Source organism: Paenibacillus sp. FSL R5-0636 (genome assembly GCF_037974255.1).
Lineage (GTDB): Bacteria > Bacillota > Bacilli > Paenibacillales > Paenibacillaceae > Paenibacillus_AQ > Paenibacillus_AQ odorifer.
In genome coordinates this window covers 5,997,828-6,113,170 of record NZ_CP150232.1, presented here as the reverse complement: position 1 = coordinate 6,113,170, position 115,343 = coordinate 5,997,828, and the positions used below count along the sequence as shown (strand labels likewise).

Annotated in this window: 79 protein-coding genes and 1 riboswitch (2 of these 80 cut by a window edge); of the genes, 54 read left to right on the top strand and 25 right to left on the bottom strand. The window is 44.3% G+C overall.

Annotated elements, in window-relative coordinates; all coding sequences use genetic code 11:
- On the top strand, positions 1-494 hold the final stretch of the coding sequence (zwf, locus tag MKX34_RS27850; RefSeq protein ID WP_036685526.1) for a glucose-6-phosphate dehydrogenase. The gene continues 1,057 nt to the left of window position 1, outside the view; 494 of the gene's 1,551 nt are visible here — the last part of the coding sequence; the start codon falls outside the window, past its left edge; the stop codon is at positions 492-494.
- A 556-nt stretch (positions 495-1,050) separates the two neighbouring features.
- A complete protein-coding gene (locus MKX34_RS27845; protein ID WP_076206909.1) occupies positions 1,051-2,649 on the top strand; it encodes a peptide chain release factor 3 in 1,599 nt (532 codons plus the stop codon).
- A gap of 100 nt (positions 2,650-2,749) precedes the next feature.
- On the opposite strand, the gene MKX34_RS27840 is transcribed toward MKX34_RS27845, so the two are convergent.
- The gene (locus MKX34_RS27840) at positions 2,750-2,986 is read right to left on the bottom strand and encodes a small acid-soluble spore protein SspI (protein ID WP_036685520.1); all 237 of its coding nucleotides are present in this window, start codon (positions 2,984-2,986) and stop codon (positions 2,750-2,752) included.
- Positions 2,987-3,220: 234 nt separating this feature from the next.
- On the opposite strand from MKX34_RS27840, the gene MKX34_RS27835 reads away from it, so the two are divergent.
- Together MKX34_RS27835 and MKX34_RS27830 are read left to right on the top strand one after the other, a co-directional pair.
- Positions 3,221-3,880, top strand: coding sequence for a TrkA family potassium uptake protein (locus MKX34_RS27835; protein WP_036685517.1), 660 nt, complete (start codon positions 3,221-3,223; stop codon positions 3,878-3,880).
- 41 nt (positions 3,881-3,921) lie between these two features.
- Positions 3,922-4,707: an RNA methyltransferase gene (locus MKX34_RS27830; protein ID WP_076104864.1), complete on the top strand. Its 786-nt coding sequence runs from the start codon at positions 3,922-3,924 to the stop codon at positions 4,705-4,707.
- Between the two features lie 169 nt (positions 4,708-4,876).
- On the opposite strand, the gene MKX34_RS27825 is transcribed toward MKX34_RS27830, so the two are convergent.
- From MKX34_RS27825 to MKX34_RS27795, 7 genes are all read right to left on the bottom strand, one after another.
- Positions 4,877-5,431 carry a methyltransferase domain-containing protein gene (locus tag MKX34_RS27825; RefSeq protein WP_081383878.1) on the bottom strand — a complete coding sequence of 185 codons (555 nt, stop codon included), beginning with the start codon at positions 5,429-5,431 and terminating at the stop codon, positions 4,877-4,879.
- Between the two features lie 6 nt (positions 5,432-5,437).
- Positions 5,438-6,472, bottom strand: a complete 1,035-nt coding sequence (locus MKX34_RS27820; protein WP_143759046.1) for a HAMP domain-containing sensor histidine kinase — start codon at positions 6,470-6,472, stop codon at positions 5,438-5,440.
- A 55-nt stretch (positions 6,473-6,527) separates the two neighbouring features.
- Positions 6,528-7,208: a response regulator transcription factor gene (locus MKX34_RS27815; RefSeq protein ID WP_076296420.1), complete on the bottom strand. Its 681-nt coding sequence runs from the start codon at positions 7,206-7,208 to the stop codon at positions 6,528-6,530.
- A 31-nt stretch (positions 7,209-7,239) separates the two neighbouring features.
- Entirely contained in the window at positions 7,240-7,803 is a 564-nt protein-coding gene (locus MKX34_RS27810) for a methyltransferase domain-containing protein (protein ID WP_076296421.1), read from the bottom strand.
- A gap of 30 nt (positions 7,804-7,833) precedes the next feature.
- Positions 7,834-8,331: a DedA family protein gene (locus tag MKX34_RS27805; RefSeq protein ID WP_076296422.1), complete on the bottom strand. Its 498-nt coding sequence runs from the start codon at positions 8,329-8,331 to the stop codon at positions 7,834-7,836.
- 197 nt (positions 8,332-8,528) lie between these two features.
- Positions 8,529-9,365: a sulfite exporter TauE/SafE family protein gene (locus MKX34_RS27800; RefSeq protein ID WP_063829827.1), complete on the bottom strand. Its 837-nt coding sequence runs from the start codon at positions 9,363-9,365 to the stop codon at positions 8,529-8,531.
- Between the two features lie 5 nt (positions 9,366-9,370).
- The gene (locus tag MKX34_RS27795; RefSeq protein WP_076296423.1) at positions 9,371-10,984 is read right to left on the bottom strand and encodes a carboxylesterase family protein; all 1,614 of its coding nucleotides are present in this window, start codon (positions 10,982-10,984) and stop codon (positions 9,371-9,373) included.
- Between the two features lie 135 nt (positions 10,985-11,119).
- Between MKX34_RS27795 and MKX34_RS27790 the strand changes: the two genes are divergently transcribed.
- Positions 11,120-12,031, top strand: a complete 912-nt coding sequence (locus MKX34_RS27790; protein ID WP_076296424.1) for a LysR family transcriptional regulator — start codon at positions 11,120-11,122, stop codon at positions 12,029-12,031.
- Between the two features lie 20 nt (positions 12,032-12,051).
- On the opposite strand, the gene MKX34_RS27785 is transcribed toward MKX34_RS27790, so the two are convergent.
- On the bottom strand, positions 12,052-12,645 hold the full coding sequence (locus MKX34_RS27785; protein WP_036685448.1) for a YdeI family protein: 594 nt from the start codon (positions 12,643-12,645) through the stop codon (positions 12,052-12,054).
- 89 nt (positions 12,646-12,734) lie between these two features.
- A complete protein-coding gene (locus MKX34_RS27780; protein ID WP_036685445.1) occupies positions 12,735-13,703 on the bottom strand; it encodes a LacI family DNA-binding transcriptional regulator in 969 nt (322 codons plus the stop codon).
- A gap of 112 nt (positions 13,704-13,815) precedes the next feature.
- Here MKX34_RS27780 and ascB point away from each other — a divergent pair, with 112 nt between their 5' ends.
- The 8 genes from ascB to MKX34_RS27740 all read left to right on the top strand — a co-directional run bounded on the left by ascB (position 13,816) and on the right by MKX34_RS27740 (position 29,472).
- On the top strand, positions 13,816-15,228 hold the full coding sequence (gene ascB, locus MKX34_RS27775) for a 6-phospho-beta-glucosidase (RefSeq protein ID WP_076296425.1): 1,413 nt from the start codon (positions 13,816-13,818) through the stop codon (positions 15,226-15,228).
- Between the two features lie 284 nt (positions 15,229-15,512).
- Complete coding sequence (locus tag MKX34_RS27770) at positions 15,513-17,357, top strand: beta-glucoside-specific PTS transporter subunit IIABC (RefSeq protein ID WP_076104873.1); 1,845 nt, start codon at positions 15,513-15,515, stop codon at positions 17,355-17,357.
- Positions 17,358-17,487: 130 nt separating this feature from the next.
- Entirely contained in the window at positions 17,488-18,327 is an 840-nt protein-coding gene (locus tag MKX34_RS27765; protein ID WP_076104874.1) for a PRD domain-containing protein, read from the top strand.
- 149 nt (positions 18,328-18,476) lie between these two features.
- Positions 18,477-19,499 (top strand): iron-siderophore ABC transporter substrate-binding protein, encoded by a 1,023-nt coding sequence (locus tag MKX34_RS27760; protein WP_076104875.1) that lies wholly within the window; start codon positions 18,477-18,479, stop codon positions 19,497-19,499.
- Between the two features lie 8 nt (positions 19,500-19,507).
- Positions 19,508-21,565: an iron ABC transporter permease gene (locus MKX34_RS27755; RefSeq protein WP_076104898.1), complete on the top strand. Its 2,058-nt coding sequence runs from the start codon at positions 19,508-19,510 to the stop codon at positions 21,563-21,565.
- Positions 21,566-22,152: 587 nt separating this feature from the next.
- Complete coding sequence (locus MKX34_RS27750) at positions 22,153-24,180, top strand: penicillin-binding transpeptidase domain-containing protein (protein ID WP_254924551.1); 2,028 nt, start codon at positions 22,153-22,155, stop codon at positions 24,178-24,180.
- Between the two features lie 177 nt (positions 24,181-24,357).
- Complete coding sequence (locus tag MKX34_RS27745) at positions 24,358-27,027, top strand: copper amine oxidase N-terminal domain-containing protein (RefSeq protein ID WP_076223506.1); 2,670 nt, start codon at positions 24,358-24,360, stop codon at positions 27,025-27,027.
- Positions 27,028-27,225: 198 nt separating this feature from the next.
- Positions 27,226-29,472, top strand: a complete 2,247-nt coding sequence (locus MKX34_RS27740; RefSeq protein WP_038573249.1) for a helix-turn-helix domain-containing protein — start codon at positions 27,226-27,228, stop codon at positions 29,470-29,472.
- 65 nt (positions 29,473-29,537) lie between these two features.
- On the opposite strand, the gene MKX34_RS27735 is transcribed toward MKX34_RS27740, so the two are convergent.
- A complete protein-coding gene (locus tag MKX34_RS27735) occupies positions 29,538-30,422 on the bottom strand; it encodes a carbohydrate ABC transporter permease (protein WP_036685426.1) in 885 nt (294 codons plus the stop codon).
- Positions 30,423-30,697: 275 nt separating this feature from the next.
- Here MKX34_RS27735 and MKX34_RS27730 point away from each other — a divergent pair, with 275 nt between their 5' ends.
- The 9 genes from MKX34_RS27730 (at position 30,698) to MKX34_RS27690 (ending at position 48,220) form a co-directional block, all read left to right on the top strand.
- Positions 30,698-31,663, top strand: coding sequence for an ABC transporter permease subunit (locus MKX34_RS27730; protein WP_038573247.1), 966 nt, complete (start codon positions 30,698-30,700; stop codon positions 31,661-31,663).
- An 89-nt stretch (positions 31,664-31,752) separates the two neighbouring features.
- Positions 31,753-33,309, top strand: a complete 1,557-nt coding sequence (locus MKX34_RS27725) for an extracellular solute-binding protein (protein WP_038573245.1) — start codon at positions 31,753-31,755, stop codon at positions 33,307-33,309.
- Between the two features lie 94 nt (positions 33,310-33,403).
- Positions 33,404-34,561, top strand: a complete 1,158-nt coding sequence (locus tag MKX34_RS27720; protein WP_076098812.1) for a glycoside hydrolase family 88 protein — start codon at positions 33,404-33,406, stop codon at positions 34,559-34,561.
- A 5-nt stretch (positions 34,562-34,566) separates the two neighbouring features.
- On the top strand, positions 34,567-35,937 hold the full coding sequence (locus tag MKX34_RS27715; protein WP_076098811.1) for a glycoside hydrolase family 28 protein: 1,371 nt from the start codon (positions 34,567-34,569) through the stop codon (positions 35,935-35,937).
- A 75-nt stretch (positions 35,938-36,012) separates the two neighbouring features.
- Positions 36,013-37,599: a glycoside hydrolase family 43 protein gene (locus tag MKX34_RS27710; protein ID WP_036685415.1), complete on the top strand. Its 1,587-nt coding sequence runs from the start codon at positions 36,013-36,015 to the stop codon at positions 37,597-37,599.
- Between the two features lie 80 nt (positions 37,600-37,679).
- Positions 37,680-45,056: a pectinesterase family protein gene (locus MKX34_RS27705; RefSeq protein WP_076296427.1), complete on the top strand. Its 7,377-nt coding sequence runs from the start codon at positions 37,680-37,682 to the stop codon at positions 45,054-45,056.
- A gap of 208 nt (positions 45,057-45,264) precedes the next feature.
- The gene (locus MKX34_RS27700) at positions 45,265-46,191 is read left to right on the top strand and encodes a DMT family transporter (RefSeq protein ID WP_076296433.1); all 927 of its coding nucleotides are present in this window, start codon (positions 45,265-45,267) and stop codon (positions 46,189-46,191) included.
- A gap of 162 nt (positions 46,192-46,353) precedes the next feature.
- Positions 46,354-47,142, top strand: coding sequence for an isocitrate lyase/phosphoenolpyruvate mutase family protein (locus MKX34_RS27695; protein WP_076141807.1), 789 nt, complete (start codon positions 46,354-46,356; stop codon positions 47,140-47,142).
- A 7-nt stretch (positions 47,143-47,149) separates the two neighbouring features.
- Entirely contained in the window at positions 47,150-48,220 is a 1,071-nt protein-coding gene (locus tag MKX34_RS27690) for a trifunctional transcriptional activator/DNA repair protein Ada/methylated-DNA--[protein]-cysteine S-methyltransferase (protein ID WP_038573239.1), read from the top strand.
- 38 nt (positions 48,221-48,258) lie between these two features.
- Here MKX34_RS27690 and MKX34_RS27685 read toward each other — a convergent pair whose 3' ends face one another.
- Positions 48,259-48,924 (bottom strand): TetR/AcrR family transcriptional regulator, encoded by a 666-nt coding sequence (locus MKX34_RS27685; RefSeq protein ID WP_038573238.1) that lies wholly within the window; start codon positions 48,922-48,924, stop codon positions 48,259-48,261.
- Positions 48,917-50,119, bottom strand: a complete 1,203-nt coding sequence (locus MKX34_RS27680; protein ID WP_038573237.1) for an MFS transporter — start codon at positions 50,117-50,119, stop codon at positions 48,917-48,919. The genes MKX34_RS27685 and MKX34_RS27680 overlap by 8 nt, the downstream gene beginning before the upstream one ends.
- A 261-nt stretch (positions 50,120-50,380) precedes the next feature.
- Between MKX34_RS27680 and MKX34_RS27675 the strand changes: the two genes are divergently transcribed.
- The 12 genes from MKX34_RS27675 to MKX34_RS27620 all read left to right on the top strand — a co-directional run bounded on the left by MKX34_RS27675 (position 50,381) and on the right by MKX34_RS27620 (position 66,411).
- A complete protein-coding gene (locus tag MKX34_RS27675; RefSeq protein WP_076296428.1) occupies positions 50,381-51,919 on the top strand; it encodes a response regulator in 1,539 nt (512 codons plus the stop codon).
- A gap of 19 nt (positions 51,920-51,938) precedes the next feature.
- Complete coding sequence (locus MKX34_RS27670) at positions 51,939-53,741, top strand: sensor histidine kinase (protein WP_036685623.1); 1,803 nt, start codon at positions 51,939-51,941, stop codon at positions 53,739-53,741.
- A 17-nt stretch (positions 53,742-53,758) separates the two neighbouring features.
- On the top strand, positions 53,759-55,294 hold the full coding sequence (locus MKX34_RS27665) for a response regulator (RefSeq protein ID WP_076104888.1): 1,536 nt from the start codon (positions 53,759-53,761) through the stop codon (positions 55,292-55,294).
- Positions 55,295-55,409: 115 nt separating this feature from the next.
- A complete protein-coding gene (locus tag MKX34_RS27660; RefSeq protein WP_076213689.1) occupies positions 55,410-57,116 on the top strand; it encodes a sugar ABC transporter substrate-binding protein in 1,707 nt (568 codons plus the stop codon).
- Positions 57,117-57,200: 84 nt separating this feature from the next.
- A complete protein-coding gene (locus tag MKX34_RS27655) occupies positions 57,201-58,169 on the top strand; it encodes an ABC transporter permease subunit (protein ID WP_036685395.1) in 969 nt (322 codons plus the stop codon).
- Between the two features lie 59 nt (positions 58,170-58,228).
- A complete protein-coding gene (locus tag MKX34_RS27650) occupies positions 58,229-59,131 on the top strand; it encodes a carbohydrate ABC transporter permease (RefSeq protein WP_036685620.1) in 903 nt (300 codons plus the stop codon).
- Between the two features lie 47 nt (positions 59,132-59,178).
- Positions 59,179-60,711, top strand: coding sequence for a glycoside hydrolase family 43 protein (locus MKX34_RS27645; RefSeq protein ID WP_081383875.1), 1,533 nt, complete (start codon positions 59,179-59,181; stop codon positions 60,709-60,711).
- Positions 60,712-60,755: 44 nt separating this feature from the next.
- The gene (locus tag MKX34_RS27640) at positions 60,756-61,775 is read left to right on the top strand and encodes an endo-1,4-beta-xylanase (RefSeq protein WP_249267741.1); all 1,020 of its coding nucleotides are present in this window, start codon (positions 60,756-60,758) and stop codon (positions 61,773-61,775) included.
- An 82-nt stretch (positions 61,776-61,857) separates the two neighbouring features.
- A complete protein-coding gene (locus tag MKX34_RS27635; protein WP_076104890.1) occupies positions 61,858-63,912 on the top strand; it encodes an alpha-glucuronidase family glycosyl hydrolase in 2,055 nt (684 codons plus the stop codon).
- Positions 63,913-63,960: 48 nt separating this feature from the next.
- Positions 63,961-64,731 carry a Nif3-like dinuclear metal center hexameric protein gene (locus MKX34_RS27630; RefSeq protein ID WP_256717610.1) on the top strand — a complete coding sequence of 257 codons (771 nt, stop codon included), beginning with the start codon at positions 63,961-63,963 and terminating at the stop codon, positions 64,729-64,731.
- Between the two features lie 84 nt (positions 64,732-64,815).
- Positions 64,816-64,989, top strand: a complete 174-nt coding sequence (locus MKX34_RS27625) for a hypothetical protein (protein WP_169744809.1) — start codon at positions 64,816-64,818, stop codon at positions 64,987-64,989.
- Between the two features lie 320 nt (positions 64,990-65,309).
- Positions 65,310-65,496, top strand: a riboswitch (cyclic di-AMP (ydaO/yuaA leader).
- 87 nt (positions 65,497-65,583) lie between these two features.
- Entirely contained in the window at positions 65,584-66,411 is an 828-nt protein-coding gene (locus tag MKX34_RS27620) for an alpha/beta hydrolase (protein WP_080742622.1), read from the top strand.
- A 1,517-nt stretch (positions 66,412-67,928) separates the two neighbouring features.
- Here MKX34_RS27620 and MKX34_RS27615 read toward each other — a convergent pair.
- Positions 67,929-69,743, bottom strand: coding sequence for an exosporium glycoprotein BclB-related protein (locus MKX34_RS27615; protein WP_081383876.1), 1,815 nt, complete (start codon positions 69,741-69,743; stop codon positions 67,929-67,931).
- Between the two features lie 202 nt (positions 69,744-69,945).
- On the bottom strand, positions 69,946-70,938 hold the full coding sequence (locus MKX34_RS27610) for a LacI family DNA-binding transcriptional regulator (protein ID WP_036685385.1): 993 nt from the start codon (positions 70,936-70,938) through the stop codon (positions 69,946-69,948).
- Positions 70,939-71,312: 374 nt separating this feature from the next.
- Here MKX34_RS27610 and gtfA point away from each other — a divergent pair, with 374 nt between their 5' ends.
- On the top strand, positions 71,313-72,755 hold the full coding sequence (gtfA, locus tag MKX34_RS27605) for a sucrose phosphorylase (RefSeq protein WP_076141801.1): 1,443 nt from the start codon (positions 71,313-71,315) through the stop codon (positions 72,753-72,755).
- Positions 72,756-72,841: 86 nt separating this feature from the next.
- Here gtfA and MKX34_RS27600 read toward each other — a convergent pair whose 3' ends face one another.
- Positions 72,842-75,076, bottom strand: a complete 2,235-nt coding sequence (locus MKX34_RS27600; RefSeq protein ID WP_076296430.1) for an AraC family transcriptional regulator — start codon at positions 75,074-75,076, stop codon at positions 72,842-72,844.
- Between the two features lie 503 nt (positions 75,077-75,579).
- On the opposite strand from MKX34_RS27600, the gene MKX34_RS27595 reads away from it, so the two are divergent.
- The 3 genes from MKX34_RS27595 to MKX34_RS27585 all read left to right on the top strand — a co-directional run bounded on the left by MKX34_RS27595 (position 75,580) and on the right by MKX34_RS27585 (position 79,039).
- The gene (locus MKX34_RS27595; RefSeq protein WP_143763722.1) at positions 75,580-76,455 is read left to right on the top strand and encodes an ABC transporter permease subunit; all 876 of its coding nucleotides are present in this window, start codon (positions 75,580-75,582) and stop codon (positions 76,453-76,455) included.
- Between the two features lie 11 nt (positions 76,456-76,466).
- Positions 76,467-77,360 carry a carbohydrate ABC transporter permease gene (locus MKX34_RS27590; protein WP_036685379.1) on the top strand — a complete coding sequence of 298 codons (894 nt, stop codon included), beginning with the start codon at positions 76,467-76,469 and terminating at the stop codon, positions 77,358-77,360.
- Between the two features lie 68 nt (positions 77,361-77,428).
- A complete protein-coding gene (locus tag MKX34_RS27585; RefSeq protein ID WP_143763721.1) occupies positions 77,429-79,039 on the top strand; it encodes an extracellular solute-binding protein in 1,611 nt (536 codons plus the stop codon).
- Between the two features lie 75 nt (positions 79,040-79,114).
- Here MKX34_RS27585 and MKX34_RS27580 read toward each other — a convergent pair whose 3' ends face one another.
- Positions 79,115-79,996, bottom strand: coding sequence for an AraC family transcriptional regulator (locus MKX34_RS27580; protein WP_076104896.1), 882 nt, complete (start codon positions 79,994-79,996; stop codon positions 79,115-79,117).
- A 159-nt stretch (positions 79,997-80,155) separates the two neighbouring features.
- On the opposite strand from MKX34_RS27580, the gene MKX34_RS27575 reads away from it, so the two are divergent.
- The 3 genes from MKX34_RS27575 to MKX34_RS27565 all read left to right on the top strand — a co-directional run bounded on the left by MKX34_RS27575 (position 80,156) and on the right by MKX34_RS27565 (position 85,073).
- Positions 80,156-81,556: an MATE family efflux transporter gene (locus tag MKX34_RS27575; RefSeq protein WP_076104897.1), complete on the top strand. Its 1,401-nt coding sequence runs from the start codon at positions 80,156-80,158 to the stop codon at positions 81,554-81,556.
- Between the two features lie 1,706 nt (positions 81,557-83,262).
- Positions 83,263-83,931, top strand: a complete 669-nt coding sequence (locus MKX34_RS27570; RefSeq protein ID WP_076297339.1) for a DUF3153 domain-containing protein — start codon at positions 83,263-83,265, stop codon at positions 83,929-83,931.
- A 131-nt stretch (positions 83,932-84,062) separates the two neighbouring features.
- Positions 84,063-85,073, top strand: coding sequence for a ketoacyl-ACP synthase III (locus MKX34_RS27565; RefSeq protein WP_076297338.1), 1,011 nt, complete (start codon positions 84,063-84,065; stop codon positions 85,071-85,073).
- 124 nt (positions 85,074-85,197) lie between these two features.
- On the opposite strand, the gene MKX34_RS27560 is transcribed toward MKX34_RS27565, so the two are convergent.
- Entirely contained in the window at positions 85,198-86,214 is a 1,017-nt protein-coding gene (locus MKX34_RS27560; RefSeq protein ID WP_036685366.1) for a LacI family DNA-binding transcriptional regulator, read from the bottom strand.
- A 306-nt stretch (positions 86,215-86,520) separates the two neighbouring features.
- Between MKX34_RS27560 and MKX34_RS27555 the strand changes: the two genes are divergently transcribed.
- A complete protein-coding gene (locus tag MKX34_RS27555) occupies positions 86,521-91,788 on the top strand; it encodes a carbohydrate binding domain-containing protein (protein ID WP_179089321.1) in 5,268 nt (1,755 codons plus the stop codon).
- 75 nt (positions 91,789-91,863) lie between these two features.
- On the opposite strand, the gene MKX34_RS27550 is transcribed toward MKX34_RS27555, so the two are convergent.
- Positions 91,864-92,421 carry a transcriptional regulator gene (locus MKX34_RS27550; RefSeq protein ID WP_036685364.1) on the bottom strand — a complete coding sequence of 186 codons (558 nt, stop codon included), beginning with the start codon at positions 92,419-92,421 and terminating at the stop codon, positions 91,864-91,866.
- A gap of 256 nt (positions 92,422-92,677) precedes the next feature.
- Between MKX34_RS27550 and MKX34_RS27545 the strand changes: the two genes are divergently transcribed.
- The 8 genes from MKX34_RS27545 (at position 92,678) to MKX34_RS27510 (ending at position 101,203) form a co-directional block, all read left to right on the top strand.
- Positions 92,678-93,871 (top strand): glycine betaine/L-proline ABC transporter ATP-binding protein, encoded by a 1,194-nt coding sequence (locus MKX34_RS27545; protein WP_036685362.1) that lies wholly within the window; start codon positions 92,678-92,680, stop codon positions 93,869-93,871.
- The gene (locus MKX34_RS27540) at positions 93,871-94,704 is read left to right on the top strand and encodes a proline/glycine betaine ABC transporter permease (protein WP_036685360.1); all 834 of its coding nucleotides are present in this window, start codon (positions 93,871-93,873) and stop codon (positions 94,702-94,704) included. Before MKX34_RS27545 ends, MKX34_RS27540 begins: the two co-directional genes overlap by 1 nt.
- A 13-nt stretch (positions 94,705-94,717) precedes the next feature.
- Positions 94,718-95,587 (top strand): glycine betaine ABC transporter substrate-binding protein, encoded by an 870-nt coding sequence (locus tag MKX34_RS27535; RefSeq protein WP_038573223.1) that lies wholly within the window; start codon positions 94,718-94,720, stop codon positions 95,585-95,587.
- 287 nt (positions 95,588-95,874) lie between these two features.
- Positions 95,875-96,486, top strand: coding sequence for a VTT domain-containing protein (locus tag MKX34_RS27530; RefSeq protein ID WP_036685356.1), 612 nt, complete (start codon positions 95,875-95,877; stop codon positions 96,484-96,486).
- Positions 96,487-96,640: 154 nt separating this feature from the next.
- The gene (gene yunB / locus MKX34_RS27525) at positions 96,641-97,720 is read left to right on the top strand and encodes a sporulation protein YunB (RefSeq protein ID WP_076141798.1); all 1,080 of its coding nucleotides are present in this window, start codon (positions 96,641-96,643) and stop codon (positions 97,718-97,720) included.
- Between the two features lie 69 nt (positions 97,721-97,789).
- Complete coding sequence (locus MKX34_RS27520; RefSeq protein ID WP_076297337.1) at positions 97,790-99,274, top strand: hypothetical protein; 1,485 nt, start codon at positions 97,790-97,792, stop codon at positions 99,272-99,274.
- A complete protein-coding gene (locus MKX34_RS27515; RefSeq protein WP_076297336.1) occupies positions 99,271-100,473 on the top strand; it encodes a hypothetical protein in 1,203 nt (400 codons plus the stop codon). The genes MKX34_RS27520 and MKX34_RS27515 overlap by 4 nt, the downstream gene beginning before the upstream one ends.
- A complete protein-coding gene (locus MKX34_RS27510; protein WP_076105323.1) occupies positions 100,466-101,203 on the top strand; it encodes a glycosyltransferase in 738 nt (245 codons plus the stop codon). Before MKX34_RS27515 ends, MKX34_RS27510 begins: the two co-directional genes overlap by 8 nt.
- Positions 101,204-101,228: 25 nt before the next feature.
- On the opposite strand, the gene MKX34_RS27505 is transcribed toward MKX34_RS27510, so the two are convergent.
- The 5 genes from MKX34_RS27505 to MKX34_RS27485 form a co-directional block, all read right to left on the bottom strand.
- Positions 101,229-103,178 (bottom strand): glycosyltransferase, encoded by a 1,950-nt coding sequence (locus tag MKX34_RS27505; protein WP_076297335.1) that lies wholly within the window; start codon positions 103,176-103,178, stop codon positions 101,229-101,231.
- Positions 103,179-103,193: 15 nt separating this feature from the next.
- Positions 103,194-104,615 carry a glycosyltransferase gene (locus MKX34_RS27500; protein ID WP_076297334.1) on the bottom strand — a complete coding sequence of 474 codons (1,422 nt, stop codon included), beginning with the start codon at positions 104,613-104,615 and terminating at the stop codon, positions 103,194-103,196.
- Positions 104,612-106,657 (bottom strand): TPR domain-containing glycosyltransferase, encoded by a 2,046-nt coding sequence (locus MKX34_RS27495; protein ID WP_076297333.1) that lies wholly within the window; start codon positions 106,655-106,657, stop codon positions 104,612-104,614. The genes MKX34_RS27500 and MKX34_RS27495 overlap by 4 nt, the downstream gene beginning before the upstream one ends.
- Positions 106,658-106,770: 113 nt before the next feature.
- Positions 106,771-108,186: a DUF6385 domain-containing protein gene (locus tag MKX34_RS27490; protein WP_339203878.1), complete on the bottom strand. Its 1,416-nt coding sequence runs from the start codon at positions 108,184-108,186 to the stop codon at positions 106,771-106,773.
- Positions 108,187-108,214: 28 nt separating this feature from the next.
- The gene (locus tag MKX34_RS27485; RefSeq protein WP_339205477.1) at positions 108,215-108,454 is read right to left on the bottom strand and encodes a DUF6385 domain-containing protein; all 240 of its coding nucleotides are present in this window, start codon (positions 108,452-108,454) and stop codon (positions 108,215-108,217) included.
- A gap of 482 nt (positions 108,455-108,936) precedes the next feature.
- On the opposite strand from MKX34_RS27485, the gene MKX34_RS27480 reads away from it, so the two are divergent.
- From MKX34_RS27480 to MKX34_RS27465, 4 genes are all read left to right on the top strand, one after another.
- Positions 108,937-109,473: a hypothetical protein gene (locus MKX34_RS27480; RefSeq protein ID WP_076128012.1), complete on the top strand. Its 537-nt coding sequence runs from the start codon at positions 108,937-108,939 to the stop codon at positions 109,471-109,473.
- Positions 109,474-109,491: 18 nt separating this feature from the next.
- Positions 109,492-110,073 (top strand): hypothetical protein, encoded by a 582-nt coding sequence (locus MKX34_RS27475; RefSeq protein ID WP_076296359.1) that lies wholly within the window; start codon positions 109,492-109,494, stop codon positions 110,071-110,073.
- A gap of 155 nt (positions 110,074-110,228) precedes the next feature.
- Positions 110,229-110,897 (top strand): alpha/beta fold hydrolase, encoded by a 669-nt coding sequence (locus tag MKX34_RS27470; RefSeq protein ID WP_076296360.1) that lies wholly within the window; start codon positions 110,229-110,231, stop codon positions 110,895-110,897.
- A 243-nt stretch (positions 110,898-111,140) separates the two neighbouring features.
- Positions 111,141-114,176 carry a carbohydrate binding domain-containing protein gene (locus MKX34_RS27465; RefSeq protein WP_076296361.1) on the top strand — a complete coding sequence of 1,012 codons (3,036 nt, stop codon included), beginning with the start codon at positions 111,141-111,143 and terminating at the stop codon, positions 114,174-114,176.
- 455 nt (positions 114,177-114,631) lie between these two features.
- Here the strand turns inward: MKX34_RS27465 and MKX34_RS27460 are convergent, their stop codons facing one another.
- Positions 114,632-115,343, bottom strand: the 3' portion of a protein-coding gene (locus MKX34_RS27460; RefSeq protein WP_076296362.1) for a LacI family DNA-binding transcriptional regulator. Its footprint extends 317 nt past the window's final position; the window shows 712 of its 1,029 coding nt (coding positions 318-1,029); the start codon falls outside the window, past its right edge; its stop codon occupies positions 114,632-114,634.

Below are 115,343 nucleotides of genomic sequence, written 5' to 3'. Positions count from 1 at the left end.
GTAAACGTCTCCCGGTGAAGACGACGGAAGTGGTAGTTGAGTTCAAAGGTATGCCAACCAACGTTTATTTGGGACAAAAGCATAAACTTGAGCCTAACCTCCTTGTAATCCGTGTGAACCCAATGGAAGGCATTTACGTAAAGATTAATGCCAAGAAACCGGGTTCCGAGTCTGAGATTCAACCGCTGGCTATGGACTTCTGTCAGAGCTGCCTGGTTGGAATCAATTCTCCGGAAGCATATGAGCGCTTGCTACATGATGCGGCACGCGGAGATTCAACTTATTTCACTCGTTGGGATGAGGTATCCTCGGCATGGTCGTTCGTGGATCGTATTGCGAAAGCATGGAGCGAAGAGTCTAGCGACTTATCTTCTTATCCTGCTGGCTCTTGGGGTCCAGTGGAAGCAGATGAACTGCTTGCTAAAGAAGGTTTCCATTGGTGGCCTGTAAACGGCCAAGATGAAGATAATGTGGTTTGGCTGAAGAATAACTAAACCTTGAGTTAATGCTATCTCCCTGCAGAGGATGCAGGGAGATTTTTTGTAATGCTAAGATCTAAAAGATTGGACTTCAGACGGTGTTTGGGGGATCTGGGCACTTTTCTAATAACTGCACTTTGTACAATTAAAATCGCTTATCTCGTTGTGATTAGTCTTTTAGATGTATTTTCTGCAACTATAATCACCGGATAAGGCAGAAAAGCGTGCACAACTTAATTTTAATTGCATCAAATGCAACTAAAGGCTAATGAAAATGCTAATACTTCAAGTAAGTGTAGGAAATACATCTATTTTTTTGAGCAATGATATGTGGGGATCATAATCCAGACCATTCGGGAGATATTTTGCGGCACGCGCTTTTTAGTAGATAATGTCTGCCGGATTTTGATATACTTTAGAGGATGCTTTCACTTGAAGCGGACTGGAGCTAGACCTAAGAGCTATTCATTCAGAAATGAAGGGGTATGAACAATGAGCAGAGCACCGATTTGATGAACCCCAGTGTAATTGAAGCAGAAGCAGGAATTTTATATATGAAGGGATATGTGTAATGAACAAAGCAATAGATCAGAAGCTGCAAAAGGAAGTGGATAGACGCAGAACCTTTGCGATCATTTCCCACCCGGATGCGGGTAAAACAACTTTAACGGAGAAACTGCTGTTATTCGGTGGCGCGATCCGTCTGGCGGGAACGGTTAAGGCCCGTAAAGCGAATAAACATGCGACGAGTGACTGGATGGAAATTGAGAAGCAGCGGGGGATTTCTGTAACGTCTTCCGTGATGCAGTTTGATTATTTGAATCATCGTGTGAACATTTTGGATACACCGGGTCACCAAGACTTCAGTGAGGACACCTATCGTACCCTAACTGCAGCGGATAGTGCGGTCATGCTTATTGACGTGGCAAAAGGTGTGGAAGCCCAAACTACCAAACTGTTTCAGGTATGTGCTAAACGGGGCATTCCGATTTTCACCTTTATTAACAAGCTGGACCGTGAAGGACGTAGCCCGTTTGATCTGATGGAAGAGCTGGAGCAGGTTCTTGGTATTCGTTCTGTGCCAATGAACTGGCCGATCGGTAGTGGACGTGAGCTATGCGGCGTATATGACCGGATGAAAAATCAGGTAGAGCTGTTCCAAGGTGACGATCACTCCGTAATCAAGGTTCAAAAGGTTGACGGATACCGTGATCCAATCATTCGCGAAATGGCTGGAGAGTATCTGCATGATCAACTGTGTCAGGATCTGGAGCTGCTGGATGTAGCAGGCGATGCTTTTGACTATGAAAAAGTATTAAGTGGTGAACTCACACCTGTGTTCTTTGGCAGTGCGATCAACAATTTTGGCGTACAGACTTTCCTCGATAATTTCTTGGATCTGGCACCGAAGCCTGAACCACGCCGCAGTACTACAGGGGTAGTAGAACCAACGAATGAGAAATTCACTGGTTATGTGTTCAAAATTCAAGCGAACATGAACCCGGCTCACCGTGACCGGATTGCTTTCCTGCGTATTGTGTCCGGGAAATTCGAACGGGGTATGAGCGTGAAGCATGTACGTGCCGGTAAAGATATCAAGCTGGCGCAACCACAGCAATTTTTGGCGCAAGACCGCGATATCGTAGAGGAAGCTTATCCGGGAGATATCATCGGTCTGTTTGATCCAGGTATTTTTAGAATTGGTGATACATTGAGCCAAGCAGGAGATATGGAATTCGATGAGCTGCCAACGTTCTCACCAGAGATTTTTGCTAAAGTAAGTATTAAAAATGCGTTGAAATCGAAGCAGTTCCAGAAGGGTGTCGATCAGCTGACTGAAGAGGGCATGATCCAGGTGTTCCGCACGGTCAACTTTGACGATATTTTGCTTGGTGTAGTTGGACAACTGCAGTTTGAAGTGTTTGAGTACCGCATGAAGGGTGAATATGGTGTGGATGTTCAGTTGCAGAGAATGCCATACCAGTTTGCACGTTGGATCGTAGATGATACTAAGCCGGATGCGAGCAAATTCAGAATCAACTCAACGTTGGTGACGGATAAGAAGGGCAATTTTGTCGTGTTGTTCGAGAACGAATATGCTATGCGGACAGCGATGGATAAGAACCCGACAGCTAAATTCCTGGAAATGGCTCCAAAAGCATTACTATAATTAGGACGCTATAACTTGCTGAATGTTATAATAAAACCTCCGCCTCCATAGGTGAAGTTACACCATGGTGAGCGGAGGTTTTTGACTAGTTGCGGTCAGTTTACGATGTGATATTCCCAGGGGTAATGGTCTCCAGGTGATCATGTAGCATGGTAACCAACCTATCTTGCTTAGCGGGGTCTAAATCCTTCCAGATCATTTCGAACACGGCGCCAAGTCCCGGGAGTGCTGCCTCCGGACCGTCCACAGAGCCTTCAATCATGTGACGTAAATCCTCTTCAGATTGACCGTGCACTTTATGAAGAATCGCCTGGCGCAAGTCAATGGTAACGGGCATAATGTACCTCCTTTTTTGAAAATATAGTGATATTGACCTCGTTATAATGTGCCCTGCAAAGGTGCTGGAAATTCAAGTTTTTGTCCAAATATAAGATAGTATAAGTTTGACACATATATATCATCCTATATTTCTACGAGAAACGGTTGTCATCCATAAAGGACGGCAATGACGTTTCTTCTTGGCTTATGCTATACTGTTTGAGATATAGAATGCTACGGGAGGTACATAGACATGGCCAAAAAACAATATGCCGTCATCGGTATGGGGCGTTTCGGATCTAGTGTTGCTAAGGCGCTCAGCGGCATGGGGTTTGATGTACTTGCGATTGATGCTGACGAGCAGCGAACACAGGAGATTTCAAGTATTGTAACTCATGCCGTATCTGCAGATTCCACGGATGAGGAGGCGCTGCGTGCCCTTGGTATTCGCAATTTTGATGTGGTGGTTGTAGCCATTGGCGAGGACATTCAAGCTAGCATCCTGACAACACTTATTCTAAAAGACCTGGGTGTGCCTGCAATTCTGGCAAAAGCCAAAGGTGAACTGCACGGCAAAGTATTAAGCAAAATTGGTGCGGACAAGGTGATTTATCCTGAACGGGATATGGGAATGCGGGTTGCGCATCATCTTGCTTCGCCTAATATATTGGATTATATTGAGCTGTCGCCGGACTACAGTATTCTGGATATGAAGGTATCCGGACCGATGCTCGGAAAAAATCTACAGGAGCTCGACATCCGCGCAAGATTTGGCTGCAACGTAATGGCCATCCGCCAAGGTGAAGAGATGAACATCTCTCCCCGTGCAGAAGATCGCCTGATCGATGGAGATATCCTTGTTATTGTTGGGCATAAGGATAACTTGACGAAGCTGGAGATGGCGTATCAGTAGGAACAAAGAATAAATGGCAAGGCAGAAGAAAGGAAGACTTTATGGAAATCATGTCTCCGCAAAATACGCGGGTTAAAGAGTGGGCCGGGCTGCAGGAGAAAAAGCACCGTGACAAGGCTCGTAAATATATCGTAGAGGGCGTTCACCTGGTTCAGGAAGCACTGCTGGCTGAAGCAGATGTGGAATGCCTTGCTTATGACCTCGACAAGGGAATGCCAGCTGAACTTAAGGGGCTGCTTCAGGCTGTTCAGGGAATGGAAGTGATTGGTGTCTCGGCGGCGATCATCTCAAAATGCAGCAGCACCAATACGCCGCAGCCTGTGTTTGCCATCGTGCGGAAGGAACAGCAGGCTGTAGAAGCTATCCTAGCGAAGAAGGACAGTTTTGTGGTTGTGCTGGACGGCGTGCAGGATCCCGGCAATGTCGGCACCATTATCCGCAGCGCGGATGCAGCGGGAGCAGACGGCGTGATCCTCGGACAAGGCTGTGCCGACCTCTATAATCCAAAGACCATCCGGTCCACGATGGGCTCGATGTTCCATCTTCCGGTGGTGGAGGGAGAGTTAAGTGAGATTTTGCCACAGGCCCGGGAAAATGGGGCGCTGCTGGTGAGCACTTCGCTGCAGGGCGAAGAATCGTGCTATGAGCACGATTTCCACGGCACCCAGTGGCTGCTGATTGGCAGCGAGGGTAAAGGCATCTCACCGGAAACGGCGCGTCTCGTGGACAAGAGTATCATCATCCCGATGGCAGGCCGCGCGGAATCGCTGAACGCCGCAATGGCGGCGACGATTTTGCTGTTTGAGGGAATGAGACAGCGGGGATAAATTATCACCGTTTGGAACGTAGTTTTTCACAGTAAATCCCGTCCTGATGATCAAGATAATCTTGATCATCAGGACTTTTTTATAATCCTGCAACAGTATTGGCCTGGCCATTTCCATTCTCAATACTTATATATTCTTTAGAAATTACTATTTTTCGAATATTCATATGTCATTCTTTTTTACGACAAATATATACGAATGTTGGAGGAAAAGTGTAAGGCACAAATTCAATTTTCTCAATAAGTAGTTGTTTAGCCCATCTTTTTTTCATGTGCAGCGAGTGCTGATATGCAACTAAAATTCCGCCTGGTTTAAGTGACTTAACAATCTGATGTAGGATTTTGTCACGCATTTCACTTGAAAAATTAAAAAATGGTAATCCGCAAATTATGCAATCTAACTCACGGATGCCTTCCTGATTCAATTTCTTGAGTAAGTAGCTAGCGTTGGAATGGAAAATGCATTCCGGATAAATTGCTTTTAAGTGTTCTCTCATTTTTTTATTCCGCTCAAACAAAAGCACTTTTGTAGAATTCTTTAATTGTGATGTCATGAGACGTGTAATAGCACCTGTACCAGCTCCAAGCTCTGCAACGGCATTTACATTATGCCATTGTACAGACTGAACTATTTTATCGGCTAATAATGGCGAACTGGGTAGAATATTTCCTACCCGCTTTGGATCTTTGAGGAAGCCTTGTAAGAAAAGTAAGTATTCAGACATAATCAATTAGTAATCCTCTCCGAAAGGCAATCTCAGTTGGAATGTGAAGACGTCATGAGTGTGTTTAAGCGTTAAAGTACCCTTGTGCAACTCAGCAATATTCCTAGCTATCGAAAGACCAAGTCCTGCCCCGGTTTGAATTCCCTGACTTTTTCTTGAGTGGTCAACCTTATAAAATCGTTCAAATAGACGGTTTTCTTGATCCTGTGAGAGGGGAGTCCCTTTATTTTCAATCTCAATGGTACAGTGTTCAGAATCGGTTGTAATTCGTATGCTAATGCTTCCCGGGCTGATGGAATATTTTAAGGCGTTCATAAGTAGATTATCTATGGCTCTGGCTATTTTCTCACTGTCGATTAAGGTGATGATTGGACTCTTATCTATATCTTTTATAAGGTGGACATTGTTTTCTTGAGCGATCGGTTCGAATTCGAATAGCAATTGATTCAAAAGCTGCGACAAATCGATTCTCTCCAGATTTAAACGGGAGTCAGCCGAATTAAGTCGGGTATATTCAAACAAATCATCGAGGAGTTTCTTCAAATGAAGCGCCTTGTTATAGGTGTTTTGAATAAAACGTGTATATTCTTTTTTATCTTGGTACGATTCTGTACGTAAAAGCTCAATATACCCGATAATACTTGTAAGAGGGGTGCGTAAGTCGTGTGAAATCCCCGTGATCATCTCCATCTTGGATTTTTCTATTTCGCGTTCCTTGATGATCTGTTGCTCTAAGCGCTCTGCCATCCGGTTGATGTTCAAAGCCACCAGTCCTAGTTCATCTTGGCGAACAACATTTACCCGATAACTCAAATCACCTTCGGATATAATTTGAAGTCCTTGTTCCAGCGCAATTAAATCTTTGACGATTCGCCGGGTCAATGTAAAAAATGTAATAACGAAAATAATGAAAAACATCGGAGTAAGAAGGTAGGCAAGAAAATTGAACACCCAATCCAATTTTGTTGCATTTCCAAAATGAAAGAACAAGATGCTAAGTGAGGTATTTATCGCAATGGTAATTATGAAACTCAACACCATCCTGATTAAAATATTGGACTGAATGCGTTTATTTATTTGTAGATTTCGTATGGTTTTAATCAACTTTGTAACCAACTCCCCAGACTGTCTTAATATACAGAGGTTCTCTTGGATTTTCCTCTAATTTTTCTCTTAAGTTACGAATATGAACCATTACGGTATTGTCAGAATATCCGTAAGGCTCTTTCCATACACTCTCGTAAATTTGCTCCGAACTATAAACTTGCCCAGGCCGGCTTGCAAGCAGGGTTAAAATCGCAAACTCTAGTGGAGTTAATGAAACTTCAATTCCATTTAACTTTACGGAATGTTTACTTTTATCTATGATCAGGTTTTTAATTATAAGCAGAGAGTTGAATTCTTCCTTTCCAATTAAGGACTGGCGCCGTAACTGAGCTTTTACACGGGCCAGTAGTTCCAGTGGATTAAACGGTTTGATCATGTAATCATCTGCCCCGGTAGTTAGACCTGTGATTTTATCAATGTCCTCTTGCTTGGCTGAGAGCATAATAATTGGGATATTTGATATTGCCCTAATTTTGAGACAGGCTGTGATACCATCCATTTGAGGCATCATCACATCTAGGATAACCAGTTGAATGGGTGTTGTTTGTATTGTACTCAACGCTTCTTGACCATCTGCGGCTTCAAGCACATGGTAACCTTCATTCCTTAAGTAAACATGAATCACATCTCGAATTTCAGAATCATCATCTGCAACAAGAATTGTATTCAATGGACGCTGCCCCTCTTCTATATTTATTTTATTATGTTTCCCTTTTACGACAGACGTAGACGAAAGCGGGAGGGAAATTAAATGGCACATATTTTATTGTATCAATATTAAAATATTCGGAGAGTTGCTTCTTCATTTGAAGTGAATACTGAAAGGCGATAAATAATCCCTCAGGTTTAAGGGATTGGTAGATCTGTTCAACCAATGTACTTCTTAATTCGGGCTCAAAATTGAAAAAGGGCAGCCCACTAAAAATACAATCTAACTGATGAATATGTGAACTTTTAATTGATTCTACTAAACTAGCAGCATTATGATAACAGGAGAAATCCGGATAGTTTGTCTTCAGGTTATGCCTCATGGTTTTATCCATCTCAACTAGTAACACTTTCGTTGTACTAGTTACCTTAGTATTGATTACACGGGTGATTGCACCTGTACCTGATCCAAGTTCAGCGACTGCTTTAACTTCATGCCAAGAGGCTTGGTTAACCATGCTGTGTGCCAGAAACCGGGAACTCGGGGTAACACTGCCTACCTGTTTTGGATCATGAATAAAACTTCTTAAAAATAAGAGTTTTTCATTGAAGCTCATTTGGAATTCCTCCATAATTTTAGAATTAATTTAGATGTTTATTAATTTTGATAGGATGTGATCTCCAAAGTATGTTCCTACAAAAAAGAACAGTAAGGTCCAACTTAAAGCACTGGGATATGAAATAAGGGCGAATCGTTTATAGCTTGTACCGCTGAGCCCGATCAACATGGGAATGATGTAACGTACAACTGGAATAAACATGCCGATATACATAGCTGTACGCCCTCGTTTTTTTAGAATCTGCTCTGCTTTTTTAAAATGTCTATTAGCTTCAAATTTGCACTTCAGCTTTTGCCCAAAGAATTTACCTGCAAAGTAGGCAACCGTAAAGGCCGTTAATAACCCTGACAAAATGCAGAAATAAGTCATCCAGAAATTGATAATCCCCATGTGGCTTAGGGTAACTCCGGTGAGGATCGTAATTTCATTAGGAATTGGAATTCCAAAAGGGCCTAGCGTGAAAGCAAGATAAAAAATCAGATAACCATACTGATTGATTAGCTCTAAAATGGTATTACTGGCCAATATGCCGCCTCCTTCGCTTACTTCAATACAGAAATCTTAACTAAAAAAACTGAGGAATTAGGTGGGGGAATTCTAAAGAAATCCTGAAGAGACTTACAATTCGATAGAATTAGCCAAGGAATCACTCCCACAGTCACAATAAAAAAGTCCTGAGGATCAAGAAACTCATGATCCATCAGGACTTTTTACATAATGACCTAACCTTTCATCATCAAACGAAGCGAAACGATGATGAGAAAAACGGCTAATAGCTTTAGAAGCAGCTTGGCAGGAAGGCGTTTTGCCAGTCGTGCGCCAATTTGACCGCCGATAATTGCGCCAGGTGCTAGGGCTAACACCATAAACCATTCAACATTCAATAAAAAGGCATGTGTTGTGGTGCTTACGATAGCTGACAGGAAAATTTGAAGCATAGAAGTTGCAACAGCGATATGGGGGGCAAAGCCGAGAAGTAAGGTCATTGTCGGAACCATAAGACTCCCGCCGCCAATCCCAAATAGGCTTGCTACAAAGCCAACAAGAAAACTGATGATTATGCCGGTAGGCATATGATAAGCATATTCGAAATGAGCACCGCTATTATCGGAAAAGCTTCGCTTTACGGTTGGTTTGAAAGGCCAATGGAAGGGTTTGTTCGGCTTGAACAAGAGCAATAAAGCGACAAGGATTAAGAAAATCCCGAAGCTTACGAAAAACATTCTCCCGCCCATTTGCTTGGTAAAGAGTGCACCTATTACTGAACCCGGAATCGAGACGGCGGCAAAGGTGAGCGCTGCTTGATAATCGATTCTCTTCTGCTTTGCATACACATAAGTGCTTGAGATGGAGTTGAAAAGCAGCATCGCCATTGATGTTCCAGCCAGATGTGAAGGCTCCATATCAGGAAAAAGGAAAGCCAACGCAGGCACAACGATGAACCCGCCGCCAAGTCCGACCAATGAACCGGAAATGCCAGCTGCTAGCCCGATGACTAAGAGCAGTAAGTAAGTTAGCACAACAGCATGTTCCTTCCTCTGCGTGAATTCTACAATCATTTATCTTACCAGAAAAAACGTCCCGCAAATAAATTGTTTTTTAGCCAAATGCGCTGTTCTGCTGCTAAACGGGGATCATTGTCCATTTGGGACAGGATATCTTTTTTTACAAGTTTGCAGACGGATTGAACAATAGTTTGATCCAGGCTAGCATCTAACCAGAGAATTTCCGCAGACCGGGGATTAGGGGTGTATCGTTGCCAAGTAGGTTGTCCCTCAGCATTAGGATTACCGGTATATAAGAAATGCCGTAAATAGTCCCTCATTAGGGAAGAAAGCATGTTACGCCCAGGCTCGTTATGCTCGGAAATTACTCCCGCAGGGAATCTTTCCTGGACACCGGAAAAGTCACCTGTATAGAAGGGGATGTCTGCACCATGCGGGGCACCAATAAGAAAACGGATGTAAGGATCGATCACTCCGTCTCTTAATCCCCAGGCGAACCGGTAAGCATAGATGGGCATCTCCGGGATCGCACTTAATAATATCTCTGTAGTCTGCTCTACATTAAATTCTGCATACAGATCGCTCCCATATTGGACTGCTGCTTCATAGAGCTTCTTTTCTTCCATATTTCCGGCTAACTCTTCCTTTTGCACTAGGGAGAAGAAATGAGTATCCCCTAAAGTGAACTCGGAGAATTCGCTGGCAGTGCTCCCAAGGATGATCGGCAGGGAAGGGTGATCGCGGTTATTTAGATTGTCGAAGCCACCAATAGGAATGACCGTGCCATCTTCGATCAAATGGGGAAAAGCAGCCATCTGAAGCCCCGTCTCACGAATGATTTCGACAAAGTGAAAGGCATTCTGACGATATAGGAAGTCGGAAATCTTATCCGCAGATTGTGTGGAAATCCATTCTCTTGCCTCATCTTGAGTGCTGGCTATTCCTGTTTTTATTAATAACTCCGTTAAAATGTCGTCTGCTTTTTCTTCGCTTTGCTTCGTAGCAGCCGTCGTTAAACCTCCACTCATAATAAAAAGCTTATGGAAGAGCCCTCTGCCTAGCGGAGAAAGGTAAGCAGCTAATGCATTTCTTGCACCTGCAGACTGGCCCCCTAATGTTATATTTCCTGGATTCGCCCCAAAGCAAATAATGTTTTTGTGCAGCCATTTTAGCGCATGAAGAACATCGAGGAGACCGTAATTTCCCGAGTCATCCAAGGGGTCCCCGGTTCGGAGTGAGGGATGCCGGAAAAATCCCATTGGTCCTAAACGGTAGTTCACTGTAACCACTATACTATTTGTCTTACACGCCAATTCTCCACCTTGAAAATCCCGTCCCGAACCCCCAATATTTCCGCCGCCGTGGAGGAAGACGAATACGGGTAAGCCTGCCTCGGCATGATCCGGTCGCCAAATATTCAAAAAGAGGCAATCTTCACTGCCGCCAGGGTCCCCTTGAATGAATTGGACACTGCTATTATTAAAATGGCTTGCAGGCAATACACCTGTCCAAGGTTCTATCTCACGTGGTGCCTTCCATCTGAGCTTATCTATAGGGGGTTCCGCATAAGGAATTCCTAACCATGCGATCGCCCCAAGTTCTGGCAGACGTATGCCCTTAAGCTGACCGCTGGAGATTGTAATAATTTCTTCCATTGGTTCTCGTGTGCTCATTTATAGTTCCCCTTTCTCCTGCAGATTCTTATGTATTTTTAATTCTCTTTATTATAGTGTTCTGCTATGATGATGAAAAATATATTATTATATATAAAATACATAACTCTAAGGTTATAGAAGAGGGTGGTTTCGTTGGATTTACTTTCGCTTCGGTACTTTCAAACGGTTGCAAAGCTTGAGAATATGACCCGGGCAGCCGAAATACTCCAAATCTCACAGCCGGCTATAAGTAAAATGATCAAAAATCTTGAGGGCGAATTAAACGTCAAATTGTTTGATCGCACAGGAAAATACATTCGATTAAATGAATATGGGAAGCGGTTTCTTGTGAAAGTTGATTCAGCCCTACAAACGTTAGAGGAGGGGAAAACAGAGCTATTGGACTTGTCTGAGAGACCGACAGGAACTGTGGTGATTTTTATCCAGGCGGGTTCCTATTTGCTTCCGGATATGATCACATTATTTCGTCAGAAGTACCCGGAAGCTCAATTTAAGCTATTGCAGCAGGATCAGGAGATCTCACGTTATCCGGCTTTTGATTTGTGTATTTCTTCTACTCCGCTCAAGATTCCAGGAACAGCGTCCACACCGGTATTAACGGAAGAAATCATGCTGGCGGTTCCTAATGAGCACAGGCTCGCTACCCGCAAAAGTGTACGTCTGATTGAACTCGCGGAAGATGGTTTTATCAGTTTGAAAATAGGCAAGCAGCTGCGCGAAACGACGGATTCTCTATGTCACGCCGCCGGATTTGCTCCGCGTATCATTTATGAATGCGATGAGCCTTCGATGGTACGCAGTCTAGTCCGTTCGGGACTAGGGGTTTCTTTTATCCCCGCTGTAACTTGGGGTGGTTCTCAAGGATCCTCAGTGGTACTTCTTCCCATTGAAGAACCCATAAGTACCCGCACCATTGAAATCTCATGGTATACCAACCGATACATGACTAATGTCGCTAAAAAGTTCAAGGCCTTTGTTGAGGATTATTACAAGCAGTTAAAAGAAGACAAAATAAAAAAAGAGCCAATAAACCTTAAGGCTTAATTGACTCATTGTCAGCAACGCTAATCATTTAATCCCTTACCCTCAAGGATTTGCGGGATGAATTTTTCAATTCGTGATACGCGGGTTTTGGATTGTTTGGCTTGAGAAAAATGATAAATATATGCGTTTTGCCGTCCAGGCGTTAAGGCTTCAAAAGCAGTTTTTAAGCCAGGAAGTTCAGCGAATTTAGTCTGAAGCTCTTCAGGAATGAGGTAATCCTCTTTCTTTTTTAATTCGACTTCCAAACCCGCTTTTTCAACTTCTATGGCATTTTGAATGTAGGCTTTCAGAACAGCTTCCATTTCAACGATTTGTTGCACATTCGTAAACCGAATTTGGCGCGCTGCCTGCACATTTTCTGTTTGTTGAATTAGAATCCCATTGGGATCCTGTAACAAGGCACCTTTGTGAAAGAGAAGTGCACAATATTCTTTAAATCCATGAATTAATACTATGTTTTTATCATCAAATGTGTAACATGGATGCATCCACTTATAATCTTCGGTCAGCCCGCAATCAAGCACGATCGTTCTCAACTGCTCATATTCTTCCCTCCATTGTTTCGCTTTACTTAAGAATTTATCAACCCTAGGATTCAATTTATTATTTGTCATAAAAAACACCCATCTTCATCATAATTTTCAATACAATTTTATTATTTTTTTATGGAATGTACAGTCGTAATCTTCTGGGAATGGGCAACCTATGTTGTCTCCCGTTCGATCAGTTGGAACGATAGGGGCTGCAGCTCCATATCTAATCCAAGCAGGGTTGGAGCCAGCAGAAGAAAGGCGTTCTCCGCCTGTCCCGCAATCGGATTCCGAACAGTGGTAATTCCGAGTGTCTGTGACAGCTCCGAATTATCAAAACCAATGATGGCTAGATCACGGGGCACATCCAGCTGCTGTCTACGTGCTTCGCTCAGAACGCCCACCGCCACCAAATCATTGGAGCACAGAATGGCATCCGGCTGATCTGGTTGTCCTATTAGGGTTCGCACCAATTGCTCTCCGTCAGGGATTCCATAAATCGTGGAGTAATACCATTTCTCAACGATGGGAAGATTATATTTGGCCATGATTTGCTCATAAGCTAGTCGTCTACTCTGGGTATTTATGCTGCTTGGGCGGCCAAAAGCATTAGCGATACGCGTATAACCCCGCTCTATCAAATGCTCTAGAGCGAGTGCATATCCGTCATATTGGTTCATGGCAACTGACGGTATTTCAGGATGGTCCATGCGTTGCCAGGACACAATCGGGCCGTATTTGCAGTAGGAAGTTATGACATTTTTATCGTTAACAGCGGTCAGAATAAGCAGGGCGTCGACTCTTTTCTGTTTGAGATCCTCGAAAGCCTGAAGTTCCTTTTGCTTATCTCCGCCGGTGGTATAAATAATCGTCTGATACCCGTAACGGCCGGAGATTTCGACGAAGCTGTTCATGAAGCACAAAATAAGCTCGTTTAGGTCTAAGGTAATCATGCCGATTTGCTGGGTTTGGCCTTTGGATAAAGATATGGCATTCCGATTGGGAACATAGTCCGTCTCTTTCATAATGGCGAGAATTTTCTCCCTAGTTTCCTTGCTGACATGGGGAGAATCGTTCAGGACTCGGGATACCGTAGCTTTGGAAAAGCCCGACAGCTTAGCAATTTCGTCAAGTGTGGACATCGGCTTATCTCCTTTGCAAGATTAATCCTTGACATGTAACGCGTTCCAAGGTTTAGGATTCGGATTAGAGCAGTAAACCTATACTATCACAATAGCAAAGGCGGGAAGAAATATGAACTTACAATTTCCAGAAGGATTCCTATGGGGTGGGGCTGTAGCCGCTAACCAGCTTGAAGGGGCATATCAGGATGATGGCAAAGGCTGGTCTACTCAAGATGTCATGCCGCATGGCATTAAGTCTGCGCCTACAGAAGTTCCTACCGACGATAACATGAAGTTGATTGGTATCGATTTCTATCACCGGTATAAAGAAGATATTAAGCTGTTTGCGGAAATGGGCTTTAAAGTATTCCGGACGTCTATTGCCTGGTCCCGGATTTTTCCGAAAGGGGACGAGCCGGAGCCGAATGAACAAGGCTTGCAGTTCTACGATGATCTATTTGATGAGTGTCATAAATACGGCATTGAGCCGCTAGTTACTATCTCCCATTATGAGACCCCGCTGCATTTGGCACGAGAGTATGATGGATGGGTTAACCGTAAGATGGTGGATTTTTACGAGCGATATGTGAGAACGATCTTTAATCGTTACAAGAATAAGGTTAAATACTGGCTGACCTTCAACGAGATCAATTCTATCCTAGAGTTCCCATTTATGAGTGGCGGAATCAATACTCCATTGGAGAAATTGAGTAAGCAGGATCTGTATCAGGCCATTCACCATGAGTTCATTGCAAGTGCTTTGGCGGTGAAGATCGGTCATGAGATCAATCCTGATTTCAAAATAGGCTGTATGGTGCTGAGCATGCCAATTTATCCGCTCACTCCGCATCCGGACGATTTGATCAAGGCGATGCAAAGCGATCACAAAAATATGTTTTTCGCGGATGTTCATAGCAGAGGTTACTATCCAGGATATATGAAACGGTTCTTTAAGGAAAATGGAATCCACATTCATTTTGAGCCAGGGGACGAAGAAATTCTGAGGCATACCGTGGATTTCATATCTTTCAGTTACTATATGAGCACATGTGAAACGGCCGATCCGGAGAAACAGATCAGAGGAGAAGGAAATCTGCTGGGCGGGGTAGCGAATCCATATCTGGAAGCGAGCGAATGGGGTTGGCAGATCGATCCGCAGGGCTTGCGTTATGTGATGAATATGTTCTATGACCGATACCAAAAACCGCTATTTATCGTGGAAAATGGCCTTGGCGCCGTCGATCAGCTGGTTGTAGACGGGAACGGTGAGAAGATAGTAAACGACGATTACCGGATCAATTATTTGCGAGATCATTTGGTTCAAGTAGCAGAAGCTATTGCCGATGGCGTGGAAGTTATGGGGTATACGAGCTGGGGCTGCATCGACTTGGTTAGCGCAACAAGCGCCGAGCTGAAGAAACGTTATGGCTTCATTTATGTAGATCGTCATGATGATGGTTCAGGTACACTGGAGAGATACCGTAAGAAGTCCTTCCACTGGTACAAAGAAGTAATCGAATCGAACGGACAAAGCCTGTTCTAATAAAAAGAGTCCTGATAATCAAGATATTCTTGATCTATCAGGGCTCTTTTTTTGTTATCCAATATTATACAGACCCTGGTTTATTGTTGACATCATTAATTGAACATGTTAATTTGTAAATAATAAATTAATCGGATATCAGGATTGCTACTGCATAGCAGGCAAAACCTAAGTTTCATTTATGTTTACGGGGATAATCTCTCTCGTACATAGATGTGATTTAGGTTTTTTTGTGTTCCCTGATATCCGTGATTAATTGATCTGTTACAAAGGGGTGTATAAAAATGAGTTATGAACAGCTAAGTAAAGACATTATCCAATCTGTCGGTGGGGAGAAGAATATTAACAATGTGATTCATTGTGCCACGCGACTAAGATTCACACTTAACGATGAGCAAAAAGCTGATAAAGAAAATTTGGAGAAAATGAAAGGGATTATTGGGGTAGTTAGCAAAGGGGGACAGTTTCAAGTTATAGTGGGTACCCATGTTGCTGATGTGTATAAAGAAATTGCCAAATCCATATCCCCTAACAGTGACTCTGGCGAGAACAAGGTAAAGAAACCCATAGGGACTCTGATTTTTGATGTTATTTCCAGAAGCTTCTCGCCTCTGATTGGTGCTTTAGCAGGTGCGGGTATGTTGAAAGCGCTATTAACTGTACTGGCTTCGTTACATGTTCTAAGTGCGGATAGCGAAACTTATAAAGTATTAGCGGGCGCTAGTAATGCCGTGTTTTATTTTCTACCCATTTTCTTAGGGATTACGTTATCGATTAGGCTGGGCGTGAATGCTTATGTGGGTGGTAGTATCGGCGCGGCCTTACTTGAGCCTAATATTACGGGATTAGCAAGTGTTGAATCTCCACATTTTTTAGGTATTCCTTTAGTAATTTCGGACTATTCATCAAGCGTGTTTCCGATTTTTATTGCCATCTGTATATACGCTTTATTGGATAAGCAGCTAAGAAAGTTTATACACAAGGATTTGCAGATGTTCTTAGTCCCTATGATATGTTTGATTGTGATTGTACCGTTAACTATTTTAGCGTTCGGACCGTTTGGCGTGAATGTAGGGAATTTAATTGGAGACGCTATTTTGTTCCTTAGTACGAAAAGCGGTATTGTTACAGGGGCAATTGTGGGAATAGCTTGGACATATTTGACTGTCCTCGGATTGCACTGGGGACTTGTGCCAATTATTCTTGAGAACATTGCTAAGGGTGGAGATCCGATATATGCAATGGCCGGCATGGCCATCTTCGCTCAGCTGGGTGTAGCGTTGGGGATCTTCCTGAAAACAAAAGACAAACAGTTGAAAACATTGGCCGGCAGTACATTTATACCAGGCGCGCTTTCAGGTGTGACAGAACCTATTATTTACGGATTGCTGACTCGTTACAAACGGACTTTCATTTATGTAACTATTGCGGGCGGTGTAGGTGGAGCACTTAGTGGTCTTTTCAAAGTGAAGATGGAAGTATTCGCATTTGTGAGCGTATTAAGTCTTCCCGCATTCTCTCCGCTGGCCGTTCAAGCGATTATAGCAGGTGTGACCATTGTATTGGCTATGGTAATTACCATGGTATTTGGTTATGAAGATAAAAAGAAAGTGAATATTGTAGAAGAAAAAACGAATACTGAAAAAAGCGAGGTTATCCTTTCTCACGCCGTGAAAAGTTCAACCGTTGTAAGCCCTCTGGCTGGTAATGTAATCCCTTTAACCTCAGTAGATGATGCTGCCTTTGCTTCTGAAGCAATGGGCAAGGGGATTGCAATTGAACCCACAGAAGGCAAGCTTTATTCACCGGTAAGTGGAGTTGTATCCACTATTTTCAGAACAGGTCATTGTATTGCGGTAGTATCGGATGAGGGTGTTGAGGTCCTGATTCATATCGGTATAGAAACCGTGAAGCTAAAAGGTAAATACTTTGATGTGAAGGTGCAAGAAGGAGCAACAGTTACACAGGGTGACCTATTGATTGAATTTGATTTTGAACAAATAAAAAATGAAGGTTATCAATGCACAACGCCGATAATTATTACCAATACGGCTAATTATAGTGATGTGATTGGTACCAATAAAACAGCTATTACACCGGGTGAAGATCTGCTGACTGTTGTAGTGTGATCTATTGAAGAGTCATAAGGTATGAATGGAATCGATCTCTTAGTACTGCTACTTAGAGATCGATTTTTTATTATAGAATACTATAAAAAAAGAGCTAGCTTTGTAAAATGAAAAGGTAAGGAGCTGTAATATGCGGATCGAAAAAGTGTTAAACAACAATGTTGTTACTGTCATAGATGACCAAAATTTTGAACTAGTAGTCATGGGAAGAGGACTGGCCTTTAAGAAAAAACGTGGAGACTTTTTAGAAGAAGATAAAATTGAAAAGATATTCACTTTAAGCAATCAAAAACTTTCAGATAAGCTAAAAACGCTGCTTTCTGAGATTCCAATCGAGCACATGGAGCTCTCAGAAGAGATTATCAACTTCGCCAAACTGCAGCTCGGTAAAATGCTGGATGACAGTATTTATGTTAGTCTGACAGATCATATCAGTTTTGCGCTGGAGAGATTCTCAAAAGGGATGAAGATTAAAAACGCCATGCTTTGGGAAATCAAAAGATTCTATAAAGAAGAATATGAGGTTGGGAAAGCTGCGCTTCAAATTATACATTCCAAGCTCGGAGTCAGACTTCCCGAAGATGAGGCTGGACATATTGCTCTCCATCTGGTGAATGCTGAACTAAATGAAGAGATGCCTAACATGGTGAATATCACCAAGATCATGAACGACATCCTAAATATCGTGAAGCGCCATTTCAGGCTAGAGTACGATGAGGAGTCCCTTGCTTATTACCGTTTTATCACTCATTTGAAATTTTTTGCACAACGTCTCATCAACGGTACTCCACCTCCTGATAATGAGAATGGCTTATTTATTTTGGTAAAGGAGCAGTATAAGGAAGCTTTCGCAAGCGTTGAGAAAATTAAAATCTATATTGATAAAACATACAATCGTGAGTTAACAAATGATGAAATGCTGTATCTGACCATACACATTGAAAGAATTACAAACCAGATCATGGAGTAGGGACGGTTAAGCATTAAATTTTAACTTTGACTTTCGGGAGAATCGCGTATAAGATTACTAATATGTTTTCTGTGATAATCATTATCAATAGATTGATAACAGTTATCATGGAATCAACTTCGAACGTTGAATCCAGGGGGATAAAGCAAATGCACAAAAGGTTAATTAGTTTATTTATGGTTATTGCTATTATATTGGTCGTATCAGGTTGTGGTACTAACCAAAAGAACAGTTCAACATCGAACGCGGGAGCAACTGATAAACCAGCTGCTGAAAACGCGGGCAGTGAATCTACAAGCGGTCCTATTGTATTAAAGGATTCTAAAGGTGAGATTACGCTGGACAAACCTGCGCAAAGAGTTGTGGTATTGGAATGGACCTTTACGGAGGATGTTATTGCACTGGGAGTGCAGCCAGTAGGTAATGCAGATAACGAAAACTATAAGCTGTATGTGACTTCTGAAGCACCGCTTGATGCAAATGTGACTGATGTTGGTTCCCGTGACGAGCCAGATCTGGAGACGATTGCTTCATTAAAGCCTGATCTGATTATTGCCAATACGGGTGGGCACGAAGGAATTTATGATCAACTTAAAAGTATCGCTCCAACACTGATTTTCGGCTTGTATCCGAATGAAGGAGAAGGCAATCAGTACACGCTGATGGAAGATACTTTCAAAACGATTGCAGCGGCAGTAGGCAAAACTGCAGAAGCCGATAAGGTTCTTGCTGATTTGGATGCACATTATACAGACGCAAAAGCAAAGCTGGCTGATGCAGGTAAGGAAGGCTTGAACTATGTACTGACACAAGCATACAGCTACCAGAATGCAGCAACGATGCGTCTTTTTACAGATAATTCACTTGCGGTACAAACTTTGGATCGGATCGGTCTGAAAAACGACTGGAAACCCGAAAATTTCGAGGTTTACGGATTCAGCACCTCTACAGTTGAAGCATTACCTGCGGTTCAGGATACAAATCTGATCTACATCGTCCAAGAGGATGATAATATTTTCACGAAAGAACTGAAGGATAATTCCGTTTGGAATGGCCTTAACTTTGTAAAAGAGAATCGCACCTTCGGATTGAGCAGTACTACTTGGGTGTTCGGCGGTCCGATCTCCTCCAAAGTTATCGTGGATGAAGTTGTAAATACATTAACGAAATGAGTGCGGTTATGAACGAAAAGAGTAGCAAAGAAGCCTCTATCGGAATGAACTGGCGGATCATTGGAATATTTGGGGGCGGCTTTGCCGTCCTCTTCATTCTGTTCGTTTTAAGTTTAGGCTTTGGGGAAGCCAAGATCCCTGCAGCTACTGTAATAGATGGCTTGCTGAATCGCCAAGATATAATGGAACATAATCTGCTCTGGGGTATCCGCATGCCACGTACAGTTATTGGTCTGCTGGCCGGGGCTGCTCTGGCTGTGGCTGGCGCATTATTGCAAACTATAACGAAAAACCCGCTTGCTTCCTCAGATACACTTGGGATTAATGCCGGGGCATACTTTATGGTCGTTCTTGGTATGGTAGCTTTTCCTGCTTTGCAGCATGAATTCCCATTTTTGCTGGCAGTTGCAGGGGGACTGCTTGCTGCTTTAGCCGCTTATTTACTGAGTGGAGGCAAGGCAGCCACACCTGTTCGGCTGGCTTTATCAGGTATGATCGTCTCCATGGTGCTCGGAGCGTTTACATCGGCCATACATATTTTTAAAAGAACTGAAACACAAAATCTGTTTTTATGGGGTTCTGGTTCCCTAATCCAGTTGGATTGGGACGGTGTTATATATGCCTGGCCTTTTGTCGTAGTGCTGCTATTGGCAGCGATATTTGCCGGCAGACAATTTGATGCGCTGGAGCTCGATGAGTCAACTGCCCGTTCACTTGGACAGCGAGTAGGGCTAATTCGGGCGACGGGTCTTGGCCTATCGGTATTAATGGCTGCGGTTGTAGTCAGCGTGGTTGGACCGATTGGCTTCGTCGGCTTAGTGGCTCCCCATCTTGTCCGGCTTAGCGGGATCCGCAAACATCGCCTGCTCATTCCTGCAAGCGCATTGTGGGGAGCACTGCTCATCACGGCAGCGGATACGCTTGCGCGTGTAGTGCGAAGCAGTGTGGGTGAAATGCCTGTTGGTGCAGTTATGGCGATTATTGGAGCCCCGTGGCTCATTTGGCTGGTACTCACCAAGATGAAAAATATATCGGGCTCAGGCTCTGGCCAATCATCGATGAGCATCGGTGGGGCGGGGCTGCGTCTGCGCTTTGTGCCGACGGCTATAGTTATGACCGTGCTGCTCATTGTTATTATCCTCGTAAGCTTATCGTTTGGGGGAACAAAAATACCGATCAGTGAATTGCTAAGCAGCCTGTTCCATAGGGGGGATCAATCCTATTCCGTCCTGCTGAATTTACGGCTTCCCCGTACACTCGTAGCGGCTGCAGGAGGGATCGCACTTGCAATCAGTGGTGTATTGATTCAGAGTGCTGTTCGAAATCCACTGGCAGATGCTTCTATTATTGGTGTGACCTCAGGGGCTGGCTTTGGTGCTTTGGCCGTAATGACCGTTTGGCCAGCATTGACGGTATTTGCAGTTCCGCTTGCCGCAATCGTGGGTGGGGCACTGGCTGCTGCTTTTGTCTTTTTTATGGCCTGGCGCAGGTCCTTGAATCCATCGGTTCTGATCTTGCTTGGAATCGCAGTCTCGGCTATTGCCTCTGCGGGAATCCAGGTTATGATCGTCAAAGGAAGTTTATGGAGCAGTAGCTCCTTAATTTGGTTAACCGGTTCGACTTATGGACGAAGCTGGAATCAATTTTACATCCTATTTGTATTCCTGCTTGTACTTGTACCGATTGCATACTATTTGGGACGGAAATGCGATTTGTTGGCATTTGGCGACGAGAGTTCAACAGGATTGGGCTTGCCGGTTCGAGGAACGCGGCTTTGGGCTATGATTATCGGTGTTTTGCTTGCAGCGGGAGCCGTTGCAAGTGTAGGAACAATAGGGTTCCTTGGACTCATGGCGCCGCATGCGGTGCGGATGATGATTGGTCATCATACGAGACGATCCATTGTTTTGTCAGGGTTACTTGGCGGCTTGATGCTCGTTATTGCCGATACGCTCGGAAGAACCATAATGGCGCCGAAAGAAATCCCTTCAGGCCTTATTATTATGCTGATTGGGGCTCCGTATTTCTTGTTTTTAATGTACCGGTCACAGGTTAGAAAAGTGTAGATTTTGCTATGGAAAAATCAGGGGGTGTCCCATCAGCTGTAAAAATAGCTGCTGGGGCACCCCCTGATTAATTTGAGCTTACTCCATCTAGAACACCTCAAACTTCGTTTCATTCGATTAAGATTTTCGCTTACGCTACAGCTATCGGACACAGCTGACCTTAAACGCAGCTTTATCTCGCATTTGAAGTGACAACGGACCGCATAGTCGCAATTGGCATGAAAAGTGCTTAATTTGCCCCTCTTCCTAAGGAGTAACGTCACTGGAGTCCGAAACCAAGCTCCAAAGGCTAAAAATCCGCATATAACGTCATCTGAGTCCTTAAGCCTCGGCGAATGATGACAATTTATTGGTGCAGGCCACCAACGCCCATAAACAAAAAGCAGCGATTCTCCCATACTGGGGAAAGCTGCTTTTTTAATTGGATATTATCGATTTGTGAACAATTATTTAACTATTATTCTTAATTTTGTATATTTTCGTTTGCTAGTTTATACTTTAATCTTATGCTGTAGAATTTTGGAAATAAGGAGTGGGATTATGTGAGGCTTTTCGACAGAAAAAGTGTACAAGACGGAAGCAAAACTATTAACAACTCTGGCGAATTAAGAATCAATATTTTTTTCTTTAGCACTTTTATTATTTTTTGTGTGATTATCCTACGCCTTGCGGTCTTGCAATTTGTCGAAGGACCTACGTTATCTGAAGCTGAGGCTAACCGGGATACGAAAATAGTGGCATTATCGGCACTGAGAGGGAATATCCTCGCTGCTGATGGTGAGAAATTGGCATACTCAACGCCCGTTCAATCTTTGTACCTTACTTTGGATAAGGAATATACCGCAACAAAAACAGATAAAACTACGAAAAAAGTTACCTTAACTGCTGAGGCAAATAATAAATCAAAGGCACTCGCCAGCAAGTTAGCAGAAGCCTTCGAAACTTATGGTGATCCTAATGAGAAAAAACTAACCACAGAAGAGATCCTTGAGTCTATGGATTTATATTCAAAAAAACTCTCTGGTTATGTAGCGCGAAGAATTAAATCAGGTTTAACTAAGAAAGAAATCGCTTATTTTTTAGAACACAAAAACGAATATCCAAACCTTGAAGTGATAGAGGAAAGCAGCAGGCATTATGATACCGATACGGTGGCTGTACAAGCTGTTGGCTACGTGAAATTTTTCAAATCCTCTACTAGTTTAGATCTTTATAAGGATGTACTTCAGGCGATGAAAAATAACCAGAACCCTGGACTTAACTATAAAGAGGATGAGCTAGTAGGCTTTGATGGCTTGGAGCTGCAATACCAGAAGGAGCTTCGGGGACAGAATGGTTATAAGGAAGTTTCCGTAGATCCGCAGAATATGGCAGAAAAAATTGTCAGTATTGAACCCCCGGTCAAAGGAAGCACTATCTGGACTACCCTTAATAAAAAAATTCAGCTAAAGACCGAAGAAGCCATTAAAGATCAGATTCAGTGGTTGCATTCACACACCGTTCAGGGAGAAACACATCCTGATGCTTTAACAGGTTACGCTGTAGCCATGGAAGTGGATACAGGTAATGTTATTGCTATGGCAAGCATGCCTGACTATGATACCAACAACTGGGCTACGGGTTCGATCTCTCCAGAGGTGTATAAAAAAATTGAAAAGCATTACCAAAATGGAACGATAACTCCATACTCATCGGGAAGATCAGGGCATAATTTTGAATCTACCGTGCTGCTCGGTTCGACTATAAAACCATTGAGTGTGTTAATTGGCTTAAAAGAGGGCTTTATAAGTACTTCTTCTACTTATCAAGATAAGGGGATCACCTCATTTGGTAGAGAAGGACATGAGACGAATGTAAGGAACTCATCCAATCATGTATACGGCTCTTTGTACCCTTATACAGCCATTGAAAAATCTTCAAACGTATATATGGTTGATATGATCGGGAAAAAATTGTACGAAAAATACAAGTCTAAGGGCATTGGGGTATGGGACACATATATGAAAGAATTCGGTCTGGGTGTTCCAACAGGGATAGGTTTACCAAGGGAATACTTGGGTGATTTAAATTATAAAGCTGAAGCTAAAGCGGGTTCAGTTCAGTCGGCACTTGTTTATGCTTCTTTTGGGCAGCAGGGACGTTATACCGTTCTACAGTTGGCGCAATATGCGGCTACACTAGCCAATGAAGGGCAACGAATCAAACCACAGCTAGTAAGCAAGATCACGGACTCCAAAGGTAAAGTTATCAAAGAATTCAAACGGGAAGTGCTTGATGAAGTGACTACTTTCGATAAATCCTATTGGCGGGAGATAAAGAAAGGGATGAACAGTGACGTTAAAAGTGCCTTCGGTGATTTCCCCTATGATTTTGCACGTAAAACAGGGACTTCACAACAGACGGATAGTAAAAACATAAACCGTGATAACGGAGTGTTTATAGCTTTTGCACCACGTGAAAATCCAAAACTTGCTGTAGCTGTAGTTATTCCTGAAGGCGGATTTGGATCTAGTAGTGCAGCACCTGTAGCGAGAAAAATTTTTGATGCTTATGATTGGGAGTACGGATTGGATGGAATTCCGAAGAAAAATGTGGATAAAAGTATCAACGAATAACCAAAAGGAGAGCGCAAACTGCGCTTTCTTTTTCTTTTTACAGAGCGGTTTGTGGCGGATGAAAGGAACGGGTTCCAGATTAAAATATTGTAACCATAAAGCGTGAAACTTTTATCCTAGTATGAGCGTCAAAGGGGTAGGGAAAAAATGTATTCGTCATTCCAGGAGGGTGAATCTGTGAAGAAGTTATGGATTTCTATTTTAGTGGGCTTATTAGTTTTGCCGATGATGTTTCAATCTTCAGTGAAAGCTGCTACTGCGCCCATCAGTATTTTTATTGACGGGGTTCGATTGTCCACAGATCAAGCACCGGTGATGGTGAATGGACGGACAATGGTACCCTTACGGGCAATTTTTGAAGCCTTTAATGCCTCTATCAAGTGGAATCAGAAAACACAAACTGTAACAGCAACTAAAGATGATACAACGATTATGTTAAAGATTGGCTCAAAGACAGCCACGATTAACAATAAAGCTGTAACTCTAGATGTGCCTGGTCAGAATTTGAAAGGGAGAACGATGGTTCCTACACGGTTTGTCAGTGAGGCACTGGGTCATGATGTGGGTTGGAACCCAAGCACCAAAGTAGTGACCATAACGACTTCCGGCGGTAAAACTGGAACTGTAAATCCGGCATCGAATGTACAGTTGAAGGATGTAAGTGATAACGGTGACGGCCGTGATCTTCAGGTCAGCTTCACCCAATCTTCTAATGAAGCTCTTGTGGATCATTACCGGGTAATGATTGTAAAGGCTTGGAGCACTTTTAATATCTCATCTGCACAAAAGGTTACATCCGCCAATTATTCTACTGTTTTAGCTAGAGGCACTAATCCTACGATTAGAATGACCGCAAATTCAAGGGATGTTGATGGTGATCTCATTAAAGGTAATCAGACCTATGTAGCTTATGTTTTCGCAGTGGGTAAAGGCAATAATACCAGCGCTCTTTCGTATAGTTCTGCGACTATATCACTTAACACTAATACTGTAGTCGTTGCCCCAAGTAATGTACAAGTAAGTGATGTGAGCGATTATAGTGATGGCCGCGATTTAGCCGTAAGTTTTAATAAGGTATCGGATGAATCCAAGGTGAGTTCTTACCGGATATTTGTAGTCAAAGCTACTAATTATTCTTCTTTTAATTTGGCGGCAGCAAATGCTGTTAGCAGTTCAAATTACACACAGGTCAACAAAACAGGCTCCAATATTACCCAGATCTTATCGTCTGGAGCGAGGGATGTGGATGGTGCCCTCATTAAGACGGGAGTTGGTTACCGTGTGTTTGTTATGGGGGTAGATAGTGGCAGTAATACAGCCAATAATTTATTGTCTGCTGCTTCATCTGCGATTACGCTGTCCTCGGTCAATGTTTCTAATTTAAGTGTAAGCGACGTTAGTGACTTTGGAGATGGCCGGGATTTAAAAGTATCCTTTAACCACGCTACAGATGAAACGTATATTAGCCAGTACCGGATTCTAGTTGTGCCTACAGCTTATTCCAACAACTTTAGTTTATCTGAGGCGAATAATGTCTCCAGCTCTTACTACACAACGGTGAGCACAACAGGATCTAGCACCAGTCAAGTGTTAGCCTCATCTGCAAGAGACGTGCGTGGGAATTTGATTAAGAATGGAACACCTTACAGAGTGTATGTGTTAACGATTGGAAGCGGGAAGAATTTGGGCACCAACATTCTCTCAACGGATTCAACATTAATTACGTTGGCTGTGGACTACAATGTGAGTGCTGTCTACAATTTGGATGTAAGCGACGTAAATGACTATGATGATGGCCGGGATTTAAGAGTATCCTTTGACCACGCTACGAATGAAACGTATATTAGCCAGTATCGAATCCTGGTTGTACCTACTTCCTATTACAACAGCTTCAGTTTATCTGACGCCAATAATGTGTACAGTTCCAACTACACAGCAGTGAGCACAACAGGATCCAGCACCAATCAAGTGTTAACCTCGTCATCAAGGGACGTGCGCGGTAACCTGATAAAGAGTGGAATCAATTACAGAGTGTACGTGTTAACGGTCGGAAGCGGGAATTACTCGGGCAGCAATATTCTTTCTTCTGGTTCACAGTTAATTACGTTGAATGTAGATTACAGATTGACTCCTATTTCGAGCTTGGATGTAAGGGACGTTAATGATTACGAAGACGGCCGGGATTTAAAAGTATCCTTTAACCATGCCACGGATGAAACGTACATCAGCCAGTATCGAATCCTGATTGTTCCTACTTCCTATTACAGCAGCTTTAGTTTAACCCAGGCGAATGCTGTTTCGAGCTCCAATTACACTGCGGTAGGCACTTCAGGAAATAACACCAGTCAAGTCTTGGATTCTTCAGCCAGAGACGTAAACGGAAATTTAATAAAGAGTGGAATCAGTTACAGAGTGTATGTGTTAACGATTGGCAGCGGCAAGTACTCAGGCACTAATGTGTTGTCCTCAGAGTCGAATGCCATCACTTTATCCACTAAGCTGCCGGTAACCTCTGTCACTAATGTAACGTACAGTGTGGATGAGGGTAAAATACTAGTAAGTTTCAACCGTTCCTCTAACGAGTCTAACATTTCGGAATATCGAATCCTGGTGGTTCCGTCCAAACAAGGTTTTGGATCAGCGGAAGCAATTGAGGTGAAATCCTCGTATTATACGTCGATAACGCCTAACGGAACGAATCCTACAATTGTAGCCTCGAGAAGAGATGTTAATGGTGCATTAATTGTTAAGGGTGTTAAATATAAAGTATATGTTCTTGCGGTAGCCAATAACAATGGCGTGCAGAGTGGTGGTCTTTCGGATTCAACGGAAGAGATTGAAATATAAGGATAGGGAATAAAGGCATTATAATATAAGGCAAAAAACCTTCATTGAGCACTGGGCTTGATGAAGCGTTTTTTGCCTTGTTTTTTTGTTTTCTATTTTTAATAAAAATAGGGTTGCGATTATACACATTTAAAACATTTGGTTTAACCTATTGGAAGCGCTATAATTGAAAATAATTACATGCTTAAGGAGTCTATCATGAAAAAAGGCAGGATATTCTACAAGATTTTTGTTCCTATTCTAGTGCTGGGGATTGGCCTGGTTATTAGCTTCGGTGGCTATATTTATCTGACAACGATTAATTCGGTAAATGAGAGAGTAGCGGATGATAAACAGAGTTTAATTACCCAAATTAAAAACACTCTGGAACAGAAAATTCAGACCATCGAATACGCTTTTAATACTTACAGTACCACCAGTTCCTTCAGAGAGGTTGTGCAGAATCCGATCACGGAGCAGGATTTTGAGGAGTATCGCGAGATTAATTCCCAGCTTAACTACATTGCCAGTATGGGGATGGATTTTGTTAATTATTCTCTAATCAGTTTGGAGCAGAAATGGCAGATTTCTAATGGGAAGCTTTCACATTTAACGGAAGAAGAGAGCAGGACACTTTATGAGAGCTATATCAATAACCGTAGCCGGGGTTTATTTTGGGTTAAGACGGATAAAGGCATCCGCTTTGTAAATACCCTGCCGGTATTCTCACAGACCAAACAGGCGATTGCCTTATCTGATATATCACTTCAGACCTTGCAGAGCACCCTTCAGACCGAAGGAAACACACCGGTGTTTATTCTTAACCGGGAGGGTGAGCTTTTATATGAGTCGGAAACCGGGAAGTCCCTGCTGACTAGTAATCAGCTTAGCCATATTACTAATGTTGCCGGAGGCGGGGGGCAATTGGGGACGATTGCCATGGAGCGGGCTGATCACCAATCGATAAAAGCTATTTATGCTAAATCTTCTTATAATAATTGGATTTACGTAACTCTTTTGGATAAATCAGAAATTTCAGATGCACTAAAGACAACCCGATTCGGGATTGTGATGATGGTACTGCTTATTACATTGTTGATTGCGGTAGTCGCTTACGTTATCTCTTTGTATTTCACCAAGCCATTCCGGCAGATTCAGCGCCGATTATTACCTGCCAATGCAGAGCTAGAGCCCAAGAATGAGGTAGACTGGATTATTAATTCGATTGATACCATCTTATCGGAGAAAGAAAGCCTAGAGGGTCTTATTGAGTCTGAGATGCCTAAGTTGGAAACTCAGTTTATTCTAAATCTATTTCGTAGCCGGATATCTCAAGAAGAGCTGAATCAAGGTTTGCCTCGTTTCGGTTATGAGCTGTCACAGAATTCGGTGTATGCAACGCTGCTGATACAGCTGGATAACTATGGGGAACGGCAGGCTAGCGACAAGGACCTTCTGCTTGTGGCGGTCAACAAACTGGTGGAAGAGCTGATTCCGCAGGAGAAGCGGATGATTCCTATCCTATTAAATGACCGTACACAAGCGACCATCCTGATTTTTGAGGGAGCGAATGAACAGGAGAACCGGAGAATAGCACTGGACTATGCGAAGACAATTATTCGAACAGCTAGAGAAATCCTGAAACTATCCGTTAGTGTTGGAATAAGCAATTTTTACGATAATTTATTATTTAGTAAGGAAGCTTGTGAGATGAGTAAGCAGGCGCTGCACCATCGTTTAAATCTGGGCAAAGAGTCCATCATTTTCTATGAGGATATATCGAAGGTAATCTCGGGTCCAGTTCTACTGCATTATCCGTCTGAGTTTGAGTCCCAGTTATTTGACGCGATTCGGATTGGAGATGAAGAACAAGTCTCCTGTTCTCTGTATCCATTACTCGGGGAAATGATGAAGCACAGTAAGAATCCTTTGAATTTCGAAGTCACATTAATACGTTTCGTCAACAATCTGATTCAGCTGGAGCAGCTGCTGGGTGTAGAGGTTCTGCTGACAGAGGACAATTCTACGTTGTACCACCGATTGTTAGACATCCGTAATCCGGAAGAGATCGAACGCATTTTGGTCAAAGAAGTTATTCATCCGATGGTGACCAGCGTTAAGGAGAAGACAGACCGTCAGTTCCGCCTTTTATCTGATAAAATTGCGGTGATTGTCCGCTCAGAATTTGATCAGGACTTAACGTTAGAATTAATCGGTGATCGCCTTCATTACAGTCCGAACTATTTAAGCAGTATTTTCAAAAAAGAGTACGGGATGACGTTTAGCGAATATCTAATGAACTATCGCCTGGAAATGGCTAAGAAGTGGCTTGTAGAAACGGATATGACCATTAAAGAAATTGCTGAAAGGCTGCAGTACCATAATCCGCAGAACTTTATTCGATCCTTCCGTAAAAAAGAACATGTAACACCAGGTGCATACCGAACCCAGAAACAGGAGAAGTAAGGCGCTGAACACAAACAGCCAGCCCCGGGAGACCGGGGCTGGCTGTTTTGTATAGCTGCAATGTTTTAGCCTTTTACAGAACCCAGCAGGGCTCCTTTGGTGAAGTGTTTTTGTACGAAAGGATAGGCGAGCAGCATTGGAACGGTTGCGACTACGATAACCGCCATCTTGATGGTTTGAGCAGGTGGGATAATATCAACAGAAGCATTATCTCCCTGCATCCCGCTGGCGACGATAACAATTTGGCGCAGCAGGACTTGTATAGGCCACTTTGTGGAGTCCGTCATATATAAAACTGCACTCATATAAGTATTCCAGTAAGCTACCCCGTAGAACAAGGAGAGGGTCGCGATAGATGGCATCGCCAGCGGAAGCATGATTTTGAAAAATACACCAAAATCATTAGAGCCGTCAATCTTGGCTGATTCCTCTAGCCCTTCCGGCAGCGCCTGGAAGAAGTTGCGCATAATGATCAGGTTAAAAGCATTGATCGCAACAGGCATGATCATGGACCAGTAGGAATCGATTAACCCGAAATATTTAACTACCAGGAAAGTAGGGATCATCCCTCCGCTGAAGAGCATGGAGAACACGATTACGAAATTGATAAAATCTCTTCCGTACAGATATTTTCTAGATAATCCATAAGCCATTAAAGAGGTAAGAACCATACTAACAACTGTACCCACTAAGGTTACACCGATGGATACGCCAAGCCCTTTAAAGATAGTAGGCGTTGACAGTATATAACGGTAAGCATCCAAAGAGAATGTCGTCGGGAACAGGATGAAGCTTTTTTCTACTACCTCCTGTGTTGAAGCAAAGGAACTGGCAAACACATTGACAAAGGGTAAAAGACAGGCTAGGGCAATGAGTGTAAGCAGTGTGGTATTTACAATAGTAAACAGCCGGCTACCCATAGTTTCTTTTTTAAAAGATGATTGCGACATGCAGATATCCTCCTTGTAATCGTTTCATTGAAACTTTAACAGGGGTCTGTTATTCCGTATATAATCATTAGCTTGGGCTTTGTTTTGAGAGGAAAAAGCGCGATAAGGCATAGATGATCTTTATGTATTGTAGTAATCACTATAAGATGCACGGGCCTGGAAAACCTTATAGCTGTAGGGTTCTTGGAGTATCAGTATCTGATGATTATATACGTAATGGACGAATGATCGTAATCTGGGAATCGTAAAGAAACGCGATCAAGGAGGCCGATCAGGTGAAAGAGGCAAACGTCACCATGCTGAACACGAAAGTTAATCCAGTAAGAAAAAAGCGAACGGGGCCTAGCTGGCTGAGTTTAAAAAGAAACAAGTTATTGTATCTAATGATACTCCCGGGATTTTTGTATTTTGTTATTTTTAAGTACCTGCCTATGGGCGGTCTTATCATTGCATTTCAGGACTATCAGCCGTTTCTGGGCATAGCGGATAGCCCGTGGGTAGGGTTTAAGCATTTCGTCCGATTGTTTACAGAACCTACCTTCTTTATGCTATTGAGTAATACACTTATCTTGTTTGCATTAAACATTGTTATTTTCTTCCCGCTACCTATTATAGTGGCGCTGATGCTTAATGAAGTTCAGCACAAGTTATTTAAGAGCACCATTCAAACGATTATTTATATCCCCCATTTCATGTCATGGGTTATCATCGTCTCCATTTCCTATGTATTTATGAATGTGGATGGAGGGGTGCTGAATGAGATGTTGGCGGCCTTTGGGATGCAGAAGATCAGCTTTTTGACTTCTCCCGAGTGGTTGCGTACCGTGTATATCGGACAGATCATTTGGAAAGAAATTGGTTGGTCAACCATTATTTATTTGGCAGCCATTACCGTAGTGGATACGCAGTTATATGAAGCAGCTGAGATGGATGGAGCGGCAAGATTGCGCAAAACATGGCATATCACCCTGCCGGCGATTCGTCCAATCATTATTACCTTGCTTATTCTGAAGATTGGCCACACGCTGGATCTGGGCTTTGAGCATATGTACTTGCTGATCAATTCCTTGAACCGCGAAGTTGGAGAAATTTTCGATACCTATATCTATACAGCTGGTTTAAAGAACGGACAATTGAGTTTCAGTACCACAGTAGGTCTGTTCAAGGGTGTGGTTGGCTTGATTCTCGTTATGCTGTCGAACAAGTTAGCCAAAAAAATCGGCGAAGATGGTGTTTACTAGGCTTCACAGTATGCTGAATTCTTACCTCTGCCTTAAGGGCAGAGGTGGAAGATACAACAACAAATACATTAGTAAAAGGGGTAATGTTGATGAATCGCAATTACAAAAAAATTGCAGCCTTAATGTTGTGTAGCGGGTTAGTACTCACTGCATGCGGAGGAGGCAATAACGCGAAGGAGTCAAATTCTTCAAATGGGGGAACGAATTCAACGGCTAAAACAACTGCTGCACCTGCAGATGTGCTAGATGCTAAAGCAAAGATTAGCTGGCTGAACATTTTACAAACGTCTACAACACCAACGGGTCCTATTCTGGAAAAAATTGAAGAATTAACGAATACAGAGATTGAATTCTCATGGATTCCGGATCCTTCCAAAGAAGAACGTATTAATACTTCATTAGCATCGAATTCCCTAGCGGACATCGTTACCCTGACTATTCTTGATAACTCTTCTGTACGTAATGCACTGAAGGCCGGTATGTTCTGGGAAGTAAGTCCTTATCTTGATGAGTTCCCGAATTTGGCTAAAATTTCACAGGATACACGTACATCGGCATCGATTGCAGGTAAGCTGTACGGGGTTCCTTTCCAGAAGTCCTTGGCTAGAAACGGCGTTGTTATCCGTAAAGATTGGCTGGATAAGCTTGGACTGCAGGTTCCAAAAACAACAGATGAGTTGATGGAAGTTGCGAAAGCGTTTACCGAAAAAGACCCTGATGGTAATGGCAAGAAGGATACCACAGGCTTCATGGACCGCAGCGATCTTGTATATGGAGCATTTAAGACGTTGGGCTCATACTTTGGAACACCGAACTATTGGAGCGTTGACGATGCGGGTAAAATGACACCTGAGTTCGATACAGAGGCTTATGTTAAAACCATGGATTATATGAAGACTCTTTATGATGGTGGGTATATCAATCAGGATTTTGCTGTGACGGCTAAAACAGATCAGCAGCAGAATTTTGCGCAAGGAAAGGCTGGAATTTATGTGGGTGCCTTGTTTGACAGCAAGAACCTGCTAAATCTGTCTAAGGGCATACAGGATGGCATGGATTTGGTTATGGTTAACGATATCACTTCCACTGGCAATGAAGCAGATCGTGCCATCTGGGCTGGTAATAACGGAATTGGGGGACTGCTGTCTTTCCCGAAATCCGAAGTTAAGGATGAAAATGAGTTAAGACGGATCTTGAAATTTGTTAATGATCTTATGAATGAAGATGTCTATGGCTTGATGACCTACGGTATTAAGGATGTTCACTACACAATTGATGGAGAACAAGCGGTTACGATTAAGGATACGGATCTCTGGAAGCAAGAAGTTCAGCCATTTTCGGCATCTCGTCCATTAGAGAATGGGTTCATTATCCATGATGCTGATCCACTCAAAGTTGAAGCTGATAAGCTGATCGTTGAGAATGCTAAATATGCTGTACTGAATCCTGCTTACTCTCTGGAATCTGAGACCTATTCTACTCAAGGATCTGAATTGCAGAAGATTATGACAGATGCCACTTATAAATATATTCTTGGCAAAATTGATTTGAACGGATTTAAAGCTGAGGTTGAAAAGTGGAAGAAATCCGGCGGCAGCAAAATCATTACTGAATATGAAGCTGCTTATAAAGCTGTAAATCCTTAAGAAGTACTACAGACTATATTCTAAGAAAATAGTAGATGGGTCCTAAATGGGGAGGCTGCGTTTAGGACCATATCTATTCAAACAGGAGGAAAAAATGAAAGACAACAATGCACTTAGGAGTATGGGCTGGGGTGTTCGAATTGCAGATTCGATTATGGAGCGAACGCCAAGATTATATGAGGATAACGGATATCATGGAAAATGGTCTTATGATTATGGAGTCATCTTGAAGGGTTTTGAGCTGCTGTGGAGACAGACCGGGCAGGTTAAATATTATCAATTCATCAAAGATAATATGGATTATTTTATTGAGGAAGACGGCTCTGTGAAGGGGTATCGCCTGAGCGAACATAATATTGATCACTTAAATAACGGGAAGATCCTGTTTGTGCTCCATAAAGAAACTGGGTTAGCGAAATATAAAATGGCAGCAGATTTATTAAGAAAGCAGATAACAACGCATCCTCGAACCTCGGAAGGTGCGTTTTGGCATAAGAATGTATATCCTTATCAGATTTGGCTGGATGGCTTGTATATGGGCTCTCCTTTCTATCTGGAGTATTTACTTGAGTATGAAGGCGGCAAGGGTCTGGACGATGTGACCCGGCAATTTATTCTGTGCGAGCGTCATACCAAGGATACTGAGACGGGTCTCCTGTTTCACGCATGGGATGAAAAGCGGGTACAGCCGTGGTGCGATCCTGAAACGGGGTTGTCTCCGAACTTTTGGGGGCGTTCGCTGGGCTGGTATGTGATGGCGCTAGTGGATGTACTCGGCATGCTCCCTAAGGAACACGCGGATTACGAGATCTTGGCACGTATTCTGACAGATACGCTGACAGCGCTTCGTCAGGTTCAGGATGCTGATGCCGGAGTCTGGTATCAGGTTGTAAACATGGGCGGCCGTAAAGGCAATTATTTGGAGGCTTCTGCCTCAAGTATGATCACCTATGCAATGGCTAAGGGCATTCGGATTGGTGTACTGGATGCTAGTTGGTTCGAGACACTTGACCGTGCTTATCAAGGCCTTATTACTGAATTTGTGCTGGAAACCAAAAATGGCTGGGTTAACCTGAATAAAAACTGCCAGGTCGCTGGACTCGGTGGTGAAGACCGGAGAGATGGTACTTACACCTATTATATCAGTGAACCGATTGTTACCAATGATCAGAAGGGGCTTGGCGCATTCCTCCTGGCTTGCGGAGAATATGAATATTTGCAGCGTCCTGCCGTGACGAAAGGGAGCGAGTGAAGCGCATGTCTATCTACAATATAAATGACTACGGAGCACATCCTAATAGTGCAGAGCCTTCAACGGAAGCGATAGCCCGTGCCATTCATGCGGCAAGCGAGGCAGGGGGAGGAACAGTTTATGTTCCTTCCGGGCACTATCAGACAGGCGCTATCTTCATGAAAAGCAATATTGAGCTACAGCTTAGTCCTGGAGCTGAGCTTAGCTTCAGCTCTGATCCTAACGATTATCCGGTGGTGAGTTCCCGCTGGGAGGGCGTGAAACAGAACGTCCATGCTTCATGTATTTTTGGAATAAATCTAGAGAATGTATCGGTTACAGGTGCAGGCAAGCTGGATGGAAGGGGCGCACCTTGGTGGGATAAACATCGGAATTCTCCTGATTCACTGCTGTATCCCCGCCCGAAGCTTATCAGCTTCGACAACTGCCGTAGAGTTACGCTCAGAGATCTGACACTCGTAAACTCCCCAAGCTGGACTGTGAATCCTATTTGTTGCCAGGATGTTACGATTGATAATCTGTCGATCTATAATCCGGCGGATTCGCCTAATACAGACGGCATTGACCCAGAATCCTGTGTGAATGTCCGCATCAGCAACTGCAATATCGATGTGGGTGATGACTGCATCGCCATTAAAGCAGGGACGGAGGATACGAAGGAGCGGGTTGCGTGTGAGAATATCACGATAACTAACTGCACGATGATTCATGGTCACGGCGGTGTGGTGCTGGGAAGCGAAATGAGCGGAGATATCCGTAATATCGTGATCAGCAATTGCGTGTTCAAGCAGACAGACCGCGGAATTCGGCTGAAGTCCAGACGCGGGCGCGGAGGTGTTGTCGAAGATATTCGTGTCAGTAATATCGTGATGGAGGACGTGATCTGTCCGTTTATTCTTAATCTTTATTATTTCTGCGGACCACGTGGTAAGGACAAATACGTATGGGACAAGAATCCTTATCCGGTGACGGAGGAGACCCCCTGCTTCCGACGGATTCATTTTGCTAATATTACTGCTCGGAATGTTCACGCTGCTGCAGGTTTTCTTTACGGCCTTGCGGAGCAATACATTTCAGAAATTACCTTTTCCGATATTGATATTTCCATGGCAGAGAATGCAATCCCTGGTCGTCCAGCCATGATGTCAGGAATCCAGGATATGAACAACCGTGGGTTCTATCTTGGCAACGTAAGAGATATCCGCTTCCGCCAAGTGACGATCGAGAATCATGAGGGACCGGCTTTTTATATTGAAAATGGAGAAACGGTAGATATCACCGGTTGCCAATCGAGAAACACCCGTAAAGTGGAAGAATTAGTACAGCAGGTGACCGTTATCCCGTCACAGGAAGATCTAAGTGAGCAGACAGACTGATAATTGAACAGGATAGACTGCAGATTTGCTTAGGGTGAAGGGTGCGGATGTATGGAAATAGGAAGGAGTATGAAGATGATTACAGATAATATTCAGACTGGAATTATTCACAATCCCATATTAAAAGGCTTCAATCCTGACCCTTGTATTGTAAGAGCGGGGGAGATGTATTATATTGCTGTTTCTTCTTTTGAATGGCTGCCCGGTGTAAGGGTGTATCAATCAGCGGACTTAGTAGACTGGGAGCATTGCACAGATATTCTGACTCATCAGGTGGATCTGCGGGGGAATCCGAAAAATTGCAGTATCTGGGCTCCACAGCTTAGCTATTATGACGGTTTGTTTTATCTGATTTATACCGATGTTAAGAGCACTAAAAGGCCTTTTAAAGATTGTCATAACTATCTGATTACTGCGGGGGATATTGAGGGACCTTGGTCTGACCCGGTATACCTGAATAGCAGCGGGTTTGATCCATCTCTGTACCATGATGAGGATGGGCGCAAATGGCTGCTGAATGAGCTGTGGGATTACCGGATTACGGAAGGCAACAAGTCCTGCGGAATTGTAATTCAGGAGTACGATCCAGAGCAATGCCAATTAATAGGTGAACCTGTGAAAATCTTTGATTGCACGCCGCTGAAGAAGACGGAAGCGCCGCATATTTACAAGCGGGGAGGTTATTACTACTTAATTACGGCAGAAGGCGGCACTGGATCGGGGCATGCCGTAACCGTAGCGCGCTCCAAGGCGCTGCTGGGTCCGTATGAGGTGGATCCGCTCAATCCGATGTTGACCTCACGGGATAATCCCGAGCTGCCGCTTCAATGTGCCGGCCATGGAAGTCTGGTAGAGACACCAGAAGGTGAATGGTATATGGCCCATTTGTGTACCCGACCCCTGGAAGGCGAATACGCCATACTGGGGAGAGAGACTGCCGTTCAGCAGGTGCACTGGAATGAGGAGGGCTGGTTAAGACTAACCTCAGGCGGAAATGCGCCACAGCTCAAGGTACCAGCACCTAAAGGAACGAAGGTCCTGAAACAAGTGCGGACGCTTGAATTCGAGGATGATTTTAACGGCCCGGAATTGAAAAAGAACTGGAATACACTGCGGATTCCTAGGAATGAAAGCTGGTGTTCCCTTGCTGAAAGACCGGGCTGGTTAAGAATCAGGGCCGGGGAATCCGTGCAGAGTCTGTTTGAGCATCATATTCTGGCTATTCGCCAGACGGATATAAGCTTCCGCGCCGAAACAGCGCTTGAATATGAACCGAATACTTATCTGCAGATGGCAGGACTACTGTTATACCTGAATGAAGATAACTATCTTTATGCGTATATCAGCCATGAAGAAGGACGTGGCAAGGTGCTGCGGTTAATGCGCTGTCAGCGGGATGAATTCACTGCGGAGCCTGTAATGATTGAACTAAATGCAGGGGAGACACTGCGGATCGCGGTTGAGGTGCAGGAAGTGACTGGGCAATTTGTTTATCTTAAGGGTGACGATACGGAGTGGAAGCCACTTGGCGATCCGCAGAATATCAGCTTTTTATCGGGAGGCTTCACTGGGAACTTTGTTGGCATTGCGGCGCATGATATGCAGCAGTTCGGTGGCAGCAGTGCTGATTTCGCATATTTCCGTTATCAGGGCAAGGAATAATACACACGGCTTTACTAAGGAAGGGGTTGCTCTGAGGACAGGGCCCCCTTCTTATTCCAATAGATATTAGGAGGTCTTGTATGAAGAAAAAATGGTTATCTGGGGCGCTGGTCGCGAGTCTTCTTGCAACATGTATGCCATTTGGTGGTGTCGAGGCCGCTTCTTTGGAAGCGCTTCCTGCCTTTCCGGGTGCGGAAGGCGGCGGCAAATATGTAACCGGCGGAAGAGCTCAACCTGTGTATGAAGTGACGACGTTGGCTGATTATGGTATCAAGGAAACTCCGATCCCCGGCTCCTTCCGCGATGCGGTAAGTCAAAGTAATCGAACCATTGTTTTTCGAGTGGGGGGAACCATCCATCTGAAGGAATCCCTCAAGATTACCGGCTCAAATCTGACGATTGCCGGGCAAACGGCTCCAGGTGACGGAATTACAATTGCCGACTACACAACCTCTGTTGAAGCTGACAATATTATTATGCGCTATATGCGTTTCCGGTTAGGCGACCGGGTAGCTAGTGAAGATGATGCTTTTGGATCAAGGTACCATAAGGATCTCATTATCGATCATAGCTCATTCAGCTGGTCGGTGGATGAAGTGGTCAGTCTGTATGACAACGAGAATACTACCGTACAATGGTCGATATCCGCTGAAAGTATGCTGATGACGACTCACCAGAAGGGACGTCACGGCTACGGAGGAATCTGGGGTGGGAAAAATGCCAGTTTCCTTCACAATCTGATTGCTCATAGCACCAGCCGCAACCCCCGTTTGCCGACGGTGACCAAATTGGTGGATCTGACGGAAATGTCTAATAACGTTATCTATAACTGGGGATTCGCTTCGACCTATGGTGGGGGAGCAGAAGATTATCGATATAATATCACTAACAATTATTATAAAAATGGTCCAAACACCTACACCAGTGTAAAAAATCAATTGTTTGGGGAAGTGTCTCCAGAAACCCGGTTGTTTATAGATGGGAACATCATGGATGGTAATCCGAAGGTTACCGAAGACAACTGGAAGGGTGTGCAAAAGTATTCGAATATCTCTAGGCTTGCGGAGCCGGCAAAGATGCCTAACTCATATACGGCAGTGTCGGCGGAGGAAGCCTACGCAAATGTAATGGCTGATGCTGGTGCCACTTTGCCAAGACGTGATGCTTACGATGCACGTGTCATTAATGATGTGAAGAATCGCACTGGACAGCATATTAATTCACCTATTGAAATAGGCGGTTACCCAGACTATACAGAGACAGCTTCCAATGTAATCGACATGGATCATGACGGTATGGATGATAGCTGGGAGATTGCTAATGGACTAGATCCTACCGATCCTGAGGATGGCAAGAAGTCGACGTTATCTTCGGAGGGATATACAAATTTAGAAGTGTATCTGAATGATCTCATTGTGTTAGGGAAATCAGGGTATGAGCATACGGACAATCCTGTAACCGCTATCAATTATCCTGTGAATAACCAAATCATAGAGTCAGGCAGCGAGGTGAATGTTACAGCTTCTGCCAGTGATAGCGATGGTATTGCTAAGGTGGAATTTATCGTTAATGGTGTGAAGCAAGACGAAGCTACCACAGCACCTTATAGTTTCAATTGGAACAATGTGCAGGATGGTACCTATTATCTTGTTGTTCAGGCTATAGACAATAAAGGGCTCAAGACACAATCCGATAACGTAGCTATACATGTCAACACCTCTGGATCCGTTCTTCCGTGGACTTCAGTGGATGTTGGTGGTCCAGGGATAGCGGGAGTGACTACACTTCATCCAGATAGCGGGAAAATTACGCTCAAATCGGCTGGACTTATCGGAGCTACATCGGAGAGCGAAACTGCTGTTGATAACTTTCAGTTTGCTTATCAAACCCTGACAGGCAATGGTGAAATTATTGCTAGAATCGACTCCGTAACGGGAACTGATGATTATGCCAAAGCAGGTGTCATGATTCGTGATAATCTCAATGACAATTCTAAAATGACGATGCTGGCAATCCCTTATGTCAAATATGGCAAGAAGGGAGTTATGATTACCCGCTCCACCACAGGAGCCAAGGTGGTAAAAACAGAACCGGACAGTTTCATCAATACACCTTATTGGGTGAAGCTGGTTCGTCTTGGTAACGAAGTGACAGGTCTGGTATCGCCGGATAAAGTAACATGGAGCAAGGTAGGCACGGTGAAGCTTGACCTGAATGATACGGTTTATTTTGGTCTTGCAGCCGATGCTGCTAAGGTAGATAACGAGGTTAATCGTTATAATGCGTCTGTCTTCAGTGAGGTGGAGCTGAAACCGCTTAGTGATCAGTTTCCTGCCGCACCCCGTGGACTTACAGCCACAGCCGGTGAAGAGAAAGTGAAGTTGAATTGGGAGGACGTTGCTTCTGCCAAGTCGTATAGTGTTAAACGTAGCGAGGTTTCCGGCGGTCCCTACAAAACGATTAATACTGAAATTAAAGATAGCTTGTATACTGATTCCGGACTCAGCTCCGGAAAAACTTATTATTACGTGGTCAGCGCGGTGAATGAGCTTGGTGAAAGCTTTGATTCCGATGAGGCCAGCGCTACAGCTGAAGGTGAAGCAGGTAATGTCTATTATGTGGATGAAGACTTCGAGCAGGTTGCCGTAGGTGTGACACCAGAGTATTATGATGTAACTCCAAATCCACAGACTGAAATTCAAAAGGTTATTGTATCTCCCACACCGTCTGACAGTAAAGGGAATACGTCAGATCAAGTGTTGAATGTGTTCGATGGTGCGAACGGCAGCGTGCAGTTTATCCGTAAATTTGCGCCAATTACAGGTGCACTGGTTATTGACACTGACTTTATGTTTGCGACAGAATCGGGAACCTCGGTGTTCCTGCAGGCCCAGAGTACAGATGGAAGCAAAACGGCATTCTCCATTGAGAGCAGAAAGCCAACGCTTCCTGAAGCTACAGGTAAATATACGCTAACCATGAGCAGGGGGAGCAGCCAGTATCATCAACTGATGAGCTCTTATTCCCTAAAACAATGGTACAACCTGAAGCTAAAGGTGGATGTGAACAACGATAAAGTGGATGTATATATCGATGATCAGCCTGCTGGCTCTTTTCCGTTCACAACCACGAATTTCGCCAGCTACGGCATTGGGCGTATCTTATCCAAGACACCGGGCGGCGGCTCAGGAAATTATTACTTAGACAATTTAAAGATCTATGTTGAGCCCATTGAAACACCGCTTGGACTGACTGGGCTTCCAGGAAACCAAGCAGCCCAGCTATCATGGCCTGCTCTTGAAGGCGCAACTTCCTACAATGTTAAGAGAAGTCTTAAGAGCGGGGGGCCTTATGAGACTATTGCCAATGCTATTACAGAGACATCATATATTGATAATGAAGTTACCAACGAAACTACCTATTATTATGTTATCTCGGCGACGGCGCCCACTGGTGAATCGGCAAATTCCAATGAAATTAGTATTACCCCATCCGCTTTGGCGGTGAAATTGCCTGCGCCAGAATCGTTTGCGGCTGTAAGTCGGAATGCACAACTGGATCTCAGTTGGAAAGCTGTGGAGAATGCAGCCAGCTACAGCATCAAGAAGTGGAATGAGACTTCAGGTAGCTATGAACTCGTGGCAAAAGAAATCACCGGCACAACTTACCGCGTCGGAGGTTTGGCCAACGGGCAAACCTACCGTTACGTCGTAGCTGCAACAAATGTGGCCGGGGAGGGAAAAGAATCAGCGCCTGTTGAAGCTACTCCGCAATCTCCTTTGGGAACACCTGTCGTTTCCACGGAAGCTGGTGACAGTGTAATGAAACTAAGCTGGCCAGCGATTGAGGAGGCGAGCCAGTACATTGTCAAACGTGCCTCATCGGCGAATGGTCCTTATGAAGTGCTCGGGTCTGATTTATCAGACACAAGCTTTACTGATGCTGGGCTCGTAAACGGAACACCGTATTATTACAAAGTCAAAGCAATAAGCGGTACCCGTAGTAGTCTAGATTCAGCTGCTACCCCAGCGGTTCCATACAAGAATTCCGGCCAGCCGCAGGCTCCACAAGGAGTTAGCGTTGAGCCTGGCAACACGGATATCCATCTGACTTGGAATGTAGCTGATGGAGCTAGCAGCTATCAAATTCTACGCTCGGAGAGCGGTGGCAGTTATGCGGTCGTGGCCGACGGCATCGAAGCAACAGATTATACCGATAAAGGCTTGAGCAACGGGACTGCCTATCAATATGCGGTAATCGCCATCGGTGATAAGGGTGCCAGTCTTCCATCCGAGGTGGTCAAGGGAATTCCAGCTCCTGTCATTATTGTTGCTCAGAATGGGACAGGAGATTATAAAACGATTAATGACGCTATTCAAGCAGCACCTGATAATAGTGCCCTAACCACGATTATTAAAGTGAAGAACGGCACGTATAAGGAGAAGGTGCTTGTACCTTCTAGTAAGATGAATATTAGTATCATCGGTGAGAGCCGGGAAGGTACCGTACTTATTAACGGTGACTCCGCGAAAACCATTGGCTCAGATGGTAAAGAAATGGGCACCAGCGGCAGCTATACATTAAAGGTTGCGGCAACTGATTTCACACTGGAGAACATGACGGTTGAGAACAGTGCTGGGCGGGATGCCGGTCAGGCAGTCGCTTTATATGCTGAAGGAGACCGGGGAGTGTACAGAAATGTTAAACTTCTTGGATATCAGGATACCCTGTTCGCAGACAAGGGAAGAGCTTATTTCGTCGACAGCCATATTGAAGGTACAGTGGACTTTATCTTTGGTAATTCCGCTGCTGTATTCGAGAATAATGTGATTCAAAGTGCGGGTGCTGGCTATGTTACTGCGCCTTCCACGGCAACGGGTAAGCCTGGTTATGTGTTCATCAATAATCGACTAACTGCCAGTGAGGGCGTTGCTGCTGGAACCGTTGATTTGGGCCGGCCATGGAGAGAATATGGCAGCTCTACCTTCATTAACACGGAGATGGGAGCTCATATTCGTGCTACTGGCTGGCATGAATGGTATGAAGGTCGTTCCAAAACTGCACGGTTCTCTGAGTTTTTAAGTTACGGAGAGGGGGCTAATGCAGCTTCACGTTACAGCTGGTCCAAACAAATAACAGCAGAAGAGGCAGCTGCCTATACGATTGAAGCTGTGCTTGGTGGAAGTGATGGCTGGAATCCACAGCAATCCAAGATCTTAGTGGGTCAAGAGCAGATACCTGCGGTACATGTCTCTTCAATTACTGTAACGGGTAAAGATGGAATTAGCAGCATTGAGTCGAAGGGCGGTGCCTTGCAGCTGCAAGCCTCTGTGCTTCCAGAGAATGCGACGAATCCTAAAGTTATCTGGACGGTAACTGAAGCAGATGGGATAACCTCTACGGATAAAGCGGTTATTAATGAGAAGGGCTTGCTGACAGCTAGAAAGAACGGTAGCGTACAAGTAACTGCGCGAGCTCTAGATGGAAGTGGAGTATCCGGAAGCCTAGAGATTAATATCAGCGGACAAGATGAGATTGCCCGTAATCTGCCCGCTGCAACGCTGAACGGACCGGTCACAGTGGTGGCAGGACAGGATTTCACTTACCGTGTAGGGCTTACAAATGTTACTACCTCCGTCTACAAGGAAGTGTATGCTGTAGACTTTACCATGGCATATGACGTATCTGGTGTGGAATTCATATCCGCTCAGACCTTGCCAGACGGATTCAGCATCACTCATATTAATGAGGACAGTCCAGGTCTAATAACAGTTAGTGTAGCTGGAACGGAGGCAGGAAATATCCTGACCGATGATGCGGAATTCTTAGAAATCATCTTCAAAGCGAAGAAGACAAACCGTGAAATCGCCGTGCCGCTTGGATTTATTTCTTTCCGAGGATCCAACACAGATGTTGATTTTGACATCCTGCATGAGGCACAATCGGTTGTTCATGTCATTCCTATATCCGTCATGGAGATAAAAGTCTCCTCCAAAGATAATGTGAGCGAAATCAAGTCAGGGCAAACCCTGCAAATGGCAGCTGTAATCCTGCCGGACCATGCATCCGATCCAGCAGTGACCTGGTCAGTAGTGAATGAGGATGGATCAGCTACTGAGCGAGCAACTATTACGGATACCGGCTTGCTCACTGCAATTGCAGCAGGCAAAGTAACGGTGAGAGCGACAGCTAAAGATGACTCCGGTGTTGTAGGTACGATGTCCATTGAGATTAAGGCAGAATCGCAGGTTTCAGAATCGGGCGGTACTTCATCTTCAACGACAGTCAAACCAGTGAAACAACCGGAACCAACTGTGAACGCAGATGGAGTTACTCTTTCCGTGACAGCGGATGTGAATGGTAAAGCTATTGCAGAGGTATCCTCGACGATTCTGCAACAAGCAATTGGCTCAATGCAGAATGGAGTATTGAGAATCACAGTGAAGCCATCCTCTGCCAGCTCGGTGGTTGAACTGACCTTGCCAGCTCGTGAGTTGGCTGGAGCGGGAGCAAAAGCAATTCAACTTTTGGAAATAGACATGGGATTGTCTACGTTCCGAATAAATGCTGACCTGCTTCTTGCGATGGCAGGATCTGACGCCGCAAGCGTTAAGCTTGTAGTTGGCAAAGTTGACGCGAAGACACTGTCGCTTCAGACGGATGTCGGGGATATTTATGAGTTTAAGTTCTTTGTTGATGGCAAACAGTTTGACAGCTTTGGGCGTGGACTGAAGGTTGAACGGGATTACAAACCAAAGACAACTTCAGGTGTAGAACAAATAGTAGCCTACCAAATCCGTGAAGACGGGACTGTAGAGGTGGTTAGAAACTCCCAGTTTAATCCGACAACTGGCAAGATCATCTTCAGACCAGACAATTCCAGCAGATTCGCAGTAGGATATGCGGAAAATTCCTTTAAGGATATCGCTGGACTAGGGTGGGCACAAAATAGCATTCAAGCCCTTGCCGCCAGAGATATTCTGAATGGCACCGGAGATCATAACTTCGGGCCACAGCTGAATGTAACTCGGGCGCAGTTCCTGAAGATGCTGATGCTTGCACTAGAGCTGGAGGAAGGTAGTGCGGCAAGTACATTTAAGGATATTTCGCTGGATGCTTGGTACTACAGCTCCGTTGCTGCTGCTCAGAAGCTAGGAATTATTCAGGGCAGATCTGATGGAACCTTCGGTGCTAATGAAACAATTAGCCGTGAGGAAATGGCGTTGATGGCTTATCGTGCAGCACAACTCGCCAAACTTACGGTCGTGGGAGTGGACCAGCCAGTGAGTTTCAATGATGCCGCTGACGTTTCATCCTACGCTCGTGAGGCTGTACAATTCATGAGCGGAGCAAAGATTATTCAAGGTGTAGGCAAAGATAACTTTGCACCTAAAGCCAAGACAACTCGTGCTCAGGCAGCTGTTATTGTCTATCGATTGTTCCAGCTAAATCCTTAAATTTCAAGTTGACACCCTGTGTGATTTATCATATTATGATTGGAGTTGTTATAAGTAAATAAACCAAACTCTATCCAGTGGATGGAGTGGCGGAATTTTGTCAAAGATGTATTCTTTGGTTTCAATCGCCCCTTGTCATTTCGATGACAAGGGGCTTTATTATGTTAATGAGCTTGCTCAAGAGAAAGGGAAGAGGTTTACGATGAATATGAAGTTATTCAAATATGCTTTACTAGTTTTTTTAGGTGCTTGTAGTTATGGCTCACTCTCTACGATCGTCAAGCTTGGAATGAACGATGGCTTTAGAATGAAACAATTGGTAGGATCACAATACTTTTTTGGATGGTGTATGCTGCTCTTGCTGGTCTTATTATTTTCCCGAAAGAAATTAGGGCTAAAAACAGGCGGGAAATTATTAGCCGCTGGGATCACCATCAGTTTAACTGGCATATTTTATGGCTTCGCCGTTGAACAATTGCCTGCTTCGATTGCGATTGTACTGTTATTCCAATTTACTTGGATCGGTGTAATTCTGGAGGCGGTTGTAGATCGAAAACTTCCTAGTCGGGAAAAAGTGATTTCGATGGTTATCCTTCTAATTGGTACGGTATTAGCGGGGGGCATCCTTGAGCCGAGTGTAGGTGGAATCACGACCACTGGTGTGGTTTTTGGCTTAATGTCAGCCGTGTCGTTTGCCTTCTATATTTTTGTGAGTGGAAGAGTAGCTACGCAGGTACCTGCCGTTAATAAAAGCTTGTATATGACCACTAGTGCAATGGTTATTATTATGACTGTTTTTTCTCCTTCTTTTTTATATGACGGTGCGATTAGCGATGGGCTTTGGAAATACGGCCTACCTCTAGGTTTGTTGGGCATCGTAATTCCAGTTCTGTTCTTTTCGATCGGGGTTCCGAAGCTGGGTTCAGGTCTAGGCGCGATTTTAGGGGCAGCGGAGTTACCGGCAGCTGTAGTAGCCTCCGTGTTAGTTCTGCAAGAAGAGGTATCATTACTTCGCTGGATCGGGATTATCGTAGTTCTGATCGGGATCGCAGCTCCACAAATCGTACCGATGGGGACAGGGAAAAAGTCATCCAAACTATCACCAAAACAATCACTCCGTAAGGTAGAACTTTAATCGGCAAACTGACATCGATGGTATGATCTGATCCTGAGAGGATTAGATTATCTATCGGTGTTTTTTTTGTGGAAAAAAAGATTGGTGTTAATTTTTCTGGTATCGATAATGGATGTCTAATATATAGTGGTTCTATTCTTAACTAAATGGAGATGACCACTTATGAACAGTAAAAACTATGACTATTTTAAAACTCTGCATGATCAAAAAAATCCACTGATCCTGTACAACTGCTGGGATGTAGCCTCAGCTAAAGCAATAGAGCAAGCTGGATCAAAGGCGGTAGCAACTAGCAGCTATTCCATGGCGGAAGCGTGGGGATATTCGGATGGTGAACAGCTTACATTTGAGCTTATGCTTTGGATGATTTCAAAGATTGCCGAACGAGTAGCGGTTCCATTGACCGTAGACATCGAAGGTGGATATGCTGTAGATGAGGATACTTTAGCGCATAACATGGAGCAGTTATTTCAATTAGACATCTGTGGTATCAATTTTGAAGATCAGATTGTAAATCATCCTAACAATGAACTATGGGAGACCAGCGAACAAAGCCGTAGGATCAAAACCATACAACAAGTAGCCTCCAAACTGCAAAAGCGTGTGTTTATTAACGCTAGAACGGATATTTTTTTCAAGGATAAGGAACATTCGATGGATCTAGTGAATCAAGCTATAGAACGTACCTATGCTTATGCTGACGCTGGAGCGGATGGGATTTTTATACCGGGGCTCGCTGATCCAAGCTTGATTGAACAATTTGTCAAAAAATCGCCACTGCCTGTGAATATCATGGTTATGGACGGTATGCTTTCAAATCATGAATTGCAAAAAATTGGCGTGAAACGTATTAGCTATGGCCCGCGTAGTTTCTTTCAGGCACAACATAATCTTCAGGAAAATGCCCGGCAAACGCTTGACGCCTCAGGACTTTATTTAGAAATGAGCTAACCATACTATGATAACTAATGAGCAGGATATCAATAAATATTATAAGATGCTGGTCGAGAAAAACTCGAATTATGAGGGCGTATTTTTTGTAGGAGTGAAAACAACGGGCATCATGTGTAGGCCAACTTGTCCCGCTAAAAAGCCATTAAAAGAAAATTGTGAGTTTTTTGCTACAGCCAAGGAAGCCTTATTAGCTTCATATAGACCTTGTAAAAGGTGTCAGCCGCTATCCAATCCAACAAAAATGTCTCCTGAAGTAAAGCTGCTAGTAGAGGCTATTGAGAGCAATCCGGAACGAAAATGGACAGATAAAGATTTTGATGAGCTGTCTATTAGTGCAAACACGGCACGCCGCCAATTTAAGAAACAATTCGGGATGACCTTTATCGAATATGCACGTTCTAGACGTTTAGGACTGGCATTCAAACATATTAGGAATGGGGATTCAATCATTAACGCACAACTGGAAAGCGGGTACGATTCGAGCAATGGGTTTAGGGATGCCTTTTCACGAACGATGGGGACTGTCCCGAATCATTCCAAGCAGATTAAAGTGCTGTACTGTACTTGGATAGAAACGATATTGGGTTCCATGCTGGCCATCTCCGATGAAGAGAGTCTTTTACTGCTGGAATTTGTGGATCGCAAGGGTCTTGAAAATGAAATCAAAAGATTACGCACTCGCTTAAATGCAACTATATTACCTGAAAAGGTAGCCGTCCTTCACCAAATTGAGGAGGAATTGAAGCTGTATTTCACAGGTGAACTTACGGAATTTACAACGCCGGTTCGTTATCTGGGCTCAGACTTTCAGCAAAAGGTGTGGAATGAACTCCGGAAAATACCTCTGGGACAGACAGTTTCTTATAAGGAGCTTGCAGAGAAAATCAACAATCCCTCTGCTTGCCGCGCTGTAGCAAGGGCGAATGGTACCAATCAACTCTCAATCTTGGTTCCATGTCATCGAGTGATAAACAGCAATGGTGAATTGGGTGGTTATGGAGGCGGGCTTGCCAGAAAAGAATGGTTAATCAAACATGAGTCTAACCGCTCCTTAAATCAGAATAATTTCATTTAAACTACTTCTCTCTATTACGTAGAATGTGATGGATCCCCTTACTTCAAGGCAGGAGATTCATCACTTTCTGTACTTAAATACTGAACTAACATGTCCACAAATCGGTTAGCAATCTGAATATCCTGAAGTTCGTTGTTGAAATCGTCTTTGGAAATCAGGCTCATTTTCTGTAATAAACCCATCATAGACGTGAAGATGAAATGAGCAGTGGATAAGGGTTCTGTATCAAATTTTAACGATCCATCTTTAACTCCGGCCTCCAGAGCATCCATTAAGAAATGTCGTTCTTTTCTCCGCATCACAAAATCTTTGTACTTTTCTTTGAGTTCTTTACTGTAATCATAGGCTTCAAAATGCAAATCGAATAGAAGAATGAATTTGATGTAACCTGGGTGTTGCCGGGCATAATCAATCCAAGCATTAAGCATCGAAGCAAGCATTTGCTTACCATTCATTTCAATTGAAGAAGGTGCGCTTCTAACAAATTGCGTCATGCTCTCCAGAATTTCCATCTGGACCTCAAAAATCAGTTCGTTCATGGACTGGAAATGCTTATAAAAGGTAACCCGGCTTACACCAGCCACGTCGCAGACATCCTTAATATTAACTTTGAGAAAGCTTTGCTTCATAAAAAGATCCTTCGCCGCAGCAATTAATTCTTCCCGGTTTTTGTTTTTTAAATTCTGGTGCCAGTTCTCAGTCATGGGCGACACTCCTTTCTTGCTCTTTTTTTGGTTTTTGTAAGGTGATGAAAAAGGCAGATGCCAGGATAATTGCCCCAAAAATATAGGGAATATTAATATGTTTGTCAAACATCAATCCCGCTAAAATGGGTCCAAGTATGTTTCCTATACTGGTGTACGTTGTATTTAATCCGGCAGCATATCCTTGCCGATCGCCAGCTGAATTGGCAATCAATGTACTTACTGTGGGGCGCAAAAAAGCATTAAAAGCAAAAAATAAACCGGATACAACTAATAAATAACCTAAATTGATCTTGAATATCATCAACAATAAGGTTATAGCGGTCATCACCAATGATATACGTATAAGCTTTATCTCGCCAAGTCTCTTAATCAGATGATCAAGCAGCCAGATCTGCACAATAATGCCTATAATAGCACCAACCGTAATAATGATTGAGATTTTCGTTGCATCAAAACCGTATTTTTGTTCCACAAAAAGGGCGTACACCGTTTCATAATTCATCAGACCAAATGTCATGATCAGAATGAGCAGAAGATAGCGGAAATAGGACGTCCGGAATGAATTTACGATTTGATTACGAATGGATTCCCGAGGGTCCTGTTTGTTAACGGATTTCCGTTTTTCCTTTGGTAGTGTCTCTGGCATATAAAAACAAAGTATCGTAGCGATAAGCCCAAGTCCACCCGCAAAAAAATAAGGCACCCGTATGCCAAACCCAGCGATAATCCCGCCTAACCCTGGACCAAGTACCATACCCAAATTCATGGAAGCCCCCAAGTACCCCATACCTTTTGCACGGGTTTCATGGGTGGTGATATCAGCGACATAGGCCATATTGGAAGGGACCATGATTCCGATACCTATACCCCCAATAAATCTAGCGATGTAAAGTAGGGGCAATGTCGTAGATACAGCAAATATCAGATCTGAAAGGACGGTTAAAAACATTCCGGAAATGATCATTGATTTTCGGCCCCATTTATCCGAAAGCTGTCCCCCTATAGGTGAAAAAATAAACTGTGCTGCTCCAAAAGCCGCAATAAGATATCCGGCGGCAGCCCCTGACGCATTAAACAGTTTCAGATATTCAGGTAGAATGGGAATGACCATACCTTGCCCCAATAAGGCGATAAATAGATTCAACATCAGAATGAAAAGTGGAAATCTAGCAGACTTAGATAAGCTGCTCATATCATAGCCCTCCCATATAGTTTACACTGTGTAAAGGTTTACTCGATGTAAACTATAATAATGGAATGATGGGCCCTTGTAAAGGTGTGTCTGAAATTTAGGATACGCTGTTTTTAGTATGTTTTTTCAAGTAAAAAAAGTACTGTTTTAAACAAAAGAAGGAAAATTTATGAATTCACATCATTATCCAAGTATGATAGCATGATCTATATATTTTGGTGTAAAGCGCGGGCTTATCTTAATAAGATTGGAGCGAACATCATGCTTAAGGTTCTGATCGTGGACGATGAACCCTGGGTTCTTGAGGGGCTAAGGACGATGATCGACTGGGGAAAATTCGGTTATGAAGTTTGTGGTGAAGCTCAAAACGGCACGGATGCGATGAGGCTTATCCAGGAGAATAAACCGGAACTGGTTCTTACGGATATTAATATGCCTGTAATTAACGGTCTTGAGCTTATTACAAAGTTGAATGAGGTGATGGAGAAACCTCCTAAATTTGTGATTTTGTCTGGATATGATGATTTCAAGTATGCACGTAAGGCATTGCGCCAGCGGGTAAATGAATATTTATTAAAACCCATTGATGATGAAGAAATAGAGGCTTTATTAAGCAGGATCACTCCAATAATCCAAAATGAAATCGCTTCCAATGAGGAGTTTGATAAAAAGCAATTTTTTATCGTAAATAATATCATCAACCGCCTGATCCAAGGGGAGTATAACGAAAATTTAGAGCTTCTAACCCGAAACACCTTGAAGCTTCAAGCGGATGCAGAGGTAATGTGTATTCTTATCGAACCCGCCTCCTCTATGAATCCATTCCAACCGCAGATAAGTGATTATTTTTCCGAGGAACACTTCTGCTTCTTTCAAGACGGATCGGGAAGAGCGGGGATCATTCTTCAGTCTGCTTCTATCGGCAATGAGAGCCTGGAGACTATCGTCAACCAGATGCATTCAGATCTCACTGAACAATCACAGGAGCTGGTCTTTCTAGCACTTAGCAGCAGAATGGTCGGGGTGAGCTCTATTCGAGAGATTTATAGGCAGGCACTTGAGGTATGGAAACGAAAAACGCACCAGCAGAAAAGAGGGGTCTTTTATTATAGTGAGCTTAGGAACCTGAAAAAGGAAGAACCTCATGAGGATCATTTCAGACAGCTGCTGCATAAGGTCCAAACGAATGATACGGAACAGATCCAGCCTTGTGTAAAAGAAGCGTTCACTGCTTTCGTCGAGAATCTGCTGACCCTTGAAGTTGTAAAAGCAAAAGTGGCCCATTTAGAGCTTACGATCTGTAGAATTATAGCTCGAATGAATGGAGACCCGGATACGATTATGATTAAGCTGCAGCAAGAATACGGAAATCTAGGTGAACTCAGTGATTATTTTATAATAAGCAGTTATGTACAAAGTCTGTGTGAACGTGCTGCCGTCTATCTGTCTGAATTAGAGCAGCAGAATGAACGAAATACGATTTACAAGGTTATTCAGTATGTGGATCGTGAATTTCGGAATAAATTAAAGCTTCAGGATTTGGCACAACAATTTCATATTAATTCTACCTATTTGGGACAACTGTTTAGAAAGCAAACGGGTCAGGGCTTTAGTGAATACCTAAATGCTAAACGGATTGAAGAGGCGAAAAGTCTGCTGAAACGAACACAGCTAAAGATATCGGATATAGCGGTGCAGGTGGGATTCTCTAACACTGATTATTTTATAGATAAATTTAAGCTGCTTGTAGGGGTAGTACCATCCGTGTATAAAAATGAGAATAAGAACCAACAGCTCTAGGGGAAGCAAGGTGTTTCATATGGAGAGAAAAAAATTCAGATTTAGAAAAGTAGTGAATGATATTCCCTTGAATTATAAATTTTCCCTTATTTATATCATAGGTGTTCTTCTCCCTATCATTATTATTAACCTTGTTTTTTTGGATCGGATTTCCGATCTGATCAAATCCAGAGAGCAGCAGAACCTGGAGATATCCTTAGAAAGAGCCCGAAAGGATATTCATGATTTCATTGAAGGTGGGGTAGCTGTCAGCTATACGCTTTCTGCTGATAAGAACCTGTATGAATTGCTTGAGCGGACGTATGGGAACTCTATTGAATTTTATGACACTTTTGATGAACAGCTGAGAGACCGCATGAACAGCTATATGCCGGTGAATAATCAGATTGAACGGATTACTGTATTTACGAACAATGATTCCATTGTTTCCGGCAGCAACTATCAGGTCATCAATGAAAAGGTAATGAATAGTGAATGGTATAAGCAGTCGAAGGCTGCGGATAAACATCTGTTTCTTGCCGCTTATCATATGAGTGATACCTCTAGTGTGATTTCTACAGCGCCTTATTTGAGTGTTATTGAGCGAATGGACGCTTACAGCTCATACAATAAGTTTGAAAAGCTGCTTAGAATTGATTTGGATCTCAGTAAAATATATGACGTGATTATCAGAGAAAAAGATTACTTGAGTCTTTATTTAGTTAACGAGCAGGACGAGATTATTATGTCTGCACAAAGCGGCTATCAAAGAGGCACCGCGGAACCTTATCCCGTGTTCAAGCTGCAGGATGATGAGCGCAAGGAGGACGTTCATATTGTACCCGTCGGCGGAGCTAGTTATATAAAGGGCTGGCGGATAATAGGAATTACACAAGGTGAGCGTATTACCCAAGCGATAATGGAGATTCGGATTTATGCAGGGATTCTGGCGTCCATTGTCACGCTAATCACCACCGCTTTTTTATATGTGATGTTAAGATCCTATAATTATCGGGTGAAACGGTTATCCAGACATATGCAGAAAGTATCCAATGAGAAATTTGAGCTGATTCGAATCGATGAAGGCCAGGATGAGATCGGGGGACTGATCCGTAATTTTAACAGGATGACCACTACCATTAATTCCTTGATCAATGATGTATATAAACTGGAGATTCAAAAAAATAATCTGGAGATGGAAAGAGTAAGAGCTGAACTGAATTTTCTGCAAAGCCAGATGAATCCGCATTTTCTGTTTAATACGTTAAATGCCATTTTGGTGGTCTGTACTAAAAATAATTATTCGGATGTTACAGATATTATTAAGAGTTTATCCAAATTACTTAGACGGCTGCTGAGCTGGAAAGAAGATCTCGTCACTCTGGAAGAAGAAATGACTTTCATCGAGATGTATTTAAAAATTGAAAAATTCCGGTTCCGGGATAAATTTGATTATCAATTTGAGATCGATGAGCAGTCGCTTCAATATAAGATTCCCAAGCTAAGCATGCAGCCGCTCGTTGAGAATTCCTGCAAACATGGTCTACAGGCCATAGAGGGACTTGGTGTGATAAAAGTGAAGACGTTAGTGGAGGAGGGACGCTTAAAAGTTACCGTCTCTGATAACGGTAAAGGGATAGAGCCAGAGAAGCTGCAAGAATTATTAGGTAATGTTCAAAATGAAGCGTCTTCGGGAACGAATATCGGAATCCGCAACGTGTACCGCCGATTAGAATTGTATTATGAAGATCAGGTCCGTTTTGATATCAGCAGCGTTCCGGATGAAGGGACCATTGTCACTTTTGATATTCCATTAAAACTCCTGGAACGGAAGAATAGCTAGAAAGTGAGGGACCCCCTATGAAATACAAAGTATTGTTGATCGATGATGAGCCTAGTGCGCTTGAAGCGATGCAGCTATGGATTGATTGGCAGGAGCTTGGCTTTGAGGTATGTGGAACCTCCAGCAATGGCAAAGAGGGGCTGGAGTTAATGAAACAGCTCGAACCAGATCTTGTAATTACGGATGTTAATATGCCGCTAATGAATGGGCTGGAGATGGTCGCAGCTTGGCAACGAGCTGAGATTAAGGAGATTAAGTTTGCCATACTAAGTGGTTATAGTGAGTTTGAATATGCCAAGACAGCTATACACTATGGAATTAATCATTATCTGATGAAGCCAGTGTTTCCAGAAGAAGCGGCAGAAGAATTACTGGAGATTTATCAGGAGCTGGAGCAGGAAGCTCAGAAGCGCAGTTTAAATCAAATAGCCTCCGCGGAGGAGGCTGTTTCTCTCCTGAAAGGAATACTGCATGAGAAAGCTGAGCAGTCGAATCAGGAGGTACTTAACCGATTATCGGAAGGGAAAAGCCATTGGAATATTTGTCTGATACAGACAGAGCCGGTTTTATATACAGAGATCAGAGAGCAAGCCTCAGCCCTCCTAACCGATAAAGATTCGATGTTTCTGATGGATCTGGAGAGTCATTGTTTTGGAATCGTATACGGATACCATTCATTGTCCACTGAGGGAGCTGTGATCGATCAGATCGCAACTCCCTTGCTGAATGAACACCCTAAACAAGCTTTGTATATTGCAGCTGGCGCTGGCGTAGGCTCCTTGCTTCAGATCGGGAACAGTTACCGAACGGCGAAAGAAGCATTAATGTATTATTTTTATTATCCTGAAAATGCAGAGGTCCTGAGTTATCAAGAGATTAAGGATAGTCCCTTCAGTTATCATTATGATCAAATTCAACTGATGGATGACTTGATAAGACCGATTAACACCCTGGACTCCGCAGGCTTTAGCCAAGCTGTGAACTCGGCAGCCCGCAGTTTCCGGGAACAGCGCATCGCTCCAGAGGTTGTGAAGAAAATTGTTATTCATATGATGTATAAGATTATTGAGTTTACCTCGGAAGCCAGTGAAGTTCATGAGTCCTCCTTATCTAATCAAATTAGAATCCCCGCGATGTTAGACTCAATGATCACCTTGACGGACTTAATGCGTAATTTGCTATTCTGCGGCGAGGCCAGTATTGATATCCTTCTTAAGGAACAAAACCTAAGATCACAGGGGATTGTTCAGGAGATTAACAATTATATTGAAGAGCATTTTCGCGAATGTCTTACCATTAAGAGGCTATCAGAGGTGTTTTTCCTGCACCCGGTATATCTGGGACAATTATTGATCAAGAAGAACGGAATTAACTTCAATGAACAGCTACATAACCTCCGAATAAAAGAGGCAGTACATTTACTTCAACAAAATAAGTTAAAAAATAGTGAAATCGCTGAGAAAGTGGGCTATGGCAATTATAGTCAGTTTCTCAAGCAATTTGAAAAAAAGCTACATATGAGTCCTAACGAATTTAAAAACACTAATACCTAAACTTTTTGGGGGTACATCTTTAATTCTGGCGTATTTTCAGAAGATTATCACCTCTATAATTTAACTTGTAAGGGCTTACAACATTGTTACACCAACAAATATATGGAGGTGCTTTATGGGGGGCAAGTTAATATCCAAATGGAAACTTAGTCTGATTGCTGTGTTATCCCTAAGCTTTACCTTAGCAGGGTGCGGAGGAAATAACAGCAACAATACGACGGCTAAGGGGGAAGACAAACCAGCAGAAACAGCCACTTCAACTGCAGCAGGAACAAATTCTGATAAGATTGAACCTTTCGAAATTAGTATCTTTCTTGGAGAAGCAGGCCAGCAACCAACACCAGATAATAAAATTTATAAAATGATTAAAGAAAAAACAGGCGCCTCATTCAATTTCGAATTCTTGGCAGGAGATCTTAAACAGAAGCTTGGCGTTATGATTGCCGGTTCGGATTATCCAGATCTAATGAGTTCTAATACCCAACTGACGGCAGCAGGTGCATTTATTCCTCTCGAGGACTTGATTGAAGAACACGCTCCAAATTTGAAAGCGCATTACGCAGCTTACTGGAACATGATGAAGGATCCAAATGATGGACATATTTATACACTTCCAAACTATGGTGCGTATAACGGTGATGTGAATTCAACCTATTACTCTGGCCCAGCTTTCTGGATTCAGAAAGCTGTACTTAAAGATGCTGGCTATCCAGTGGTTAAAACTTTGGATGAGTATTTCGATCTTATCGTTAAGTATAAAGAGAAGAATCCAACCATTGATGGACAACCAACAGTTGGGTTTGAAATTCATAACAAAGACTGGAGAAACTGGGGATTGTTTAACGCTCCTCAGCATCTGATCGGACATCCTAATGATGGCGGAGTAGTGGTTAAGGATAACGTGGCAGAAATCTTTGCGGATAAAGACTATGCTAAGCAGTACTATAAGAAGCTTAATGATATGAATGCATTGGGTATTATTGATAAAGAAGCATTTACAATGGATTATGACCAATATTTAGCTAAATTGTCCAGCGGAGCCGTTCTAGGAATGTTTGATCAGCACTGGAACTTTGGTAAAGCAGAAGATTCACTCAAGACTCAAGAAAAAGATATGAGAACTTATGTAGGTCTGCCTCTTGTGTATGATACCAACACCAAAGATTATTATCTGGATCGCCCTGCGCTTAACTTGAATAATGGATTCGGGATTACTATCAATGCTAAGGATCCAGTGAGAATCCTTAAACTTATGGACACATTGATTCAAGAAGATTGGCAAAGAACTCTCACTTGGGGTATTGAAGGCGAAGATTATATTGTGGAAAACGGCCGCTTTATGAGAACCCAAGAACAACGGGATAACGCAGTTGATGCTACTTGGAAGCTGAGTAACAAAGCAGAAGCTTGGTATGCTACCGCTCCGAAAATGCAAGGGTACTTTGCAGACGGTAACTCAACGGATGCGGCAGCCCAACCAGAAGAATATAAGGCAGGATTGGAAGCGTTTGACAAGGAAGTCCTCGACGCATATGGATTCAACAGTTATGTAGATTTCTTCAGTAAGCCTGGACCGAATCCAGTAGCTTACCCTGCTTGGTCCATAGATCTTGTTGAAAACTCTCCAGCAAAAATTGCCGATACGAAGATGGGAGAAGTTAAAACCAAGTTCTTGCCAAAAGCAATCTTGGCTAGTCCTTCCGATTTCGATAAAGTTTGGGCTGAATTTGTTAAAGAACTTAATAAAGCGGATGTTAAAGCCTACGAAGACAGAATCAATGAACAGCTTAAATGGAGATTTGATACTTGGAGTGTTAAATAGTTAGAGCATGCTTAAAAATCAGAAAGTGGTGGCTTATTAGCCAACCACTTTCTGAAATATATGGATGATGTGGGGAGAAAATATATGGATGAGATTTTAACGGGAAAAAAAGTTAACCGGCATCCTAAAAGAAAAAAGAAGCAACCTATTACTATGAATTTGATTAAGAATCAGAAACAGCTAATTTGGATGTCGGTTCCATTGCTGCTTTATATTATATTATTTGCTTATGTTCCCGTCTGGGGATGGACCATGGCTTTTCAGGATTATAAACCAGCTAAGGCTTTTGGCGAACAAACGTGGGTTGGCTTGAAACACTTCAAGTTTCTATTTACGGACGATACCTTTTTAAGGGTACTACGAAACACACTGGCTATGGGATTAATTAATTTCTTTCTAGGATTTATAACCGCAATAACATTGGCCTTACTTCTTAATGAAATCAAAAATGTATTTTGGAAAAGAACCGTGCAGACCATATCCTACTTACCTCACTTCCTCTCTTGGATTATTGTAACAGGGATTGTAGGTGTCTCCCTCTCGGTTAACGACGGGATTATCAACATCGTACTCATGAAATTACATCTTATCGATTCACCGATTCTTTGGTTGAGTGAAGGGAAGTATTTCTGGGGTATTGTGGGTGCTTCAACCGTCTGGAAAGAGGTTGGATGGAGTACTATCATCTACTTGGCTGCTATTGCTTCTATAGATCCAGCTTTATATGAGGCTGCTGAGATTGATGGGGCTAACCGGTACAAAAAAATGTTCAATGTAACATTGCCGGGAATTAGACCAACCATTGTAATCCTGATGATAATGTCCATAGGACATGTACTGGATGTCGGATTTGAGGTTCCGTACTTATTAGGGAACGGGCTTACTGTAGACTGGTCGGATACGATTGATATATTTGTATTGAAATACGGGATTGGGCAAGGGAATTATTCCTTAGCTACTGCGGGTGGTATATTTAAAACAGTCGTAAGTGTAACGTTGCTGCTATTAGCTAACTGGACTTCGAAGCGGCTAGGGGAAGAGAGGCTGTTATAATCATGGAAAAAACTCAATTGATTCCTCAAAAATCTCCAAAAAGTAATGCTGGAAAACGGATGAGAAATTTGGGGTTCGAACCAGTAGTGTTCGGCACCTTCAATACTATATTTATGGTTTGTCTAGTTATTGTTACCTTGTATCCATTCCTGAATACTATAGCAGTCTCCTTTAATGCGGGGAATGATACCATCCGCGGCGGCATTTATCTATGGCCTAGAGAGTGGACCATACAAAACTACAAGGCAGTTTTTGCCTCTGGTACAATTATTCCTGCTTTTTGGATTTCGGTAGCACGAACAGTGATATCTACGATCCTGAATCTATTTTTAACCACAATGCTTGCTTATACTTTAAGCCGGAAAGAATATGTTTTCCGCAAACAGATTACCTTTATTTTCGTCCTAACCATGTATTTTAATGCGGGTCTGATTCCAAACTATTTCCTAATTAAGGATCTTCATTTGATTAATACGTTTTGGGTATATGTAATACCGACTATGATAAGTGCATTTAATATGATCGTCATCCGTACTTACATTGGTGGTTTGCATGAAAGTCTTATGGAATCCGCGAGAATCGACGGTGCAGGTGAATTCAAGATTTTCATGAAAGTAGTCTTCCCTTTGTGTAAACCTGTTCTTGCTACAATCGCCCTTTTTGTCGCGGTAGGTGCATGGAACGCATGGTTTGATGCTTTTATCTACACTTCTTCCCGCCAACACTTGAGTACATTGCAATATGAATTAATGAAACTAATATCATCTAGTATGAATGCGAACAGTAACGCAAGTGTAGCTAACGGGGCAGGGGTAACTGCAGAGTCAGCGGGGTCAATGGTTACTCCAAAGTCCATTCGTGCAGCCGTTACTATTGTTGCTTCGGTTCCAATTTTGCTAGTCTATCCATTCATGCAAAAGTATTTTGTAGTTGGAATGAACGTAGGAAGCGTGAAGGAATAAGGAGCTTGCAATCACTATTAAGTAATAGGAAGGTTGTCTGTTAAATTATGACCCCATCTTCAATCACATACACGAATCCGATACTTCCAGGCTTCTATCCTGATCCAAGTATCACTCGGGCAGGGGATGACTACTATTTAGTTTGCAGCTCCTTTGAGTATTTCCCTGGCGTACCTATTTTTCATAGTCAGGATTTGATTCACTGGACCCAAATAGGTCATGTGCTCAATCGTGTAAGTCAGCTGGATACACGTAAAAGCAAGAGCTCTGGAGGGATATTTGCCCCAACGATCCGGTATCATGAAGGAACGTTTTACATGATAACGACCGAAATACACGGGAAAGGGAATTTCTATGTTACGGCTACGGATCCTGCGGGTCTGTGGTCAGATCCGATTAGTATTCCTTATGGAGGAATTGACCCTTCTCTAATGTTTGATGAGGATGGAAAGGTTTATGTAACCACCCAGCAGGGGGCAGATTATGACTCCCATGCCATCCAATATGAGATAGATATTGCTACGGGAGCAGCGTTAACAGAACCTGTTGTCATCTGGACCGGGGATGGTGGACCTTGGACGGAAGGCCCCCATTTGTACAAAATAAATGGAATGTACTATATCATGACGGCTTCAGGAGGAACGGCAAAGGAACATCGGGAGATCATTGGCCGCAGCTCCTCTCCTTATGGACCATTTGAACGATTGCCGCATCCGATATTGACGCACAGCGGTACTGATAATCCCATTCAGTATTTAGGGCATGCCGATTTGATTGAGGATCGTAACGGGGATTGGTGGGCCGTATTCCTTGGAGTAAGACTAGTAGATGCAAAATTTACTGTGCTTGGAAGAGAGACTTTCCTTGCTCCCGTAAACTGGACTGAAGACGGATGGCCGATGATCGATAATAATGAAGACACTGTCGGACTGGAAATGAAGGTTTCACGTGTACCTGGTCAATCACCAAAACCTGAGACTAGTGGAAGATATGATTTTGATGAACATGTATTGCCGCTGGGATTAGCCTTTCTGCGGAATCCGGCTGAGGGAAGCTGGTCCTTAAACGAACGGCAGGGATGGTTATCTCTTCGAGGACAACCGAAAGATCTCAGTGAAGTAGGCCAAGTGGCTTTTGTAGGCAGAAGACAGCAGAATACTTCAGCAGAATGGAGCACACTGCTTGAAATGCCTTCATCTATTGCTGATGTGGAGGCTGGACTTTGCGCCAGATTAGATGAGAACGCTCATTATGAAATTGGACTTGTTCAAAAAAACGGCCAAAGAGTGATTACAGCTCATGTGACCATGGATGGAATAACCCATACAGCGGCAGAGATTCCAACTACTGCCGAGCGAATTTATTTGAAAGCTAAGGCTGAGCTTAACGAATACAGCTTCCTGTATTCTTTGGATGGGCAGGAGTGGAATAAGCTATCAACAGCAGCAGCGTATCCATTATCCCCTCAAGCTGTAAAAGGAAATGGATTTACGGGTGTACTTATCGGCTTATATGCAACAGGTCATGGCAAGGTGGCTGAGGTGCCTGCCTACTTCGATTGGTTCGATTATCAGTCTTAATTATTCGAATACTGATATAAATGCGTTTGTCAGGAGGGAACTTGTTGAGACAAGCTAGTGATTACACAGAACCTGCTCTAAAAACAATATTTGCTGAGGATTTCAAAATTGGCGCAGCCGTTAACCCGTTGACGATACAATCACAGGAGCATTTGCTCGCCTATCATTTCAATAGCATTACCGCTGAAAATGAGATGAAGTTTGAAAGTCTGCATCCGCTTGAAGACATTTATAACTTTAAACTAGCAGATCAGTTGGTTGCCTTCGCCCGAAAACATCATATGGCTATGCGTGGGCATACTTTAGTCTGGCACAACCAGACTACGGACTGGTTGTTTGAGGATAAGATGGGCGGGCGTGTAAGCAAAGAGACATTGCTTGCACGGCTCAAATCACATATTCAGACCGTGGTTGGGCGTTACAAGGAAGATATCTATGCTTGGGATGTTGTAAATGAAGTTATTGCAGATGAAGGAGAAGAACTTCTTCGCCAGTCAAAGTGGCTGGATATTGTCGGACCGGAGTTTATCGGCAAAGCGTTTGAATTCGCTCATGAAGCCGATCCAAAGGCTTTGTTATTCTACAACGACTATAACGAGTCTAATCCCCTTAAGCGCGACAAAATCTATAAAATGGTGAAGTCGCTGCTGGAACAGGAAGTACCGATCCATGGCGTCGGATTGCAAGCGCACTGGAATCTATACGATCCGGACTTAGATGAAATACGTGCTGCTATTGAGAAGTATGCATCTTTAGGGCTTCAGCTCCAATTGACAGAGCTGGATGTGTCCATGTTCCGTTTCGATGACAAACGAATGGATTTAAAGGTTGCACCTGCCGAACTGCTCGAGCTGCAGGCAGAGCGGTATGAAGCGATGTTTGCTCTGTTGAAAGAATACCGCGACGTGATTAGCTCAGTCACTTTCTGGGGAGCAGCGGATGACTATACATGGCTGGACGGCTTCCCTGTTCGGGGACGGAAAAATTGGCCATTTCTATTCGATGAGCAGCATAATCCTAAGCCGGCTTATCACCAATTGCTTAACGCTGTCACCAAATCATAGAGCGGGTAACCTGCTCAAGCTTGCGAATTATGAACCCGTCCTTTTCAATCCAGGGCGGGTTATTTATACGGGAGGAATATACATGACAAATACCGCTTATGAGGCTTGGCTCAACTATGGCCAGCTGAAATCTGGATCTCTATACAATCAATATACAAATTGGTGTGGTGAGCTGGTTGTAACGGAGGACAACGAAACGATTCAGGCGGCAGCCGCGGAATTCATACAGGGGATGACCTCTATGCTGGGCAAAGCGCCACTGCTCACAGCGCAATCAGAAGGACCGTGTATCGTTATAGGAACCTTCCAAGGGGGGAATCCGTTAATTGGTAGAGTATTCGCAGGAGAGCGAACCGATTCACTGGGTGCTGAAGGTTTCCTTATACGTACAAACGCTGCTGAGAAATGTATCGCTATCGGTGCTTCAACGCCTGTTGGAATATTGTATGGCGTATTCCATCTTTTACGGCTGATAGGAACAGAAAGCGAAATAGACGCTCTGAATTTGTCTATGAGTCCGGTGAACGGCCTGCGAATGATTAATCACTGGGATAATTTTGATGGCAGTATTGAACGTGGCTATGCTGGACGGTCCTTTTTTTACGAGTCCAATCAATTTCTTAACGATACAAAGCGGCTGCGTGATTATGCCAGATTGATGTCCTCTGTGGGGATCAACGCGATTTCGATTAACAATGTGAATGTTCATGAGCTTGAATCTCTATTTATAACGGAGCAATATTTGCCTGATATCGCGTTAATTGCAGGAATATTCCGCGTATACGGAATTAAGCTATTCCTCAGTGCTAACTTCGCCAGCCCGATACAGATCGGAGCATTGGAGACAGCTGATCCACTGGATTCAGCGGTGCGGCAATGGTGGAAAGATAAGGCTAGTGAGGTTTATCGGGCGATACCTGATTTTGGCGGGTTTGTGGTCAAAGCGGATTCAGAAAATCGACCAGGACCATTCACTTACGGGCGTGACCATGCAGATGGCGCCAACATGCTGGGAGAAGCACTGGAGCCGTTTGGCGGAATCGTGATTTGGCGTTGTTTCGTATATAACTGCAAGCAGGATTGGCGTGACCGTAAGACAGATCGGGCCAGAGCGGCATATGATCATTTCAAACCATTGGATGGCCGATTTAATGATAATGTAGTGCTGCAAATCAAGAATGGACCGATGGATTTTCAAGTCAGAGAACCGGTATCTCCGCTGTTTGGCGCACTGGAACATACCAGTCATCTGATGGAGTTTCAGATTGCTCAAGAATATACGGGGCAGCAGCGGCATCTCTGTTATCTTGTTCCACAGTGGAAAGAAGTCCTTGATTTCAATACTTATGCCAAAGGGCAAACTACGCTTGTGAAACATGTTGTGGACGGATCGGTGTGGGGAAATAAGTATAATGGTGTGGCTGCTGTAACTAATGTTGGAGATGACATGAACTGGACGGGGCATGGGTTAGCTCAAGCTAATCTGTATGGATATGGAAGATTAATTTGGAATCCGGAGCTGACGGCAAAAGAAATAGCTGAGGAATGGATTCGGCTTACCTTTGGCACTGATGAAGGTCTAGTGGCTGCTATTCGCGGGATGTTGATGGACTCATGGAGGATTTACGAATCTTACACAGCTCCATTAGGTGTGGGTTGGATGGTTAATCCGGATCATCATTATGGGCCGAATGTGGATGGGTATGAATACGCCAAGTGGGGAACGTACCATTATGCGGATCATAAAGGCATTGGTGTGGATCGTTCAGTCAAATCGGGAACGGGTTATAGTGGACAGTATATGGGTCTTAATGCATCAAACTATGAGAATCTAGCGTCTTGTCCAGAAGAGCTGTTGCTGTTCTTTCATCATGTTCCATACACGCATGTTCTGCAATCGGGGCAAACGGTTATACAACATATTTACGATACTCATTTCGAGGGGGCAGAGCAGGCTGCACAGCTTCTAGCGACATGGGAATCACTTGAAGGCAGCGTGGATAGTGGATTGTATATGCAAGTGAAGCAACGTCTTGAAGAGCAAGCAGAGCATGCGCAGGAATGGAGAGATCGGATCAATACGTATTTTTACCGCAAGAGCGGAATTGAGGATCTTAAAGGCAGAAAGATTTATTAGATTTCGAATCGAGGGATGATGATAGTGAGCCTCACGATTAGAGCGATTATGGAAGATTTAATGGGAACTGTGGAACAGGTAGAAGGCACTGTCGATATTCTGAACCCAGGGGAACCGGAAACTGAAGTCACAGGGATTATTACGGCCTTCTCTGCCACACAAAATGTTGTGGAGCAAGCAATAGCGTTAGGAGCCAATTTGCTGATCACGCATGAAGGTGTATTTTATAGCCATCATGCGGCGAGCGAGTGGTTAGAAGGTGATCCGGTTTATCATGCGAAAAAAAGTCTGATCGAACATTCCCAAATTGCTATTTTTCGTTATCATGATTATTGGCATCGGCAAAAGCCGGATGGAATTATGGTGGGTTTGCTGCGAGAACTAGATTGGTCCGCATACGTGGAAGAGCAGCAAGCAGCTGCTACGATTCTCACTATTCCTGCTATGACTGTACTGGAAGCTGCTCAGTATATTAAAAGTAAGCTAGGGATCTCTTATGTACGCGCTGCTGGTGACCTGTCTCTGTCCTGCAAACGCGTAGGGATATTAGTAGGTTACAGAGGAGGCGTGACGATGGCTATTCCGCATTTTAATGATCACAATCTTGATTTAATTATTGCTGGAGAGGGACCAGAGTGGGAGACTCCGGAATATGTGCGGGATGCAGGGCACCAAGGCAGATCTAAAGCGCTCATCATGTTAGGTCATGCGGAGAGTGAAGCGCCGGGAATGAAATATTTAGCTGAAATCTTAGCAGACAAATATCCCATGCTTCCTAGCCGGTTCATTGCTGAACAACCCATCTATCAGATGGTTTAATCTGGGGAAATAAAGAGTACGGAATAAATAAACATATTATGGAGAAAATGAAGGGAAACAGGTCACTGAGAAAGGAGTGTTTCAATGGAAATTCCTTTGGAGGCTGATGAAGTATTAAGTCGGATCAAAAAGCTGCAAAGCGACGGAAGCTCGATCAGTAAAAAACAAGTAAAGCAGAGCGATCCTGAGCTTATGAGAAGTGCGCTGTTCTTTTTTCCAAGCTGGGAGCATGCATTGAAAAACGCCGATCTTTTGTAGCCATAGTATTGTAAGAGAAAGCTAAGTGGACAGGGGAATATCTCTGATTCTGCTTAGCTTTTTTCATATCTCCAGTGAAAAGGATGGCCTTTATATAGAAAGTACTGGTGTTTTAACCTCCGTTTGGCTTGGTTCAGAGCCATTTTCTTAAATAAAACGAGTAAACAAGAGCAAAAGAAAGAGAAAATGAAGAGTATGCTCAATATGAAATGAAAAGCATTGCTTTCAACATTATTTTGACCAGAGCCCTCCTTTACAAGCAAACCTTACAAGAGTATGATTCATCTCAGAACTGACAATTATCTTAAATTTACAATTACATAAGCAATCCGCTTAATTTCCGTTTCTGGAAAGCGGGGGAACCAACAACTGGCAGCCGATGTGAGAGTCGGCACTGGTTATGGGGTGAATCCTGTTCCGGGTGCATAACATGCATCCCTGCAGGTAGGGCAACTCTCACTGCCCGAATCCGACAGCTAACCTCGTAAGCGTATGGAGAGAGGATGAATGGCGTGTTTAGTGATGAATAGCCACAGAGAATCCCTCTGTGGTTTTTTGCTGCGTTTTTAAGCAGATATAGACGTAGAATTTATTATGAAAGAGGTGTTACCTTTGCCTATCGCTAAACTGAACGGAACTTCGCTCTATTATGAAATCAATGGAACTGGCACTCCGGTTGTGTTTATCCATGGACATGGATTAACACACAGTATGTTCAAACCACAGCTGGAGTATTTTTCCGATAAATATAAAGTGATTTTGTGCGATTTACGGGGGAATGGTAAGTCTGGTAAACTGCTGGAGGCCCCACATGAGATTATTGAGACGCAATGTCTGGATCTGATTATGCTGTTGAATGACCTAGGTATTCGTGAAGCAGTTTTTGTAGGAATCGCCTATGGTGGCTTAGTCGTTCAGCATATTGCCAAACAATATCCTGAGCGTGTAAAAGCAATTGTGGTCGCAGACAGCTTCTGTAGGACTCACGGATCAACAATTGTAGGGAAAATACAAACTATGGCAGCATATTGCAGTTTGCTAATGTATTATCTCCCAAGCGAGCTGGTGTTGCCTTCGATTCGGATGATGTACCGAGAGCGCTGGAGTCTGGCCTACAATGAGATTAGAAGAGGGCTGCTGGACAAACGTCCCCGGGAGCTATATCGGCAAAGACTGGCTACAAGCCATGTTGATTACACCAGATGCTTAAAGGCTTTTAAACGTCCTGCTTTATGTATTGTAGGGGACTTTAATGAATTTGGAGTGAATTGTATGAAGGAAATGGTGTCCCAGCTGCCACATGCGCAGTTGGCGATTATTCCGAACGCATTAGATCCAAGTAATCTGTGCCAGCCGGAGCAATTCAATGCGATTCTTCAACGTTTCTTAGAGAAGCAGCAGGGCAGTCAGCAGATTAGCTGATCTATAGGGAGACCTTTACAAGCGAAGCGTTTAAGTGGAAAAAGGCGTCCCATAGCCAGGGAGCATGAGCTGGCTATGGGACGTCTTTCTGGGTAGAACTTTAGGGAAATTCTCCCTAAAGTGAAGGGGATTATGGCTTCTAGCACGTGAATTAGGGAAATTCTCCCTAAAGTGATAGAAAGCATGGCTCCTAGAACGTGGATTAGGGAAATTCTCCCTAAAGTGAAGGGAATTATGGCTCCTAGAACGTGGATTAGGGAAATCCTCCCTAATAATAGGGTGTTTTTAGCCATAAATGGGTATTTGCATGAATTTTTAGGGAGGATTTCCCTAAAAACCTTATTTTAAAACGATTATCGATGAATATTAGGGAGGATTTCCCTAATATAATGGATATCTAACTAAAGGCTGGCTCATCAGTAGTGAAATCTACGAATGAGCCAGCCTTTGGTATTTTACTAACCGGTGGATGTTGAACATTTACAAGCATATTGTACCTAGAACGCCACTTAATGTCCCTACCCTACCACAGCATCAAATATAGTTCACCCGACGTGGGAAAGAACAGTAGTCTCTAAGTAGTGAAGGTAAGAGTATAGAAGGGGCGTAGTAAGCGTCTCACCCGACATGGGAAAGAACAGTAGACTCTAAGTAGTGAAGGTAAGAGTATAGAAGGGGCGTAGTAAGCGTCTCACCCGACATGGGAAAGAACAGTAGACCTAAGTAGTGATGGTAAGAGTATGGAGGGAGGCGTAGTAAGCAGCGCATCAGACGTGGGAAAGAACGGTAGACCCTAAGTAGTGATGGTAAGTGTATAGAAGGGGCGTAATAAGCTGCTGACCCGACGTGGGAGAGAACGGTAGACCCTAAGTAGTGATTGTAAGTGTATAGAAGGAGGTGTAGTAAGCAGCTCATCAGACGTGGGAAAGAACGGTAGACCCTAAGTAGTGAAGGTAAGTGTATAGAAGGAGGCGTAGTAAGCAGCTCATCCGACGTGGGAGAGTACGGTAGACCTAAGTAGTTAAGGTAAGTGTATAGAGGGAGGCATAGTAAGCAGCTCATCCGACGTGGGAAAGAAACAGTAGACTCTAAGTAGTGATTGTAAGTGTATAGAAGGAGGTGTAATAAGCAGCGTATCTGCAGCTCCTGATCGAGACCAAAGGAAAGGAAGGTTTCGGTAATAGGGATTCAGCCTCCGGACATGAGTAGGAGAGAAGAAGAGCGGGGAGTGGCATTGACAGACTATCGGACTCAAGCGCTCTTATTTGCAATATTTTCCTATTTTTGAGTTGCTATTGGACCCCATAGGCGTTATTTGTACAAAATAGACGCTATTGAGCACCATTTCTGCCCAATAGCGCCTCTCAGGTCCGATGATCTCTCTAAACAGGGATAAATTAACGAATAGCGGCATTTGAGTCCGAAAGATCAAGTAATTGTACCGCATATTACCAAAAAGGCATCTGTCACTCCTTAGAAGGAATGGCAGATGCCTTTTTTTGAATTTGTTTTAATGATTATACAATCGTAAAGCCAGCACTTGCATAACCAGTGACTGTATTTACAAGGGTGAGGCCTGTAGCAGTGGCTGAGAATACCATAAGCAGACGTGTCTGTGGTGTTACAGCAAAATTGATATCATTTGTAATTCCATTGACAAAAGTTCCTAGATTAATAGTATCTGTGATAGGTGGGAGCGCTACTAATGCCCCTGGAATAGCAGTAAATGTGTTATTTGGTGTGGCCGATTGGTACAACTGTGCTGTTACATTTATTGTAGTACCAAGCAGCGATAAAGCTATGGTATTACTGAAATAAGCAGCAAGGGATGTTATCACTCCTGCACGAGGAGTCGAGAATGCAAAGTTGATAAGCGGTCCAAGGAGAGTACCTGTTAAATCAACATTACCGCCAACAAGAGAAATGCCTGTGGCTGAACTTCCGAAGCCTACAAGGCTTGTTGTTCCCACCAAACCACCTAAAACCGTGGTCATAATAATAGGTCCTCCGGATGCCAGCGGAATAATTGCACCGTTACCGGTTGCACCAGTGACTCCGGTAATGCCAGTAGCTCCAACCGCGCCGGGATCACCCGTTGCACCCGTAGCTCCGGCAACGCCGACCGCACCGGGATCACCAGTCGCACCCGTTGCACCCGTAGCTCCGGCAACGCCGACCGCGCCGGGATCACCAGTCGCACCCGTTGCACCCGTAGCTCCGGCAACGCCGACCGCGCCGGGGTCGCCAGTCGCGCCCGTTGCACCAGCAGGGCCTGCCAAGCCTGCAGCGCCAGTCGAGCCAGTCGCTCCAGTTGCTCCTACGCCTGGACCTGCTGGTCCTTGCGCACCTGTTGGCCCTTGAATCCCCTGCACACCCTGTGGTCCTTGAGGTCCCATCGCGCCACCAGCGATTAACAAGTAATCTGGTGAACTCCCGGGTATTCCAGTAGGTCCAGAAACGGTAGCAATATAGGTGCTGCCATTGAAGGTTACTACTTGACCTGCTGGATAAGTAGGACTTTGTGCAGGATTAAAGATTACAATCCCTTGCAGCCCTACCCCTTGCGGCCCCTGAGGTCCTTGAAGTCCCGGTGTTCCTTGAGGGCCTTGAGGTCCTTGGGGGCCTGTGGAGCCCCCAGCAATTAATAAATAATCTGGTGAACTTCCAGGTGTTCCCGTTGGTCCCGCAACAGTAGCTATATAGGTACTGCCATTGAAGGTTACTACTTGACCGGCAGGATAAGTAGGGCTTAATGCAGGATTAAAAGCAACAATTCCTTGCAGCCCTGCCCCTGTAGTTCCCGTTGCTCCCGGAACCCCCTGAGATCCTTGCGGCCCCTGAGGTCCCTGTGGTCCATGTGGCCCTTGAGGTCCAGTCACACCTTTAATAGGTAATCCAATTGCTTGTGTAATAGAAGCCTGAATATGTCTGATCTGAATAATCAGCTGATCTTTGCAATTAGGGTCAATCTTCGTGGCGAGAATAAAAGATAATAACTCAGCTAATAGCAGTTGAAGATTAGTGCCAACGCTTACGACTGAGAAGGGACTGACTTCGGTCGATACAATGGTTATCTCTACTACAGAAAGTAGCTCAGTTCTAAAAGGGCTGCATAACTTAGAAGTATGCAAGAATTCCAATAGCTCTCTTAACACTCTTTGGAGATTGACAATATGAAGTGTTGTGGGATTCGTAAGTACGGGGGGTACCACTGCAGAGAGATCAGTGACTATTTTTAATAGTGCGTTACACTCCCTCTTTCTAATAGGACTGCTGATCCTTCCATGCTTGTTTAGGATAGCATCGCCTTTAAATGGTCTGTAATCAGGCATATTTCTATATCTCCTCCTTGAACTTCTCCTGTTCATTCCTTTAAAAAATGGGAACCTGCCCAATCAGCATATTCTGAGAAGCGGAAGTTGTTACAATAATTGCCCTGAAAGCCGTTATTCCTGAAAGTCGTTATTAATGAAGCAATACAAAAAAAAGGCAGGCCACCGCTAATTACGGTAGTCTACCTTTTTAATAGATACGTTAAGTAGTCTCTCCTTTAATAAGAGTTACGTCTACAGTAGTGTTGTTGATTAGCTCTCCGTCAGCACTTTCGATCATTTGCAGGAGAGTATTGGTCAGCATGACCCCGATCCGATCACTAGGTTGCATAATGGTAGTCAATTTAGGACTCTGAAGCATGCGGGTAAAGCTGTGGTAATCATAACCGATGATTTTCAGTTGCTCGGGCACTCGAATGCCTTGCTGTTCAGCATAAATGTATAAAGCATAAGCCACAATATCATTACTGCAAAATACTCCATCATATTCTCGAAGTTGGGCTGGAGAGATATTTTCGGTGACAAAGGACCAAAAATAATCAAAGGTAAGCTTATTGTGCGCACCTTCGATAATATCGTAGGTTACACCATGTTTCATACTAGTGATGACAAAAGCATCCCGACGACGATTCGCTAGAATATCCAGATCTAGCGGGCCGGAGATATGTAGCAACCGTTTACAGCCCAGCTGTATCAAATGTTCGGTAGCTAGCTCACCACCGCGGTAATTATCCGATCCCACACAAGGAATGTTGGAGGAAATAAAACGGTCAAAAGAGACAATAGGGAAAGGGACCTTTTTATAGCTTTCAATATTCATGGTGTGGCTGCACATGATAATGCCATCTACTTGATTCTGGCGAAGCATGCTAATATAGTTGGCTTCTTTCTCAGGATCGTCAAGAGAATTGCATATTAGCAATTTATAGTTTTTTTCATTAGCACTCATTTCAACATACTTGATGAGATCGGAAAAGAAAGGGTGGTTCGAATCTGGAACAATAATCCCAATAAAAAAGGATTGATTCTTCTGTAAGGCTCTGGCGATTTGATTAGGATGATAATCTAAGGCGTCCATCGCTTGTTCAACTTTTTTACGCGTCTCTTTGCTGATATATCCCCGGTTGTTCATTACTCTGGACACGGTAGCTACAGCAACGCCCGCTTCCTTGGCAACATCTTTAATACTTGCCATACCCTCATCCCCGTTTCATAAAATGCTCTAATCTATATTCTACAACGTTTCTTGGATTGTTGACACTAATCAAGACTAACAATTGTAAAAGCATAGATTGTTTTTGATAGTTATAATAGGTATGTTATACGTTACCACAAAATATTCAGGTATAATATTAAATATCAATAATTTTGTCTATATTATATGAATATAATTATATGAAAACGTTTGACATATTATTTGCGCATCTATAAAATTGGTTTTGAATAAACGTTCATCTAGGGAGGAACAGGATTCTTAGGAGAACGCTTTCATTAAATTACATTAGTTTGATGATTTCTCTGACTTATGAAGCAAGAGTGTATAAATTGAAATAGAAGGAGAACTCCAATATGCAGATTAAAAATGAAGCTATGCTTATCACTTACGCAGATAGCATGGGAAACAATTTAAAAGAACTAAACGAAGTACTGGATACACACTTGCAAGGAGTCGTGGGTGGGGTTCATTTATTGCCGTTTTACCCCTCTTCGGGCGACCGGGGATTTGCCCCGATGGATTACACCAAGGTTGACTCAGCTTTTGGCGACTGGGCGGAAATTGAACAGATGAGCCAGAAGTTCTACATGATGTATGATTTCATGATCAATCACATTTCACAGCAGTCTCCATACTTTCAAGATTTCCTTGAGAAGAAGGATGAATCGGAATATAAGGATTTATTCATTCGTTACAAGGATTTCTGGCCTAACGGTGAACCAACTGAGGTTGATGTGGATTTAATTTATAAACGTAAACCGCGGGCGCCATACGTAGAGGTTACTTTTAAAGATGGGACGAAGGAAAAGGTTTGGTGTACGTTTGATGAGCAGCAGATTGATCTGGACGTGACTACGGAAACTACGAAGAAATTCGTGAAAGACAATCTGACCTTTCTTGCTGATAAAGGAGCATCGATTATCCGACTTGACGCTTTTGCCTATGCCAACAAAAAGATCGGTACCAACTGCTTTTTCGTAGAACCGGATATTTGGGAAATGTTGAATTTGTCTAAAGAAGTAGTAGAACCTTATGGTGTAACTGTTCTTCCGGAAATCCATGAGCATTACAGCATTCAATTGAAGATTGCAGACAAGGATTATTATGTCTATGATTTTGCCCTGCCAATGTTGGTATTACATGCTCTGTATAGTGGACAAGTAAATCGGCTTGCGCATTGGCTGGAGATCTGTCCGAGAAAACAATTCACTACCCTGGATACGCATGACGGCATCGGCGTAGTGGATGTTAAGGACCTGATGACCGACGAAGAAGCTGAAATGACCAGAGAAAGCCTATATAGCCAAGGAGCGAATGTTAAGAAAAAATATAGCTCCGCCGCTTATAATAATCTGGATATTTATCAAATTAACTGCACTTATTATTCTGCACTTGGCAATGATGATCAGGCATATCTTTTGGCCAGAGCTATTCAGTGCTTCGCCCCTGGTATTCCACAGATTTATTATGTAGGTCTATTGGCTGGCGAGAATGATATTGAGCTGCTCGAAAGCACAAAAGAAGGACGCAATATTAACCGCCATTATTATTCTAAAGATGAAATTGCTGCTGAGGTACAACGTCCTGTTGTTCAAAAGCTGTTCGCATTGTTAAAATTCAGAAATAGCTGTCCAGCTTTTGATGGTGAGATCAAGATTGAACAAGGTAGTGAGAATGAGCTGAACATCACTTGGAAAAATGAGAACAGTGTGGCGAAGCTTGAAGCGAATCTGTTGACCAAAGAATACACCATTCTTGCAGGTGAGAATGAAGCAAATATTGCGAAGGTATTTTAATATTTCATAGGATATCGATGGGTGTTCCAAAGGCTGGGTTAATGGCTGCTGGAACACCCTTCTTTTTGGGGGATAGGTGATTCATGTTATGAACTGTTTTTGGTCCGTCTGAATTCAATTGGTGTAAGGCTGAAGTTGCGTTTGAACATCCGGTGGAGATAAGAACTGCTGGTGAAGCCAGTTACTTCAGCAATATCCGATACCGACAAATCACTCTCTACAAGCAGGCGGCATACTTCCTTCATCCGTACCTCCATAATGACATCCACAATAGTGGTTAGGGTCTGCTGCTTATAAAGTCTGCTGACATAAATCGGAGACATATTAAGTTCATCCGCGATTTGGTTCAGACTTAGGCAAGGGTCCATGTAAGATTGCTGAATGGTTTGGTTGATTTGCCGGATTAGATCGCTTTGCTTGGAGCTGCGCTTATCCGCTTGGAATTCCTGAATATGATCGAAAAGCTGGTAAAAAGCCGCTTCAAATTCTTCTATCGTTTCATACTGTTCAAGCGAAGGCATCACCATCATCCCTTCGGTGGAGGTAGGACTAAGCTTCTTGATGTTATCGACGATTCGTTTAATCGTTAGCGTCACCCTTGAAACAGTAAGTTCCAGCACATGATAGGGATATTGCTCCATTTCACGTACCATTTCGGAGAAGTGACTGCGGGCTTCGTCTGTTCTGCCACTTGTGAGCGCATCGACCAGCTTTTTCTCGCTGTCAGCCGGGTAGGAGTAAAGATTGTTCTGAAGCTCGCTAATGCGCTCAGCATTGATCAAGCTGCCATGACCATAAAACAGTCTATGTTTGGAAGCTTCTCTGGCCTGACTGTACAGCCGGTTTAGTACATCTGGATTATCACTGATGGGGCTGTACACTAACGACAGTCCGATTTTTAGATAATCACAGCAGGCCACGCGGATCTGCCGCAGCAGCACTTCAATCAGCTCGGTATCCAGATGTTCAGTGGAGGTCATGCTGCTAAGCAACATGACTACGCTATCGTCATTCATATCTACAGTTTCCACCTGATAAGTCTGTCCACAGATCTCTGAGGCAATATTCATGATGGCAAACTTGTACGGAAGCAGATAAGAGCCTCGTTCCTTTCGCAGAGCTTCGTACTCATCAATGCGTAGTAATACTAGCCGGTAGCCCTCGTTTAAATTAAAAGAAATACCCAGCTGTTGAACATCATTTTGCCGGCTGTTATGAGGAGATTTAATACCAAGCACCAGATTGCGTAATGAATTCTGCCTGATCGTGAACATGCTGTTGCGTTTATCTGCCTCAAGGGTGTTCATTCGGCTTACGATCGAATCAATCGGCAGATAAAGCCGTTTGGACAGTACCCTAGAAATAACAAGACCGAACAATAAAATAATTAAAGAAATCAGAAGTGTAGTATTGCGGATATGATTGGTCTGTTCAGTAATTACCTCATAAGGAGTAATGCGCACATATTGCCAGCCAAGCGAATCGGGCGAAGTATAGGACACCAGTGATTTATTCCCTCTAAAAGGGGCAGTAAAATAGCCGGCAGAGCGTGCTTTTACTTGATGCTCCAGCCAACTGTTTTCATCCCCGGAGAGCTTCTCCAGTGTCAGCTTATTCCCCGACAGAAAACGGCCTTGGTCATCTAAAATGTAGGTACTGCCACTACCGGGTGTATTGCCGTTAGCCAGTTCTTTATTGATCCAAGCCGCGGATATGTTAACAATAACTGCAGAGTTAATAGAGCGGTCCCAATTGATGGCATCATAGCAGAGGTAAGTATAGACTGAGATGGTTTTCTTCTCAGGTTCATTTATGGAATAGGTTCGCGGAATCGGCGTGAATGTTTTGTAATCCTGATAATGATTCAGCATCTGAATAATTTCAGTGTCCACCAGTTCGCGGGTGGTGAATACGCCATTCTGGCCCTGTGCTGCCGAAATATAAACCGTGTCATTATTCGGATTATATACATAGATGGATTCAATATAGGGCATGGAATTTAAGTAGTTTCCGAGATCGGACATCGCTGCGGTTACCTCATAAATAGAAGGCTTGTTGTAGAACAACAGATGAGAAATCGTGCTGGTTCGATACAGTTGAAATGAAAGCGTTTGCGCGACTTCAGCCATGTTGACTACTTTTTTGCCGGTCTGGGTCAGGTCCCTTAGATCGGAGCGAAAGGTTTGCGTCTTCTCGACACCGATGTAGTACGTATAGTAAACAAAAGTAGAGATAAGAAGGGTTAACGATATGCACAGGGTTATGGTAGTGAGCAGCTTGCCATACAGTAGTCTTTTTCTCCGTAGATCATTATTCTTCATACCGTCCCCCCTGATCATCATATGACTTACTCGGACAAGACTCTGGATGAATTCATATTATGAAGTTCCTTTATTATAAGTCCCCAAGAGTGAACGGAACAGTGGAGCAACCTTATAATCCTGCATTTTTCCAATCTGAAGGGAGTGAACAAATTAAATATTCATGTACAAAACAGCCTTTTCTACAAGGATTATACGGGGTTAGCGAAGCTTGAGAAGCTCTGTGGGTCTCCGAAGACTTTTACATAAACATCCTGATTGTTCAGTTCCTGTTTCGCCAGTTTGTGCAGTAAGGCTTGTAAGCTTCACTTCTGTGTTCAGAAGAATCCCCCTATAGTGGAATTATGCAGTTTCTATATTAAGGGGAGTGAGAGATCTTGAGCCAAACCTCATCCAAAGGAATTTCAAACGTCGAACTTGGCATCCAGGCTGATGGTAGAGCACGCTTACGAACGACAAGAAAGAAGAAAGGATTGTTGTATGAGCTGGTGCACAATCGGGTAATGTTTCTGATGCTGCTGCCCACCTTGATCTTTTTTCTGGTGAATTCCTATTTTCCAATGGTAGGCATTTATTATGCGTTCACTCAATTCGACTTCAACAGCAGTATGTTCAATTCCAAGTTTGTCGGGTTGCAGAATTTCGAGTTCCTCTGGAGATCCGGTACGCTGGTGAAGCTCACGATGAACACGATAGGATACAATATTGCTTTTATTGTACTAGGGAATGTGCTGGCAATTGTCTGTGCGATCCTGCTGAGTGAGCTCAATGGAAAATGGTTTAAAAAGATTAGCCAATCGGTAATGTTTTTGCCTTACTTCGTATCTTTTGTAATTCTCAGTGTAATTGTCTACAACTTGTTTAATTATGACAGCGGTTTCTTGAATACAATACTTACCCAATTTGGCCTTGATCCGGTCGACGTTTACAGTAAACCTTGGGCATGGATCTTTCTGATCATTATCTTTTATCTATGGAAAAATCTTGGCTACAGCATGGTGATTTATCTGGCGGCGATTACGGGGATTAGTGACGAATATTATGAAGCGGCCAAAATTGATGGCGCTAATATTTTCCAGCGGATTTGGTATATAACGGTGCCGATGCTCAAATCAACCTTTGTGGTGCTGCTGCTCTTTGCGCTCGGCAGTATTATGAAGGGCCAGTTCGATCTTTTCTATCAATTAATAGGCAATAACGGGCTGCTCTACAATACGACGGATATCCTTGATACCTATGTATACCGTTCGCTTAAAGTAACCTTTGATGTGGGCATGGCAACGGCTGCCGGGGTTTATCAATCCCTGTTCGGCTTCGTCCTCATTATGACGGTCAACTATATAATTCGCAAAATAAACGATGACTACGCCCTGTTCTAGGAGGATAAGGAATGAAAATTCAAAAGGATAAATATACGCGAATGCTTCATTGGATTGCCTATGTGGTCATTATTGGCCTGTCGATCGCTTGCCTGCTGCCCTTTTTGCTAATTATCTCTGCGTCTTTGACCAGCAATGAGTCCATTATTCGCGATGGCTATCATCTGATACCGGCACAGTTCTCACTGGAGGGCTACAAGACGGTATTCATCTTCCCGGATGAGGTGCTGCGGGCATATGCGGTCACAGTCAGCACAACTGCGATTGGAACGGTAATGGGACTTTTTTTCATGACTATGGCCGGTTATGTACTGGCGCGTAAAGATTTCAAATATCGAAATAGCTTTTCCTTCTATATATACTTTACGACTTTGTTTGGGGGAGGACTTGTCCCGTGGTACATCATGATTACGAAATACCTCGGTCTGCTGGATTCCTATGCGGTACTGGTGCTTCCAGGTCTGATGACGCCATTTTTGATCATTTTAATGAAAAACTTCATCAAATCTGCAGTTCCTGAGGAATTATTCGATTCTGGCAAAATAGACGGGGCTGGTGATTTCCGGATTTACTGGCAGATTGTACTCAAGCTTTCCATGCCGGGCATCGCTACAGTCGGTTTGTTTCTGGCTTTGTATTACTGGAATGACTGGTTCACCTCTTCACTGTTCATCAATGATACGCATAAATATCAGCTGCAGTTCTATCTGTACAATGTTATTAATTCAGCACAGTTTATCGCACAGATGGGGGCGGGAACCGGGGTGTCACTGGCTACGGAGGTCCCTGCTGAGTCTACCAAAATGGCGATGGCAATTGTCGTGACGGGACCTATTCTTTTTCTGTACCCGTTCGTTCAGCGTTATTTTGTCAAAGGCCTAACCATCGGCGCTGTGAAAGGTTAGAACCGCAACCTGCCCACTACCGGGTTAAGGTACAGTCGGCTAACATAGAAGCATAGTGAAAAGGGAGGATTCAGATGAATAAACAACGGGGCAAACGCATGTCTATTCTGCTTACGTCAGTATTGGGCTTGACGCTGCTGGCAGGCTGCGGGGGGAATTCTAATTCTGCAAACGGAGACAATGCGGCGGTAAAAGAGAGCAATAGCGGAGGAAACACAGCACAAAGTACGAACGCAGTTACTGAGGAGAAGACCGGACTGGACACTTCCAAAAAGGTAGAGCTGCAATTCTATATGCTAGGCGATGCGCCGAAGGACCTCTCAAGCATTGAAGCAGAAATTAACAAAATGGCCGAAGAGGATCTGAATGCAACCGTTAAATTCAACTATACAACCTGGACAGATTGGGATCAGAAATATAAGCTGCTGCTGTCGTCGGGCCAATCGATCGATTTGATCTTCACTGCGGACTGGACACAATATCAGGCTTATGCGAAAAAGGGAGCTTTTTTGGCTATAGATGATCTGCTGCCAAAAGCTGCCCCAGAACTCCAGCAATTCGTACCACAGGAAATGTGGGATGCCGTGAAGATTGATGGCAAGATTTACACCGTTCCTGCGACTTATAAGGAGTATGTAACGAATGGCTTCGTATGGCGTGAGGATCTGCGCAATAAATACAATCTGCCTCAGCCGACAGATCTGGCTAGCTATGAAGCATACATGGAAGGAATCAAGAAAAATGAACCGCAGATGTCGCCGGCTTCTTTTAACAGTGATGTAAGAGGTAACATTCATGATGTATATTCAACACTTACCGCACAGGTCGGCAGTCCGCTGCCTTACGGTATTGGTATTAAGTACGATGATCCTTCAAAAGCTTATCTCTATTGGGGCTCGGAGGAACATAAAGAAGAGCTGCTGACGATGAGACGCTGGCAGGAAAACGGATTGATTTCCAAAAACGTCCTGAACTTGAAGGATACCATCCAGGCGCCGATTATCGCGGGCAAGGCAGCAAGCATCTTCGGAGATAATCCGACTCGCTTCAACGATACGTTGATGAAGGTGAAAGCAGCACATCCGGATTGGGATCTAGGTTACTATCCTTATGGCAATACCATTGGTTATGCAACACCAGTTCATCCTATTCATAATGGTTTCGCCATTCCGAAGAGCAGCAAGAACCCTGAACGTGCGCTGGCCTTCTATGAAAAGATGGTCATGGATAAACGTTACAACCAACTCACACAATACGGTGTGGAAGGAAAGAACTATAAAATTGATGCGAACGGCTACTATGAACTTATTGGAGATGCTTCAACAAACGGTTTTACACGCGAGGGAATGAATGGCTGGGCTTGGCGGAATCCGGAGTTCATGTTGTTTGATAAATCCTATGACGGCGTGAAGGAAATCTTCGCTGAGCTCGACAAAATTCAGAAACCGGATATTTTCACAGGTTTTGCTGAGGATTATACCTCCTATCAGGCGGAAAAAGCAGCACTAGAGCAGGTGGAAAAGCAATACCTGTATCCATTGCAAGCTGGATTAGTAGAGGATGTTGATGCGGGTTTAACCACCTTTATGGAAAAGGCTAAGCAAGCAGGCCTTGAGAAAATCCAGACCGAATATATCAAGCAATGGGACGCTTATGTGCAGGAGAAGGGTTTGAAATAATAAAAGTAGCAAGGGATGTTCCCTAAGCCAAATGGGGAGCATCCCTTTTTTTGTGTTTTTTAGAGTCTTCAGGATCTACGAAAAGCGTTGGCGGAATTCCCGCGGAGTGGTCCCTTCTATTCGAATAAAGCTGGAGCTGAAGTAAGGGGCCTGATTGAAGCCGACTTCCTCGGCTATACGGGCAATCGTGTAGCTGGTCTGCATCAGCAAAAGTTTACTTTGCTGAATTCGATAATGCAGCAGATATTCCATCGGCGCACAGCCGTATTCCTTCTTCATGCAACGAGCGATATATACAGGGTGAAAGCTTAGGCTTTCCCCTAGCTGCTGCGCAGTGATGTGCTCACGAAAATGGCTGCGTAAATAGGAGGCCGCTTGCTCTGCACATGTTTTGGAGGGCGAGGGGCGCTCATGGCTGAGGGAGGCGGATAACTGCTGAATAACCTCCTGAAACAACAGCTGCTGCTGAAATGGAGTATCGCTTAAATGGGAATTAGGCACAAGCTGATTCAGCTGTGAGAGCAGCTCTTCTATCTTGGACGGCTGCAGCAGAGTCGTATACTGAGGCAGGCGTAAGCTAAACGGCCGGATATCAAATTCGTCAGATTGCAGGGAGTTCTCTATTTTGACGTTGTCCTTCTCAAGCGCAGCAGCCGTATCCTCGGTCATATTCCATTCACCCACCGTTTGAAAATGCAGCCAATAATAAGAGGTGGATTCCTTGCAGCTGTCCGTACTGAAATGATGGCTGTCTGGACGAAGCAAGAGCGCCTGACCCGCTTTTACTTGAAAAGGGAGGCCGCCTTCACTCATATATAAACTGCCTTGTTTAACTACAAGCAAATCGAACACCCGGGTATTATGGCGGCTCATATGATAATGGCCGGGGGAGAAAGTATGGAATCCGCTTACAATGTAGTACAGCAACGGAGGAACGGTGAAGTTCAAGATGTTCATGTCAGAAGCTCCTTTTAGTGAGGTTGGAATAATGTAATAATTGGTTTGAAATCTGTACCATCATCCAAAGTATATCATCTATAATTTAGTCTGACCTAATGAATAAAGATGTTATTTTTTAGGCTAAGTCTGTAGGCATGGTTTACGAGGAGGGTTTGTATAGTGAAAAAAGAAAGACAGGGTTTTGGACTCTGGGTATTGGCTTGGCCTATATTTATAGAGGTATTTCTACAGACTCTGCTGGGTACGGTAGATACATTAATGGTCAGCCGTATCTCTGATGATGCAGTCGCCGTAGTCGGCATTTCCAATCAATTGTTCGGTGCATTGACCACGCTTTTTACAACATTTGCGGGTGGAGCGGGGATTTTGATCGCGCAGAGAATGGGCTCCAAACGTTTTGGTGAAGCGCGCACGATTGCTATTATGGGAGTATCGGTTAGCCTCGTGTTGGGGATTGTCGTGAGTATTGTGTTGTTTTTCTATGCGGGCCCTATTGGTGGGGTTCTAAATATAGCACCTGAGCTATTGTCACTTTCCAATGTCTATATCTCCTACGTCGGCGGTGGACTTTTTATGGTCGGGATGATCGCTTCCCTCGGTACCGCTATCCGTAACACAGGGAATACCAAAGGACCGATGTACACAGGGATTATAATCAACGTGATTCATATAATTCTGAACTATATTTTTATATTTGGTGTATTCGGTCTGCCACAGCTAGGCCTTGCGGGCATCGCGATCTCCAGTATTGTCAGTAGACTGGTCGGAGTGATTATTCTCTACTCCTTATTCCGGCGTTCTTTCGAGATCAAGGTTAGACTTAGAGATTTCCGCATATTCAATGGCAAGCTGTTCAAGCAAATTTTGAAGATTGCCTGGCCTCTCGGGATCAATTCTTCCTGTTGGGTATTCTCCCAGCTTATTGTATATTCCTTTCTGGCTGCACTTGGAGCCGAAGCGTTAGCAGCACGCACGTATCTTAATACCTTGGAGTCCTTTTGCTTCACACTTGGTTATGCTTTTGCGCTGGCGGGGCAGATACAGATTGCTCATTTATTTGGAGCAGGCAAATTGAAAGAAGCTTATCGCAGTGCGTATCGTACACTCTTTATTGGTTTGAGCATTGTGTCAGCTAACATGCTGTTACTATTCCTGTTCGGAAAACAGCTGCTCGGTTATTTCACATCTGATCCGAAGATTATTGCGATCGGGGTTTCTTTGTTAGCTCTAAATCTATTGCTCCAGCCCTCCAAAATGCTGAATATGGCCCTCGGCAACGCGCTGAATGCCATCGGGGATACGCGTTATACGATGTATACTTCCATCGTGTCTATGTCCCTAATTGGCGTGGGCTGCTCCTATTGGTTAGGAATCAGCGTCGGCTGGGGACTTATGGGTATCTATTGTTGTATGATAGCCGACGAATTGGTGAGAGGCTTGCTTGTCCTGGCGCGCTGGAGGGGGCGAAAGGTTCTCCGCCAAGCGGATATCGGCTTGAGTGAAGAGAATGCTTCACTACATGGAGCCGGGAAAAGAAGCACCTCGTTAACCACATAAGCGGGACTCTATAAGCCTAGCTTGATGGGCAATGGAGTGGTTTAAGAGTCGGTCGTTGTTTGTTGAGTAGTGTTTGTTGCGGCAGTAGGGCGGCTGCAGGAGAGCGGTAGTTGGGCGGTTGCGGGCGGCAGTAGGGTGGTTGCGGGTGGCAGTAGGGTGGTTAGGGGCGGTAGTAGGGTGCTCGCGGGCGGGTCGGTGTGCTTTCGGACTCAGCTGCAGCTATTTGCCGGTTTAGGGCCTTTTTTGGATAGTTTCGGACTGGAGAGGTGCTATTCCTCGTAAAATGGCTCATAATGGGGTCGTTTTGCACCCATAGTGACTCTGGAGTCCGATAGCTCATGAAAAGAGGCGTTTGTGCGGAAATAACGGCTCTGAGGTCCGAAAGCAACTTTGAAAGTCTAAGTAACATTAAGCAACTTGAGAAGCGCCGAGCACTCTAGGTAATGATGAGCACTTCAAGTAACAATGATCATCCCGATTAAACATAGAGCAACTCTGCGGCTTGAAAATTGATTAGTTTAGGGGCAGTAGGGCGGTTACGGGAGCTCTGGCGTGTGCCTTCGGACTCAGTTGCAGCTATTTGCCGGTTTAGGGCCTTTTTTGGATAGTTTCGGACTGGAGGGGCGCTATTCCTCGTAAATTGGCTCATAATGGGGTGATTTTGAGGCAATAGTGACTCTGGAGTCCGATAGCTCATGAAAAGAGGCGTTTGTGCGGAAATAACGGCTCTGAGGTCCGAAAGCAACTTTGAAAGTCTAAGTAACACCGTGCACCCAAGCAACATTAAGCAGTTCAAGTAACATTAAGCATCTTGAGTAACGTCGAGCACTCTAGGTAATGATGAGCACTTCAAGTAACAATGATCATCCCGATTAAACAAGAGCAACTCTGCGGCTCGAAAATTGATTAGTTTAGGGGCAGTAGGGCGGTTACGGGAGCTCTGGCGTTGTGCTTTCGGACTCAGCTGCAGCTATTTGCCGGTTTAGGTCCTTTTTTGGATAGTTTCGGACTGGAGAGGCGCTAATCCTCGTAAGTTGGCTCATAATGGGGTGATTTTGCGGCAATAGTGACTCTGGAGTCCGATAGCTCATGAAAAGAGGTGTTTGTGGGGAAATAACGGCTCTGGAGTCCGAAAGCGACTTTGAAAGTCCAAGTAACACCGTGCACCCAAGCGACAGCGATCACTCCAAGTAACAATGAGCACTTCAAGTAACATTAAGCATCCCGAGTAACGTCGAGCACTTCAAGTAACATTAAGCATCCCGAGTAACGTCGAGCACTTCAAGTAACATTAAGCATCCCGAGTAACGTCGAGCACTTCAAGTAATATTGAGCATCCCGAGTAACGTCGAGCACTCCAAGTAACAATGAGCATCTTGAGTAACAATAGGCACTCCAAGTAACATTGAGCATCGTATGAACAACTAGCGTTCGAAGTAACATTACGTGTGCTGTTTTTATGAAAGAGGTTACCTCATGAGTAGAAATGATTACTTCTGTGAGGGCCTCTTTTTTATGCGCGTATAAAGTTTAAGTTTGACGGTTCTCAAATTTGATTATTCATTCATATAGAGTTTGATTCTATGATATAAATGAGTTAGCCTTTATAGAATGGGTAGCCGTTATATAAATACATGTTACTGAAGGGTTTGAGGGAAATGTTGTTGTCAAAATGGAGAGGGTTTTCGTTACTAGGGCTGCTCTTAATGCTTGTACTATTATCAGGCTGTTCTAAAGGCACTGCTCATGTCACAGTGAATAAGAACGGAAGCGTAGATATTGCAGTGAACATGAAAGTGAATTCGCGTGCAGAAGCGTTGATTAGCGGAAAAATGGAAGATGCTCTGGTAAACAAACTTAAGGATCAGGGGATTGAGCTAGAGAAAAGCCAAGATGGAAAATTTACAGTCTATGAATTCGTGAAATCTTATGCCTCTTTTGAGGATATGAAAGCACTTTCTGGTGACTTGGATATTGTGGACCTGAAATTAGATACCAAAGATAATTGGTTTTATACCAAATATGACGTTGAGGCGAAGCCCAAATTAAATAGCTACATAGACACCATAATGGATAATATGGGATCGCTCAGTTTATCGAAGCCGATTATTCGGGCTTTTTTGCAAAACATGGCTTTCGACTTTAAATTAACGTTACCTGTGGATCTATATGGAGACAATAATGCAAATGTGGAGGACGGCAGAACCCTTACTTGGAATGTTACACTAGCGGATACAGAGCCAATTCAAATGCAGGTTTATGTGCCTAATGTATGGAATATCGTGATTGTGCTTATCATTTTAGTGGTGGTTATTGCAACTGCGATTATATTGTTCGTCAGAAAAAGAAAGCAGCGTAATAGGAAACGTTTCTAAGTGGGTTCGTAAGGTTTCGGAAGTGCCGGGAAGCTAGGATGCTTTACCGGCCTTCTTTACTTTTTAGCAGGCACAGAGTTATAATTAGTACCAAGTACTAATATCAGATACTAATTGAAGAGGTGATTGGAATGACAGGTGCAAAAATTACCGCTATCGGAACCTATGTCCCAGCCAAAAGACTGACTAATGCCGATCTGGAGCAGATCGTAGATACAAATAATGAATGGATTGTGCAACGGACCGGAATCCGTGAGCGCCGAATTAGTCGGCAGGATGAGTATACAAGTGATTTATGTGCAGCAGCTGTGCAGGATCTTATGACTCGTTATGGAAAAAGCGTTCAGGATGTCGATATGGTCCTGGTAGCTACGAGTACACCTGACTTTTCCTTTCCCTCAGTAGCTTCTTTGATTCAAAATCGTTTTAACATTCCGCAGACTGCTGGTGCTATGGATTTGAGTGCAGCATGCGCAGGTTTTGTCTATGCACTGCATACTGCTCACAGTTATGTGGCTTCAGGAATGCATCGCAAGGTACTGGTTATTGGTGCGGATACGATCTCCAAGATTACGGATTATACTGACCGCAGTACATGTATTCTTTTTGGGGATGGCGCTGGAGCAGTGCTTGTGGAAAGTGATGAGCAGACGACGGGATTTTTAGGCTTCCAGCTGGCAAGTGATGGCGGTGGGGCACATCATGTTTACCGTACGGGGCTTGCCCATACTGTAAACAATATTGAGCTGGTAGATACACAAATGCTGGTACAGAACGGACGAGAAGTGTTTCGCTGGGCGGTCAGAACGGTTCCTTTAGGTGTGCAACAGGTGCTAGAAAAAGCGGAGGTAGGTCTGGAGGAAGTAGACTGGTTTATTCCACACAGCGCTAATATGCGGATGATTGAGCCAATTTGCGAGCGATTAAATTATCCGCTGGAGCAGGTGCTGCACAGTCTTGTGAATTTCGGCAATACATCTGCTGCCACGATTCCTTTAGCACTCGATTTGGGCATCCGCGAGGGCAAGGTACAAAATGGACAAAAGATCCTGATGTATGGTTTTGGTGCCGGATTAACCCAGGCAGGACAATTGATTGAGTTGAATTTGGATCATCAGGTAGGGATACCTACTCCATATTAAGAGGTGGAGTTCGGCCAGCTAGAGACCAATGAAGATAGATAACGAAACATTTTCGATAATCAATAAAAAGACAACGCCGTTTGCGGAAACCCGCTTACATAAGTTGTCTTTTTTTGTTGATTAACTAAGTATTTAATTGACTGCCACAGGATTCACGCACAATAAGCACAGGCTCCACTACAAATGATCCACCGCCAGACTGATTGTTAATCAAGTCATAGAGCATATGGGCAGCGAGGATGCCAAGCCGTTCTTTGTTCTGGCGGATGGTCGACAGTTTTGGACTGGTATATTTACAGGCTTCAATGTCGTCACATCCGATAATGGCAATATCTTCAGGCACGCTGAGACCGTGTTCTTTCAAAGCCCGGATGGCTCCCAGAGCCAGCAAATCAGAAGCCGCAAAAATGGCTTTTGGTAAATTTCCAGCTTGAATTAATTGCTGCATAGCCGTATAACCGCTGGGCTCAAAGAAATCGTCGCCATGAACAAACCACTGACGGTTCAAAGTGAGGCCGAAGCTTTCAATAGCTTTGACATATCCGGATTCCCGCAGGTTAGAAATATCTGAATCCGCTGCACTTCCGATAAATCCAAGTTCTCTATAGCCAAGCAGATAAAAATGCTCCACGACCTTGGAAGAAACCTGAAAGTTATCTGACATCACAAAGCCGGATTTTTTGCCCTTTAGCTCAAGGTCGACCCCGATACAAGGAATACTGCTCATATCCAGATCGCGGATGGTAGGCTCCATCTTTTGCCCGGAAATAATGACACATCCATCCACATTAAAATGAACAGATCGAGCGAAATAATCGCCGCTGCTGATGAATTTCTCGTTGGAAAAGAAAATGAGATCGTAGCCCAGAACGCCCATCTGCTTTTTAAAAGAATTTAGCACTTCTACGAAAAAGGGATGTGTAAATTCGACATTAAGCTCGCCAGCAAAAATAACCCCGATCAGATTCGACTTCTTAGTTGCGAGTGTCTTGGCGGAGTTGGAAGGTGAATATCCGGTTTGTTCGATGATTTCCAAAACTCTTTGCTTGGTCTTTTCGGAAACATCACTGTAATTGTTCATAATTTTCGAAACAGTCGAGACAGAAACGCCGGCCATTTCGGCAATCATTTTGATATTCATAGTTAATAATGCCACCCTCCGCTAAATCGTTGAAATTTGAGAAAAAGACTGTTCTAGAGCGGTTATTTGCGAGTTATTATGAATAGGGTGAATGAAAATTCAATTATTTTCAGTCTATTATTATTGCCGAAACAAGTCAAATATATATTTCACTATGCAGATTTACTCCAAAATAATCTATGTAAAAAAATTCAAAATTACATCTTTACAAAAATAGAAAACTAAGCAACAATAGCATTGTCGAAACCGATTTCGATTTTTCGCTTGAATTACGAATATTACGAAATTCGAGGAGTGATGTTTAGGATGAAAAGGAATTTCACAGCAGCACTTGCTGCTATGCTCCTTGTCACCGGGCTGCTATCACCGGTTGGGAGCATGAATGCTTCAGCGGCAGAGGCGTTAAAGGAAAACTCACCTGATTCAGCGGCAACGAAAGTGGAAAATGAACCAATCAATGGATTGAAAGCGTTTACCGATGTATCTCCAAATCATTGGGCCGCAGGCCCATTACAGCGTTGGAGCACAAATGGGATCATAAGCGGATATGACGACGGGTCGTTTCGTCCGGGTAAGGAAGTCACGAAGGCAGAATTCGCAGCTATTATGAATCGTATATTTAATTATCAGGAGCAATCGGATAAGGTTCCCGCTGATGTCCAGACCACAGACTGGTATAAAAATGATATAGCCAAAGGGATTGCAGCTGGTTATTTAAGCAGTGATCAGAAGAACAATATTTATCCTTCAAAAGCACTTTCGCGCGCGGAGGCAGCGTTAGCATTGGAGAAAGTGTTTCGTTTCAATGCAGACAAAAGCAGTACAACAGCATTCACCGATCTGAACGGAGTCAGCGATGAAACCGCAAAAGCAATAGCCGTTCTATCGAGTGCAGGTTATGTAAAAGGTTATCCTGGAGGTTTGTTTAAGCCTGATGGTGGGATCACCCGTGCAGAGTTAGCTCAGTTGGCTGATCGAATGGTTTCGGGACTCCTCCTGAAATCAGGAGAGACTTCACTAGGAACAGTAAAGGGCAATGTAGTCATTAATCGGGCTGATGTGATTCTTAAAGACACGGTCATCCAAGGTAATCTTTATCTAACCGAGGGGATAGCTGAAGGGAATGCAAAGCTTGAAGGTGTAAAGGTAACAGGGACTACTTTTGTACGGGGAGGCGGCGAGCAAAGTATCGGCTTACACCATACTTCTCTTGGACTGCTTCAAGTAGCCAAGCCTAATGGTAAGGTTCGGATTTATGCCAGCGGGTCGACAGCTGTGGGTACTGTGCAGCTGCTATCTGGGTCAATCTTGGAAGAAAGCAGCGATCTTACCGGGGCAGGGTTTGGGGATGTTGAGATGGATGTCGTTCCTCACAATATTTCGCTTCGCGGAACATTTGGAGCGGTTCGTTCGGCAGACTCAGCAGTCAGCGGTTCTTTGTTAAGAATCCTTGGAACTGTCGGCAGCCTTACTCTGGGAAGTCCGACCCATTTAACATTGGAGAACAATTCACAAGTGGCGGCACTAATCCTATCTGCGAGCGCTGGAGCTACAGCAATTCAAGGCAGCGGAAGCGTAACCACAATAGATAACAAAGCCGATGGAGTGACGATTGGCGGTGTAGCATTGAAAAAAGGAAACACTGGCAAAACAACATTGCCAATAGCAAGCTCAGCGCCAAGCAGTTCGGGGAATGTAGGTCCAATAACGACGCCAAGCGCCACACCTGAAGCAACGGCGGCACCTACGGCCACTGCTACACCAACCGAAACGCCAACACCAACCGAAACACCGACACCAACAGCAACGCCAACACCAACCGAAACACCGACACCAACCGAAACGCCAACACCAACCGAAACACCGACACCAACAGCGACACCAACACCAACCGAAACACCGACACCGACACCGACACCAACACCAACACCAACACCAACACCAACACCAACACCAACACCGACACCGACACCAACGCCAACGCCAACAGCCACACCAACACCGACACCAACAGCCACACCGACACCAACAGCCACACCAACACCAACACCAACACCAACACCAACACCAACACCAACACCGACCACTGATCCGTGGACACTGGTGTGGGGGGATGAGTTTGATGATGGAGACATTGATGCTACAAAGTGGACCTATGACCTTGGAGATGGTTCGCAATACAACAATCCAGGTTGGGGAAACAATGAGAAGCAGTGGTATACCAACGATGAGAAGAATGTAAAGGAACAGGACGGTAACCTGATCATTACGGCCCACAAAGAAGAAAAAGCTGGCAAACAATATACTTCTACACGGATTAAGACTAAAGGGTTGTTTAGTAAAAAATATGGCAAATTTGAAATTCGGGCCAAAGCACCTACTGGAAAAGGGTACTGGCCGGCGATCTGGATGCTGCCGGAGAACGATGTGTACGGGACTTGGGCTGCTTCCGGTGAGCTTGATATTATGGAAGGCTGGGGCAGTCGTCCAAACACGGTAGCGGGGACGATTCATTACGGCGGTATGGCGCCGAACAATGTATACTCCGGCAAAGAGTATGTATTTCCGGATAACGCTACGATTGAGCAGTTCCATACGTACTCTATTGAGTGGGAGCCGGGCGAAATTCGCTGGTATGTGGATGGTGAATTATATTCGACCAAAAATGACTGGTATAGCATCAGCAATGGGCAGCCTGCCAATAATGTGTATCCAGCGCCGTTTAATCAGAAGTTCCACTTGCTGATGAATCTGGCCGTAGGCGGTAACTTTGATGGTGATCCGACTAGCGAAACCGTATTTCCAAAATCGATGGAGATCGATTACGTTAGAGTCTATGAGCTGACAGGTCGTGAGTACCGCGAGCCTATTCCAGTTACACTGGAGAAGGAAGCCTATCCAGAAGGCTCCAAGCTTGCACTGGCAGACGGCAACATGGTCTATAACAACAATTATTCGGAGCAGGTGCCGGGGGATGACGGTATGGGAATCCCGAATACCGCACATTGGGTACTTTATAAAGAAGCAGGGGCTGAAGCTACGGTTTCTACCGTTCCTATTGGGGAGCGCAATTATGTGAAGGTAGATATCAGCAGTGGTGGCGGCAATTTTTATTCGATTCAACCCCAAGCTATCGTATCTATAGCTAAAGGCAGGTTCTATAAACTCAGCTTCGATGCCAAAACCGATATGTCCCGCAGTATGAGCGTCCGGTTAACAGGTGGAGAATCTCGTGGATTTGCAGCGTATTCTCCATCGCTTAAGGTAGATCTAACTTCAGCGATGACCCATTACGAGACGATGTTTCAAATGAAGGAAAACTCAGATATTGCTGCACGCGTCGAGTTCAACGTGGGTACCAATACTTCACCGGTATGGTTTGGTAATGTCAGATTAGAAGAGATTGAGAATATTCAATTCCCGCATGATAGTGTGAAGGAACCGCTGGCCAACGGTAATCATCTGTACAATGGTACTTTCGATATTGGGGAACCCAATCGGATGAGTTATTGGCATACGGAAGCAACTGGTGGTGCCATGGTAGAATCAAGCGTTAATGACAATGGCCAGTTAAAGCTGCAGATTGGCGGCAGTGAAAATGGTGAGGTTCGGTTACTTCAGAAGGGAATTCAGCTCATTCAAGGGCAGGACTATGAGGTTACGTTCAATGCTTCAGTCTCCTCTGCACGCACAGGAACGGTTCAACTACTAGGGAAAGACGGCAGTGTACAGGCAGAACAACCGGTTAACTTAAGCGAAGGTGAGCAAAAAATTAAAGCTACCTTTATCAATCTTGCAGGTGCAACCGATCATGAAGGACAATTCGTATTACTGTTAAACGGTGCTGCGGATACAGTCATTCTGGATAATTTCCAGATGCTGCGTACTAGCTTCTATTTTGATCCATCGCTAATATACTACCCACTCTTGAATGGTGAATTTAACTTTGGGTTTAGCGCCTGGGACCGCCTGTTGACAGAGCAGGGTGGTCAGAGCAGCGCTACGGTTGCAGATGGAGCAGCGAAATTTAGCATTACGAATACCGGCAGTCAGGCGTATTCTGTAATGTTGTTTCAGAACAACTTGAAAGCTGCTGCTGGAATGGATTATGAGGTTGAATTTGACGCCAGTTCAACCGTAATCCGCAAAATCGGGGTGAACGTAGAAAATGGTACGTATCAGGCCTCGTTCAGCAATATCGTGGAGGTAACGCCGGAGACGAATCATTACAGATTCGAATTCCGGCAAGGAAGCAAGGATACATTGTCTCTAAAATTCCTGCTTGGGAAGGTTGAGGGGATTAGTATTCCTCAAAACCATGATATTATCATTGACAATGTGAAATTTGAGATCAAAAATGCACCGGCCAAACCGCAGGAGCTGCTAAGCGACAGCAGCAATAACAGAGTTTCACAGCCGATTGAGCTTACTTTTATCGACAATGCAAATTGGCGGAATCAAATCATGGCGGTAAAGGTTAACGGTACAACACTTAATGCAGAGCAGTACACTATTGAACCGGGAAAAATCACAATCGAAGCAGCAGTATTTCCGGCCGAAGGAAGTTATGCCATTACTGTTGAGGCTGAACATTATGTTACTGCAACTGTCACGCAGACTATTCTAGCTAATGATAACAATCTAGTCATCAATGGTTCGTTTGGCAGCGATAAGACAGGCTGGACTACCTGGTCCGGAGAAGGTGGCGTCTCCGCGTTTAATGTGAAGGATGGCGTAGCTGAAATCCTGATTACGTCGGCCGGATGGGAAGCGTGGCATACACAATTTTTCCAAGAGGGTATTCCACTGGAGGGCGGAAAAACGTATGAGGTGAGCTTCAAGGCGAAATCAACGGTTCCGCGGCAAATTGTGTTAGAATACTCCAATACTTCAGCTGCTTCCGCACAAGCTAAGTTTGATATTCATGCGGATTGGGCTACTTATACAGCACAATTTACGGTGTCGAACAGCAATCCGCTGAAGCTTAATTATCTGATCGGCAAAACGCTGGGCGCTGATCCTGCGGCTAACAGTACGCCGCATACGATTTCTTTTGACGATATTGTGGTCAGGGAGGTACAAGGGGGTCCACCAGTAATACCGCCAAGCGGTACGCTGGATAATGGAACCTTCGATGTAGATGCAACGGGCTGGAGCCAGTATTTTGACGGAATCGGATCTGCCTCTGTTCAAGAGGGGGAATTTGCTATCAACTTAACAGGTACCGGGCAAGCCCCTTTTAGCGCACAGGTGGATTACGAAAATCTGAAGCTTGTTCAGGGAAAAACGTACACCTTGAAGTTTAAAGCTCGTTCTACAGTTAACCGCAATATTCAGGTAGCTGTGGAGCATAAAGGCGGGGATTACACCAAATATATGGAAGCTGAGCTTGTAGCCTTGACCCAAAATATGGACGAATACAGCTACACATTTACGATGAATGGGGCAACAGACGCAGGTGTTCATCTGGTGTTTTTGCTAGGGCTTATAGATGGGAACGGTACGGAGACGAATAGTGAAATTAGCACGGGCAGTACAATTTATTTGGATGATGTAAGCTTGATCGAAGGGTAAACGAAAAAAACGGCAGTGTTTTCCTTTTTACAGGAGCACTGTCGTTTTTTTGTGTGTGTTTTTTGTGGGTTAGATTTAAGTTTCTTTAGGGATAAATTCAAAAATTTTGCCACTCTCAAAAGATTCTATTAGTTTCAGCAACCAGCGGTAGTAGTTAATGGATTCAGTTATTTTTTCTTCATCTGTATTTAAGAGCTGCATAAGTTTACTATCGTCACTATACTCTTTTTTCATATCGTTAATTTCTGCAAGTGATTTCGCTAGTGAGATCATATTACCTTCGACGGCTTTTCTCCATTTAATAGAGAAGTAATCACTGAAGTTCTGATGCCAGTCAGGCACAGTGGTGAACAAGTCTTTGCGCGTCCCTCTCCCCCATACTTTGTCGATCATTTTCAGATCTAGAAGGGTACGGACTCCCGTACTCATGGACGTTTTACTCATTCCCATTGTTTTGCTGAGCTCATCCAGTGTCACTGGACCTTGATTGAAGTACATATAACCGTATAAATGTCCAATAGACAAGGTAATGCCATACAGATCCATGTTTTTGCCGATAGAATCGATCACACGTTCACGGGCTTTACTAATCTTCTCTATTTGTTCGGGCGTAAGCCCTTCTAAATCGTTCATGATGTCCCTCCTGAGGAATAGGTCGATAGACTGCAACCTTATACAATGTATTGTAATCAAATCCCCCTCCATAAGTAAAGAATTCATGAAGAAAGGAATTTGGCGTAAAACAGAGTATTCCATACATAAAGTTCGTAAAGTTAAAACTGTACACTAAATTTTATCCGTATATGGTGTTTGCATGAATTTTCAATAGTCCGGTAAACTACTATAAGTGAACTAAACCCGGATAACATTTCGGGAGAAGGAGGACGGCATGGCTATTATAGAGGTGAAACAACTAACCAAAGTATTCGGTCATGATGCGGGACGCGCGATTCCTTTATTAGAGCAAGGGATGTCGAAGGAAAAAATTGCTCAGGAATTGAAGTTGACAGTCGGAGTCAACAAAGCCGAATTCAGCATTGAAGAAGGAGAAATATTCGTCATTATGGGTTTGTCCGGCAGCGGTAAGTCGACGCTGGTTCGTTTGTTGAACCGCTTGATTGAGCCTACAGGGGGGCAAGTTCTTTTTAAAGGGAAAGATGTTGTGAAAATGAATCCGGAGCAGCTGCGCCAATTCAGACGGAAGAACATCGGTATGGTGTTTCAGAAGTTCGCATTATTTCCACATCGAAGCGTACTGGAGAATGCAGCATACGGGCTTGAAGTTCAGGGCGTAGATAAAAAGAAAAGAACTGAACTGGCAACGGAAGCTTTGCATCTGGTAGGTCTGAAAGGTTGGGAGAATCATCGTCCTGATCAACTCAGTGGAGGGATGCAGCAGCGTGTTGGACTGGCACGGGGCCTTGCTAACGACCCGGATATCCTGCTTATGGATGAGGCATTTAGTGCACTGGATCCGCTTATTCGTAAAGACATGCAGCAAGAGCTGCTGGAATTACAGGCCAGAGTGAAGAAAACCATCGTGTTCATCACTCATGATCTAGACGAAGCTTTGCGGATTGGAGATCGGATCGCACTGATGAAGGACGGAGTCATTGTGCAAATTGGTACACCGGAAGAAATCCTCATCCAACCTGCCAATAAATATGTAGAGCGATTCGTGGAGGATGTGGACTTGTCCAAGGTGTTGACTGCAGCTCATGTAATGCGTCAGCCGGAAACAGTCAGACCTGAACGCGGGCCTCGGGTAGCGCTTCAATTAATGCGTGACAGTGGTATATTCAGTCTGTATGTAGTGGACAAGGAAAATAAGCTTCTGGGTGTTATTACAGCTGAGGATGCCCTTAAGGCACTGAATGATAATAAATCTATTCTGGAAGTAACGCGGAGAGAAATCCCACGTGTACAACCGGAAACGCTACTCAATGATTTCTTTGAATTAATATCTGAGACACATTTGCCTGTAGCCGTCGTAGATGAAGCGGATAAATTGAAGGGTATTGTGATTAAAGGAGCCGTTCTTTCCGCACTCGCCGGCAACGCGGTACCGGAAGGAGGATTATAATGGACATTCCTAAACTGCCTTTGGGAAAGGCACTCGAGTGGTTGGAAAATTGGCTGACGACTTATTGTGGGCCCCTGTTTGACTTCATCCATTCGATTATCGGTGGTATGGTGGCTGGCATTGAAAATGCACTTACCTTCCTGCCAGCACTAGTACTTATCGTGATTATTGCAGCTTTGTCTTATTGGATCGGTAAATGGCGCATGGCACTATTTGCGGTCATTGGGCTGCTTCTGATTGATAATCTTGGATTATGGGGACCTTCTATGCAGTCCTTGGCCCTTGTTCTAACCGCCTCGATATTGGCTGTAGTAATTGGTGTGCCGATTGGTATTTTATGTGCGCAGAGAAATACCGTTAGAAATATAGTTACGCCTATTTTGGACTTTATGCAGACGATGCCGGCTTTTGTATATTTATTGCCAGCGGTATCCTTTTTCTCACTGGGCGTAGTTCCAGGGGTTATAGCTTCGATTATTTTTGCAATTCCGCCAACGATTCGCTTGACCAATCTCGGAATTCGTCAGGTTTCGGAGGAACTGGTGGAGGCAGCAGATGCTTTCGGATCGACACCTACTCAGAAATTAGTTAAATTGCAGCTTCCAATCGCTTTACCAACAATTATGGCAGGTGTGAACCAGACAATTATGTTGTCACTGTCAATGGTTGTTATCTCATCGATGATTGGTGCACAGGGCGTGGGTGCCTATGTATACCGTGCGGTATCACAGGCTAAGACAGGAGACGGATTCGAAGCAGGGATTGCGATCGTTATTATTGCCATTCTGCTGGACCGTTTGACACAGAACGCACTAAAACCAAAACAAAGATAGGAGTTTTAAATAAATGAAGAAGAAAAATATAGGGGTATTCCTGTTAGTTATTATGATGATTGCTGTTATTGCTGGATGTTCTTCATCAAGTAAAGAGAAGGTAAAATTAGCATATGTAGCATGGGATTCGGAAATTGCGAGTACTTATGTAGTAAAGGAAGTACTTGAAACTAAGCTTGGAGCTACCGTTGAAATGCTGCAGGTAGATGCTGGCCCAATGTGGGCTGGGGTTGCAGACGGTAGTGCGGATGGAATGGTTGCAGCTTGGCTGCCAAGCACCCATGCGGCTTATCTAGAAAAGTATGGTGCAAAAATTGAAGATTTGGGTGCGAATCTAAACGGAACTAAGGTTGGCTTGGCTGTTCCAGCCTATATGGATATTAATTCTATTGAAGACTTGAAGAACAGTGATATGGCAGCAAAGCTGAACAATCGCATTATCGGCATTGAGCCAGGTGCTGGCATTATGACAACCACAGAAAAGGCTATTGCGGAATATGATCTTAGCGATTACACACTTCTTGAAAGCTCATCTGCAGCGATGGCTCAGGAACTGCAAAAGGCTTATGACAACAACGAGCCAATCGTTGTTACAGGTTGGACACCACACTGGATGTTCGCCAATATGGATCTGAAGTATCTGGAAGATCCAAAAGGGGTTTATGGTGCGGATGAACAGATCCACACGATGGTCCGCCAAGGTCTGAAAGATGACATGCCGAATGTCTACAAATTCCTGGATCAATTCGAATGGACAGCGGAAGATATGGCTAAAGTAATGATTGAGGTTCAGGGTGGTAAGTCACCAGAAGAAGCCGCTAAAACTTGGGTTGAGAGCAATCCGGATAAAGTGAATGCTTGGGTTGCAGGTATAGAATTGTAAGTAAATTAAAAACTGTGTTATGATGTGAAGAATAAATGGAAACAAAAATGTAACTTGTACGCTAACTACTGTTCTTTACACATTACACTTCATAAGCAAGCTCATTCAATAAAACACCCCGTAAGGGGTGTTTTTCTTGGGAATATAAGCAAAGTATTACAAGCTCTTAATGTACTGTGCTTATATTTCAATAAGAATGGATACCTAGTTTACACACTTAGACTTATGCTTTGTCAAAGTAAATCAGGAGGCAGCTGCTGCAAGGAGTCAAGAGAGGAGACTGCTTCATGACAGAGACCATAAATACCTGGATTGATTGGCTGCTGCAAACGCTGGGCCTTAGCGGGCCATCTATTTTATTCGTGACCATCCCGCTCGCACTTTTGCAGAGTATATTAGGATTTTTTCCATTCGTAATTTTGATCGTGCTGCATGTCTCTGTTTTTAACGTAATTGGAGGCATGCTGATCAGTTGGCTGGCCTGCAATCTAGGCGGAATACTGATGTATTTTCTTATTCGGAGATATCTGTATAACTGGTTTGACCGAAAATGGAGAACCAAACTGAAGCGCTATGATAAATGGCAACGTTACTTGGATCGATACGGGATTTGGACGCTGGTACTATTGCGTACGATTCCGATTATTCCGAACAATGTAATCAATTTCATGTCTGCTGTTTCACCGATTAAAGCCTCATCCTTTATATGGGGAACCGTGCTTGGTAATTTATCTTATATATGGTTATTCGGTACGATTGGATCAACTTTAATTGTTCCGCGTGAAGAATGGAATGGTTATCTTACCTGGTATGCGGTGTTTATTGCTATTCTCATTGGCATCTTTATTCGGCGTCATTGGGACCATTTGCAGGAGGATAAGCGGAGCAGAATGCACTAATATCATATTCCCAGTTGATGATCTAAAGGATGAAGAACGTTTCTTCAGGCGTAGTTTGCCGGAGGGAACGTTCTTCTTTTTTGTCCTCTTAGCGAATACCTTAAATTAAGTGGAGGTGGCTTGACCTCTGCGTAAGGCGGGAGGGACTATTGCAATGGGCAGATTGAAAAAATGGGGGAACCGAAGGCTGAGAATACCTGATCTAGGCCATTTTCGGCTGCCAAAAATAAATGGGGACACGAATCGGAGATTCTCAGCAAGAAGCTCCGCATTCAAGTCAAAACCCAGCCGGGCAGCGGTTAGGCCGCAGCGTACGCGCTTTGAAGCCAAACGTAGCAAAGGCCGCTTTAGGTTATCCAGCCGGCCAGAGAGTAAGGTAACGGTTGCAGGCGGAAAAACACATAAGCCAAGAAGCCGACGCAAATTTTGGCTGATAGCATCTTTAGTAATACTTGTGCTGGTGCTGCAGTCACTTCGCTATGTGGAGCTGCATATGAAGCCGCCCATCCTGCATTTAGCACAAATACGTGTGAAGCAAATCGCTACGGAATCGATTAATAAGGCGATTACCTCTCAGGTTGCGAATGGAGGGAATGCGGAAGAGCTAATTGATTGGAAGACGGATAAGAACGGGAAAATATCAGGGTTCATGCTCAACTACGCGGAGCATATGCGTATTACTTCGCAAGCGGCACAGGTCATTCAGTCTACGCTGCAGGAATTGCATAATCGAACAGAATATATTCCGCTGGGGCAGGCGCTGGGCAGTCCCCTTATCGCTTCTTATGGACCCGACATTCCGATCAAGATTGAACCACAAGGTGCGGTTAAGGTTGAACTCAGTACCCGCCAGCAAAACGCTGGGATCAATATGATTCTGGTCGAGGTATATATTCATATTGTGACAGAGGTTGCAGTCGTCATTCCTTTTGATATGGAGCCGCAGGTAGTGGATACAGAAATTCCTGTGTCTTATCTGATGGTTGTTGGAGATGTACCTATGTATTACTACGATAATCAAGGTCAACCTGTGGGGGCGAACGGCAGCAGTGCTCCGGGAATTGCTATTCCTGCTCCAGCTGTAGGTGGGGATAAGAGTGGAGCAGTGGATCAGGGTAAGGATACCTCCAGCAACAGTCAGAAAGATAACAACCCGTCTCCAGCGGCAACTGATCCCGCGAGTACGGGTGCAGACCATACGGAAGAAGATAAAGGAGCGGGCGGAGGAAATTAAGGGGATATCGCGCTTCAGCGCTCATAGACTATAGGTAGAACAGCTTTAATAAATGGAGCGTGAATCCTAATGTCGCAAGAATCTCTGAATGTGGAACGCTTGGCGGGAAGGTATGGGTTCTTGGAACGCACGGGACTACTTCCACTGCCGAGTATAGATGGGATCACCCTTGTAGTTGAGCTAAGCCGCCCGGATTGTGCCGCGGCTTGCTTACCCTTGCTGCTGCTCCATTCTGGAGAGTCTGTGCGCATTATTGCTGTGGCAATGACTCCTGATTTTCCTATGGAAACATTAGCCGGACAGTTCTCACAGGAGCAGTCGATTCTCTTTGTTCCTTATGAGAAAGAGGAGTACATGCCTAACCAGGCTCTGGCACAGATCGAAACCAGTTTCGCGGTTTTACTTGAAGATTCGACCATGGTATCGCCTGGCTGGCTAAATGAGCTATTGTGGGTTCCTTTTGATGACGCTTCTGTTAAGGTGGTTTCCCCTCGCTCTTCAACCGAAAGAGGGGAAGGGAAGAAACGTCTTCACTTCGGCACCTATGATGAGTTTGCTGCGCATGTGAGCTATAGTCTTAGCCGGCACCAAGGAGAATGGCGAGAGATGGATGTACTAACGGGTTCTTGCCTCCTGTTCTCTAAAGAGCTGCTTCAGCGTATTGGAGGGTTGGACACCTCGCTTCATGCGCGGCCTCTTATGATTGCCGATTGGTGTCTTCGAGCGCGGCAGTCTGGAGCTAAGCTGGCGCTAAGTGATGCTGTGTATGTCCATGCTATACATTCACTTGATAGAGGCCGGAGTAGGCTGAACGGACCAACACTTGCGGATGGCTGGCGGGCGTACAGTACAAAATGGGCGCTGCAAGATGTCTTAGAAGACGAAGAACATCTTGTACCGCAGAATGGATTCTTACAATCAACACAACCTGTTATTCCACTCGGTAAGGCAACCTTGGCAACGCCATTAGTGACTGCGATTGTTTATTGTGAAGAGGATGGGAATGGGGACCATCTTCCGCAGGAATGGGCAGCTACACAGGAGCAGCAGAGCTACAAGAATATTCGCTGGATCTGGATCAAGGACAGCTGGATGAACACAGCTTCCGGCTTGCCAGTAAATGAACAGGATGTAGTGATTACAGTTCGTGGTCAAGAGGCTTGGCTGCGGGCTTTGAAGAATGCATCTGCATTATTTGAGAGTGAGATAACTGTGTATTTATCAGACTCTATCAGGTATGAGAAATATTACGTTGAACGGGTAGTGAAGGCGATCACCCAAGGTTCCGCGGATTTGATCGTTAGTTTATCTACGGATATGGACGAAGAGGTGGGGCATTTGCTTAAGGGAGACCCTTCGGGAATTGTTTTTCCGCTAGAGCGAGTTGCTCATAAAGGCGGGAATGTGCCTGGAGTGATTACCTGTAAGGCGTCCACTTCGCACCAATTGCAGCTTCACCCTGAAGCTTCACTAACTATAGGTTATGTGGGGGATTTGTCCGAACCGCAGGGGAAGAAGGCAGATAGCAGCAGGGGCAGGGAGGCGCACTCATGAAATATTTAATTCTGAGCAGAGGCTCCTGGGAGGAATACGAATATAAAAGACTGTTGGATCTTCTTCCCGAGCGGGAAGAGGTTTGTTTTGCCGGAAGAATGACTCTTGAGCAGCAGATTAACAGCCAGATCAAGCCGGTAATGATCGCGGATATTCATACTCTCAAGGCGAGGGAGTACACATTTCTGGTCTCCTCTCCTTATTGGCTGCCCGAGGTTCTTTCTTTGCAAGCAGGATATATAGTGGCTTTGTTAGAGGGCTGTCCGGAAGAAGAAAATAAGGTCTTATGGGATAAATACAGCGGCTTGCTTGGAGCAAAGGCTGATCTAGTAGGAACCCGGTCAGAACGGATCTATCTGGAGCAGAGCTTGTGCAGGGAGAGTGTTATTTATCTCGACGGGGATCAGCAGGAATCCTATGGAGTTGTATTTCAGCGCGAGCGGATTTATTTTCTGACAGATTATGAAGTGTTGTGGAGTAAGGCGATTGAGAACTTATGGCAGGAGGAGCCCCTCCTTGCTACGGACTGGTTTAGGATTCAACTACAGCTTAGGGCTGATTATTATACCTCAATGTGCGCCAAGCTGCCCAGCCAGCCTGTTGTACATTATTTGGCAGCATCTTATTTGTATTTGCTTGTGGACTCCACAGCGAATCGATATCTGGCGCAATCCTTTGAGTTAATGGTGTTGTATGAATATTTGGATTGCCTTATTTCACACTTCCGTTTTTTTTCTGCAATAGAAGCCAAGACAGGGAATCTGGAAACGGCAGTCCGCCAATTTGCGATTACAGCATTTACCGCAGAGGAGAAGCAAGCAGTAGAAAGGATGGAGGGCTGGCTCCATTCCGGGCAGGATGAACTGGTTCGCGCGGAGTTGTTCCACCTGAATGAGGATGAGGCAGCGGCGGTTAGAATTTTAAGTCCGCTAACTTCTTCCGAGGCAAAAGCGTTGCTGGTGCAAAATTATGTGCGGACTTTTCAATGGGAAAAGGCAATAGTGCTGCAACATGAGCAAGAAAATGTGGATGAAGCCATGGAAGGCACCATACACTTGCTTTATGGCAGGCGGCACGAGGCCATCCGCAGCTTTTTAAATGCGGGAGGGCAAGACAATCAGGCATGGCCACTTTTGTCAGAGATGGCAGATCTCGAAGAGGCTGTAAGACGATTGAGAAGGAGAGTGGAGGATGAGTAGTCATAGAGGGCCACTCCGCAAAACATCTGGCAATCGTCTGACTGCTATAATGCAGGTTAGGAACGAAGCCGGAAGGTATTTAGAGCAGGTGCTGGAGGAATTAAGTGAGTTCGTGGATGATATTGTGATCGTGGATGATGGTAGTACAGATAATACGGCTCAGTTATGTCTCTCTTTTGCCAAAGTTAAGAAGCTCGTAACCCTGCAAAGCTCTTTGTTTAACCGTGAATGGGAGCTGCGGCAAACATTGTGGGAGCTGGCGGTATCTACGAATCCGGATTGGCTGCTGTCTGTGGACGCCGATGAGTTCTATGAAGAGTCTGCTAAACGGGAGATGAGGCGACTCATCGATCAGGATGTGTATGACTGGGTATCCTTCCGATTATTTGATTTTTGGGGCGGCACCACACATTACCGTGAAGATGAGCATTGGAATATCCACACGAAGCATACCCGTACACTAGTCCGCTATTTGCCGAACTTTCATTATTTTTTTCCGAAAATGGATCATCATGTGCCAAGACTTCCGCTCTCTTATTCGGTATTGCCGGGTTTTCTTACCGAGCTGCGTGTGAAACATTATGGTTGGGCGATATCCCCTGAGGAGCTTCGGCGAAAATACTCGCGTTACCTGGAGCTTGATCCAGAGGGGCGCTGGGGTAGTCTGGAGCAGTACGAATCTATCCTTGATGAGCAGCCCCATCTGGTAGAATGGCAAGAGGAGCATTGAAATCCGCATCTGCCCTGCCAACCGGCTAAGTCCGGCTGGCAGATCTCAGAAGCAGCGCAGAAGAGAGATGAGCTGACGGTATCCCTTGCGGATAAACTTCTGCTGCGAGCTGCAGCTTGTAATAAGCGAGGCTCACGGCTGCGGTAGCCCCTCCGACTCTACGCAAAGCGGCTTCATCTTCTATATGAAGGATGGGCACCTCTCCGCAGGAGTAGGCTATCGCAGCGTATAATTGCCACTCGGTACAGTCCGCAGGCGTTTGATATTGAGGAGGCTTGCTGACATAAATAGAGCACCATTGTTTTTTTATGGAGGTGGGGGCTTCGAGTAAACCGTAAAGTAAAGGCTGCGGCAGACTGGACCATTGAAAGGAAGAACCTTGCGAATGCCGATAAAGTGCTAATAAACTATTCCAAGCACCAGTCTGAAGCAGCAATTGTGCTGCATAGTTGAGATCCGAAAGATCAGCTTTAAGCCTATAATTCCCCGCTAAAAGATGATGGATCGATAAAATCCCCGGTCTGTAAGGCAATAGACAGACAAGCCAGCGCATGGCAGACTCAGTATCTCCAATACGGCAAGAGAAAGCCCACAGGTAGCCAAGTACAAAGGATCGGTTGGAAAGATGGGAAGGATCATGAAGCAGCTGTTCAAGCGGTGCGAGTGTCTGAAGATGTTCTGGTTGATTGTTTATTTCCAGAATCGCCTGCAATGCAACCTGAACAGATAAGGGTAACTGGCTGGCTGTAGAAAGCTCAGCTTGCCATTCCGGATCGCGGGCATTGAGCGCTGCGGGCAGAAGATAACTCAAAGTATCAGGGGATAAAGAGTGCAGATGGTTGTGGGTCAATGCTCGTAGCATCACCTTCTCCCCAGAAAAAAGGCTTAGTGGGACAAATTCTTTCCACGCTTCGGTATAATCAGGCTTATGTTGTATGGAAGCCTCGTAATGTCTCCACGCATCCGGGTATTGGTATAACTTCTCACACACTCTCCCGGCTAGTAGTTCTGTTCGATACGTTCCACTGCCCGAGGAAGAAGGGTATTTATGTGCTGTATTCCCGCTCTGAAGTGCTTGCTCCAAGTAGTGCTTGGCTGAGCTGAGCTTCCCTTGTTCCAGTAACAGGAGGGCATAGCTTTCTAATAAATCCGTGAAATCGGGAAAAAGACCGCTCCCCGTACGAAAAACTTCCTCAGCTTCCTGCTTTCGGCCACATAGTTGTAAGGCGTAAGCCGTCTTAAGGTAAATATCTGAGACATAACCGGAAGGGGCTGGAGTGGAGGTGAGCAGCGGAAGGAGGATCTCTGCCGCTTCTTTATATTGTCCCTGCTGATAATACTCTGCCCCTAACGCATAACGAAGAAAAAGATGGTTTGGTTGAAGCCGCAGACCGTTGTTGATAAGTGCTAAATTGCGGTTATATTTATTTTTACGCATCAATTCATCTTCTAAATATCCGTAGTGCAAAATACGCAAATCTGCATAAGCGATCTCCCCCGCTGGAAGCTCCCAAATGCTGCTGGCAATCTCCTCATGAATACTTCCGCGAAAAATAATTCTTTTGTCATTTCTGAATAATCGACAGACATGATCTGTAACAAAATCCGCTTCAGGTATATCACCGACATAGTGGATAATGGGCAGCCAATACCCATGAATATACTCGGCACCAAGCAAGGGCTGGAGCAGATTCTCACTCCAATGATCCACAGCCTCATCGGCATCCAGTACCAGAACCCAAGCAGAAGTTGCATACTCTAGGCTTATATTCCGAGCTTTGGTAAAATCATTTTCCCAAGGAATGTCGATAATCTTTGCACCGAACCTCTGAGCGATTTCTTTACTGTTATCCTCTGAACCTGTATCCGCAATGATAATCTCAGATACTAGCCCGCACACAGAGGATAAGCATTTCTCCAGATGGTTTGCCTCGTTCTTAATGATCATGCAAAGTGTAATATCCGGTGTGGTCATAGGAATACGTCCTTCCTAATCTGAAACTCTGGGCAGTGGAAGTGCGAGCCGCACTCTTTTAGCCGCTGGAGAATAGGGGGTTGAAGAAGAGAGGGAGGCAAGCAGACGATCCGCCAACAAAAGCTCCGAGCGCCCTGGGTGATAGGCTGGATTAAATAACGAGTCATTAGATGAGGACTGCCCTGTGGTCTTCATCAGCTGTTTTGCTGCCTTATCACATCCCTCAATCTGCAATAAATCTAAGAGAAGTCCGCTTTTAGCAGCTGTGTATTCGGGTAGATGAGCGTGAAGCCAGCCCGAAATTTCATTTTCGCGCTCAGCACATTTTAAGGCTCGGATCAGTCGGGTTATAATGGGCGTTGGATCGGGATGAAGCTGAGCAGCTTTGGTATAACAGGCACAGGCCTCGGTCTGATCGCCTATTTCTTCGCATAACTGTCCCAGCAAATAAAATGTCAAATAAGATCCGAATCCAGACTCGGTATGGTAACCGGAAGGGGCTTCTCCAATGAATAAGGCTTGCAGCAATGCTGTTTTGGCCTCAGCTAGGGCTCCCATTTGAAACAGCAGCACACCTTTGATATGAGCCAAGTCAGGATAATCTGGATGTAGGGTTATCCCTAAGTCGCAAGCTTCCAGCGCCGCGTTGAAATCTTTTAATTCTGCCAGGCAGCGGATTTGATATTTGTGCAGCAGATGAACGTAACTTGTGTCGGGCGGAGCTTCGTTAAGTGATCTTTTGATATGCTCTAGAGCCGGTTGATATTCACTAAGCCGCATATATTCAACAGCCATATTGAAATGGTGAAAGGGGTCATTGGGATTTAACTTTAGCTGTTCCTTGAGCAGCTCTACATTTCGTTTGATCTTATCTTTTTTTGCTACTACGCCGTCTGCATAACCGTAATGATGGATGACTACGGTGCTTAAATGCATAGCTGCTTTGGGTGTAGCTTTTACGATCGTTTCTGCAATCTGTTCGTGGATGATGCCGCTGAAACGGTACTGCGGGCGGTTACGGAATAGGCGGATAATCGGATTAACAGTAATGGTCTGTGAAGCTGCGGTTAAACCTTTATGATTATGAATGCGCAGAAAAAAAGCTTCATACTCCAAATGCTCCGCACACAGCAACAGCTCCCCCTTACTTTTCGCATCCAGTTCCTCATCTCCATCCAGAATGAGAATCCATTGTCCGTGGGCTTGCTGAAGACCCGCGTTGCGGGCAGCGGCAAAATCGCCATTCCAAGGATGGTGAACAACTTTAGCTCCAAAGCTTAGAGCAATTTGTAGCGTGGAGTCGGTAGAGCCAGTGTCGACTACTATGATCTCATCGGCGATACCACGTACGCTTTTTAAACATTGGCTTAAGCTATCTGCTTCGTTCTTAACGATCATGCATAGCGAAATCAGAGGTTTTTGGCTTGGCATGTTCATTTGGCTGCCCTCCCCTCGCTCTGGCGGAAGCTCCACTGTGTGTGCCACGGTGTACGATTTAGTAAAAAGATGGATTTATGGATGGCACCAATATCCGTTTGCAGTGGACCATGGACGTTAGCCGCATCCAAGCTGTTCAGTGCCTCCTCCATGCTAAGCTTCGCTTGCTGAAGGTAACAGAGTGCTAAACCTACTCGGGCAGCCTCATGCTCAGGCATCTGCTCCAGCGCTTGTTGAAACCATTCACTGGCTTCCGTGTAATGCCCCTTGTCAAAGACCATCTCACCTATATAAAAAAGAACCTTCGCATCAGCCGCTTGATCGCTAACTAACCTGATAAAATGCTCGCCTGCCGCATTCCTATTCCCTTCTTTATATAATGCTGCGGCTAATTCAGACCGAAAGGTAGGGAACAAATTTACCAAAGCTTCGCTTAACGCGGGCTGGTGTAGTTTTACTGATTGTTCGATCAAATCTGAAATGAATGAGGAATGTAATGTTAATGGATCTACCTCTGCTTCGACGGGATCTACCTTTTGTTGCTGGTGGCACTTCTGAATGTATTGCAGTCCGAAGCGAAGTTCGTCTGGTACATAGGTTAGCAGGTCATTGTGGAATTCTCCAAAAAGCGACCAAGAGCAAATAGCCCAGAGGGTAGCCCACTTTTTCAGATATTCTAAATCATGGTTATCTTGCGTAGCTAAGGAGGCCATTTGTCTTATCGTTGTATAGGCGTCTTCCAGCTTGCCGGTAATGATGAGCGAAGAGATCATCCAATTTGCCGTCTCTAATTCCAAGGGAAAAGTGTCTCGGGATAAGTTAGTGATGGCCTCATTAGCATTTATCGCAAATAAACTGTCAATAATCGCAGCTCGTTGGGCAGCATTAGCCGGGGGGACGAGTTGTATCAGCAAGGTGGCAATATCCTCATCGGTTACAGCTAAGCGTTGAAAAGCAGAAGCTATTCCCTGCAAGGCAGGCCTATATAAAGAGTGGTGTTGAAGCGCACGGTGGTAGAATCTCGCAGCGTCCTCCTGAAGCTCAAGCCGCTCTGAGATTAATCCTAGTCGATAAAGTGGGCGGAAGGTGTTCATCCCTTGCTCAGATACATATTTTTGATTAACCTGATCTCCAGAAATGGATGCTGCACGCTGATAAGCTTGAAAAGCACGTTCTAACAAACCTTGACTCTCCAAAGATTGGCCTAATAAAAAATGCAGGTCAGGGTAATCCTCATAACGCTCCAATTCAGGCAACAGCAAGGTATCTATGATATTGGTTTTTCCTTGAGTCAGATAAATTTTACAGAGATCTCTAATCATCGTAGGACGGTAGGAAGCTTCAAGTGGCACATGGTGAAGGGTCTGGCGAAGTAATGTCTCTGCTTCCAGAAGACGACCGTCCTGACAGCAGGTGACTGCTAAATTATACGAGTGAAAAGGATCTTCCGGTTGTTCGGCTAAAGCGAGTCGCAGCAGCTGTTCATTGCGTTTGATTTTATTTTTTCGTGCCATGATTTCCGGCATATATCCGAAGTGTTCAATCTCAATATCACTATGCTCAATCGCCGAGATGTTATGTGATTTAAGGATTGCAGCGTCAATTCCTTCATGAATTCTTCCGCTATATCGATAACCCTGTCCATTTCGGAATAAACGAACCGCACTGTGCTTTACCTTATCTTCAGGCCGAACGCCAAGCCAATTATCAATGTGTACTGTAAAAGCCTGAGCTTGCGTGTTTTGCAGGAGGCTGCGGAGTTCCGGAAGTGGAGTTTGCAGGCGTTCATCCGCATCAAGGACTAGAATCCAATCGGTATCCGCCTGATCGAGACCTTCGTTACGTGCTGCAGCAAAGTTTTCTGTCCATTCCCGTTGGAATACTCTAGCCCCGTGCGCTTGGGAAATAGCTATGGATTCGTCAGTAGAGCCTGTATCTATGACCACAATCTCGTCAACACCTGCTACGCTTGTGAGACAGTGGGGCAGAAGATCAGCTTCATTGTTAACGATGAGGTGGACGCCAAGCGTAATATTGTTCACGTTGTTTCCTCCTTGTTACATATGTAGAAGTAGAAATCAGCTTTTGCTATCAAAAGAAAAAGCACATGGATATCCATGCACTCTTTCGTTACAACATATGATGGGCATCTGCATTACGTTCCCTGCGCGTTGAAACTTACATTGATTGTTGAGGCGGCTCCTGCATTCGTTGATTGATAGGATAAGCGTGTATATTTCAGGAATCTTGCCGGAACTATGACATCGATAGAACCTGCTGCTAAAGGATTATCTCCTGTGGTATCGACGAAATAGTTCGTTCCGTCAGCACTGATTTCTACTCGTGTGTTGACTGGGTTAGCTCCAGTGTTATTGATGAAAAAGGAATAGGTCCCCAATACGCTCGTAGTCACTGCTGGCAGAGGAGTATAGGCATTAGCAGTTGCAATACCCGTCGTGGTCTGTTCGATAAAGCTGCGTTGTGAAATAGAGGTCACACTACTGAGTGTACCGGCTGTAATGGTGGCTCCGAGCACGCTGGTAATGGTGCCGTTTAAGAGGTTGGTGACCGTACCTGCAGAAGACAAAGTACCAGCTGTGATCGTAGCTCCGAGCACGCTGGTAATGGTCCCGTTTAAGAGGTTGGTGACCGTACCTGCGGAAGACAAAGTACCAGCCGTAATGGTGGCTCCGAGCACGCTGGTAATGGTCCCGTTAAGGATATTGGTAACTGTTCCTGCTGAAGACAAAGTACCAGCGGTAATGGTTGCGCCTAGTACACTAGTAATAGTACCGGCAGTGATCGTAGCTCCGAGCACGCTGGTAATCGTGCCATCGAGAATGTTAGTAATGGTACCTGCGGAAGACAAGGTACCAGCTGTGATGGTAGCTCCAAGTACGCTAGTAATAGTCCCGTTAAGAATATTGGTAACTGTTCCTGCTGAGGACAAAGTACCAGCGGTAATGGTTGCGCCTAGTACACTAGTAATAGTACCGGCAGTGATCGTAGCTCCCAGCACGCTGGTAATCGTGCCATCGAGAATGTTAGTAATGGTACCTGCGGAAGACAAGGTACCCGCTGTGATCGTAGCTCCGAGCACGCTGGTAATCGTGCCATCGAGAATGTTAGTAATGGTACCTGCGGAAGACAAGGTACCCGCTGTGATGGTAGCCCCGAGTACGCTAGTGATAGTCCCGTTAAGAATGTTAGTTACCGTACCTGCGGAAGACAAGGTACCCGCTGTGATGGTAGCCCCGAGTACGCTAGTGATAGTCCCGTTAAGAATGTTAGTAACTGTTCCTGCGGAAGACAAGGTACCCGCTGTGATGGTAGCCCCGAGTACGCTAGTGATAGTCCCGTTAAGAATGTTAGTAACTGTTCCTGCTGAGGACAAAGTACCCGCAGTGATGGTAGCTCCGAGTATATTGGAAATCGTACCATCTAGGATAATTGTCGTTAGATTTCCGCCTGGATCTGTAGTAAGCGGATGATCAATCAGCGAGGCATCCCGGCCAAAAATAAGCGTTCGTAGATTATCGGGATTAGCTTGAAAAGAGCTGTAGTTAGGCAAAATTCCTCGTCCCTCTCTTATAAAATTGTTAACTCATACCTATAGACTGGGCTTGGACGTATACATCAATTTTGCCTAAACCCGTTGACTGTTGCGTGGAGGCGAATATCCGAGTCCACTTTAAAAATCTGCTTGGCACTAGCACCTTCATTTCTTTTGCAGCCACGATCTCTTCTGAATCTATAAAAGAATCAAGACTGTTCGGACTAATCTCCAAGCGGACGCTAACAGGGTGGTCTCCTTGGTTCATAACTGCGTAAGAGATCATCGTTTTAGTTCCGCTTTTTTGCCAAGGCAGAGGCGAAATGGAGCTGGACACGGGGAATCCGATAAATTGATGCTCGGAAAATAAAGGACTGATCGTGACCTTACGGCGCTTTCTTCGACCATTTGGAGGTGGAAAAGGTTGCGGATTTCTAGAGCGATTCCCCTGTTTTTTTGTGTGTTTTATTTTGCTGCGCTTTTCTAGTTCCAGACCGTTATGGATTTCATTCACCTCCTACGGGTTTTCTGGAACCCTATCCATAAAAGGACCCTAACCGTCGTTTGAGCCCTGAGCATCAATAAACCGCAGTCCAATAAGCCGCGAACCGTTAGGGACAATCCTTAGCCATTCGAATGGTGATAATAATATATGGTGAAAAATAAGAGGTGATTGGGCTGCAAAAGCAAAAATACGCACCTTCCCAAACAACCTGCTACTTAGAGCGGCATAAAATAAGATAAGCTCAAGTACGGGGAGGATAGCGCATGCCAAACGATTCAGTATTTAATCAGAGTAGCCAGCCACTCTTTACAGAACAAGTCAACACGTATGTTGCACCTGGTATAGATTCAGCTCCGGAGGGAGGAGCGGCTAAGGCGGGGCTATTGTTTGGAATCCCTTTTACTTCTACGGTAACGACTGCTGCACCGTTAGTTGTTCAGATTAGTAATCCGGCAGGCAGCGGACGTACATTGTATGTATCCCGTGTTGCAGCTAGCTCGGCAACAGCTGCGGTTACGTTATCTCTACTTCGGAACGCTACGGTCACCGGAACCACCGTTACACCGATAAATTTTAATTTTGGAAGTGCGTTAACCAGTGTGATGACGGCCAGAACCTCGACTGCTGCCCCTACGGGAGGTCCGGCCACTCTAGTATCTTTATTACTGGCAGCAGGTCCCGTCATTGTTGACTTTACTGGACAAATCGTTGTTCCTCCCGGAAATTCCATAACCACGTCCATCACGATTGCATCGGGAACTTCAGCAGCGACAACATCTATCAGCTGGTGGGAATATTAGAACTGGGAGGGGATAATCATGCCTAATCAATATGTGTTTAACGACAATGATCAACCTCTTTATGTGGATATGGTCAATACCTTCCAATCTCCGGATATCAGCGCGCCACCTGAAATAAGTGCTTCGAAGGCTGCGGTCTTGTATTCTACCAACACATCCGTGTCTAGTTTGGTCGTACTTAGTCTTATTTCTGCAATTACTTCTATTCGGATTAGTAATGCTGCTGGCAGCGGAAAAACCGTATATATATCTCGTATAAGCGGCAGTATCGGCGGATCTTCTCTGCTATCGGCTATGTCTGGAAGCTTTACAATTGTCAAAGGGGGGACGTTAACCTCTCCTGCAACCTTGACACCAACAAATAATAATCTCGGAAGCGCGGCTACAAGTGCGATGACCGTTCAATCTTCAACAGCGGCAATTAGCGGGGGGACGACGCTTTACAATTATCAATTAGCCCCAGGCGCTTTCTCACAGAACTTTACGGGCAGCATCATCGTTCCGCCGGGGACTGCTATTTGTGCTAACGTAACTTCATCTAGCTCGGCCGTAGGTTTAACGATTACTTCTGCACTCGGTCTTCTTTGGTGGGAACAATAGAATATATATTTTATTTTGAACCTATAACGGTGGTGAACCTTGACATCATTTGGTTAAGGTTTTACATAGAAGGTTGGAATGAATAGAAAATAAAGGGGATTGGCATTATACAATAAAGATGGAATTCAGTTTGGAATGTGAAAAGAGGGACAATTATGGAAAGTTGTTTATTTATTCATGGCTTTACCGGAGGTGAGCATGAAATCTCTCCCTTGTCCCAGTTTTTGGAGCAGCATAATTATCGTTCCAGAACATTTACCCTAAAGGGGCACGGGGGCAGCAGGAATGATTTACTGCATTCGGATCGACATGATTGGCAGCAAAGTGCTGAGGATGAATTAACAGAGCTGTTAAAGACAAGTGACGGAGTTCATCTGATCGGTTTTTCAACCGGTGCTCTTATTGCTTCACATCTTTCAGTGCGCTATAAACCTTGGATTAAATCTCTCACTTTGTTGTCTACCCCTGTGTTTCCGCTGAATCCTGTAGAAATTATTAAGACCCTTGCGAGCTTTTCCATGCTAAAAACTTATATTAGTAAATTCAGTTCAACGCCTCCAAAAGCAACTCGAGAGTTCCAGCGACTGGTTCGTGAAAGCTTTTCTGTTTATCCGCATATTGAGACTCCAACCCTGATCGTGCAAGGGAAACGGGATCATCTAGTGAAGACTAGAAGCGCCGATTACCTACGTCATCATATGATCAAGGCGACCCAAAAACAGGTGCTGATGGTCGACAACAGTGGTCATATGGTGTGCCATTGTGAAGAGAAGGACCGAATTATGAATGAAGTCTTGCAGTTTATTCAGAGTACAGGACGTTGAACTCAAACACTAAATAATCAACCCCAAGAGCTTCCGAAATAGGAGCTCTTTTTTTGTTGTGCATTTCAATTTTAAGGCTTGACAACGCGTCTGGTGTCATGGTAATTTTTAGTAGGGAAACCGGTTTCCCTAAAATTCGTTTGTTTCTATGCCAAAAACATCGCTGGAAAGGTTGTTTTTAATCCAAGAAGTAGGTTTTAGTGTGTTATGAATACGCTTTAATAAGAGAGGGAGATGCGCGCGATGAAACGTAAGTTATGGTACGTGCCCGTTCTGATTACATCTATTCTTCTTTCTACTGTGATTAATTTATTCATCTTAGCGCCACAACAGGCAGATGCGGCCAGCATCGGTACGATTAACGAGAATGATACCATTTATCAGATTATGGTTGACCGGTTTAATGACGGGGACTCTTCCAACAATGCTACGGGAGCGGCAATTCGCTATGGCGAGAACTCTGAAGAAGATTTCCGTTATATGAAAGGCGGAGATTGGCAAGGGGTGATCGACAAGCTGTCTTATATTAAAAATATGGGCTACACCGCGATCTGGATTTCCCCAGTGGCGGAGCCACAAATGACGAATCGGGAGAACAATGGCAGCGGTAAAAATACAGCGTATCACGGGTACAATGTTAAGGACCCTAACGCAGCCAATCCCTACTTTGGTACAAAGGAGAAGCTTAAGGAGTTAGTGGATTCCGCACATGCGGTTGGCATCAAGGTAGTGATCGACGTTGTGCCGAACCATATCGGGGATTATATGCTGGGTACCCAAGCCTACTATGATATCCCTAGTCTGCAGCCAGCAGCTCCTTTTAATAACCCGGCTTGGTATCACCATAATGGAGATATCAACTGGTCTTTGGCAGACGGAAGATACGATCAATGGGCACAGGATTACTTAGAAAATCATGATCTAGGCGGACTGGATGACATTGACTTCGATGTCCCTGCCGCTAAAAAAGCCGTATTTGATTCAATTAAAGGCTGGTTTGACTATACAGGAGCAGATGGTGCGCGTGTAGACGCAGCCAAGCTGATGAAGCCGACTGATATTGGTGAACTGCAAAATTATCTGGGGGTTAATACCTTTGGCGAGAATTTTGACGGCAATGCTGAATTTGTCTCGCGCTGGGTCGGCAACAACAAGGAGTGGGGCATGCTTGATTTCCCAATGTTCTTCTCCGTTCTAAATAGCTTCGCATATGGGCAGTCTTTTGACTCCAATATTAAAAGCACCTTGGCACAGGATTCCTACTACAACGGAAATGCCAATCACATGGTCACCTTTATCGACAATCATGACCGCAATCGTTTTCTCACAGAAGCTGGAGGAAGCGTAGATAAGCTGCAGAACGCTTTGACTTTTATTTTTACAGTGCGTGGAACACCCGTAGTCTTCCAAGGTACGGAACAGAACAAAGGCAATGGTAATGGACAGATTATGACGGGAGGCATCGCCGATACCTGGAACCGCTGGTCAATGGTGAAACGGGATGCAAACGGCAATGTATTAGAGAATTATTTTAATGAGAATGCCAGCACCTACAAGCACGTAGCCAAACTTAATGAGATTCGGAAAAATAATCCGGCACTCCGTACAGGCACTCAACGTGAAATGTGGTCTGCACAGAACTTATATGCTTTTTCACGTCGTATCGATACTGGAACTAATCTGGGGCAGGAAGTTATCTCCGTATTCAGTAATAAATCCAGCGGCTCGCAGACCGTTACCATTCCACTGCGTGCAGAGAGCAGCTTGGCAGTCGGGACGGTTCTTTATAACCAGTTGAACACTTCGGATACGGTAACTGTACAATCGGGTGGAGCAACTGGCAAGCAGATCACTGTAACCGTGGGTGCAAATGCAGCCAAAATCTATGCAAAACAACAGCTTCCTACAGATACAGTGGCTCCAACTGTACCAACTAACGTGACCGCAACTGTTCAAAATGCATCCAGTGCTTTAGTAAGCTGGACCGCTTCCACCGACAATGTAGGTGTGACCGGATATGAAATTTATCGCAACGGCGTCAAAGTGGGTACATCCGCAACTACTTCATATACGGATAACGGATTATCCGCCAGTACTACGTATGACTATACGGTAAAAGCAATGGATGCAGCAGGCAATCTATCCCTCCTTAGCGCGATTGCTTCAGTGACAACACCAGCGGGGAACAGTGTCACTATTTACTATAAGCAGGGCTATACCTCGCCTTATATTCATTATCGCCCTGTAGGAGGAACTTGGACGACATCACCAGGTGTGGCGATACCTGTCTCTGATGTAGCAGGCTACAACAAAATAACGATTAATATCGGCTCAGCCAGCCAGCTTGAAGCTTGCTTTAACAATGGCAGCGGTACTTGGGACAGTAACGGGGGCAGCAACTATTTATTTAGTGCCGGCACCTGGACTTATACACCAACTGGCAATATTCAATCGGGTGGACCAGTGACGCCGACACCAACGGTAACGCCGACACCATCACCAACTGTAACGCCGACACCGACGGTAACGCCGACACCGACGCCAACCGTAACACCAACAGCAACACCAACGCCAACACCGACGCCAACGGTAACGCCGACACCGACCGTAACGCCAACGCCAACGCCAACTCCGACACCGACCGTAACGCCTACACCAACGCCAACGGCAACACCTGTCGGCAGCACGGCAACGATCTATTATAAGAATGCGGCTTATAGCAGCTCTTATATCCATTATAAGCTCGATGGTTCAACGGTCTGGACGACGTCTCCAGGCGAGCAGCTCCAAGCTTCTGCTTTTACAGGATATAAGGCGGTTACGATTCAGCTGGGCACGGCAGCTGGGCTGACCGCAGCCTTTAATAATGGCAGTGGCACATGGGATAACAATGGCGGCAATAACTATCATTTTGCTGCGGGCACCTGGAGTATGGTGAATGGCAACATCACCGCAGGAGAACCACAAGCGGATAGTGTTACATTCCGAGTAACTGTTCCTGCGTCTACTCCTGTGAGTGGTCCCGTTTATCTCTCCGGCTCTTTCAATAGCTGGAATGTGGCAGATCCGAACTACCAACTGACGAAGGGCAGTGATGGTATTTACTCCATCACACTAAGTCTACCGGCGGGAACAGCAATTCAATACAAAGTTACACGAGGCGCTTGGACTAATGTGGAGGTGAATTCGAATGGATCGGATCTTTCCAATCGAACCCTTACGCCAACAGGCGGTGCACAAACCGTAAATTTGACGGTTCAGCGCTGGAAGGATCTATAAGCTTCATAATATCTACAGTTTAAACACAACAAGGAGCGGCTCCCGTATGGGGCCGCTCCTTGGTAAGCAGTATGAAGCTTTTTAATTGCAGAAAGTACAATTAGACTTTCTGTTTGAAGCTGGTAGAAAGATTTAACTGTATTTTGTACAGTAGAATTCAGGAAAAAGGCTGTTTTTTGCCGATTTCACGAGTTTTGACTGCACAAAGTGCAATTAAATCGAATGTTACCCATCTTATAAGGATTTCTATTGCACAAAATGCAATTAAATCCGATGTAGCCATTTTAGCTACTCAAATTCGATCAAGCTAAAGCAGTTACTCCAGACAATCAAGCCGAATCAGCACTCAGCGCAATAAAGCTCAGTCAGCTACACAAGCTCAATCAAGCTCAGTTAGTTACTCCAGACAATCAAGCCGAATCAGCACTCAGCGCAACCAAGCTTCTGCCTCCTCACTAAGTTCCCGCCGGGAACTGGGATCTCATGGTTGACTCACGGGGAATGAGTTCTGGCTCGAGAAGCAAATGCCCGGTAGGCATGTTGTTATTACGAATGCGTTGCATCAGCAGCTCGCCTGAAGATACCCCCAGCTGGAACGTGTCGATATTCAGAGAGGTTAGAGGAGGCGTAGTATAACGGGACAGAGGATATTCATCAAAAGCTGCGATGCCGAGCTGTGATGGAACATGAATATCCAGTGATTTTGCAGCTTGAAGCACCCCGAAGGCAACATAGCTGTTCATGCATACTACGGAGTCTGGTCGATCTTCGCTCTGTAGAAGCTCAAGTGCAGCATGATAGCTCTCATGTTCATCAGCCTTACAATTGATAATCCATTGCTGCTGATCCGCAAGATCTGCTTGCTGCAATGCTTGCAAATATCCACTCAGACGATGGGTATAAATCTTTTCCTGCTGCTGCCCGCCTGTGAAGGCTATTTTGGAATACCCCTGCTTTATTAAATGTGAGGTCAGCATGCTGCCGCCTGCTTCATTATCGAAATCGACCCAGCTTCCGGGAGTCATAATTTCGCCGATGGAGATGTAGGGAAACTCCAAGCGGTTCAGTTCTTCGCAAAGCTCTTCCGTAAGTACGGAGTTATTCGCTATGATTCCGTCGACACGTTTGCTGAATACAAGTCTATTTAGAAAATGTCCTTCCGGACTA

Bases quoted from the DNA above. Each gene is read 5' to 3' on its own strand.
- MKX34_RS27845 (WP_076206909.1), top strand. From the start codon at position 1,051: ATGAACAAAGCAATAGATCAGAAGCTGCAAAAGGAAGTGGATAGACGC.
- MKX34_RS27840 (WP_036685520.1), bottom strand. From the start codon at position 2,986: ATGCCCGTTACCATTGACTTGCGCCAGGCGATTCTTCATAAAGTGCAC.
- MKX34_RS27835 (WP_036685517.1), top strand. From the start codon at position 3,221: ATGGCCAAAAAACAATATGCCGTCATCGGTATGGGGCGTTTCGGATCT.
- MKX34_RS27830 (WP_076104864.1), top strand. From the start codon at position 3,922: ATGGAAATCATGTCTCCGCAAAATACGCGGGTTAAAGAGTGGGCCGGG.
- MKX34_RS27825 (WP_081383878.1), bottom strand. From the start codon at position 5,431: ATGTCTGAATACTTACTTTTCTTACAAGGCTTCCTCAAAGATCCAAAG.
- MKX34_RS27820 (WP_143759046.1), bottom strand. From the start codon at position 6,472: ATGGTGTTGAGTTTCATAATTACCATTGCGATAAATACCTCACTTAGC.
- MKX34_RS27810 (WP_076296421.1), bottom strand. From the start codon at position 7,803: ATGAGCTTCAATGAAAAACTCTTATTTTTAAGAAGTTTTATTCATGAT.
- MKX34_RS27800 (WP_063829827.1), bottom strand. From the start codon at position 9,365: ATGATTGTAGAATTCACGCAGAGGAAGGAACATGCTGTTGTGCTAACT.
- MKX34_RS27795 (WP_076296423.1), bottom strand. From the start codon at position 10,984: ATGAGCACACGAGAACCAATGGAAGAAATTATTACAATCTCCAGCGGT.
- MKX34_RS27785 (WP_036685448.1), bottom strand. From the start codon at position 12,645: ATGACAAATAATAAATTGAATCCTAGGGTTGATAAATTCTTAAGTAAA.
- MKX34_RS27780 (WP_036685445.1), bottom strand. From the start codon at position 13,703: ATGTCCACACTTGACGAAATTGCTAAGCTGTCGGGCTTTTCCAAAGCT.
- ascB (WP_076296425.1), top strand. From the start codon at position 13,816: ATGAACTTACAATTTCCAGAAGGATTCCTATGGGGTGGGGCTGTAGCC.
- MKX34_RS27770 (WP_076104873.1), top strand. From the start codon at position 15,513: ATGAGTTATGAACAGCTAAGTAAAGACATTATCCAATCTGTCGGTGGG.
- MKX34_RS27765 (WP_076104874.1), top strand. From the start codon at position 17,488: ATGCGGATCGAAAAAGTGTTAAACAACAATGTTGTTACTGTCATAGAT.
- MKX34_RS27760 (WP_076104875.1), top strand. From the start codon at position 18,477: ATGCACAAAAGGTTAATTAGTTTATTTATGGTTATTGCTATTATATTG.
- MKX34_RS27755 (WP_076104898.1), top strand. From the start codon at position 19,508: ATGAACGAAAAGAGTAGCAAAGAAGCCTCTATCGGAATGAACTGGCGG.
- MKX34_RS27740 (WP_038573249.1), top strand. From the start codon at position 27,226: ATGAAAAAAGGCAGGATATTCTACAAGATTTTTGTTCCTATTCTAGTG.
- MKX34_RS27735 (WP_036685426.1), bottom strand. From the start codon at position 30,422: ATGTCGCAATCATCTTTTAAAAAAGAAACTATGGGTAGCCGGCTGTTT.
- MKX34_RS27725 (WP_038573245.1), top strand. From the start codon at position 31,753: ATGAATCGCAATTACAAAAAAATTGCAGCCTTAATGTTGTGTAGCGGG.
- MKX34_RS27720 (WP_076098812.1), top strand. From the start codon at position 33,404: ATGAAAGACAACAATGCACTTAGGAGTATGGGCTGGGGTGTTCGAATT.
- MKX34_RS27715 (WP_076098811.1), top strand. From the start codon at position 34,567: ATGTCTATCTACAATATAAATGACTACGGAGCACATCCTAATAGTGCA.
- MKX34_RS27710 (WP_036685415.1), top strand. From the start codon at position 36,013: ATGATTACAGATAATATTCAGACTGGAATTATTCACAATCCCATATTA.
- MKX34_RS27705 (WP_076296427.1), top strand. From the start codon at position 37,680: ATGAAGAAAAAATGGTTATCTGGGGCGCTGGTCGCGAGTCTTCTTGCA.
- MKX34_RS27700 (WP_076296433.1), top strand. From the start codon at position 45,265: ATGAAGTTATTCAAATATGCTTTACTAGTTTTTTTAGGTGCTTGTAGT.
- MKX34_RS27695 (WP_076141807.1), top strand. From the start codon at position 46,354: ATGAACAGTAAAAACTATGACTATTTTAAAACTCTGCATGATCAAAAA.
- MKX34_RS27690 (WP_038573239.1), top strand. From the start codon at position 47,150: ATGATAACTAATGAGCAGGATATCAATAAATATTATAAGATGCTGGTC.
- MKX34_RS27685 (WP_038573238.1), bottom strand. From the start codon at position 48,924: ATGACTGAGAACTGGCACCAGAATTTAAAAAACAAAAACCGGGAAGAA.
- MKX34_RS27680 (WP_038573237.1), bottom strand. From the start codon at position 50,119: ATGAGCAGCTTATCTAAGTCTGCTAGATTTCCACTTTTCATTCTGATG.
- MKX34_RS27675 (WP_076296428.1), top strand. From the start codon at position 50,381: ATGCTTAAGGTTCTGATCGTGGACGATGAACCCTGGGTTCTTGAGGGG.
- MKX34_RS27670 (WP_036685623.1), top strand. From the start codon at position 51,939: ATGGAGAGAAAAAAATTCAGATTTAGAAAAGTAGTGAATGATATTCCC.
- MKX34_RS27665 (WP_076104888.1), top strand. From the start codon at position 53,759: ATGAAATACAAAGTATTGTTGATCGATGATGAGCCTAGTGCGCTTGAA.
- MKX34_RS27660 (WP_076213689.1), top strand. From the start codon at position 55,410: ATGGGGGGCAAGTTAATATCCAAATGGAAACTTAGTCTGATTGCTGTG.
- MKX34_RS27655 (WP_036685395.1), top strand. From the start codon at position 57,201: ATGGATGAGATTTTAACGGGAAAAAAAGTTAACCGGCATCCTAAAAGA.
- MKX34_RS27650 (WP_036685620.1), top strand. From the start codon at position 58,229: ATGAGAAATTTGGGGTTCGAACCAGTAGTGTTCGGCACCTTCAATACT.
- MKX34_RS27645 (WP_081383875.1), top strand. From the start codon at position 59,179: ATGACCCCATCTTCAATCACATACACGAATCCGATACTTCCAGGCTTC.
- MKX34_RS27635 (WP_076104890.1), top strand. From the start codon at position 61,858: ATGACAAATACCGCTTATGAGGCTTGGCTCAACTATGGCCAGCTGAAA.
- MKX34_RS27630 (WP_256717610.1), top strand. From the start codon at position 63,961: ATGGAAGATTTAATGGGAACTGTGGAACAGGTAGAAGGCACTGTCGAT.
- MKX34_RS27625 (WP_169744809.1), top strand. From the start codon at position 64,816: ATGGAAATTCCTTTGGAGGCTGATGAAGTATTAAGTCGGATCAAAAAG.
- MKX34_RS27620 (WP_080742622.1), top strand. From the start codon at position 65,584: ATGAAAGAGGTGTTACCTTTGCCTATCGCTAAACTGAACGGAACTTCG.
- MKX34_RS27615 (WP_081383876.1), bottom strand. From the start codon at position 69,743: ATGCCTGATTACAGACCATTTAAAGGCGATGCTATCCTAAACAAGCAT.
- MKX34_RS27610 (WP_036685385.1), bottom strand. From the start codon at position 70,938: ATGGCAAGTATTAAAGATGTTGCCAAGGAAGCGGGCGTTGCTGTAGCT.
- gtfA (WP_076141801.1), top strand. From the start codon at position 71,313: ATGCAGATTAAAAATGAAGCTATGCTTATCACTTACGCAGATAGCATG.
- MKX34_RS27600 (WP_076296430.1), bottom strand. From the start codon at position 75,076: ATGAAGAATAATGATCTACGGAGAAAAAGACTACTGTATGGCAAGCTG.
- MKX34_RS27595 (WP_143763722.1), top strand. From the start codon at position 75,580: ATGTTTCTGATGCTGCTGCCCACCTTGATCTTTTTTCTGGTGAATTCC.
- MKX34_RS27590 (WP_036685379.1), top strand. From the start codon at position 76,467: ATGAAAATTCAAAAGGATAAATATACGCGAATGCTTCATTGGATTGCC.
- MKX34_RS27580 (WP_076104896.1), bottom strand. From the start codon at position 79,996: ATGAACATCTTGAACTTCACCGTTCCTCCGTTGCTGTACTACATTGTA.
- MKX34_RS27570 (WP_076297339.1), top strand. From the start codon at position 83,263: ATGCTTGTACTATTATCAGGCTGTTCTAAAGGCACTGCTCATGTCACA.
- MKX34_RS27565 (WP_076297338.1), top strand. From the start codon at position 84,063: ATGACAGGTGCAAAAATTACCGCTATCGGAACCTATGTCCCAGCCAAA.
- MKX34_RS27560 (WP_036685366.1), bottom strand. From the start codon at position 86,214: ATGAATATCAAAATGATTGCCGAAATGGCCGGCGTTTCTGTCTCGACT.
- MKX34_RS27555 (WP_179089321.1), top strand. From the start codon at position 86,521: ATGAAAAGGAATTTCACAGCAGCACTTGCTGCTATGCTCCTTGTCACC.
- MKX34_RS27550 (WP_036685364.1), bottom strand. From the start codon at position 92,421: ATGAACGATTTAGAAGGGCTTACGCCCGAACAAATAGAGAAGATTAGT.
- MKX34_RS27545 (WP_036685362.1), top strand. From the start codon at position 92,678: ATGGCTATTATAGAGGTGAAACAACTAACCAAAGTATTCGGTCATGAT.
- MKX34_RS27540 (WP_036685360.1), top strand. From the start codon at position 93,871: ATGGACATTCCTAAACTGCCTTTGGGAAAGGCACTCGAGTGGTTGGAA.
- MKX34_RS27535 (WP_038573223.1), top strand. From the start codon at position 94,718: ATGAAGAAGAAAAATATAGGGGTATTCCTGTTAGTTATTATGATGATT.
- MKX34_RS27530 (WP_036685356.1), top strand. From the start codon at position 95,875: ATGACAGAGACCATAAATACCTGGATTGATTGGCTGCTGCAAACGCTG.
- yunB (WP_076141798.1), top strand. From the start codon at position 96,641: ATGGGCAGATTGAAAAAATGGGGGAACCGAAGGCTGAGAATACCTGAT.
- MKX34_RS27520 (WP_076297337.1), top strand. From the start codon at position 97,790: ATGTCGCAAGAATCTCTGAATGTGGAACGCTTGGCGGGAAGGTATGGG.
- MKX34_RS27515 (WP_076297336.1), top strand. From the start codon at position 99,271: ATGAAATATTTAATTCTGAGCAGAGGCTCCTGGGAGGAATACGAATAT.
- MKX34_RS27510 (WP_076105323.1), top strand. From the start codon at position 100,466: ATGAGTAGTCATAGAGGGCCACTCCGCAAAACATCTGGCAATCGTCTG.
- MKX34_RS27505 (WP_076297335.1), bottom strand. From the start codon at position 103,178: ATGACCACACCGGATATTACACTTTGCATGATCATTAAGAACGAGGCA.
- MKX34_RS27500 (WP_076297334.1), bottom strand. From the start codon at position 104,615: ATGAACATGCCAAGCCAAAAACCTCTGATTTCGCTATGCATGATCGTT.
- MKX34_RS27485 (WP_339205477.1), bottom strand. From the start codon at position 108,454: ATGATCTCTTACGCAGTTATGAACCAAGGAGACCACCCTGTTAGCGTC.
- MKX34_RS27480 (WP_076128012.1), top strand. From the start codon at position 108,937: ATGCCAAACGATTCAGTATTTAATCAGAGTAGCCAGCCACTCTTTACA.
- MKX34_RS27475 (WP_076296359.1), top strand. From the start codon at position 109,492: ATGCCTAATCAATATGTGTTTAACGACAATGATCAACCTCTTTATGTG.
- MKX34_RS27470 (WP_076296360.1), top strand. From the start codon at position 110,229: ATGGAAAGTTGTTTATTTATTCATGGCTTTACCGGAGGTGAGCATGAA.
- MKX34_RS27465 (WP_076296361.1), top strand. From the start codon at position 111,141: ATGAAACGTAAGTTATGGTACGTGCCCGTTCTGATTACATCTATTCTT.